112 protein-coding genes, 4 pseudogenes and 1 riboswitch (1 of these 117 running past the window's edge) are annotated in these 115,343 nt (G+C 42.6%); of the genes and pseudogenes, 64 read left to right on the top strand and 52 right to left on the bottom strand.

The window, feature by feature from the left end; genetic code table 11:
• On the bottom strand, positions 1–209 hold the 5' end (the start) of the coding sequence (locus V7K30_RS08260; RefSeq protein WP_334998619.1) for a homospermidine biosynthesis protein. Its footprint begins 967 nt before the window's first position; the window shows 209 of its 1,176 coding nt (coding positions 1–209); the start codon lies at positions 207–209; its stop codon lies beyond the left edge, outside the window.
• 259 nt (positions 210–468) lie between these two features.
• Between V7K30_RS08260 and V7K30_RS08255 the strand changes: the two genes are divergently transcribed.
• Together V7K30_RS08255 and V7K30_RS08250 are read left to right on the top strand one after the other, a co-directional pair.
• A complete protein-coding gene (locus tag V7K30_RS08255; protein ID WP_334998618.1) occupies positions 469–1,353 on the top strand; it encodes a ParA family protein in 885 nt (294 codons plus the stop codon).
• Positions 1,354–1,682: 329 nt separating this feature from the next.
• Complete coding sequence (locus V7K30_RS08250) at positions 1,683–1,919, top strand: hypothetical protein (protein ID WP_334998617.1); 237 nt, start codon at positions 1,683–1,685, stop codon at positions 1,917–1,919.
• Positions 1,920–2,486: 567 nt separating this feature from the next.
• Here the strand turns inward: V7K30_RS08250 and ileS are convergent.
• A complete protein-coding gene (gene ileS, locus V7K30_RS08245) occupies positions 2,487–5,444 on the bottom strand; it encodes an isoleucine--tRNA ligase (RefSeq protein WP_334998713.1) in 2,958 nt (985 codons plus the stop codon).
• 328 nt (positions 5,445–5,772) lie between these two features.
• Positions 5,773–6,210, bottom strand: a complete 438-nt coding sequence (locus tag V7K30_RS08240; protein WP_334998616.1) for a hypothetical protein — start codon at positions 6,208–6,210, stop codon at positions 5,773–5,775.
• Positions 6,211–6,387: 177 nt separating this feature from the next.
• Here V7K30_RS08240 and V7K30_RS08235 point away from each other — a divergent pair, with 177 nt between their 5' ends.
• Positions 6,388–6,603: a hypothetical protein gene (locus V7K30_RS08235; RefSeq protein WP_334998615.1), complete on the top strand. Its 216-nt coding sequence runs from the start codon at positions 6,388–6,390 to the stop codon at positions 6,601–6,603.
• Between the two features lie 152 nt (positions 6,604–6,755).
• On the opposite strand, the gene V7K30_RS08230 is transcribed toward V7K30_RS08235, so the two are convergent.
• Positions 6,756–7,136: an endonuclease domain-containing protein gene (locus V7K30_RS08230; RefSeq protein ID WP_334998614.1), complete on the bottom strand. Its 381-nt coding sequence runs from the start codon at positions 7,134–7,136 to the stop codon at positions 6,756–6,758.
• Positions 7,137–7,635: 499 nt separating this feature from the next.
• Here V7K30_RS08230 and V7K30_RS08225 point away from each other — a divergent pair, with 499 nt between their 5' ends.
• The 8 genes and pseudogenes from V7K30_RS08225 to V7K30_RS08190 all read left to right on the top strand — a co-directional run.
• Positions 7,636–8,004, top strand: a complete 369-nt coding sequence (locus V7K30_RS08225; RefSeq protein WP_334998613.1) for a Crp/Fnr family transcriptional regulator — start codon at positions 7,636–7,638, stop codon at positions 8,002–8,004.
• A gap of 226 nt (positions 8,005–8,230) precedes the next feature.
• Entirely contained in the window at positions 8,231–8,596 is a 366-nt protein-coding gene (locus V7K30_RS08220) for a Lin0512 family protein (RefSeq protein WP_334998712.1), read from the top strand.
• Between the two features lie 33 nt (positions 8,597–8,629).
• Positions 8,630–9,424, top strand: coding sequence for a DUF3598 family protein (locus V7K30_RS08215; RefSeq protein ID WP_334998612.1), 795 nt, complete (start codon positions 8,630–8,632; stop codon positions 9,422–9,424).
• A gap of 254 nt (positions 9,425–9,678) precedes the next feature.
• Positions 9,679–11,037 carry an aromatic ring-hydroxylating dioxygenase subunit alpha gene (locus V7K30_RS08210; protein ID WP_334998611.1) on the top strand — a complete coding sequence of 453 codons (1,359 nt, stop codon included), beginning with the start codon at positions 9,679–9,681 and terminating at the stop codon, positions 11,035–11,037.
• 180 nt (positions 11,038–11,217) lie between these two features.
• Positions 11,218–11,556, top strand: coding sequence for a hypothetical protein (locus tag V7K30_RS08205; RefSeq protein WP_334998610.1), 339 nt, complete (start codon positions 11,218–11,220; stop codon positions 11,554–11,556).
• A 153-nt stretch (positions 11,557–11,709) separates the two neighbouring features.
• Complete coding sequence (locus V7K30_RS08200; RefSeq protein ID WP_334998609.1) at positions 11,710–12,894, top strand: AbrB family transcriptional regulator; 1,185 nt, start codon at positions 11,710–11,712, stop codon at positions 12,892–12,894.
• Between the two features lie 396 nt (positions 12,895–13,290).
• The gene (locus V7K30_RS08195; RefSeq protein ID WP_334998608.1) at positions 13,291–14,106 is read left to right on the top strand and encodes a DUF1838 domain-containing protein; all 816 of its coding nucleotides are present in this window, start codon (positions 13,291–13,293) and stop codon (positions 14,104–14,106) included.
• A 98-nt stretch (positions 14,107–14,204) separates the two neighbouring features.
• A pseudogene (locus tag V7K30_RS08190) lies at positions 14,205–14,504 on the top strand (Uma2 family endonuclease); the annotation flags it as partial.
• Positions 14,505–14,868: 364 nt separating this feature from the next.
• Here the strand turns inward: V7K30_RS08190 and glsA are convergent.
• Positions 14,869–15,834, bottom strand: a complete 966-nt coding sequence (glsA, locus tag V7K30_RS08185) for a glutaminase A (RefSeq protein ID WP_334998607.1) — start codon at positions 15,832–15,834, stop codon at positions 14,869–14,871.
• Between the two features lie 898 nt (positions 15,835–16,732).
• Here glsA and V7K30_RS08180 point away from each other — a divergent pair.
• From V7K30_RS08180 to V7K30_RS08150, 7 genes are all read left to right on the top strand, one after another.
• Complete coding sequence (locus V7K30_RS08180; protein ID WP_334998606.1) at positions 16,733–17,848, top strand: septal ring lytic transglycosylase RlpA family protein; 1,116 nt, start codon at positions 16,733–16,735, stop codon at positions 17,846–17,848.
• A gap of 232 nt (positions 17,849–18,080) precedes the next feature.
• The gene (locus tag V7K30_RS08175; RefSeq protein ID WP_334998605.1) at positions 18,081–19,688 is read left to right on the top strand and encodes a bifunctional pantoate--beta-alanine ligase/(d)CMP kinase; all 1,608 of its coding nucleotides are present in this window, start codon (positions 18,081–18,083) and stop codon (positions 19,686–19,688) included.
• 507 nt (positions 19,689–20,195) lie between these two features.
• Positions 20,196–20,798: a superoxide dismutase gene (locus V7K30_RS08170; protein WP_334998604.1), complete on the top strand. Its 603-nt coding sequence runs from the start codon at positions 20,196–20,198 to the stop codon at positions 20,796–20,798.
• Positions 20,799–21,197: 399 nt separating this feature from the next.
• On the top strand, positions 21,198–21,533 hold the full coding sequence (locus V7K30_RS08165; protein ID WP_334830234.1) for a hypothetical protein: 336 nt from the start codon (positions 21,198–21,200) through the stop codon (positions 21,531–21,533).
• 71 nt (positions 21,534–21,604) lie between these two features.
• A complete protein-coding gene (locus V7K30_RS08160; RefSeq protein WP_334998603.1) occupies positions 21,605–21,832 on the top strand; it encodes a hypothetical protein in 228 nt (75 codons plus the stop codon).
• Between the two features lie 191 nt (positions 21,833–22,023).
• Positions 22,024–23,160, top strand: a complete 1,137-nt coding sequence (locus V7K30_RS08155; RefSeq protein WP_334998602.1) for an AIR synthase related protein — start codon at positions 22,024–22,026, stop codon at positions 23,158–23,160.
• Positions 23,161–23,643: 483 nt separating this feature from the next.
• The gene (locus V7K30_RS08150; RefSeq protein ID WP_334998601.1) at positions 23,644–24,330 is read left to right on the top strand and encodes a PHP domain-containing protein; all 687 of its coding nucleotides are present in this window, start codon (positions 23,644–23,646) and stop codon (positions 24,328–24,330) included.
• A gap of 86 nt (positions 24,331–24,416) precedes the next feature.
• On the opposite strand, the gene V7K30_RS08145 is transcribed toward V7K30_RS08150, so the two are convergent.
• The 8 genes from V7K30_RS08145 to V7K30_RS08110 form a co-directional block, all read right to left on the bottom strand.
• Positions 24,417–25,121 carry a precorrin-2 C(20)-methyltransferase gene (locus tag V7K30_RS08145; protein WP_334998600.1) on the bottom strand — a complete coding sequence of 235 codons (705 nt, stop codon included), beginning with the start codon at positions 25,119–25,121 and terminating at the stop codon, positions 24,417–24,419.
• Between the two features lie 2 nt (positions 25,122–25,123).
• Entirely contained in the window at positions 25,124–25,750 is a 627-nt protein-coding gene (locus tag V7K30_RS08140) for a precorrin-8X methylmutase (protein ID WP_334998599.1), read from the bottom strand.
• Positions 25,751–25,805: 55 nt separating this feature from the next.
• Positions 25,806–27,416 carry a precorrin-3B synthase gene (gene cobG / locus V7K30_RS08135; protein ID WP_442941051.1) on the bottom strand — a complete coding sequence of 537 codons (1,611 nt, stop codon included), beginning with the start codon at positions 27,414–27,416 and terminating at the stop codon, positions 25,806–25,808.
• A gap of 1 nt (position 27,417) precedes the next feature.
• A riboswitch (adenosylcobalamin-variant (AdoCbl-variant) riboswitch) is annotated at positions 27,418–27,510 on the bottom strand.
• A gap of 95 nt (positions 27,511–27,605) precedes the next feature.
• Positions 27,606–27,923, bottom strand: a complete 318-nt coding sequence (locus tag V7K30_RS08130; protein WP_334998597.1) for a type II toxin-antitoxin system RelE/ParE family toxin — start codon at positions 27,921–27,923, stop codon at positions 27,606–27,608.
• On the bottom strand, positions 27,914–28,063 hold the full coding sequence (locus V7K30_RS08125; protein WP_334998596.1) for a hypothetical protein: 150 nt from the start codon (positions 28,061–28,063) through the stop codon (positions 27,914–27,916). Before V7K30_RS08125 ends, V7K30_RS08130 begins: the two co-directional genes overlap by 10 nt.
• A gap of 40 nt (positions 28,064–28,103) precedes the next feature.
• On the bottom strand, positions 28,104–28,520 hold the full coding sequence (locus tag V7K30_RS08120) for a hypothetical protein (protein ID WP_334998595.1): 417 nt from the start codon (positions 28,518–28,520) through the stop codon (positions 28,104–28,106).
• A gap of 351 nt (positions 28,521–28,871) precedes the next feature.
• Positions 28,872–29,009 carry a hypothetical protein gene (locus V7K30_RS08115; RefSeq protein WP_334998594.1) on the bottom strand — a complete coding sequence of 46 codons (138 nt, stop codon included), beginning with the start codon at positions 29,007–29,009 and terminating at the stop codon, positions 28,872–28,874.
• A gap of 34 nt (positions 29,010–29,043) precedes the next feature.
• On the bottom strand, positions 29,044–29,895 hold the full coding sequence (locus V7K30_RS08110; protein ID WP_334998593.1) for an FAD-binding domain-containing protein: 852 nt from the start codon (positions 29,893–29,895) through the stop codon (positions 29,044–29,046).
• Between the two features lie 189 nt (positions 29,896–30,084).
• Between V7K30_RS08110 and V7K30_RS08105 the strand changes: the two genes are divergently transcribed.
• From V7K30_RS08105 to V7K30_RS08065, 9 genes are all read left to right on the top strand, one after another.
• Complete coding sequence (locus V7K30_RS08105) at positions 30,085–31,839, top strand: serine/threonine-protein kinase (protein ID WP_334998592.1); 1,755 nt, start codon at positions 30,085–30,087, stop codon at positions 31,837–31,839.
• Positions 31,840–31,934: 95 nt separating this feature from the next.
• Positions 31,935–32,414, top strand: a complete 480-nt coding sequence (bcp, locus tag V7K30_RS08100; RefSeq protein ID WP_334998711.1) for a thioredoxin-dependent thiol peroxidase — start codon at positions 31,935–31,937, stop codon at positions 32,412–32,414.
• A gap of 61 nt (positions 32,415–32,475) precedes the next feature.
• Complete coding sequence (locus V7K30_RS08095; protein WP_334998591.1) at positions 32,476–33,132, top strand: restriction endonuclease subunit R; 657 nt, start codon at positions 32,476–32,478, stop codon at positions 33,130–33,132.
• A gap of 208 nt (positions 33,133–33,340) precedes the next feature.
• Positions 33,341–33,967 carry a restriction endonuclease subunit R gene (locus V7K30_RS08090; RefSeq protein WP_334998590.1) on the top strand — a complete coding sequence of 209 codons (627 nt, stop codon included), beginning with the start codon at positions 33,341–33,343 and terminating at the stop codon, positions 33,965–33,967.
• Between the two features lie 5 nt (positions 33,968–33,972).
• Positions 33,973–35,175 carry a cysteine desulfurase family protein gene (locus V7K30_RS08085; protein ID WP_334998589.1) on the top strand — a complete coding sequence of 401 codons (1,203 nt, stop codon included), beginning with the start codon at positions 33,973–33,975 and terminating at the stop codon, positions 35,173–35,175.
• 442 nt (positions 35,176–35,617) lie between these two features.
• A complete protein-coding gene (locus tag V7K30_RS08080; RefSeq protein WP_334998710.1) occupies positions 35,618–38,419 on the top strand; it encodes a PAS domain-containing protein in 2,802 nt (933 codons plus the stop codon).
• Positions 38,420–38,727: 308 nt separating this feature from the next.
• Complete coding sequence (locus V7K30_RS08075; RefSeq protein ID WP_334998588.1) at positions 38,728–39,450, top strand: cyclase family protein; 723 nt, start codon at positions 38,728–38,730, stop codon at positions 39,448–39,450.
• Positions 39,451–39,726: 276 nt separating this feature from the next.
• Positions 39,727–41,223 carry an aldehyde dehydrogenase family protein gene (locus V7K30_RS08070; RefSeq protein ID WP_334998587.1) on the top strand — a complete coding sequence of 499 codons (1,497 nt, stop codon included), beginning with the start codon at positions 39,727–39,729 and terminating at the stop codon, positions 41,221–41,223.
• A gap of 120 nt (positions 41,224–41,343) precedes the next feature.
• Positions 41,344–42,660, top strand: coding sequence for a WD40 repeat domain-containing protein (locus tag V7K30_RS08065; protein WP_334998586.1), 1,317 nt, complete (start codon positions 41,344–41,346; stop codon positions 42,658–42,660).
• A gap of 66 nt (positions 42,661–42,726) precedes the next feature.
• Here the strand turns inward: V7K30_RS08065 and V7K30_RS08060 are convergent, their stop codons facing one another.
• Positions 42,727–43,341 (bottom strand): tetratricopeptide repeat protein, encoded by a 615-nt coding sequence (locus tag V7K30_RS08060; RefSeq protein WP_334998585.1) that lies wholly within the window; start codon positions 43,339–43,341, stop codon positions 42,727–42,729.
• A gap of 153 nt (positions 43,342–43,494) precedes the next feature.
• Between V7K30_RS08060 and V7K30_RS08055 the strand changes: the two genes are divergently transcribed.
• The 3 genes from V7K30_RS08055 to V7K30_RS08045 all read left to right on the top strand — a co-directional run bounded on the left by V7K30_RS08055 (position 43,495) and on the right by V7K30_RS08045 (position 45,873).
• Positions 43,495–44,262 (top strand): SDR family oxidoreductase, encoded by a 768-nt coding sequence (locus V7K30_RS08055; protein ID WP_334998584.1) that lies wholly within the window; start codon positions 43,495–43,497, stop codon positions 44,260–44,262.
• A 93-nt stretch (positions 44,263–44,355) separates the two neighbouring features.
• Positions 44,356–45,075, top strand: coding sequence for a rhomboid family intramembrane serine protease (locus V7K30_RS08050; RefSeq protein WP_334998583.1), 720 nt, complete (start codon positions 44,356–44,358; stop codon positions 45,073–45,075).
• Positions 45,076–45,201: 126 nt separating this feature from the next.
• Positions 45,202–45,873, top strand: coding sequence for a rhomboid family intramembrane serine protease (locus V7K30_RS08045; protein WP_334998582.1), 672 nt, complete (start codon positions 45,202–45,204; stop codon positions 45,871–45,873).
• Positions 45,874–45,958: 85 nt separating this feature from the next.
• Here the strand turns inward: V7K30_RS08045 and V7K30_RS08040 are convergent, their stop codons facing one another.
• From V7K30_RS08040 to V7K30_RS08020, 5 genes are all read right to left on the bottom strand, one after another.
• Positions 45,959–48,133, bottom strand: a complete 2,175-nt coding sequence (locus V7K30_RS08040; protein WP_334998581.1) for a GumC family protein — start codon at positions 48,131–48,133, stop codon at positions 45,959–45,961.
• Positions 48,134–48,353: 220 nt separating this feature from the next.
• Positions 48,354–49,715, bottom strand: a complete 1,362-nt coding sequence (locus V7K30_RS08035) for a polysaccharide biosynthesis/export family protein (RefSeq protein WP_334998580.1) — start codon at positions 49,713–49,715, stop codon at positions 48,354–48,356.
• Positions 49,716–49,948: 233 nt separating this feature from the next.
• On the bottom strand, positions 49,949–50,671 hold the full coding sequence (locus V7K30_RS08030; protein WP_334998579.1) for a cyanoexosortase B system-associated protein: 723 nt from the start codon (positions 50,669–50,671) through the stop codon (positions 49,949–49,951).
• A 142-nt stretch (positions 50,672–50,813) separates the two neighbouring features.
• Positions 50,814–51,707: a cyanoexosortase B gene (gene crtB / locus V7K30_RS08025; RefSeq protein WP_334998578.1), complete on the bottom strand. Its 894-nt coding sequence runs from the start codon at positions 51,705–51,707 to the stop codon at positions 50,814–50,816.
• Between the two features lie 56 nt (positions 51,708–51,763).
• Entirely contained in the window at positions 51,764–52,957 is a 1,194-nt protein-coding gene (locus tag V7K30_RS08020) for a DegT/DnrJ/EryC1/StrS family aminotransferase (RefSeq protein ID WP_334998577.1), read from the bottom strand.
• 551 nt (positions 52,958–53,508) lie between these two features.
• Here V7K30_RS08020 and V7K30_RS08015 point away from each other — a divergent pair.
• Together V7K30_RS08015 and V7K30_RS08010 are read left to right on the top strand one after the other, a co-directional pair.
• Complete coding sequence (locus V7K30_RS08015; RefSeq protein ID WP_334998576.1) at positions 53,509–55,062, top strand: GAF domain-containing sensor histidine kinase; 1,554 nt, start codon at positions 53,509–53,511, stop codon at positions 55,060–55,062.
• A gap of 476 nt (positions 55,063–55,538) precedes the next feature.
• Entirely contained in the window at positions 55,539–56,957 is a 1,419-nt protein-coding gene (locus V7K30_RS08010; protein ID WP_334998575.1) for an IctB family putative bicarbonate transporter, read from the top strand.
• 210 nt (positions 56,958–57,167) lie between these two features.
• On the opposite strand, the gene V7K30_RS08005 is transcribed toward V7K30_RS08010, so the two are convergent.
• Both V7K30_RS08005 and smpB read right to left on the bottom strand, forming a co-directional pair.
• Positions 57,168–57,446: a WGxxGxxG family protein gene (locus tag V7K30_RS08005; protein WP_334998574.1), complete on the bottom strand. Its 279-nt coding sequence runs from the start codon at positions 57,444–57,446 to the stop codon at positions 57,168–57,170.
• Between the two features lie 180 nt (positions 57,447–57,626).
• Complete coding sequence (gene smpB / locus V7K30_RS08000; RefSeq protein ID WP_334998573.1) at positions 57,627–58,094, bottom strand: SsrA-binding protein SmpB; 468 nt, start codon at positions 58,092–58,094, stop codon at positions 57,627–57,629.
• Between the two features lie 1,067 nt (positions 58,095–59,161).
• Between smpB and V7K30_RS07995 the strand changes: the two genes are divergently transcribed.
• Complete coding sequence (locus V7K30_RS07995; RefSeq protein ID WP_334998572.1) at positions 59,162–59,845, top strand: response regulator transcription factor; 684 nt, start codon at positions 59,162–59,164, stop codon at positions 59,843–59,845.
• Between the two features lie 122 nt (positions 59,846–59,967).
• On the opposite strand, the gene V7K30_RS07990 is transcribed toward V7K30_RS07995, so the two are convergent.
• The 4 genes from V7K30_RS07990 to murC all read right to left on the bottom strand — a co-directional run bounded on the left by V7K30_RS07990 (position 59,968) and on the right by murC (position 64,066).
• Positions 59,968–60,477: a low molecular weight protein-tyrosine-phosphatase gene (locus V7K30_RS07990; RefSeq protein WP_334998571.1), complete on the bottom strand. Its 510-nt coding sequence runs from the start codon at positions 60,475–60,477 to the stop codon at positions 59,968–59,970.
• A 411-nt stretch (positions 60,478–60,888) separates the two neighbouring features.
• Positions 60,889–61,236 carry a YbaB/EbfC family nucleoid-associated protein gene (locus tag V7K30_RS07985; protein WP_334998570.1) on the bottom strand — a complete coding sequence of 116 codons (348 nt, stop codon included), beginning with the start codon at positions 61,234–61,236 and terminating at the stop codon, positions 60,889–60,891.
• Positions 61,237–61,431: 195 nt separating this feature from the next.
• A complete protein-coding gene (murB, locus tag V7K30_RS07980; RefSeq protein ID WP_334998569.1) occupies positions 61,432–62,478 on the bottom strand; it encodes a UDP-N-acetylmuramate dehydrogenase in 1,047 nt (348 codons plus the stop codon).
• Positions 62,479–62,602: 124 nt separating this feature from the next.
• Entirely contained in the window at positions 62,603–64,066 is a 1,464-nt protein-coding gene (murC, locus tag V7K30_RS07975) for a UDP-N-acetylmuramate--L-alanine ligase (RefSeq protein WP_334998568.1), read from the bottom strand.
• A 403-nt stretch (positions 64,067–64,469) separates the two neighbouring features.
• On the opposite strand from murC, the gene nadD reads away from it, so the two are divergent.
• Positions 64,470–65,096: a nicotinate (nicotinamide) nucleotide adenylyltransferase gene (gene nadD / locus V7K30_RS07970; RefSeq protein ID WP_334998567.1), complete on the top strand. Its 627-nt coding sequence runs from the start codon at positions 64,470–64,472 to the stop codon at positions 65,094–65,096.
• A gap of 116 nt (positions 65,097–65,212) precedes the next feature.
• Positions 65,213–66,226, top strand: coding sequence for a type I glyceraldehyde-3-phosphate dehydrogenase (locus V7K30_RS07965; protein WP_334998566.1), 1,014 nt, complete (start codon positions 65,213–65,215; stop codon positions 66,224–66,226).
• A 96-nt stretch (positions 66,227–66,322) separates the two neighbouring features.
• On the opposite strand, the gene thiL is transcribed toward V7K30_RS07965, so the two are convergent.
• Positions 66,323–67,366, bottom strand: coding sequence for a thiamine-phosphate kinase (thiL, locus tag V7K30_RS07960; RefSeq protein ID WP_334998565.1), 1,044 nt, complete (start codon positions 67,364–67,366; stop codon positions 66,323–66,325).
• Positions 67,367–67,560: 194 nt separating this feature from the next.
• On the opposite strand from thiL, the gene V7K30_RS07955 reads away from it, so the two are divergent.
• On the top strand, positions 67,561–68,154 hold the full coding sequence (locus V7K30_RS07955) for a Uma2 family endonuclease (RefSeq protein ID WP_334998564.1): 594 nt from the start codon (positions 67,561–67,563) through the stop codon (positions 68,152–68,154).
• Positions 68,155–68,302: 148 nt separating this feature from the next.
• Here the strand turns inward: V7K30_RS07955 and V7K30_RS07950 are convergent, their stop codons facing one another.
• Positions 68,303–69,409: a peptidylprolyl isomerase gene (locus V7K30_RS07950; protein ID WP_334998563.1), complete on the bottom strand. Its 1,107-nt coding sequence runs from the start codon at positions 69,407–69,409 to the stop codon at positions 68,303–68,305.
• Positions 69,410–69,682: 273 nt separating this feature from the next.
• Here V7K30_RS07950 and efp point away from each other — a divergent pair, with 273 nt between their 5' ends.
• From efp to V7K30_RS07935, 3 genes are all read left to right on the top strand, one after another.
• Positions 69,683–70,240: an elongation factor P gene (efp, locus tag V7K30_RS07945; protein WP_334998562.1), complete on the top strand. Its 558-nt coding sequence runs from the start codon at positions 69,683–69,685 to the stop codon at positions 70,238–70,240.
• Between the two features lie 111 nt (positions 70,241–70,351).
• Positions 70,352–70,909, top strand: coding sequence for an acetyl-CoA carboxylase biotin carboxyl carrier protein (gene accB / locus V7K30_RS07940; RefSeq protein WP_334998561.1), 558 nt, complete (start codon positions 70,352–70,354; stop codon positions 70,907–70,909).
• Positions 70,910–70,971: 62 nt separating this feature from the next.
• Positions 70,972–71,319, top strand: a complete 348-nt coding sequence (locus tag V7K30_RS07935) for an ArsR/SmtB family transcription factor (RefSeq protein ID WP_334811386.1) — start codon at positions 70,972–70,974, stop codon at positions 71,317–71,319.
• A gap of 94 nt (positions 71,320–71,413) precedes the next feature.
• Here V7K30_RS07935 and V7K30_RS07930 read toward each other — a convergent pair whose 3' ends face one another.
• Both V7K30_RS07930 and V7K30_RS07925 read right to left on the bottom strand, forming a co-directional pair.
• Entirely contained in the window at positions 71,414–72,028 is a 615-nt protein-coding gene (locus V7K30_RS07930; protein ID WP_334998560.1) for a GerMN domain-containing protein, read from the bottom strand.
• A gap of 334 nt (positions 72,029–72,362) precedes the next feature.
• Positions 72,363–74,177: a proline--tRNA ligase gene (locus V7K30_RS07925; RefSeq protein ID WP_334998559.1), complete on the bottom strand. Its 1,815-nt coding sequence runs from the start codon at positions 74,175–74,177 to the stop codon at positions 72,363–72,365.
• Positions 74,178–74,425: 248 nt separating this feature from the next.
• Here V7K30_RS07925 and V7K30_RS07920 point away from each other — a divergent pair, with 248 nt between their 5' ends.
• From V7K30_RS07920 to V7K30_RS07885, 8 genes are all read left to right on the top strand, one after another.
• A complete protein-coding gene (locus V7K30_RS07920; protein ID WP_334998558.1) occupies positions 74,426–75,817 on the top strand; it encodes a 1-acyl-sn-glycerol-3-phosphate acyltransferase in 1,392 nt (463 codons plus the stop codon).
• A gap of 523 nt (positions 75,818–76,340) precedes the next feature.
• The gene (locus V7K30_RS07915) at positions 76,341–77,285 is read left to right on the top strand and encodes a PEP-CTERM sorting domain-containing protein (protein ID WP_334998557.1); all 945 of its coding nucleotides are present in this window, start codon (positions 76,341–76,343) and stop codon (positions 77,283–77,285) included.
• Positions 77,286–77,821: 536 nt separating this feature from the next.
• Positions 77,822–77,971 (top strand): hypothetical protein, encoded by a 150-nt coding sequence (locus V7K30_RS07910; protein ID WP_442941050.1) that lies wholly within the window; start codon positions 77,822–77,824, stop codon positions 77,969–77,971.
• 114 nt (positions 77,972–78,085) lie between these two features.
• Positions 78,086–78,928 carry a ParA family protein gene (locus V7K30_RS07905; RefSeq protein ID WP_334998556.1) on the top strand — a complete coding sequence of 281 codons (843 nt, stop codon included), beginning with the start codon at positions 78,086–78,088 and terminating at the stop codon, positions 78,926–78,928.
• A complete protein-coding gene (locus V7K30_RS07900; protein ID WP_334998555.1) occupies positions 78,925–79,557 on the top strand; it encodes a hypothetical protein in 633 nt (210 codons plus the stop codon). Before V7K30_RS07905 ends, V7K30_RS07900 begins: the two co-directional genes overlap by 4 nt.
• 286 nt (positions 79,558–79,843) lie before the next feature.
• Entirely contained in the window at positions 79,844–80,092 is a 249-nt protein-coding gene (locus V7K30_RS07895) for a FitA-like ribbon-helix-helix domain-containing protein (protein WP_334998554.1), read from the top strand.
• Between the two features lie 57 nt (positions 80,093–80,149).
• The gene (locus V7K30_RS07890; RefSeq protein WP_334998709.1) at positions 80,150–80,353 is read left to right on the top strand and encodes a hypothetical protein; all 204 of its coding nucleotides are present in this window, start codon (positions 80,150–80,152) and stop codon (positions 80,351–80,353) included.
• Positions 80,350–80,613 (top strand): type II toxin-antitoxin system RelE family toxin, encoded by a 264-nt coding sequence (locus tag V7K30_RS07885; RefSeq protein WP_334998553.1) that lies wholly within the window; start codon positions 80,350–80,352, stop codon positions 80,611–80,613. The genes V7K30_RS07890 and V7K30_RS07885 overlap by 4 nt, the downstream gene beginning before the upstream one ends.
• Positions 80,614–80,823: 210 nt before the next feature.
• Here V7K30_RS07885 and V7K30_RS07880 read toward each other — a convergent pair whose 3' ends face one another.
• The 7 genes from V7K30_RS07880 to cysE form a co-directional block, all read right to left on the bottom strand.
• Positions 80,824–81,369, bottom strand: coding sequence for a (2Fe-2S) ferredoxin domain-containing protein (locus V7K30_RS07880; RefSeq protein ID WP_334998552.1), 546 nt, complete (start codon positions 81,367–81,369; stop codon positions 80,824–80,826).
• Between the two features lie 142 nt (positions 81,370–81,511).
• Positions 81,512–81,715 carry a putative nitrogen fixation protein NifT gene (nifT, locus tag V7K30_RS07875; RefSeq protein WP_196516559.1) on the bottom strand — a complete coding sequence of 68 codons (204 nt, stop codon included), beginning with the start codon at positions 81,713–81,715 and terminating at the stop codon, positions 81,512–81,514.
• Positions 81,690–81,977: a nitrogen fixation protein NifZ gene (locus tag V7K30_RS07870; RefSeq protein ID WP_334998551.1), complete on the bottom strand. Its 288-nt coding sequence runs from the start codon at positions 81,975–81,977 to the stop codon at positions 81,690–81,692. The genes nifT and V7K30_RS07870 overlap by 26 nt, the downstream gene beginning before the upstream one ends.
• Positions 81,967–83,097: a homocitrate synthase gene (nifV, locus tag V7K30_RS07865; RefSeq protein WP_334998550.1), complete on the bottom strand. Its 1,131-nt coding sequence runs from the start codon at positions 83,095–83,097 to the stop codon at positions 81,967–81,969. The genes V7K30_RS07870 and nifV overlap by 11 nt, the downstream gene beginning before the upstream one ends.
• A 355-nt stretch (positions 83,098–83,452) precedes the next feature.
• Complete coding sequence (locus tag V7K30_RS07860; RefSeq protein ID WP_334998549.1) at positions 83,453–83,650, bottom strand: DUF2949 domain-containing protein; 198 nt, start codon at positions 83,648–83,650, stop codon at positions 83,453–83,455.
• A 292-nt stretch (positions 83,651–83,942) separates the two neighbouring features.
• The gene (locus tag V7K30_RS07855) at positions 83,943–84,221 is read right to left on the bottom strand and encodes an Asr1405/Asl0597 family protein (RefSeq protein WP_334998548.1); all 279 of its coding nucleotides are present in this window, start codon (positions 84,219–84,221) and stop codon (positions 83,943–83,945) included.
• A 58-nt stretch (positions 84,222–84,279) separates the two neighbouring features.
• Positions 84,280–85,029 (bottom strand): serine O-acetyltransferase, encoded by a 750-nt coding sequence (gene cysE / locus V7K30_RS07850; protein ID WP_334998547.1) that lies wholly within the window; start codon positions 85,027–85,029, stop codon positions 84,280–84,282.
• A 708-nt stretch (positions 85,030–85,737) separates the two neighbouring features.
• Here cysE and V7K30_RS07845 point away from each other — a divergent pair.
• A complete protein-coding gene (locus V7K30_RS07845; protein ID WP_334998546.1) occupies positions 85,738–87,084 on the top strand; it encodes an NAD(P)/FAD-dependent oxidoreductase in 1,347 nt (448 codons plus the stop codon).
• A gap of 1,194 nt (positions 87,085–88,278) precedes the next feature.
• Here V7K30_RS07845 and V7K30_RS07840 read toward each other — a convergent pair.
• The 7 genes and pseudogenes from V7K30_RS07840 to V7K30_RS07810 all read right to left on the bottom strand — a co-directional run bounded on the left by V7K30_RS07840 (position 88,279) and on the right by V7K30_RS07810 (position 93,634).
• A complete protein-coding gene (locus V7K30_RS07840) occupies positions 88,279–88,755 on the bottom strand; it encodes a hypothetical protein (RefSeq protein WP_334998545.1) in 477 nt (158 codons plus the stop codon).
• 237 nt (positions 88,756–88,992) lie between these two features.
• A complete protein-coding gene (locus V7K30_RS07835) occupies positions 88,993–89,142 on the bottom strand; it encodes a hypothetical protein (protein ID WP_334998544.1) in 150 nt (49 codons plus the stop codon).
• Between the two features lie 9 nt (positions 89,143–89,151).
• Positions 89,152–89,393, bottom strand: a pseudogene (locus V7K30_RS07830) (hypothetical protein).
• A 185-nt stretch (positions 89,394–89,578) separates the two neighbouring features.
• Positions 89,579–89,803, bottom strand: a complete 225-nt coding sequence (locus tag V7K30_RS07825; RefSeq protein ID WP_334998543.1) for a type II toxin-antitoxin system HicB family antitoxin — start codon at positions 89,801–89,803, stop codon at positions 89,579–89,581.
• A 2-nt stretch (positions 89,804–89,805) separates the two neighbouring features.
• Positions 89,806–90,066 carry a type II toxin-antitoxin system RelE family toxin gene (locus V7K30_RS07820; RefSeq protein WP_334998542.1) on the bottom strand — a complete coding sequence of 87 codons (261 nt, stop codon included), beginning with the start codon at positions 90,064–90,066 and terminating at the stop codon, positions 89,806–89,808.
• Complete coding sequence (locus V7K30_RS07815) at positions 90,059–90,289, bottom strand: hypothetical protein (RefSeq protein ID WP_334828007.1); 231 nt, start codon at positions 90,287–90,289, stop codon at positions 90,059–90,061. Before V7K30_RS07815 ends, V7K30_RS07820 begins: the two co-directional genes overlap by 8 nt.
• Before the next feature lie 15 nt (positions 90,290–90,304).
• Positions 90,305–93,634: an NACHT domain-containing protein gene (locus V7K30_RS07810; protein ID WP_334998708.1), complete on the bottom strand. Its 3,330-nt coding sequence runs from the start codon at positions 93,632–93,634 to the stop codon at positions 90,305–90,307.
• 291 nt (positions 93,635–93,925) lie between these two features.
• Between V7K30_RS07810 and V7K30_RS07805 the strand changes: the two genes are divergently transcribed.
• On the top strand, positions 93,926–94,774 hold the full coding sequence (locus V7K30_RS07805) for an Rpn family recombination-promoting nuclease/putative transposase (RefSeq protein ID WP_334998541.1): 849 nt from the start codon (positions 93,926–93,928) through the stop codon (positions 94,772–94,774).
• Between the two features lie 310 nt (positions 94,775–95,084).
• Here the strand turns inward: V7K30_RS07805 and V7K30_RS07800 are convergent, their stop codons facing one another.
• Positions 95,085–96,050, bottom strand: a complete 966-nt coding sequence (locus tag V7K30_RS07800) for an NAD(P)-dependent alcohol dehydrogenase (protein ID WP_334998540.1) — start codon at positions 96,048–96,050, stop codon at positions 95,085–95,087.
• A gap of 85 nt (positions 96,051–96,135) precedes the next feature.
• Positions 96,136–96,714, bottom strand: a complete 579-nt coding sequence (locus tag V7K30_RS07795) for a Uma2 family endonuclease (RefSeq protein ID WP_334998539.1) — start codon at positions 96,712–96,714, stop codon at positions 96,136–96,138.
• A gap of 1,643 nt (positions 96,715–98,357) precedes the next feature.
• Between V7K30_RS07795 and nifB the strand changes: the two genes are divergently transcribed.
• The 8 genes and pseudogenes from nifB to V7K30_RS07755 all read left to right on the top strand — a co-directional run bounded on the left by nifB (position 98,358) and on the right by V7K30_RS07755 (position 107,019).
• Positions 98,358–99,809 carry a nitrogenase cofactor biosynthesis protein NifB gene (nifB, locus tag V7K30_RS07790; RefSeq protein ID WP_334998707.1) on the top strand — a complete coding sequence of 484 codons (1,452 nt, stop codon included), beginning with the start codon at positions 98,358–98,360 and terminating at the stop codon, positions 99,807–99,809.
• Between the two features lie 127 nt (positions 99,810–99,936).
• Positions 99,937–100,308 (top strand): DUF362 domain-containing protein, encoded by a 372-nt coding sequence (locus tag V7K30_RS07785; protein WP_334998538.1) that lies wholly within the window; start codon positions 99,937–99,939, stop codon positions 100,306–100,308.
• Positions 100,309–100,320: 12 nt separating this feature from the next.
• Positions 100,321–101,529 carry a cysteine desulfurase NifS gene (gene nifS, locus V7K30_RS07780; protein WP_334998537.1) on the top strand — a complete coding sequence of 403 codons (1,209 nt, stop codon included), beginning with the start codon at positions 100,321–100,323 and terminating at the stop codon, positions 101,527–101,529.
• A 135-nt stretch (positions 101,530–101,664) separates the two neighbouring features.
• Positions 101,665–102,564, top strand: a complete 900-nt coding sequence (gene nifU, locus V7K30_RS07775) for a Fe-S cluster assembly protein NifU (protein WP_334998536.1) — start codon at positions 101,665–101,667, stop codon at positions 102,562–102,564.
• A gap of 319 nt (positions 102,565–102,883) precedes the next feature.
• The gene (locus V7K30_RS07770) at positions 102,884–103,240 is read left to right on the top strand and encodes a globin domain-containing protein (protein WP_334998535.1); all 357 of its coding nucleotides are present in this window, start codon (positions 102,884–102,886) and stop codon (positions 103,238–103,240) included.
• Between the two features lie 308 nt (positions 103,241–103,548).
• Positions 103,549–104,442 (top strand): nitrogenase iron protein, encoded by an 894-nt coding sequence (gene nifH / locus V7K30_RS07765; protein ID WP_334998534.1) that lies wholly within the window; start codon positions 103,549–103,551, stop codon positions 104,440–104,442.
• A 157-nt stretch (positions 104,443–104,599) separates the two neighbouring features.
• Positions 104,600–105,514: pseudogene (locus tag V7K30_RS07760) on the top strand (nitrogenase component 1); the annotation flags it as partial.
• Positions 105,515–105,612: 98 nt separating this feature from the next.
• Positions 105,613–107,019 carry a site-specific integrase gene (locus V7K30_RS07755; RefSeq protein ID WP_334998533.1) on the top strand — a complete coding sequence of 469 codons (1,407 nt, stop codon included), beginning with the start codon at positions 105,613–105,615 and terminating at the stop codon, positions 107,017–107,019.
• Positions 107,020–107,412: 393 nt separating this feature from the next.
• On the opposite strand, the gene V7K30_RS07750 is transcribed toward V7K30_RS07755, so the two are convergent.
• Together V7K30_RS07750 and V7K30_RS07745 are read right to left on the bottom strand one after the other, a co-directional pair.
• The gene (locus V7K30_RS07750; RefSeq protein ID WP_334998532.1) at positions 107,413–107,898 is read right to left on the bottom strand and encodes a hypothetical protein; all 486 of its coding nucleotides are present in this window, start codon (positions 107,896–107,898) and stop codon (positions 107,413–107,415) included.
• The gene (locus V7K30_RS07745) at positions 107,835–108,266 is read right to left on the bottom strand and encodes a hypothetical protein (RefSeq protein WP_334998531.1); all 432 of its coding nucleotides are present in this window, start codon (positions 108,264–108,266) and stop codon (positions 107,835–107,837) included. Before V7K30_RS07745 ends, V7K30_RS07750 begins: the two co-directional genes overlap by 64 nt.
• A 297-nt stretch (positions 108,267–108,563) precedes the next feature.
• Between V7K30_RS07745 and V7K30_RS07740 the strand changes: the two genes are divergently transcribed.
• From V7K30_RS07740 to V7K30_RS07730, 3 genes are all read left to right on the top strand, one after another.
• Positions 108,564–108,854 carry a hypothetical protein gene (locus V7K30_RS07740; protein WP_334998530.1) on the top strand — a complete coding sequence of 97 codons (291 nt, stop codon included), beginning with the start codon at positions 108,564–108,566 and terminating at the stop codon, positions 108,852–108,854.
• Between the two features lie 104 nt (positions 108,855–108,958).
• Positions 108,959–109,345 (top strand): KilA-N domain-containing protein, encoded by a 387-nt coding sequence (locus V7K30_RS07735; RefSeq protein WP_334998529.1) that lies wholly within the window; start codon positions 108,959–108,961, stop codon positions 109,343–109,345.
• A gap of 74 nt (positions 109,346–109,419) precedes the next feature.
• On the top strand, positions 109,420–110,160 hold the full coding sequence (locus V7K30_RS07730) for a KilA-N domain-containing protein (RefSeq protein ID WP_334998528.1): 741 nt from the start codon (positions 109,420–109,422) through the stop codon (positions 110,158–110,160).
• A gap of 628 nt (positions 110,161–110,788) precedes the next feature.
• Here the strand turns inward: V7K30_RS07730 and V7K30_RS07725 are convergent.
• The 3 genes from V7K30_RS07725 to V7K30_RS07715 form a co-directional block, all read right to left on the bottom strand.
• Positions 110,789–111,001, bottom strand: a complete 213-nt coding sequence (locus tag V7K30_RS07725) for a hypothetical protein (RefSeq protein WP_334998527.1) — start codon at positions 110,999–111,001, stop codon at positions 110,789–110,791.
• Complete coding sequence (locus tag V7K30_RS07720) at positions 110,998–111,159, bottom strand: hypothetical protein (protein ID WP_334998526.1); 162 nt, start codon at positions 111,157–111,159, stop codon at positions 110,998–111,000. Before V7K30_RS07720 ends, V7K30_RS07725 begins: the two co-directional genes overlap by 4 nt.
• Before the next feature lie 683 nt (positions 111,160–111,842).
• Complete coding sequence (locus V7K30_RS07715; RefSeq protein ID WP_334998525.1) at positions 111,843–112,016, bottom strand: hypothetical protein; 174 nt, start codon at positions 112,014–112,016, stop codon at positions 111,843–111,845.
• Positions 112,017–112,487: 471 nt separating this feature from the next.
• On the opposite strand from V7K30_RS07715, the pseudogene V7K30_RS07710 reads away from it, so the two are divergent.
• Positions 112,488–113,065 (top strand): annotated as a pseudogene (locus V7K30_RS07710) (nitrogenase component 1); the annotation flags it as partial.
• 308 nt (positions 113,066–113,373) lie between these two features.
• Here the strand turns inward: V7K30_RS07710 and V7K30_RS07705 are convergent.
• Entirely contained in the window at positions 113,374–113,922 is a 549-nt protein-coding gene (locus V7K30_RS07705; protein ID WP_334998524.1) for a hypothetical protein, read from the bottom strand.
• Between the two features lie 201 nt (positions 113,923–114,123).
• Positions 114,124–114,282, bottom strand: a complete 159-nt coding sequence (locus tag V7K30_RS07700; protein WP_334998523.1) for a hypothetical protein — start codon at positions 114,280–114,282, stop codon at positions 114,124–114,126.
• 8 nt (positions 114,283–114,290) lie between these two features.
• Between V7K30_RS07700 and V7K30_RS07695 the strand changes: the two genes are divergently transcribed.
• The 3 genes from V7K30_RS07695 to V7K30_RS07685 are packed head-to-tail and all read left to right on the top strand — an operon-like array spanning position 114,291 to position 115,116.
• On the top strand, positions 114,291–114,542 hold the full coding sequence (locus V7K30_RS07695; protein WP_334998522.1) for a DUF433 domain-containing protein: 252 nt from the start codon (positions 114,291–114,293) through the stop codon (positions 114,540–114,542).
• On the top strand, positions 114,539–114,871 hold the full coding sequence (locus V7K30_RS07690) for a DUF5615 family PIN-like protein (protein WP_334998521.1): 333 nt from the start codon (positions 114,539–114,541) through the stop codon (positions 114,869–114,871). Before V7K30_RS07695 ends, V7K30_RS07690 begins: the two co-directional genes overlap by 4 nt.
• A gap of 56 nt (positions 114,872–114,927) precedes the next feature.
• Positions 114,928–115,116, top strand: coding sequence for a hypothetical protein (locus V7K30_RS07685; RefSeq protein WP_334998520.1), 189 nt, complete (start codon positions 114,928–114,930; stop codon positions 115,114–115,116).
• Positions 115,117–115,343 lie beyond the last annotated feature (227 nt).

Genomic DNA, 115,343 nt, shown 5'->3' with positions numbered 1-115,343 from the left:
GAAACCCCGAATCCTGCTGGCGTCATCGCACCGGAAAGGCTAACTCCCACCGTGACACCTTCCGTTAGCACATCGCGACTCAGAAGTTGGCAGATTTCCCGCAAACGTGCCGAGTTGTAAGCGGTGAAGTATTGATCAATCAAATCCACCACACTGATATCATTTGATATAGGTGTCGGGGCAATTTTTTGACCCAGCTGTTTAGACATTTTGGCACTCCCGAACAGTAAACACGCCGAATCTAATGTTATCTAGCTTTCAACCAAAGTGACAGCAATTTAACTAGCCCATTTCATCAAAAAACAGTATAACGGCTGAGATTAAATCGTGTCACCTAGCTCAACGTCTACAATTGAGGCAATCTCACTGAAATGAGTTCCCGAAAATATTAAATTTAATTGAAGATTTAATAGATCGAGATAGGTATACGCTACCTAGATGGGAATGTGTCAACAGAGGACTCAACCAATGGGATATGTAATTGCTACTGCAAATATGAAAGGTGGCGTTGGTAAAACCACCCTCACGGTCAACTTAGCTACCTGTTTAGCTAAAAATCATGGGAAGCGGGTGCTTGTCCTTGATTTAGACAGCCAAATTAGCGCCACACTCAGTTTGATGTCGCCTTTAGATTTTGCCAAGCGTCGTAAACAAAGTAAGACATTTAGGTATCTGATAGACGAAGTTATCAATCCAAACCCACAAGCAAAACTGACAATTCAAGATATCATTCAATCCCCGGTTTGTAATCTTCCCGGACTGGATTTATTACCAGGAGATATCGACTTGTATGATGAATTTGTTGTGTCAGAAATGCTGCATCAACAAGCAACTGCTTTGGGTGAGCAAGACTTTGAAATGATTTGGAATCGCTTTGAAAGAGTCTTGATTAATAACATCTTAAAACCAGTCCGTCAAGAATATGATTTTATCCTTCTCGATTGTGCCCCTGGCTATAATCTATTGACTCGTAGCGCTTTAGCCGCCAGCGATTTCTACATCCTTCCTGCTAAACCAGAACCCTTATCTGTAGTAGGTATTCAACTGCTGGAAAGACGCATTGCCCAATTAAAAGACAGTCACGGACATGAAAGCAAAATAGATATAAAAATGCTGGGAATTGTATTCAGCATGTCCAGCGCTAACCTTCTCACTGGCAGATACTATAAACAAGTGATGCATCGTGTTGTTGAAGATTTTGGTATAGAAAAAATTTGTAAGGTACAAATCCCAGTTGATGTCAATGTTGCTAAGGCTGTTGATAGTTTTATGCCAGCTGTTTTAATTGCTCCCCAATCAGCTGGCTCAAAAGCTTTCTTGCAGTTAACTCAGGAGTTGTTACAAAAGCTATAGCAAAGCTAAACCATTCGTAGATAATACGATTTCCGGCTTCTTAAATAAGTCGGAAATCTGAACTTTTCGATTTTACCAAATCAATTAGGGTTGCTATTTATTGTGTGCAAAAATCAAAGGTAGTAATAAGTAAGTTACCTTTCCATAAATTCAGCAGTTATATTGAAGCTATAGGAATCCGGTTTGAATTTTGAAAACATACTGAGACTGAAATCTATATCCAAGAAAGATTTTGCCCTAAAACCTGTTCAGAAATCAAATAGGAGTCCTATATGTGCAGCGAGATTCAGCTATTGAGTGAAAAGCTCAGTAAATTTAACTAAGAAACAATGGTTACTAACAATTCTGTACAGGAAGAGAAAAATCAGCACTTGGTAATACGCTTACCACGGACTCTGAGTTATCTCGAAACCTGGGGCTTTGGCTTAACGGGTCATGTGGGATGGATTGGTACTGCCCCCATTATTCATGCAGCGTTAGGGCCTAAAGCGATGTTAGTTTGGTTTTTTGGCACGATCATTATCAACATAATGTGTGTTGGGCAAAATATCTATTTCAGGCGCTGACTGCAACCTGATTTAATGGCATATTTAACGCGAATTCGACGGCTCATATAGTGCAATACGCTTGGGTTAAAGCCAAAAACTTTAACTTGCGTAGGTTGGGTTGAGGGACGAAACCCAACCTACAATTATCCTTAAGTGAACCGTATTGTCATATATAGCGGTTCTCACTTGAGTGAGGTACAAGAACCCCACCCCCAACCCCCCCCCCGCTCTTCGATAGGGGGCTATGATGTACTTCATGTCATTAGGAAACGCTATATAGGACTCATATTTGATTTTTGAAAAAACTCAGTACAACTCAAAGAGGCTTCTTCCCTACTCCCCACTCCCTACTCCCTACTCCCAGCCTACGCAAATAATTTCAGAAATCAAATCGGATTGCTATAGTGTCCGTCTAATTAGCTAAATCAAAAAACTTCTAAGAGTTTTTACTACGTAAAACCGGACAGACTTAAACTTTAATTCAAGGCAGGGAGAGGTTTGTCGAACTCACCAGATGTCTAAAGTGCATTTAGCCATTTGTGAGTTAGTGACTTCTAATCTGAAAGCGCTGTGGGATTTTTGCTTTTAAAACTCTCCGGCTAAGGCTGCAACGCATCGATCGCAAATTAGGGGATGTTCTGCTGATTCTCCCACATGGGTGGAGTAGTTCCAACAGCGATCGCATTTTTGCCCATCTGCTTTGTAAACCTGAACATATATTTCAGCATCGTCTCCTTCCACAGAAATGGGTTCAGATGGAACTTCTACTTGAGAAGCTAAAAATAGATAACGTAACTCATCTACACCATTACTTTTTTCAACTGAGCCGTGAGTATTATTAAGATTGAGAGCTTGTAAACGTTGACGCAATCTCTCATCAAAAACATGCACCACAACTTTCGCTTCTAAAGAAGATCCAATTGTCTTTTGCAATCGATATTTTTCTAGAGTTTTGTTGACCTGATCGCGAATTTTTCGTAACTCTGTCCAAGATTCCGCTAATTCTGGATTACGCCATTTTTGGTCTACCTGCACCCAACCAGCTTCAAACACCGATTTGTAAGGTGTTTTATAAGGGAGATATTGCCAGATATCTTCGGCAGTATGGCATAATACTGGAGCGATCGCTCGTGCTAGATTATCTAAAGCTATTTTCAGCACCGTTTGACAACTGCGACGGCGGAAAGCATTGGTTGCACTGATGTACAGCCTATCTTTGGCAACATCTAAATAAAAGTTGGATAAATCCACCACGCAGAAATTCTGCACTGTTTGGAAAAAGCGGAAGAATTGGAAACTCTCAAAGGCTTCAGTGACTTCCTCAAACACTTCGCTGATGCGGTGCAGCATATAACGGTCAAGTTCTGGCAATTCCTCGAAAGCTACTGCATCTTTTTCCGGGTCAAAATCATCCAAGCTACCCAACAAAAACCGCGCCGTATTGCGAATTTTGCCTCTAACATCATTCATCTGCTTGATGATGTTTTTACCAATGCGGACATCGCCGGAGTAATCAACCGATGATACCCACAATCTCAATACATCTGCACCGTAGGCTGGTTCTAATTTTTGATTTTTCCCGCCTTCAATAATTGTATTTGGGTCAACCACATTTCCTTCTGACTTGCTCATCTTCCGCCCTTGTTCGTCCAAAGCAAAGCCGTGAGTTAGCACAGTTTTGTAAGGCGCAATATCATTCACTGCTACACTGGTGAGCAAGCTTGACTGAAACCAGCCCCGATGTTGGTCGGAACCTTCCAAATATATATCAGCAGGGTAGCGTAACTCTGGACGCTGTTGGACGACAGCCGCCCAAGATGAGCCAGAATCAAACCATACATCCATTGTGTCTGTACCTCTGCGGTAAGACTTGCCATTTTGGCGATAGGATTCTGGTAATAACTCCTCAACTGAGAGTTCCCACCAAGCATCAGAACCTTTTTCTGCGATAATTCCTTGGACGTGATTGATAATTTCTTCATTCAGCAGTGGTTCTCCCGTAGCTTCATCGTAGAAAACGGGAATGGGTACACCCCAAGCACGTTGACGAGAGATACACCAATCGGAACGTTCCGCCACCATTGGCGTAATCCGATTTTCACCTTGGGCTGGAATCCATTTTACCGTGGCGATCGCCTTTAATGCTTCTTCTCTAAATCCTTCCACGGAAGCAAACCATTGTTCGGTAGCGCGGAAAATTGTCGGCTTCTTCGTCCGCCAATCATAGGGATATTTGTGGGGGTATGCTTCTTCCTTCAACAAAGAACCAGCCGCACTTAAGGCATCAATCACCGCCTGATTCCCATCACCCAGCACATTTAACCCCGCAAATTGTCCCGCTTCTTCGGTAAAATTGCCATTGTCATCCACTGGCGCAAGGATGGGCAAACCGTAGCGCTGACCAACGATGTAATCTTCTTGACCATGACCGGGTGCAGTATGTACCAACCCAGTACCCGATTCAGTAGTAATGTAATCACCACCCACAACAATCGGACTTTCCCGGTCAAATAAAGGATGACGGTAAGTAGTATGTTCTAAATCATTCCCCTTAAACGTGGCTTTTACAGTTAACTCAACTCCCAACGTTGAAGATAAACGTTCCACTAAATCAGCAGCAACGATGAGATAGCGAAACCTCACCCCCTCAGTCCCCCTCTCCGTTAACGGAGAGGGGGAAGCCACTTCCTCACTCCCCCTCCCTGCTTGCGGGGAGGGGGTTGGGGGGTGGGGTTCCACTTCCACCACTGCATAATTTAAATCTGCATTTACCGCCACCGCCAAATTCGCCGGAATTGTCCAAGGTGTAGTCGTCCAGATAGCCACACCCAAATCTGACAAATATTCCGCCAACAGTGGTTTTACAGCTGACGCCAAACCTGTGATTGGAAAAGCTGCATAGATACTGCGGGAAACGTGACCTTCTGGATATTCCAACTCAGCTTCAGCCAAAGCGGTTTTAGAACTCGGACTCCAGTGAACAGGCTTCAAACCGCGATAGATGTAGCCTTTTAAGAACATCTGACCAAACACGCCAATTTGCGCCGCTTCATATTCCGGCTTCAAAGTTAGATAAGGGTTGTCCCAATCACCCCAAATACCGTAGCGTTTAAAACTTTGACACTGGTTATCTACCGTAGTTAGGGCAAATTCTTTCGCTTTTTGGCGCAGTTGTAAAGGCGTTAAGTTTTGCCGTTCTCCTGACTTCATGTTCTGCAAAACTTTTAACTCAATTGGCAACCCGTGACAATCCCAACCAGGGACGTAGCGAACTTTACGCCCTTGTAGTAGTTGGTAGCGATTAATAATATCTTTGAGAATTTTATTTAAAGCGTGACCAATATGGAGTGAGCCATTAGCGTAGGGAGGCCCATCGTGCAGTATAAATAATTCGCCGGGGTTATTTTCAAAGAGGCGATCGTAAATTTTATTTTCTTCCCAAAATTTTTGGATTTCAGGCTCACGCTTGATGGCGTTTGCCCGCATCTCAAAGTTAGTCTTGGGTAGGTTTACAGTATCTTTGTACTTTCCTGATTCGGTCACAGTCTCATGCCTAGAATTAGGTGTGCAGGTTTTATCAATTATAGAAGATGGCATGAAAACCAAAATTCGCTATTTTAACGTGAGTTCGAGAAACCTCTCCCTGTATTGAATTTTCGTTAATAAAGTTGTAAATAAAAGATAGGATTCCACAAGGGCGACACCGATAGCGTAGTGTTAGCGACGCAGGAGCGTCATAGCCCGTCGTAGACATCGCCACTATAAAATTCAGATGGATTAAACGTAGGTTGGGTTGACGTAAGGAAACCCAACATACGTTTAATGCACAAATTTAGCCTTGACACGGCACTAGATTTATGCAGTCTGTGGATTATTGCAGCAAAGGAGTTGTACCGTTACCGTTAATTGACGCATTCGCAATTGCAGCTTGAGCAGGTTGACTGGCAAGAACCGCTACAATTGGAGCAGCTTTTGAACTAGATTGTTTATTTCTTTTTCCATTAGAGCCGCCAGCCTTGGAATACTGTATACTGTTTCTGCCGTAGACACTTGCAACTCCACTCAGCATTCGTTCAGACATTTCCGAGAGGGCTTTATCCATCTGGATTATTGTTTTACGCGATTCTTCAAGATTAGACACAAGCGTGTTATGAGCTTCTAACGTCGCACGGGTAGTGTTGACGAAGTGGTTGTAGGCTTCAATGGTTAATCCATGTCCTAAATCCAGATTTTCATCAACGGATTTAAGCAAGGCGAGACGAAGTTGGGCTTTGTCAACAGCAGCAGAACCACGAGTTCTTAAAGACATGAGATATCCTTTTTTTTAAGAATTCCTTTTTCAACATAGTGGAGTATCCTTTTGCCTGAGATGGGTAGTTTTGTGGATTTATTTCATTAAAAGTTAAACTAAATAATTACGAGTTTATCTGTATTTTTACTCATTTTTCATATCGATTTGTTGTTTGAGAATAAGTGCAATCAGCAAATGCGAACGCCAAATCAACAAATGCGAACGCCGAATCAACAAATGCGAACGCCGAATCAACAAATGCGAACGCTAAATCAACAAATGCGAACGCCGAATCAACAAATGCGAACGCTAAATCAACAAATGCGAACGCCGAATCAACAAATGCGAACGCCGAATCAACAAATGCGAACGCTAAATCAACAAATGCGAACCCCGAATCAACAAATGTGAACGCCGAATCAACATTAGAAAGAAAAAATTAGAACATCTAATTCCTCCTTTTTATAAGCTCCGGTGTACACAAGTCGAATTACCCCCCTTAATCCCCCCTTAGAAAGGGGGGAAAAAAGAAATCTAGTTCCCTCCCCTTTATAAGGGGAGGGTTAGGGTGGGGTAACTTCCTTCAACCTACAAATAACTTCGCTAATCTTATCCACCACACTATCAATATCTTGATAAACTTCTTGATTCGTAAATCTCAAAATCCTCGTACCTTTTGATGACAAAAATGCTTGGCGATCGCGGTCATATTCTGGAATTCCATCTTGATAGTGACTATCACCATCAATTTCTATGGCAAGTCTCAATTCCGAAGAATAAAAATCCACTACAAATCTGTCAATACTGTATTGTCTGCGAAATTTACAGCTTTCAATTTGTTGATTTCTAAGTTTTGCCCACACTATTTTTTCAGATGGGGGCATATTGTTTCTGAGAGTTTGCCGTTTTTGCTTTTCTGAGGTTTGGTTATACAGTTTTGTCATCAGCGTTTTCATATTCCTGGAATGTGCTTATTATTCCCTGGATTACCCCCCTTAATCCCCCCTTGTAAAGGGGGGAAATAAGAAATCTTGTTCCCTCCCCTTTACAAGGGGAGGGTTAGAGAGGGGTAATTCATGTGAAGGGGGTTGGGGGGATCAAAAGCCTCCCTTAATCCCCCCTTTACAAGGGGGGAAATAAGAAATCTTGTTCCCTCCCCTTTACAAGGGAGGGTTAGAGAGGGGTAATTCATGTGAAGGGGGTTGGGGGGATCAAAAGCCTGTAGCGCAACTCTAGAAGATTTGTGCGTACACCGTAGCTCCGACTCGGAGAGGGACGGTTTTGCCTAGTAAAACCAGGGAAAGGTTTTTAGACGATTAGGGGACTAATCAGGAATTTTGTGGAGATTGAGAGTTAACCAACATAAAGTAGTATACTTTTTTGGGTTCGCCTAAAGCTATCTAAAGGTTTCGTTTAAAAACAAATAATTTTGGGGTTGCTCTAATGCTAAGTCCTGTAATAACAGTCAGTATCTTTCAAAAACAACCCGATCCTAAAGCATTTTCAGCAGGCGAAGTCATCTTTGAAGAAGGACAGTCTGGTGATAAAATGTACGGCATTCTGGAAGGACAGGTAGATATAGTAGTCAATGGCAAGGTTGTAGAAACCATTGAAACGGGCGAAGTTTTTGGGGCTGGAATACTTGTAGGAGTAAAAAATAGAAATTACACAGCTATTGCCAAGGTGGATACCAAACTAGGTTTCCTTTATCAAGAAGGGTTTCTCTTTGCCGTTCAGGAAACACCTATGTTTGCCGTACAGGTGATGAAAAGTTACTCAGAGCGTCTGAGTCGTTTGCAGCGTATGCTCTAAATCACCTCAGGAGGCAGAACCAAAACTAAAAATCTGCTGCTACTCTTAGCTTCTCTCCTGAAGACCATAATTTATGTATGCTCTGGCAAGGTGAGGTCAGAAGTCAGGATAACTGTAGATTGGACTTCTGACTTCTTTAATGATGTATTTCATTCATCGGAGAATTCCTGTATTGCTATCCAATAGAAAGATAAAGTGAAAGGTGCAAAATTTACCGGAGGTAGCAATGGCGCGTAAACGGTTGATTATCGAGATGGGGATGGGAATCGATCAGCATGGACAAGATCCAACAGTAGCAGCATCTAGGGCGGTACGGAATGCGATCGCTCACAATGCTTTACCTGGTGTTTGGGAAGTTGCCGGTTTAAGTCACCCCAATGAAATGATTATAGAGGTTCAGGTAGCAGTGCCATACCCAGAACAAGTTAGAGAAGAAGAGGTACTAGCTGTACTACCATTTGGTCGGAAAACTCTCACCGTAGAATCTGGGGGGATGATAGTTCAAGGGCGGGCGATTCCCGAACTCAATGATAAAAATGACGAAATGTTGATTGCGATCGCAGCTGTTACAGTTCTGATCGAAAATGAGTAGCTGAGGTCAAAGCTGCAACATTTACTTAATAAAATGACACATCTCCAAGAGCAACACTGGGAAAAATTATTTGGATACCTGACCAGAGAAGGCCAGTCTATGTATGGTATATGGACTGTTTACTCCCCAGAAAAAGAAGTCATCAAGTCTTCTCAAGGTATTAGAAATTTGCGTTCCAATGCCGATAAAACGGTCATTACTCACACAAATCAGTTCCCTTCACCAGACGGGAGGATGCTAGAAAAACAATGGCAAATTGAGAAGGAAACTTGTAATCAGCCTGATGGATTATTGCATCCAGCAGACCCATCTAAAAGGGCATTAGCTCTTGTTGATTATGGTTCCAGTACTTGGGTTAAGAGAAAACTGGAATCGGGACGTAGTTTCTCAGTTGAGTTATTTTTAAAGCATAAAGATTGGAATACTAGCATAGGTAGTATCTATACAGAAAATGGTGATTTAGAGAAAATTCTCCATCTGCGCGAACATTTAAATAGTTTTCCCAACAGCAAAACAAGCGCGGAAATAACCAGTTTGTCAGGAAGTTGGATGGGCACAAAAAAATCTATCACTTCTGATTTAAAAATTTCCGATGCAGAAGAAATTAGCGAGATGATTTTAGACCCTACCAATGGGAAAAATGATACTTTCTACTTACCCGATGGTGTCGTTGTAAATATTCCTAAAAATTTGCGTGTGGGAGAGGAGTTTGAGATAGTAGCCGGTAAGCTAGTCGCAGAAAATGAGTATAAACGCCTCACAGCTAAATACGATCATTCCGGTACATTTATATTGTTGATTTCTGAGTTATTTCGGTTGCAAGATTAGTAGCTAAAACAGTTGGCTGATAATTACCAGGGTTGACATTTTTATGAGATATTTACATCAGTTTTACTGAGAAAGTTGCTAGGGAAAAATTTTTATATGCAGGAGATTAGCGTGTACATCCTATTTTGTTACAACGCGGCATTCGCAAATATGATGTATCTCGTTTTACAAGCTCCACTCTAGAAATACTCTATCTTTGGGACTAAGGATTTGCTGATCTAAAGGGATAAAATTATAGAAACCTGGAAAAAAGTATGTCATTAGAAACAGAGACACTACAGGCGACACCACCAACTTCTACCTTTGAAACACTTGAGGAGAAGCAAGAATTTAACTGGAGGCAATGCTGGTATCCTGTCACCTTTGTCCAAGACTTACCTGCCAATCGCCCTCATAGCTTTTCCTTGTACGATGAACCTTTGGTTTTATTCAAAGACCAAAATGGACAGTTTATCTGTTTAACAGATCGTTGTCCTCACCGTGCAGCTAGACTTTCTGATGGACAAATTATTGACGGTAAAATTGAGTGCTTATATCACGGTTGGCAGTTTGGCAGTGATGGTCAATGTCTGCACGTTCCCCAATTACCAGCAGATGCTAAAATTCCAGTCAATGCTTGCGTGCCATCCTTTAAAGTTGTAGAACGCCAAGGCATGATTTGGGTGTGGGCTGGCGAAAAAGAAACTGCTGTTGATGAAATTATCCCAATTCTGCCAGATTTAGATAAGCCAGGATTCGTGCGTTCAGACTTTATATTGGATCTGCCTTATGACCAAGCATACCTAGTAGAGAACGTCATAGATCCTGCTCATGTTGCTATTAGCCATCATGGTACTAGGGGTGGTAGTAATCGGAAAAATGCCCAGCCGCTAGAAATGGAAGTACTAGAGAGTTCGGCTCAAGGGATTCGAGGCAGGTGGCGGGGAACTAACAAATCAAATGAAGCCTGGAAGTATATTGATTTTGTGGCTCCAAGTCTTGTACTGAACACTGCTTATATTGAAGATAAAGGCTGGACATTTGGACTAGCTTTGTATTCAATTCCTTTAGGTAAAGGGCGATGCCGTCTTTTAGCTAGAGGTTATCGTAATTTCATGACTTGGGGAGTCAAGCTGAGGCCACGCTGGCTCGATCACTTAAATACTAACAAAATATTGGAGCAAGATTTGCCCCTGATTGCCGGACAGCAGTCAGAAATTGAGCGTTTGGGAACAAGTCTCAAAGAACTATATTTGCCGCTGAAAACATCTGACACATTAGTGATTGAGTACCGCAAGTGGCTAGATAAATTCGGGTCATCTTTGCCTTTTTATCACGGTTATTCCACATTGAAAAATGTTGAGAATGGCGAGTTGAATTCAAAACCAATTTTGTTAGATAGATTCTCACGACACACACTTATTTGTAGTTCATGCAATCGAGCTTATCAAGTGACAAATACGGTCAAACAAAGTTGTATAGGGGTAGCGATCGCTCTAGCTGCTGTAGCAATCCTTGCAGATGATTCGAGAATCCGAATAGCAGCAATATCGGTTTCTATAGTAGCAGTTGTAATGTCCGTTATGGCTGAGACACTCAAAACTCACTTTGAGCGTTCCTACACTCGTCACTAAAATTAGGGATTAGGGATTGGGGATTGGGGGCTGGAATCAAAATTCTTTCCAACACTTAATCTTTAATCTATAATTTTAGTCATGATCGAGTTAGCGGCTCTGCGCTAAAGTAAAAATATTGGGATAAAAATCTCTGGCAGTAAGTTCAATACACCACTAATCTTTACCACTGCGGCGATAATGTCTCAAGAGTATAACGAATCACTCCAACTTCAGGAGATCACCAAACTCAAACCGAAACACTTTGCTGATTTAGTCAGATCAGCACAATTGATTTTTGACCCCACAGCCGGAGTTTCGGGAAGAAATATCACAGTTGACTGGGAACAATTCGGAATTCCCCATGATGTGGCAGACAATCTCAGATCACTTGGTCAGCAGTACCAATATGCATCTCCTCACATCCCTGTTGAAGTCATTTGGAGTAAATTAACTCCCGAAACTCGTATTTGGTTCGTTCAAAACAAAGATAGGTTGTGGGAGCTTGAGGAAGCTTTCCCAGCCCTTGACGAAGATTAAACGGCTGAATCATTGAAAGGAATATAAATTATTTGTAGGGGCATAATAATCATTGTGTCCCTATCCTGTCTCTATAGCGATTCTTGTGTAAGTTGACTTATGCGATCGCATTAGCTTGAGTCCATAGTTAAATTAATAAAAAAACTTGTATCGATGAATCACAGCCTAAGTGTTGCTCCCAGCCTGGAAGAACACAATCATGAAAATCCTGTTGTTACCAAACAACAGCTATTTACGAAGCAACTAATTGTCCTTGTCTTGGAAATGCTTCTGGCATTACCTCTGGGTTTACTCCTCACCAAGTTCCAAATTGGCAGGATTGCCTGGATATTTGGCGGCATTGCCGCTGGTACAGTAGTTCTTCAAGGGTGTCGAATTTTTTATCAATATTCCCCCCAACCTAACCGCACTGCTAGAAAAGTGGGAATGGCACTTGTAGGCTTAACTGTCGGCGCTTCCAATGCCCACGGTAATCTAGCTAGTGTTGCTTCTAGTATTCCCATATTTATTTTTCTGACCTTGTTTCTGCTACTGAGTGGAAGTTGTATTGGTTACATTTACTCCCGCCTCAGCAAAACCAACCTATTAACAGCAATGCTGGCTACAGTTCCGGGTGGTGTCGGAATTATGGCAGCGATCGCCGCCGATTACAATAAAAATGTTAGCTTGGTTGCCCTAGTTCAAGCGATTCGCGTCACCTCAGTTGTTGTTCTAATTCCCTTCATCGCTAAGACATCAACAGATAATTACTATCCCCAAACACTCCCAATCAACGCTGCTTGGCTCAATCCCGATCCATCTCAACTAGAATTACTTTTGGTAGTACTCCTAATCACTGGATTAGTAGTTTATCCAGCTATATTATTTAAAATTCCTGCTGGCGATTTCTTTGGTGCATTATTGATTGGTATCGGCTTTAATCCTTTGTTACATTGGTTGCCTTTTGTGGGTGATATTAGCTTTAGTCCGCCGCCTTTAATTAACTTATTGGGTCAAATGCTCCTGGGAATTACTATTGGTGAGTATTGGGGAGACAAACCCAACTTTAGGACGCGGACTGTCGGCTATGCCTTGATGTCTGTAGGGATGACTCTCATAGCCGGAGCGATCGCTGCTATACTTGCGATGCAATTAACCTCTTGGGACTGGTTAACCTGTCTGTTAGTCACAGCGCCAGGAGGATCAGCAGAAATGATCCTGGTTTCCCTGGCATTGAATCATAATGTTGAAATTGTCACAACTGGTCATTTAGTGCGACTAATTGCGATTAACAGTTCCCTACCACTTTGGGTGTTTTTGTTTCGCCGTCTGGATGAGAAACTTTCAGAACCAGTTTAATTATGGTTTATCGAATCGCCCCTGAGATACCTCACCCTGGTTTTGCTTCCGCCAAACCTGTCCCTCTCCTTACTAAGGCTACGGTGTACACACAAGTCCTAAAAACCTAGCTTGATTAGGCTTGACTCGTTCCCATGCTCTGCATGAGGAATGCATTCATTGAGTCTCTGACTCAATATCTGACTGGAGGCAGCAGCCTCTAATCAACCATTTCTAGCTCTGCATGGGAACGAGAGAACAAGGAGAAATGAGAAATCGAGCTTTTTTCGACTTGTGTGTACACCGTAGCCTTACTAAGGAGAGGGATGTCGATCAGGATAGAGTGAGGTTTTAAGGACTTTTAGATAAGCTGAGATAAAACTCCTAACTCCCTTTCAAATACTAAGGATGCTTTAGATGGTTGCTCAAATCCAAGAACTTGAAGCGCAGCACTGGATTAAAACTCGTTCTTCCCTCGACCCTAGCGAATCCACTTTCCTGATTTGGAAAGGTAAAATTTACGCCTTTATCCCCGGTGAAAAAAGACAACTCCTGTTTAAGATGCTGGGATTGAGTGTTAGCCGATGTATTCCTACAGGAGAAGGTAGCTGGGATTTTACTTCTAGGGAACTAACTTACTACCTCAACCCAAAAACAGATGAGGTTTTGCCCAAATGGGAGAATCCTTGGACAGGGGAGACAGTTCCGGTGATTCACGTTGCCAATAATCCAGTGCAGGGTAAGTTTGAGGGAAATTTTCCCGCACAAGTAGATGGTGACAGCACAACCTTCGTTTTTGATATATTTCCCTATTACCCCAATCCCCTAGCAGACGATCCAAAATTTGCCGAATACAGCCCAAATCCAATTTATCAGGCAGCAGAATTATTTAAATTAACAGTGCCAACCGCAGATTTATTCAACACAGCCCTTTCCTCAGTTTCTGAACTCAAACTGAGTTGGGAGCGGATTGGTCAATGGCTTCCCTGGATGAAAATGGGCGATCGCCCCGGTCAACTGATCTACAGTGCTGTTGGCAGCAAAGTCAATGGTTTAACAGAACTGCCGCCACTGCTGCAAGACGAAATTAATAACCGTATTCCTTTATATAAACAAGCCCCAAAAGCATTAATAGATGGGGAAGATATGACTTCCTGGTTGTACTTCCAAAAGCATTTTCAAGCTTACTTGGCTGGTGAAATCTTCCCACTTCCCCAAGCAGAAGAATTATGAGAAGGAGTCATTTGTCATTAGTTATTCTCTGCCCTATATGGAGTTAAGATTATGACCCAAACGTTGCCCAAATTACTCACATTCAATCAATTTATCGAATAGTTATTGAAGTTGTTTCAATCAACTGGCGAGATGGTTGCTACAATAAACTTAGGGATTATGCTCGCGTAGCGTCTCGTAGAGAAGAAATGGGCATTCCCGAATATTGGATTGCTGATTATGCTGCATTGGGTGCAAGAAAGTTCATCGGCAATCCTAAACAACCCACTATTTTTGTATGCGAATTAGTTGATGGGGAATATCAAATGACACCATTTCAAGATAACACCACAATTTCATCACCTACCTTTCCCCAATTAAATTTAACTGCACAGCAGATTTTTAATGTGGCTAACTAATTTATATTGCATCATTTATAACCCACATCCTGCCATAATTCATTATTAATCTGCACTAAGATATACAGCGTTTTTCAGGTAAATGAGGTATACAGGTAGGGGCACAACAATGTTCATTGGTGTCAACTTAAGGTAAAAACCTACCTAGAACCAGCTTTTAGATTGTCTCGTTGTCTCGTTCCCAGTCTCCGACTGGGAATGCCATTCTAGAGGCTCCGCCTCAACACTAGCGGCAGAGCCGCAATTGAAGTGCATTTCCAGCCAGAGGCTAGAAACGAGGTTTTAAAGGAATTTTTGCTTAAGTAATAAATTTTAGATTGTTCAATCGAAAATCTAAATGTCTCCTTCAATCAAATCTCGCCTCTTAACCTGAACAATCAAATAGATGTAAACCTAACCGTTGGGAAAGTTCTTCACACACCTTCACCCCCCGTACACTATTACCACGCACATCCAACAACGGTGAAAACACGCCAATGCCCATCTTATTGGGTACAACGGCGATAATCCCACCACAAATTCCGCTTTTCGCCGGAATCCCAATTTTATAAGCCCACTCACCTGCAAAGTTGTACATCCCACAGGTATACATCACACTCAGAATATCTTTGATGTAATGCTTATCTATCGCCCGTTCTTTGCTAATCGGGTTAATACCTCTGTTAGCAAGGGTAGCCGCCATCACCGCTAAGTCTTGGCAATTCACCATCACAGCACACTGTTGAAAATAAAGATCCAGCGACTCTTCAATATTCCGGTCAATCATACCAAAGTTGAGCATCAGATGCGCCATTGCGCGGTTGCGATGCCCTGTACTCCGTTCTGAGGTAAAAACTGAAATGTCAACGAACACGTCGCGGCCAATATATCGCTGGAACATATCTAGCATTCGGTTGAGGCGTTCGGTTGGGCCGGAACCTCTGATTAAGCTGGTGGTAGCGATCGCTCCAGCATTTACCATTGGATTATAAGGTCGCTTCGATTGCTCATCCAAAATAATCGCGTTGAATGCATCCCCTGTCGGTTCCACGCCAACTCTAGTCAAAACATAATCCAGCCCATGATCTTCTAAGGCAAGTCCATAAGCAAACACTTTGGAAATTGACTGAATGGTAAAAAGTTGGTCGTAGTCCCCAACTTTGTAAACCTCACCATCTACTGTCACAATACAAATGCTGAACAAGTCCGGGTTTACCTTTGCCAGTTCAGGAATGTATTTCGCTACTGCACCCTCCCGCAGTGACTTGTACTGGGAATGCAACTCGTTGAGAACAGCTAATAATGGCGATGATTCTATTTCTAAATCTCCTTGATTTGCTTGGTTTGTCATCAGGCTGATCGCATTTCCCAAAATTCCTACTACATATAGTAGGAATCTACATCTTTACATCCCTACAGTTGCAAAGATTTTTGAACAGACAGCTTGCTCTAAAAAATCATTCTTGAGTAATTACTTAGGGTAAAAGATAGCTATTGTATTTTTTAATACATTTAAATTTTATCTCCAAGCGATCGCAAAGATTTGCTAATTTTTTCATCATTAATTAGAAAAAATATTCAGTTGAGTATTACCCTTTTTTTTATACTCAGTAACACGGTAATCATAGGTTACATTTATTACTACCTGTAGTCTAGTCATAGAGAATAAAAGTCATGATTAATCTAGGTACAAAAAACCTTGAAAAAAGATATTAAACTCAAACTGATTTGCATAATTATCTCAGATGTAACTCCTATGACGACTTATTCATAGGTAAATCTAAATATTTAATTAAATAAGTTATTTTAAGTATTTATGCCGATGCCATTTAATTAAATTTATATTATCTTCTTAGAGGAAATAGCCAAAAGAGATGTTATCTAGAATACACGAGTAGTTGCGAACCTTTAGAACCTAAGTGAATAGGGTATCGTCACTTTGGCGTGCAATAAGCGTAAAGTTTTTTTAAGAAATTTTTGACTTGCCGAAAAAAGCGTTACATAGCCAAAGTCCTCATTTGGGAAAGGTTTGACCCTTGAAATTGGAATTGGAATTTGAAAAAGTTGCCGATAATTACGCTAAAACCCTGATCCCCAAGTTAAAAGGTTCATGCTAGTCTGTTGCAGTTATAAATAACAAAGTGAAAACGGAACGAATTCGAGTTTTTCAGGAGGGAAATCACTCTCATTAGTGAAAAATCCCGCGAGTTATAAAACTTAAGTTCTACAGTCGCTTTAAAAACGGACGCATGAATCAAAGACATTTGTGGATTATTGTTGCCCTGTCTATGGCTGTTTTGGGCATACCCTCTATCGGTTGCACTCAAACCACCAAGGGAAATGCGCTAGCTTCCCAAAAATCACCTGCCCCTGATGTGGTGAAGGTGGGCGAGTATCAATCCAGAGCAGGGAAACAAACCTTGGATGCTGTGATTACAGAAATTCATCCTCACAACATTGGAGGACGTAAGGCGGCAACCCTTTTTATCCGAAATATACCTGTTCTCACCTTTTTGAGTTCTGTATCGAATACGAATCTTGAAACTAAAAAAATTGGTGCAATTGGAGATACTGGGGGCGTACAATCGTACGCCCTTATTGCTAGCAATTCACTAAAGACGGTGAGTACCGGGAACGTAACGGCTGTGAGTAATCAGATTAGCTCTGTTGACAATGACCCGGTTCAGATAGCTGGTGTAATAGCAGCTAAGATCAACCAGTTGAATCGGGAAAATGTGGACGGGAGTAAGATTACCGTCAGTTGGAAAGCAGGGCGCGAATCTACAGTTGCTAATCAAGCGCAAAACAAAAGCGCCCCCCTCCAGCAAAATGGCGATCGCTATGCAATCAAAATTAATGGCGAAGAATTGGTCGAAATCAACGAAGGTACGCGATTAGCAGGTACCACCAACAATCTGGCGCAAGATGCATTGCAAGCAACTAATCGCCTGCGGAGGCTATTAGGCAATGCATCTCCCTTAAAAGAAATTGCGAATTTACCAGTGCATATACCACTATCAATGCCAAAGTTGCCAAAGTTGCCACAAGAGCTTTCCATCGGCGGAGTGCGAATCTCTTTCAGAGGCATGGCTTCCTATTACGGCTATGATGGTTCTGGTAATTGTACTGCTAGTGGTCAGAGGTTCAATCCAGAAGGAATGACTGCCGCCCATCGTAGCTTACCCTTTGGTACGCAAGTCCGTGTAACTAACACCCGCAATGGTCGTTCTGTAGTAGTGCGGATTAATGACCGAGGTCCATACGTTCGGGGTCGAGTCATAGACCTGTCTGCTGGCGCGGCTCGGATTTTGGGAATGATGGGCAGCGGTGTAGCACCAGTGCATATTGAAGTCTTGGGGAAATAATTATTAGGGAGTAGGGAGTAGGGAGTAGGGAGTAGGGAGTAGGGAGTAGGGAGTGGGGAGTAGGGAGTATAACCATACCCAATGCCCAATGCCCAATGCCCAATGCTCAATGCTCAATCCCCGCTCCCCACTCCCCAATCCCCATAACAATTCCCCTAGTTTAATCATCTCTTCCCTCTATTTCAGATATAAACTAACGGGGGAGGGATCGATAAGAACTAGGGGTATTTTTGTGCGCCTGCTGACAACAGTCGCAGCTTTACGCTGCTATTTAACTAAACGCTGCTCAGAAAACAAGCTGATTGCAGTTACTGAGGATCTGAGAGTAGATGAGATGACTGGCTGGTATCAGACGGCAGTCGGTCTGGTGCCAACGATGGGGAATTTGCATCAAGGTCATTTAAGCATGATTCGACGGGCGCGGCAAGAAAATTCTATGGTGATTGTGAGTATTTTCGTCAATCCCCTGCAATTCGCTCCCAATGAGGATTATCAACGCTACCCCCGCACTTTAGAGCAAGACCAACAACTTTGCGAACAAGCTGGGGTAGATGCAATTTTTGCGCCGACTCCGGAAGAAATGGCAGTTCCTCAGAAGAGTATACAAGAATCAAAGGTTACACAAGTTATCCCCCCATCTGCTATGATAACTGGCTTGTGTGGTCGTTCTCGGCTAGGTCACTTTCAGGGTGTCGCTACGATTGTGACCAAACTTTTCAACTTGGTACAGCCTGACCGTGCCTACTTTGGTCAAAAGGATGGTCAGCAACTGGCAATTATTAAACGCTTAGTAGCTGACTTAAATTTGCCAGTGGAGATTGTTGGTTGTCCAATAGTCCGGGAAGCTTCGGGTCTTGCCTTCAGTTCTCGTAATCAATATTTGACTGCAACGGCAAAAGAGCAGGCAGCGGTGTTATATCGTGGCTTGCGACGAGCTGAAGCTGCATTCATTGCAGGCGATCGCAATAGCAACAAGTTGATAGCAATAGTACAGCAAGAAGTGGCAATGGTCAGCACGGTTTTAGTGGAATATATTGAATTGGTTGAACCGACTACGTTGATGTCTTTAGAAAAAGTTGAGGAGGAAGGAATGTTGGCGATCGCAGCTCGTCTTGGTGCTACACGTTTGATTGACAATACGATATTGCGCGATCGTCAACCCATTATTGCCATTGATGGCCCAGCTGGTGCTGGAAAATCTACAGTGGCGCGGCAAGTGGCAGCAAACCTGGGTTTAGTGTATTTAGATACAGGAGCAATGTACCGTGCTGTCACTTGGTTAGTAGTGCAAAAAGGGATTGCTATTGACGATGAGTGTGCGATCGCGGAATTAACTAACCAGTGTAAAATTGAACTTACTCCTAACCCCGATTTACAATCATCCGTGCGGGTTTGGATTAACGGTACTGATATTACCCAGGTAATTCGCAGGATTGAGGTAACATCTCTTGTATCGGCGATCGCGGCACAAAGCGCTGTCCGTCAAGCACTGGTTAAACAACAGCAAAACTGGGGCAAAAGAGGTGGTTTAGTAGCTGAAGGACGGGATATCGGCACTCATGTGTTCCCCGATGCCGAAGTTAAAATCTTCTTAACCGCTTCTGTGAGTGAACGCGCCCGTCGCCGCCAGGAAGACTTTAACAAACAAGGTCAACCCGAAGTGAGTTTAGAGCAGCTGGAACGCGACATTGCCGAACGTGACTGGAAAGATAGTACACGCAAAGTTTCGCCTTTACAAAAAGCAGCAGATGCGATCGAAGTTCAAACCGATGGTTTGGACGTGTCTGAAGTCACGGCACAAATCGTTAACTATTATCAGCAACGCTTATCTCAGTGGTAATCACCGCTATTTGCTGTTAGTTTTTTCGTTTCCAAGGGTGGTGGGTGAGTCATTATTCACTTACCATCCTCAAAACTGCATTTAAAAACAAAATAGATAATTTTAATATTGACTATATTCATTGAAAATCAAGCCTTGTACTAGAAATGTTAGATTATTTAAGTATTAAATCATCTCGCTTTCGGCTGATTTTTCACATCGCAATTAATCCTACTAAAGATAGAAGTATGAAAACTCTAATTCCTAAATGCTAGTTACTTATTGGCCTTTCGCTATGAGATATTAGTCATTTTTATTTAGATTCATTAATTACTAGCGATTTGACTTATCAGAGCAGTACTTTGTTTTCATCTTCACTTGATCTTCATTTTGGTAGTAAAATGACGAAGTTAAGTTTTATGTTTCATCATTAAAGACATAAAACCCCCAATCAAAGAAAAGCTGTTAATTTCCCAAGCTTCTGCAATAGTTTAAGACTGGAAACCGATAAAGAGAGGATTTCACACAATGGTATTTGTACAAGAACCACTACCCTTTGACAAGAATGCTCTAGAGCCATATGGCATGAAAGCTGAGACTTTCGAGTATCACTATGGCAAACATCACAAAGCTTATGTAGACAACCTCAATAAGCTCACCGAAGGTACAGAACTTGCTGATAAGTCTCTGGAAGAGGTGATCAAAATTTCCTTCCAAGACTCCTCTAAGGTGGGAATTTTCAACAATGCTGCCCAAGTTTGGAACCACACCTTCTTCTGGAATTCCTTGAAACCAAAAGGTGGCGGCGCACCCACCGGTGATCTCGCAGCCAAAATTGATAAAGATTTTGGTAGCTTCGACAAATTCAAGGAAGAGTTCTCTAACGCCGCCGCAACTCAATTCGGCAGCGGATGGTCTTGGTTGATTGATGATGGTGGTACGCTGAAGGTGATCAAAACACCAAATGCAGAAAACCCACTAGCTCATGGTAAGAAGGCACTCCTAACCTTGGATGTTTGGGAACACGCCTACTACATCGACCATAAAAACGCCCGTCCAGCGTTCATCAAGAATTTCCTAGACAAGTTGGCCAACTGGGACTTTGCTGCTGAAAACTTGGCTAAAGCTTAATAGGACTTACGCACTGAAAACCTGAAACTTCGTTCGCGTAGCGTGCGCTTCGCGCATTCCCCCCTAACCCCCTTAAAAAGGGGGGGATCTGAAAAGCCCCCTTTTTAAGGGGGTTGGGGGATCTCTTTTACGTAAGTCCTAACAATCAGTTAATTGACCAATCTTGTTAGCAGTCACGAACTAGTCTCGTGGCTGTTTTTGGTTGACTGTTGAGGGGATGGGGGAGATGAGGGAGCAAAATCTAGCTTTTCTGAGAATTGCGATTCATGATGACCGGGATAATGCTGTTGGTTTTGGGTCACGAATCGTAAAATAGCATTTAGCTTTAACCTGGGACATACTCTATTTGCCCCAGGTTAGAGCTAAAAATTTTGAAACCTGGACTTAGGAGTAAAAACAATGGTGCAAGCTGTACAACAAGAACTGACACTAGAAAAGGTAAATAAAGCTATTGAGGCAATCCTCAATGTTTTGGATGTTCCCGAACCCGGAAATGATTTACACGCCAAGGCTTTATCTGCCTTTGTAAATGGCGATTATCAAACTGTAAAGCGGTTAGCCTCGACCAATTTATCTGATTGTTATGTTAAGGCACTGGGTTATTTAGGTGGGGCTTTGAAGTTAACGCCAAACACTGACACAATTCTGGCAGAGTCGGCACGGGCAGCAGCTGACTTTGCACGAGAGAGAACATTACGTAAACTTGGGGCTGCGATCGCATCTGCACTCAACTAATAATTTTTCTGAGAGGAAACGCAGAGGCACAGAGAGAAAAAACGAGTATACATTTTATTAAATTTGAGCAAATGTCAAAAAATGAGCTAACGGGCAGTAGTAAAGAACTAGCGCAATACATCGAAGCAACGAGTAGTATCACTAAACCTTGGCTATTGGTACAACTGCGCCTCAAAAAATTGCAAGAGCGTCGAGCCACCCTTACAAACGATGTCTACACTAAAGAATTAGAAGATATTTACCAAGACTTAATGAATTTGGGTGAATGGTGGCGCGGTATTGAAGATGAGGTATTTTAAAGTGAGTAGTTATGAGTTTTCCTAACTTTTAACAGACGCGATTAATCGCGTCTCTACTTCTCACTCCTGTACAGACGCGATTAATCGCGTCTCTACTCCTCACTCCTGTACAGACGCGATTAATCGCGTCTCTACTCCTCACTCCTGTACAGACGCGATTAATCGCGTCTCCTAACTTAAAACGCAACCTGATGGCTCAAGCTCTCGATCAAGTCGATTACGATACTCTCGATGCCGCAAAACGACGCTTCATCGATGCTGCAAAACGCACACTTGGCTTTGCAAGCGCTTATGGCACCGTGCCCGCGCCTGGTCTAGGAGCAAGCGCTAACGCTTTCAGCTTCAACCTTGCTCCATTTATTGAGGCGGGGGCTAGAGAACTTTCTATGACACTTGTCCCCGAAGGATTGGGCACCGCAGATGATACCCGCCCTGACGACCTTTCCGAAGAAGAACTTCGACGATTCTGGTGGAACATTGGGATCAAGATTATCTCATGTCTGACGAACGACGCTGCAACATCTGGTATGCAGACTATACTTCTCGGTCTTTATCTGCCGTCGAGTACTCCTGAAACAATCTTTACCCCCGCTTTCCTTGATGGGTTTCTAGATGGAGTAGTTGAAGGGTGCAAACGAGTGGGGTGTGTGTACCTCTCAGGGGAAACTCCTCAACTAAAAACTAAGATGATTCCAGGTAGGCTCGACATCGCCGGCTCGGTTTTTGGGGTTATGCCGGCTGGTGTTGCTCCCATTGATAGCTCGCGTCTGGATGCCGGAAATAGGATTGTTCTTATCGAAAGTTCGGGGCCCCATGAGAACGGCTTTACCCCACTGCGAAAGCTTGCTGAGTCGCTCCCTGATGGCTACAGAACAAAACTTCCAAGTGGGCAGGAGTTCTGGGAAGCGATAAATGCTGCGTCGTATCTTTACACGCCCCTTGTACAGGCGGTGCTTGGCGAAGGAATTCGTCCCACGGCGATGGAAAATATTACTGGTCATGGCTGGCAAAAGCTGATGCGATCAGTGAAGCCACTCCGGTATGTCATCGAAACAATGCTGCCAGTACCGGAGATATTTACGTTTGTTGAGGGTCATCTTGAAGGCGGAGCCGAGACGATGCTTTCGGTGTTCAACTACGGTGCAGGATTTGCATTCTATACAGAGTCGGAGCAGGATGCAGAGAAAATTGTCATGCTTGCAAGAGAACAGGAGCTAACGGCTGTGATTGCCGGAAGGGTTGAAGCGTCCCTTAGCCGCGAGGTAGTGGTAGAACCGCTTAGAGTCACCTTGAAGGGAGATTCTTTTGGAATTGCGCGAGGGGTATAATCAGCCGCAAGCGTAGGCATAGCCCGTCGTAGACATCGCTAGTTTTCTTAGAGCTATTGTAGACTCACTTATGCGATGCCTGCGGCGGGCTACGTCGACGCTGAACTCATTACTGGTTAGATAAAATCAGTGCAATTATTGAGATTAATAATAGTTTTTACACACAACATCGAGTTGCATTTCTGGCTTATTAGAGATAATTGCTCTACTAAGCCTTTAGTATCTAAGTCATTTCACACAGATGCTAGATGCGTATTTATGAAAAGTTGGTGTCATATTTATAACTACTTAATAATAAAGTAGTCCAAAATACTCGTGACTACTTAGATTAAGATTTGCTAACGTAGTCTTAACATATTGAAAAATTTGCTGAGAAAGCTGAGAAAGTAGCAGGCAACACTAATTTTTAGTGCTGGATCTTTCTCATCTCTAGATGTGGCGTTTTAGTGTGTTAAGAATTTATATTTTTGTTCAGAGGGGGTTATGGTTGTAAATTTGGCCCGGGCTACTGCTTCGGCAGAACTTTTGAAGCAAGTATTTCATAACATTGATGCACAAAGTTGTCCAAGGTTATTCAACTTTCATATGCACACCATCTACTCGGATGGGAGGTTGCAGCCGAGTGGATTGATGGAGCAGGCGATCGCTATTGGGCTAAAAGGGTTAGCCATCACCGATCATCATGGCATTATCGGCTATCAAGCATCACTTGCTTGGTTAGAAGACTGGAAGTGGAGTAATCCTGATGCAACCACTCCTCACCTGTGGAGTGGCGTGGAAATCAATGCCAACCTTTTGGATATAGAAGTTCACATTTTGGCTTACGCTTTTGGAACAGAACACCCTAGTATGAAACCCTATCTGCAAAGAAGGGCGACTACAGGCCAAGAATATCAGGCAAGTAACGTGATTGCCGCTATTCATCAAGCTGGGGGATTGGCAGTTTTGGCTCATCCAGCTCGTTACAAGCGATCGCATTTCGACTTAATTCCAGCTGCGGCCCAAAAGGGTATCGATGGCGTGGAAACTTTTTATGCCTACAATAACCCTAACCCCTGGAAACCCAGCATCGTGGAATCAGAACAAGTGCAAAAGTTAGCTAATGAATACTTTCTTTTCAATACCTGTGGTACTGATACCCACGGCTTGAGCCTGCTACAACGCTTGTAAAGATGAACCCATTTTTTTTCAACTCTCCTGGTTCAATCTGCCAGGAGGTTATTCTATTTGGGATTTTCGATTAATTCAACAAAGGACTATAGTCGATTCTTGGTGGGAATCACAATCATTGAGAAATAGGGTACTTGGGCAGGATCAACTTCATCCAAGGGGATGATGCGTTGCTGTGACGTTGATGCCCGCTCAATATATTTTGCCCGTGATGCTAGCCCTAATTTATGCAGGATATCTCGTACTTTAGTAAAGTGACGACCTAGCTTCATAATTGCCGCTGCATCGGTCATCAGCAGATGTGTAGTTAGTTCTTCTGCTGGCAATGGGGCGGGTAGGACGGTAAGAATATCGGTGTAGTAGGTGAAAGGTACACCCAAGGCTACCGGACAAGCCATCAGCGAGGAAACTCCGGGGACAACTTCTGTTTCGTACTGGTCACATAACCGCGTAAATAGATACATAAACGAACCATAGAAAAATGGATCACCCTCGCACAACACCACGACATCTCGACCTGCTGCTAAATGGTCAGCGATTGGTTCAATTTCCTTGTCATAAATAGACTTGGCCTTTTCTGGCTCCAAAGCGCGGGGGAGGTGAAATAGCACCTCAATTTGATTGCCAGGAAGATACTGCGCCACGATCGCTCTAGCGATACTTTGTTTGTCTGTAGCTGATTGATAAGCCACCACGGGAGCCGCACGTAATAGCCGCAGCGCCTTCAGAGTCAATAGTTCTGGATCGCCTGGCCCGACACCAATTCCATAAAGACGACCTTTGGTTTTCATATTCATTCTTCCTCCGTTGCCAGGGCGTTAACTGCTGCTGCCGCGATCGCACTTCCACCGCGCCGACCGTGTAAGGTCAAAAATGGTACATTCCTGCTGTCTGCCGCTAGTGCTGCTTTCGATTCTGCTGCACCGACAAACCCCACTGGAAAGCCTAAGATAATAGCAGGTTTGTGAGCTACCTCATCGAGCATTTCTAACAGCCGGAATAGTGCCGTGGGCGCATTACCAATTGCGATCACTGCTCCTTGGAGGTGCGATCGCCATAATTCTAAAGCTGCCGCCGACCTTGTAGTACCCAGACGCTGGGCAATTTCTGGGACTTCCGGCTCATTTAGCGTACAGATAACTTGATTATTTGCAGACAGCCGCCGCCTAGTAACGCCATCGGCAACCATCCGGCAATCACACAGAATTGGCGCTCCTGTTGCTAGTGCTGCCCTTGCGGATTGCACTGCTGTTGGTGAATATCCCAAGTCAGTAACAATATCCGTCATCCCACAGGCATGGATGAGACGTACAGCAACTTTTGCTACATCTGATGGCAGAATATCTAGGTTCGCTTCTGACCGGATGATTGCAAAAGAATTACGATAAATTTCGTTGGCATCTCGGATGTAGTCGGGCATTCAATTTTGGATTTTAAATTTTGGATTTTGGATTGACCAATGAAAATAGAAAGGCTCAGATTGCCGACTTATCTAAAAAGTTGGGAATCTTATTGTTTACGAATGATTTAGGAATAATATTAAATAACTGCTGTAATTGGGCGATCGCATATCGATTAGCAAATTTCCCAAAGGACTCATCAGAATTTAGGCGTTGAATTTTATATACATATAGCATCCGCTCTATTAATACAGGTAGTTCGGCAAAAGTCACATATTGATATATTTCACGTCCGAATTTCTGCTTGCTGTCACCAACATAAACGTGATAGCCTTCCACAGTTCCATTGTCAGCCTCAATGCTGACACCAAGCAGAGTAATATCACTTTTGCTATGCTGGGCGCAGGATTTTTCGCAGCCGCTAAAGTGGATATTAACAGGGCTATCCAGAGTAACGCGAGTTTCAAGATACTCTGCTAATGCCAACGCATGATCCTTTGTATCCGTAGCAGAAGCGACACAACCCTTTTTACCAGAACAGGCAATTAATGCACCCTTGATGTTGGTTGCTGAGGAATCTAATCCTAAAAAAGCAATTTCTTTCTGGACATCAGCAACCGATTGCTGAGGAATATCTGTTAGGAGCAAATTTTGCCAGGGGGTTAACCTAAGAGTGCCGCTTCCGTATTTTGCTGCTAAATCTGCCAAACCTCCTATCTGCCGACTCTGCAATCGCCCAAGAGGTAACACAACACCAATGTAAAATAAGCCTTGCTGACGTTGGGGATGAACACCAATATGCTGATATTTTCCCTCTCCTAGCAAAAGAGTAGAGAATTCCTGCTCCTTCCCTAGTAGGGTTGGGGGTTGGGGGGTTAGGTCTTTTCTGGTTTCACTGCCCAAAAGAGAAAAAGGTAGACGCTGCTCAACTTCCTGAAGATAATTTTCACAACCCAAAGTATTTAATAACTCTAAGAGACGTAGCTTACGTTTACTTGTAGTATTAGTATGAGCTAGATAGACATCGGCCAAAGCTGCCAAGACGGGCAAACATTCCTTTGGTGGTAACAAAATTCCTGTTTCGCTAGGTGGTTGACCCTTCTCACCGACACTGAGATAGAGGCGGAAATAAACATTACCGTCAACTAAGACAGCAGCAAATAGGATATCATTCAAGCGATCGCCCACCCGAATTATCCCACCACCATCAAAGCAAACGCTAAATTTTGCCGACAGTCCCGAAAGCGCCGGATGTGCAGCAATATAATGATCCCAACCTTGGACAAATGGGCGAGTGTCGATTAATTCTTGGGGGTCGATACCAGCAGTTGGACTGGTCATAATATTACGGATGTGGTCTACAACAGGATTGTGAGAACCCAATCCCATATCCTGTAGATACTTCAAAACCTCAGCATTTATCCCCGTGCTGATTTCACGGACTTGGAGGTTAGCTCGATTAGTCACATCCACATAGCCGCCACCGTGCTGTTCTGCTATATCTGCGATCGCACGGCACTGCTGACTACTAATAATCCCACCTGGTATTCTAATCCGAGATAATATACCATCGGCGGCGGGTGTAGCGTAAAATAAGCCAGGACAAGTGGCAAATCCAGAAAGCAAACTTGGAACTCCTTCCCCGTGCGACGCAGGGAGTAGACGGTGAGTGTGTCTTGAGGACATCTTGAGAGTTGGCATTCTGACTTGGGTGATCCCATCACAGCTGCGGCACAGTCCCGGAATTTCACCGGAGTTTCCCAACTCCAAGCTTTAGTAATTTAGCACGAGAAGACAGTCAGAAAATTTAATGCTTCAAATTTTGAATCAACCTATCCACGCTGACATAGTTAGCCGTAGTTTATCTATGCCATCTCACTCCTCGTCTATGCCCGATTCGTCAAGAATACGATCAATGTCCCGCATTCCAGGCAGAATCCCCAGAATCTCCAGGCGCGTATCCTGAACTCTGTACACTACCACATAGATCGTCTTACCAATTAGCGTTGTCACTAATTCTCTAGTACCAAACACCCCTCCTGGTTTACCAAGGTTTGGCATCACCAGCAACTTTTTGATAATTTGCTGTAGACGTGTGGCCACCTCACCAGCAGCTGACGGGTTAGCATCAGCAATGTAGTCACGGATGCTTGCTAGGTCGGAAACAGCAAGATTAAGAAAAACTAAACGCATGGAGATGGCTTTTCATTCTCCATTCCCCAAGTGTCGAGCCAAGCTGACACGTCCGAACCTTCAATCCATTCAGTTTGTGGGCTATCAGCAATTTTCACCGCCTCTTCAATCATCTGGATTTGCCAGCTTGACTGTTCCACGTACAAAGCGATCGCCAGATATTACAATTTTACAATTGGGCTATTCAAAAACATAATTTTGAGCCACTTTCCAATAGCGCGAGAACCGCTTCAGGTCAATATAGCCGTCATAGTCAAAAAATGGCTCTACCTCCAGCACTTCCACTACTAGCGATCGCTCCATTTGATTGCAGATATCATCAAACCGGGGACTAGGACTGTTGGCTGTGACGACTAAATTAGCATCATGTTCTTGAGCAAAAGCTAAAATTTCTTGTGCCACATCGCCACGACGGATAACAACGGGTAACTCTAGCAAGCATTCGTAGATGAAAGCGAGACGTTTGAGACTCAGTTGCCATTCCTCAATCAAAGCCTCGTCCCAAACCCAGATAGCTGGGGCATCGGGGTATTTTTGCAGTCCGGGGTTGTATGGACTGAGGCAATCTCCATGCACCCAAACAATTGGTTTACTCATTAGATTTTGGTTTTGTTTCCTGTTAAAAAGCAAAAAATCTTAGTACAGCATTTCATTAATTCGTAGGAAACTATAGCAGAATTCAAGTATTTGAACTACATCTGTCGTAAGGGCATAGCATTGCTCATTGGTGTCAACTTAACTAACGTAAAAGCCATTCTAAAACCAGCTTTTAGAGATTGTCTCGTTCCCAGTCGGAGACTGGGAATGCCTAGTGCGAGGCTCCGCCTCAAGACTAGCGGCAGAGCCGCAATTGATTTGCATTTCCAGCCAGAGGCTAGAAACGAGGTTTTAAAGGGGTTTGGGCTTAAGTTGACACCTATGAGCATTGCAGTGCCCCTACCGCGTGGTCTATTTACCTGAAAATAGGTGTAAATCTGGCAATACTAATGTATCCCTCTGCAATGCCAATGCGTCCCGATGCAATACCAATGTATCCTTCTGCAACGCCAATGCGTCCCTCTGCAATGCTAATGCGTCTCTCTGCATTTAAAAACGCTACGATTATTATGCAAAACTGTACTTAGCGCCGCTTCTTCCCACGCTGCCAACTTTGGCTATTGGCTTGTTTGCTAAATTCTCCTTTGGGAAAAAGTCGCTGTTCTAATTCTTCATAGCTGCCTTCAAAATCACAATGACCGGAAAGGGGACATTTCTGGCAATAAACGCCTTTGGTGTAGCGTTCTAAGTTCTCACGGTTGAAAAAATACGGTTTATGACTAAAGGTGCTGGCAACCCACTGCCATGACATATTATTGCTAGCAGGATCTCCATCTAAAAGGTGTTCGAGAAACCACTTGGCTCCTGCTTGCCAACGGATATGCCGCCAATGGACAATGTAAGCTGCTAGCCACATCCGTGCATGGTTATGTAGATAGCCAGTTTCTTTCAAGTCACGACTGAAACTGTCAATGCAAACTCTATCTGTAGTTCCTTCTCTAATATCTTGCGGCAATTCGGGTGCATATTCGCCCACAGTATAACCAGTTTTGTACTCTTCCTGGTCTTTCCAGATTTCATCCCCTAACTTCACATACAACCGCTGCCAGTAGTCGCGCCAGCCTAACTCGTTAATTAGTTTCGTAGCATTGTCTTGCTGCTGTACCTGGTCAAGGACATAATCTCGAATTTCTCGCAAACTCAAAACGCCATAGCGGATGTAAGGCGAAAGTCGCGTGACTGCACCTGTGAAAAAGTTACGTGTTTGCGCGTAGCCTACTGGGTCGATTTTTTGCAGCGCTTTCTGTGCTGCTTGGCGTCCCCCCACAGTTTCGCTGATGTGGTTATCGCGTTCTGCCGCATCTGGGAATTGTTCGCGGAGGTAAGCTACCAACTCATCGCGGTTGGTAAATTCGCGTTGCATATCTTTAGTCATGTGAACTTTGAAGGGTGAGAATAAATAAGCAAAAATATCTGTAGGTTAAGTCATTATTATGGCGGATAAATACAAGCTTACATCGCAGGAGTTGCCGCAGGCGATCGCTGATTGTCCTAATTTTTACTGGTGACGTGAATATCTCCGTAAGGCTAGACTATCAGGGCAAACTGTGTTGCAAAAAACACCATGACCCTCTGCATTAATCCTCACTGCTCAAGACCCCAAAATTCCGAAAATATACTGTTTTGTCAAGCCTGTGGCTCAGAATTGCTCTTGGAAGGACGGTATCGAGTAACTCACCAATTGGGTGCTGGTGGTTTTGCCAAGACATTTGAAGTCAACCACAGCAACACCATGAAAGTCTTAAAAGTTCTGATGCTAGATGATGCCAAGGCAGTATCGCTGTTTCAGCAAGAGGCACAAGTCTTAAGCCATCTGAATCATCCAGGGATTCCAAAGGGAGATGGGTACTTTACTTTCTCTCCCAAAAATAGCCAAGCGCCACTGCATTGCTTGGTAATGGAGAAAATCGAGGGGTTGGATTTGTACCAATACATGGAACAACGAGGTAATCGCCCCATTGATGAAAAATTAGCACTTTTATGGCTAACCCAGTTGGCAAATATTTTACGTGAAGTGCATCAGCAGAACTTTTTTCATAGAGATATCAAGCCACCAAATATTATGCTCAAAGCAGATGGAAATCTGGCTTTGATAGACTTTGGTACAGCAAGAGAAGTTACACAAACCTATCATCAAAAAGCAGCAGGGCAGAATATAACAGGGATTTTTTCACCAGGCTATACACCACTAGAACAAGCCAATGGTAAAGCCGTACCACAATCAGACTTCTTCGCCCTTGGTCGCACATTTGTTTATTTACTTACTGGCAAATCTCCAGATCAATTTTCTGAAGATCCACGAACTGGTAAGTTAATGTGGCGAGACAGTGCCTTACAAATATCTAAGCAGGTAGCTGGTTTAATTGATTACCTGATGGAAGCATTTCCTGGCAAGCGTCCTCAAAATGCCCAAATGATTTTGAGGTGTCTATCAGAAATTAATTCAACTGTACAGTCATATTCACCTTCTTATTCAGCATCACAATTACCACCTACAGAAATAGAAAAGCCTAAACACAGTAGACAACTTAAAACGTCAGCGACTACTCAAATTCAATCGCCAAAAAATGAAACAAATATATTCTCTAGTAAGACTGCCAAATCCACAGGTACAGCAATTGCTTTCGCTATACTTTTTTTAATTAAATTCGGTAGTTGGGGAATTTATAAGTTATTTGATTCTCATCCAAGTCAGCCAGTTATGACTTCAACACCAACTGAGCTACAAGCAAATAATTCTGAGCAAGCAAAGACTGATTCCACTAGTCAACAACCTTCTATCTCCGAGGAAAATATACCCCCAGGCATTCCATCTGGTTGGAAGAAGTTTGAGGGTGGTGGTGCAGAATTGTGGTTGCCTCCAAGTTGGGAAGGTGGAGATTTAAGTGAGCATTTATATAAATCAATCAAGAAGTCAGGCACTCACAATCTACAAATTGAGCAAACTGCTCAACAAGTAGAACAAAATCCCTCAGCTTTTCCAATTTTTGCTTTCGACTCTAATACTTCATACTCAAGGTACTTAACTAATGTAATTGTAACTAAAGAGGAAGTATCGTATAATACTAATCTAGAAATATACTCGAAAGAACTAGTTAACACAAAGTTTTCTTTATTGAATATGAAAACATACTGGGCAAAAGGATATCAAGTGGTAAAAATGATAGTACTAGGTGTAAATAGTAAACAAGTTTATTATGTAATTAAAGATAATAACACTATTTGGACAGTATTATTTTCTACTAGAGAAGATGAATTTGAGCAAAATTTACCTATCTTTCAGACAAGTATTAATACATTTGTATTCAATCTCAACTAGTAGTTAAGTGCGATCGCTCAATAGCTCAATATATGTACAATTCTAAAACGATGTTTACAACAGGCTACGCTTACCCAATCTCTCACACCACCATCATGAGTAATATTCCCCAAGTCGGACAACCAGCGCCAGATTTCTCCACACCTGACCAAAATGGCAATTCAGTCACTCTCGACGACCTCAGCAGTCAGTGGATTGTCCTCTACTTCTACCCCAAAGATGACACTCCCGGCTGTACCACCGAAGCGAAAGATTTCACCGAGTTGTATCAAGACTTCAGCGCACTGGGAGCGAAAATATTAGGTGTAAGTCCAGATTCGGGTAAGTCCCATTGTAAATTTATCAGCAAACATAACTTGTCAATCACTTTATTGAGTGACCCAGAACATCTTCTGATAGAAGCTTACGGTGCTTGGCGGTTAAAAAAATTTATGGGTAAAGAATATATGGGTGTTGCTCGCTCAACCTTTCTCATTTCACCTAATAAAATGATTGTCTATGCTTGGTCTAATGTAAAAACCAAAGGTCATGCTCAGGCAGTTTTAACTAAATTACGGGAATTAGCAGCTACGTAACGCAACTGGATGCAGGTATAGTTACAGCAATAAATTAGACTTCTCCCAAGTTGAAATAAACATGATTCAAGTTATCCAAGCCCAAAATATCACTCTCGCTTATTTAAAGCAAAAATTTGCTCTACACAAATCTGAAGATGAGCAATTTTTTAGAGAGTGGTTTGACTACATCCCGGAAATTTCTGAGTTAGAAAAACAATACTTGGACAGAGTTAAAAATAACTATCTCAACGTGCTTGAAAATGCTCCTCTTTTAGAAGAAGCAGTAAAAATGGTGGTATTATCTCCCCTGCTAGATTTGGCTGGTTTTTATGGTCATCCTTTTTACATCGCTACAGAAGAAAGTGTAGAAATTAGTGAAGAAATTATCATTGATGATGAAGACAACTCTGAAGAAACTCAAGAAATTATCAAAGGTAAAATTGATGTTCTGGTTCTCCAAGATAAGTTATGGTTACTAATAATTGAATCGAAGAGGTCTAGTTTTTCCTTAGCAAAGGCAATTCCTCAAGCACTGACTTATATGCTGGCAAATCCTCAGCCGGATCATCCTATCTATTCCTTGGTAATGAATGGAGAAGATTTTCAATTTATGAAGTTGATAAAACAAGATAAGCCAATGTATGCTTTATCTGATAGATTCACTTTATATAGACGCGAAAATGAGTTATACAAAGTTGTAAATATATTAAAGAAATTAGGTAAAGTTTTAATTTAATTATTTCTGACTTCGGAATTCTTCTTCAACTTTGCTATTCCTATCTAGATTAACATTGGAACAGTGATATAGCGGTTATCGGTTGAGTGAGATACAAGAACCCCACCCCCAACCCCCTCCCCGCTCTTCGAGAGGAGGCTATGATGTACCTCATGTGATCAGGAAACGCTATATAATACTTATAGTATGTGTATCTTTAAAATGAATTATGGTTCAATTTATCCAAGCACAAAATATCGGGCTTGCCTATTTGGAAGAAAGATTTAGTATACAGCAAGCTGAAGATGAGGCATTCTTCACAGAATGGTTTGACAATTTACCGGAAATTACAGATTTAGAAAAGCCAGATTTAGATAAAATAAAACTTCATTTTCTCCGTTTAGTTAAACATCCCCCTTTGTCAGAAGAAACGGTGAAATTAGTAGTTTTATCTCCTTTACTCAATTTAGCTGGATTTTATGATGAGCCTTTTTATATGAGAGGCGAACAATCAATACAAATTTCTGCGGAAGATGAAGGAGAAATTATTAGAGGTAGAATTGATGTTTTAGTTATTCAAGAAAAATTCTGGTTGTTAGTAATTGAATCTAAAAGGTCTAGCTTTTCTCTTTTAGAAGCCATACCTCAAGCACTTGTTTATATGCTGGCTAATCCTAATCAAGACAAACCTACTTTTGGATTAGTAACAAATGGTAGTCATTTCATTTTTATAAAACTGACTAAACAAAATATACCAAAGTATGCATTGTCTGATGAATTTACGCTGTTGAGGAGAAAAAATGAATTGTATCAGGTTCTAAGTGTATTAAAAAAACTAAGTCAAAGTTTGAGTTAATAATTATGTCTATTCGTCCTATATACCTTGATTGTCACGCGACTACACCCGTAGATGAACGGGTACTAGCAGCAATGCTCCCTTACTTCACAGAACACTTTGGCAACCCATCAAGTATTAGTCATGTTTACGGTTGGGAAGCAGAAGCTGCTGTCAAACAAACGCGAGAGATTTTAGCAGCAGCAATCAACGCCACACCAGAAGAAATTGTTTTTACGAGTGGTGCAACAGAAGCGAATAATTTAGCTATTAAAGGTGTTGCTGAAGCTTATTTTAAAAAAGGTCAGCATATTATTACTGTTGCCACTGAACATAGTGCAGTTATTGATCCTTGTAATTATTTAAAAAGTCTCGGTTTTGAAATTACTATTCTCCCAGTTAAAAAAGATGGATTAATTGATTTAACTGAGTTAAAAAAAGCTTTCCGTCCTGAGACGATTTTGGTATCGGTGATGGCTGCAAATAACGAAATTGGTGTGTTACAGCCATTGGCAGAAATTGGGGAAATGTGCCGCGATCGCCTACACCCCGACGGAAGCGATCGCAATATCATTTTCCACACCGACGCCGCCCAAGCTATTGGTAAAATGCCCCTAGATGTGCAAGCGATGAAAATTGACTTGATGTCGCTAACCGCACACAAAGTATATGGGCCAAAGGGCATTGGGGCGCTGTACGTCCGCAGACGCAACCCCAGAGTGCAACTGGCTCCTCAGCAGCACGGCGGCGGACATGAGCGGGGGATGCGTTCTGGTACATTGTATACACCGCAAATTGTCGGCTTTGGGAAAGCTGTAGAAATCGCTTTGGCAGAACAAGCAACAGAAACCCAACGCCTCACTCAGTTAAGGCAAAGCTTGTGGGAACAGCTTTCCCAAGTTGAAGGAATTCATCTCAATGGACATCCTCAAGAGCGATTGGCGGGAAACTTGAATATCAGTGTTGAGGGAGTGGATGGAGCCGCACTTTTGCTAGGATTGCAGCCAGTAATGGCGGTTTCTTCTGGTTCTGCTTGCTCCTCGGCAACTACTGCACCCTCCCATGTTCTCACAGCATTAGGACATTCAGAACAGCTAGCTTATGCCTCAGTGCGGTTTGGTATTGGACGGTTTAATACCCAAGAGGAAATTGAGCGAGTGGCGAAACATGCGATCGCTACCATTCAAAGTTTACGTAATACCAACAGGACTTACGCATTGAAAAGCTAAAACCTCGATCCCCTTAAAAAGAGGGGGATCTTATCCGAACTGTATTGATACGTAAACACCTCACAGAGAATCATTCATCTAGTTTCTGTGAAGCTAAATCACATTTTTGAGCAATCAATTACATAGCTAGGATAAATTTATAGATGATTTCAATAAAAAAAAAGTAAAACAAGTTTTCTGATAGATGCATAGTTTAAATTTCATTAAAAATGCTGAAGTTAATCTTAATGATAACTTCAACGATTTTTAATTTTTTTTACAGTAAAAGAGAAAATTTTGCCGATATAAAAATAAATAAAGTATTAAGATCAATAGAGGTTGGTATGAAGATTATATCCATGTATTAACAAATCCTATTTTCAGACAATTATCTTAATAATTTAGGCAGAGCAGGTAGGCAAAAGTGTTTTCTAAAAAGGTGCAGAGCTACATTAACCAAATCATGGTCGCCCCGTCAGAAATACAACAGGATGAAAAAGTATTTTGCCAACAGGCGGATACTGCTCCTGTGATGATTTGGACATCTGGATGCAATGCACTTTACTATTACTTCAATTCAAATTGGCTGGAATTTACTGGAACATATCTAACAACAGGCGCGTCTGTATCTGCGCGACCAGAAGAGATAGGCAATATCTGGACTTGTAGCGTCCATCCAGAAGATAGACAGCGATGTGAAGATATATATTTGGGAGCATTTGCAGCGCATGATTCCTTTCAGAGGCAATATCGCCTGCGTCGGGCTGATGGCGAATATCGCTGGATTTTAGATACAGCCGCGCCACAATTTGCAGCAGATGGGAGCTTTGTTGGTTACATCGGTTATTGTGTAGACATAACAGAAGTGACGATAGTGGGAAGCCGACCTATCCTGGCAGAAAGCTGCTCGGCGTCTACAAATTTTTCTCGTTGTCTACGTAAATTCACAGAAGAAAAACAGGAAACAGAATTAACAAAATTACTGGCGCAACTACAAGCTGAAACTGCAAAACGCCAAGCAGTTGAAGTACAGTTACGCCAAAAAACATCAGAATTTGCAGCGATTTTGCAAGTGCTTCCTGATTTGTACTTTCGTCTTGATGGTGATGGAACTATTCTGGATTACAAGCCAGGAAAGATGCAGAATCTGTATATTCCACCAGGAGATTGTCAGGGCAAGAGGTTGCGAGAATGCTTACCGACTGCTGTAGGCGATCGCTTCCACCAAGCAATAACTCAAGTACTTGAAACTCAATCTTCAGTCAGTTTTGAATATACCTTACCGCTCCCACAAGGGAACAATAATTTTGAAGCTAGGTTATTACCATTACCAGACCAGCAAATCATAGTTCTTATCCGCGACACCAGCGAAAAAGTACAAGCAGCATTCATAGAGAGCGATGCCAAGTTTCGTACCATTATTGAAAACGCTAATAACATTATTTTTGCGCTGACCCTTGAGGGGATATTTTCCTACGTTTCTCCTAACTGGACTGAAATTTTTGGGCATGAGGTTGCAGATGTTGAAGGTAAATCCTTTGTTCTCTTCCTACATCCCGACGATGTGCATATCTGTGCAGATTATCTCCAAAGAATTGTGACAACAACCGAAAAACAAGACGCAATTGAATATCGAGTAAAACACAAAAATGGCACTTGGCGATGGCATACAAGCAACTCATCTGCTATTAGAGATACCAATGGTAATGTTTTAAACTTCGTTGGTATTTGCTATGATACCACTGACCGCAAACAAGCAGAAATCGCACTCAGAGAAAGCGCCCAGCGGGAAGCACTACTCAATCGTCTTTCTAACCAAATTCGAGCTTCTTTGGATCTCAATTACATTGTGGAAACCGCAGTGCAGGAGATTCTTAACTTATTCCAGATCGATCGCTGCGCCTTCTTTTGGTATCGGCAAGACGCTGATGTACCCTACTGGGAGAAAGTATATGAGGCGAAAAGTTCCTTTTTACCCTGTCTGCTTAACCACCAAGAAGCAACTAATGCAGAAATCGAACTAATCGCAGCCAAAACCTTAAATAGAGAAATCATCCGCATTAATGATGTTAAGACAGTAAGCGATGCCGAAGGCGGGCTACACCTACGCACTGCACAGCTGTTTTTGCAGGATTTCGGTTTTACTGCCTTTATGTCGCTGCCCATACACACTCAATCTGGCGAAATTGGCACATTTAGCTGTGGTTCTTGTAGTGGCTTCCGCCCTTGGCTGGACAACGAAGTAGAATTATTACAAGCAGTTACAGTTCAACTCGCGATCGCCATTGACCAAGCTAAACTTTACACCCAAAGTCGCATTGCTGCCCAAATTGCCCAAGACAAAGCCCAGCAGCTAGAAGCAGCCCTGCTAGAACTTCAACAAACCCAAGCGCAACTGATTCAAACTGAAAAAATGTCCAGTTTAGGACAATTGGTTGCAGGTATTGCCCACGAAATCAATAATCCCGTCAATTTTATCTACGGCAATATTAGCCACGCCCGTGAATATACCAAGGATTTATTGCACTTGGTACACCTTTATCAACAGAGTTACTGTCCACCAACACCAGAAATTCACCAACAAATCTACACCATTGATTTAGATTTTCTCAAGCAAGATTTGCCCAAAATCCTGGATTCTATGAACATGGGAGCCGAGCGCATTCGGCAGATTGTCCTATCTTTACGCAATTTTTCTCGCCTTGATGAAGACGGCACGAAAGCAGTAGATATTCATCAAGGTATTGATAACACCTTGCTGCTGTTGCAAAATCGCCTGAAAGGCAAACCAGGACATCCCGAAATCCAAGTAATCCGAGACTACGGCAACCTACCACCGGTAGTGTGTCACGCTGGACAGATGAATCAGGTGTTTATGAATCTGTTGACAAATGCGATCGATGTTTTAGAAGAGGGAGTGGGGAATGGGGGCAGAGGAGCAGGGGAGGCAGGGGAGCAGGGGAGGCAGGGGGAGAATGCCCAATGCCCAATACCCACAATTCGCATTCGCACCCTGATTCAAGAAGACCGTGTAATCATTGGCATTGCCGACAATGGACTAGGCATGACTGAGGAAGTACGCAAACGCTTATTTGACCCCTTCTTCACTACAAAACCTGTGGGTAAAGGCACAGGTATGGGGTTATCAATTAGCTACCAAATTGCTGTCAAAAAACACGGTGGGCAAATCCAGTGTATTTCAGCACCAGGAGAAGGGGCGGAGTTTGTCATCATGATTCCACTAGAGGAGCAACCATCAACGTAGATATCACACAATATTAATCTAAAATTAACCTTAGATTAACCTCTTGGTTGTTAACTGAAGTTAATTCACTTTTTGCTGCAACATTTGAATCCCCCCAAAAACCTAAAATTTACAGGAATTGGGGGGATTATTTGTACTAGTATAGGGAATAGGAGTAGAAATATTACAGTTCAATTGACTAAAAAACGTTGTAATGGTAATACTATCTTTGCGTAAGCGTAGCCCAACACAGGCGATGTCTACGACGGGCTGTGCCTAGCACCTTTGAAAAAAATCCCTGAGTACAAATAATAAAATAGAAGGCTGGGATGATACAACCCCAAAGTCAAAATAGTATCACCTACACACGCGTCATCCACCTAAGTCACGTAATTGACATAGATATTCCCCAATGGTCTGGAGATCCCACAGTAGAATTTGAAACTGTGGCTGAACTGAATAATGATGGCTATTACCTGCGACGTTTCGCCTTGGGGGAACATAGCGCTACCCATATCAACGCCCCTAATAGCTTTCATAGCTATAGTATGGGAATTGACCAATACCCCGCCCAATCTCTAGTTGTACCTGCGGTGGTCATAGATATTCGCCAAGCCACAGCCGGGAATTCTGATTATGCCCTGACTATTGCTGATATTGCCGCTTGGGAAGAAAAATACGGTGAGATTCCTAAAGGGTGCGTAGTTATACTGAATACTGGTTGGCAAAAAAAGTGGTTTGATAAAAGTGCATTCCTAAATCATGATGCTCAAGGGATTGCCCATTTTCCAGGTTTTGGTAGCGATGCGACTCAATTCTTACTGAAGGAACGGCAAATTGCTGGGGTAGGAATTGATACTCATGGTGTAGACCCCGGACAGGATAACAGTTTTGCTACTAATCGTTTGGTATTGGAAAAACCGCGGATTGTTTTGGAAAATCTCACCAATTTGGATCAGTTGCCACCTAAAGGTACTACTCTAGCGATCGGGATTCTTCGGTTGCGTGGTGGTTCTGGTTCTCCTGTGGGTGTATTGGCGTTAGTGCCTTAATTTTTATATCGATATTTAGTTCTCACACCAATTTCCTAAACTTGAAGATAACCTAGAAAGCAAGCAAACTTAGTACATAATTTCGTAAGTTCATAGCGAATCCTCTTGAAAAAACTCTGCGTACCTCTGCGCTTTCCTCAGCGTCCCTACCCTGCGGGAAGGCGTTCGCGTAGCGTCTCGTAGAGAAGCGCCTATGCGTTTAAAACCGCTAAGAATTAATTAAATGCTGTACTTAGTACACAAGTTTTACTTGATCATCAGCCGGGGATTTTTAAGATGACAACTCCGCTATCTTGCCGCAATTACATCGACGGTCAATGGTTGAGTGCTGTAGGGGAAGCAACTTTAGAAAGTCGCAACCCTGCGGACAAAACCGAAGTCGTTGCCACATTTCCCCGTTCCCAAGCTAAGGATGTAGATACAGCAGTAGCCGCCGCCCGTCAAGCCTACCGCAGTTGGCGCATAGTCCCGGCCCCAGCTAGGGCAGAATACATCTTTCGCGTCGGGGAAATATTACTCCAGCATAAAGAAGAACTTGCCCAATTAATCAGTCGGGAAATGGGTAAACCCCTGACAGAAGCCAGGGGAGATGTGCAAGAAGGTATTGACTGCGCCTTTTACACTGCTGGCGAAGGGCGGCGACTATTCGGGCAAACCACACCCTCGGAAATGTCCAATAAATTCGCCATGACTGTGCGAATGCCCATAGGAGTTTGTGCCTTAATTACTCCCTGGAATTTCCCTGTGGCAATTCCTTGCTGGAAAGCTATGCCAGCCTTGGTGTGTGGCAATACAGTCATCCTCAAACCTGCCGAGGATACCTCCGCCTGTGCAACTAAATTGATTGAAATTTTCCAACAAGCAGGTTTACCACCAGGAGTAATTAACTTGGTGCATGGTGTGGGAGAGGAGGCGGGGAAAGCTTTAGTTGAGCATCCCAATGTAGATTTGGTATCCTTTACTGGTTCTTCAGAAACGGGTGCTTTTGTTGGCGCTACTTGCGGACGTACTCACAAGCGCGTCTGTCTGGAAATGGGTGGTAAAAATGCCCAAGTGGTAATGGAAGATGCTGATTTGGAACTTGCCTTAGATGGTGCAGTGTGGGGAGCATTTGGGACAACCGGTCAACGATGTACGGCTACCAGTCGCCTAATTTTGCATCATGATATCAAAGAAAAATTTACCACCATGCTTTATGAGCGTACCAGTAAGTTACGCTTGGGTGCTGGCACTGACCCTAAAACAGATATTGGCCCGATTGTCAATGAAAAGCAACTCCAACAGGTGAGCAAGTATTTGGATATCGCCCGTGAGGAAGGAGCAAAGGTTTTAATTGGTGGAGAAATTGCGAGTGAAGGCGAATTGAAAAACGGTTATTTCTTTCAACCAACTATTTTGGATGATGTGACTCCTGATATGCGAGTTGCCCGTGAAGAGATATTTGGGCCAGTAGTGGCATTGATTGAGGTTAGCTCCTTTGAGGAAGCGATCGCAATTCTCAACGATAGCAATTACGGACTTTCTTCTTCAGTTTACACCCGCGATATCAACCGGGCTTTTACTGCTATGCGCGACATCGAAGCAGGTATCACCTATATTAACGGCCCTACTATTGGTGCAGAGGTACACTTACCCTTTGGTGGCGTGAAACAAACCGGTAACGGACACCGCGAAGCTGGAACTACTGCTTTGGATGTTTTCACAGAATGGAAAAGTGTTTATGTTGACTTTTCTGGAAGTTTGCAACGCGCTCAGATAGATAACCGCAGTTAATTTCGCAATAAGCGCGATTTTCAGCTGAGTAGACTATAAAAAAAGACCTAACCCCCAGCCCCTTCCCTTGTAGGGAAGGGGAGTAAACCTCAAAGCTTCTCTTTTTTTAGTGTTTTCAAGATGATTCCTGAAAATCCCAAAGAAAATAGTAACATTACCAGAGAAGATGAACTACTCTCTTCTTCCAGTCAACTAATAAATGGCTTAGATAGCATTAGATATCGTTTGCAAGGTGTTTCTATAAAACAAAATGTAGATGCTCTTTTAGAAGCATTTCAATATGGACAGAAAGGAATGGAGTTAGTTATCCAAGCATTGGATAATGACATCAGACAAGTCCGACAATCAGCTTTGCTTTTATTGTCTGATAGCACTGAAGTTACTGCCGGACAAGCCCTATGGAATTATCTACCCTTTGCAAAAATGCAATGCCTGCATACATTAACTGAATTTAATCTTGATTGCTACAATCCTGAACAACATCATCCATATTCTTTTGCGATCGCAGACTACAATAACACCCTGATTTGCTATTGGGATATCTATTATAAGGGATCTTTCGTTAATGTCTGGCATTTAGGAACAGGACAAAGCAAGAAAGATTTTAGGTTGGGTATGGCTCATGAATTTGCTTTAGGAAAAAGTGGCAGGGTGAGTATCATTAGCTTTCAGGACTTACTTTGGCCACTAGATATAGAAACACAAGAAAATATTGGAACTTTTCCCGATAACCTTATTCCTACTGTTCAAGCCCATCACCATTGCTTGGCTGTCTGCCCAACTAAACAGCCATTAGTTGCTACTGGCTATACTCAAGGCAGAACAGGAGAGTTAGAGATTTGGGATTATGAAACATCTACTCGTCGCCTCCATCATCAATTTCAAGATGTGGCTTTAATTCCTTATGATAATTCATGGAATCAATCAAAGTTAAACCTTTGGTTAACTACACCCTTTCTCTTCACCCCTGATGGAAAGTTCTTGGTTGCACGTTTCAAGCAAAGATTACAGAATAGGCTACAACTCTGGAATACCGAAACAGGAGAACTTATTCAAACATTAGATAATCTGCCTGCCCTGACAGTAAATTCACTTGCAACTCGCCTTGATGGGCAAATTTTGGCTTGCGGAATCCGGCACGACGAGGTATGTGTATGGGAATTGAAAAGCGATCGCATTCTCTATACATCTTCGGGTGTTGCTCCCTGCCTTATGAGTTCAGATGGTAGAGTTTTAATTTACTGTACAGACAATTACGAAATAGTTGTTTGGGATTTGGCAATGAACAGAAAATTATGCACCTTGCAGGGGCATACAGCGCCAATTGGTTATGTTGCCATGAGTAGCGATCGCGAGTTCATTGCTAGTTATAGCATTGATAGAACAATTAAAATTTGGGGAGTGCCAGAGCCAATTAATAGCTGTAGCAACCTGTAAACAACGTCCGAATTGAGAACACCTTATTTGCAAACAACTGGTAGTTTATCTAAGAAAAACCTTTGCTCATCCTCGTAACTTCTTGTGTACCTGCGCCAAATACCACATATAATCATCAATTTTGTACTGCTCAACAGCTTTAACTATATATTCGTGAGCTAAATCAACATTATTCTCAACTTCGTAATATAATGCCAAGTAAAGATGACTGTAAAAATTTCCCTTTATCCCTTCTGATTGACCAACAGTTAAAACGTCATCTGGTGTACAATCTCCCGAATACAAATCGTACACACTCTGCATGATGCGTCTAGGGTCATTTTTCACAGTTAGCAAAGAATTACGTGCCTCTTCAACACCTAACGAACGAGCTATGCAGAGATATCGCCATACTGTTTCTTCTGCATCTTGAGGATTCACAGTTAAATCTATTTCAAATTGTTGAGCGCCCTCAGCAAATCTTTCTGCATAATAATACGATAATCCCCGTTGCCAGAGGTAGGGTTTGATACGAGCATCGAGTTGCTCTGCTATGTCAAAATCTTGGATAGATTCATCAATCTTGGCCAGCTGAAAGTTTACCATGCCTCGACGAATGTAAGCATTGGGATTTTTCGGCTGATTGCGAATGGTTTCGTTCCAGCGCTGGAGTTGATTTTCCAGAGAATTTGAAAAAAACATGGGTTTGATCAGCTATTGAATTGGAGTTAGATGCAGTGAATGGTTTAGGGATTGCGATTATCTACATTACGACAAAAGGCGATCGCATTCAGCCGCTGCAAGATAAACTCTTAGGTTATTGCTAGCTTTAAAAAAAAATCCGCAGAATTACAAATGAGCGACCGCTGGACACTGACAGAAAAGAAAGCACTAGTTACAGGTGCTACCAAAGGCATTGGACTAGCTGTTGCCAATGAGTTCTTATCTCTGGGTGCAGAAGTCACAATTGTGGCACGGAATTCTCAGGATGTTGATCAACAATTAATTATCTGGCAACAAGCAGGATTACCTGCTTATGGAATTACGGCAGATGTTGCAACCCCTGATGGACGAAAAACCATTTTTGAGCAGGTTGGCAAAAGCTGGGATAAATTAGACATCCTGGTGAATAATGCGGGAACAAATATTAGTAAAAAAGTAGTAGAATACACAGCCGCTGAGTATGAGTTCATTATCCAGACAAACCAGATATCAATTTTTGAGATGTGCCGTCTGTTTTACCCTCTGCTTCAAAATGGGGAAAACAGCAGCATTGTGAATATAAGTTCTGTGGCGGGTTTAGTCTCGAACCGTACAGGCGCTCCTTATGGTATGACTAAAGCGGCTATAAATCAACTGACGCGATCGCTATCAGTTGAATGGGCCTCAGATCATATTAGGGTAAATACCGTAGCACCTTGGGCTATTCGCACGCCTCTAACTGAGTCTGTACTGGATAACCAAGATTTTCTCGAATTAGTTCTATCACAAACACCTATGGGAAGGGTTGGTCAACCAGAAGAAGTAGCGGGTTTAGTGGCATTTCTTTGTATGCCTGCGGCATCTTTCATCACTGGACAATGTATCACCGTCGATGGTGGATTTTTGGCTTTCGGTTTTTAAGTCTCAAACTGAGATCCATCCATGAGGTAGAAGAAACTACTTACAGAATTCAGTATTGTAGAATTTGTGTCTTAAAATCAGGAAAAAACGCTCGTGGTTCCCATTAGAGATAATAATCCGACAAAAATCACGCCTTATGTAACTTACGGATTGATTGCTGCCAACGTCCTCGCTTTTCTCTATGAAGCAAATCTTCCCCCACAAGCATTAAACGGATTTTTACACCTTGCGGCTGTCGTTCCACGAGAACTGACTTTAAGCTTTGCTGGTACTTCTCTACATCAACCAGTGCCAGAGTGGGCAACTTTGATTACCTCGCAATTCTTGCATGGTGGTTTCTTGCATTTAGCTGGCAATATGTTGTTTCTCTGGATTTTTGGTAACAACGTTGAAGATAAGTTAGGTCATGCCAAATACTTGCTGTTCTACTTATCTTGCGGTGTTTTGGCATCCTTAACCCAGTGGTTCTTCGCTCAAGATTCTAGCATTCCTTCTTTGGGTGCAAGTGGTGCGATTGCAGGTGTCATGGGTGCATACATTCTCCGCTTTCCTAACGCTGAAGTTCTCGGCGTAGTACCTTTAGGATTTTTCTTCCCGACTTTCCGCGTCCCCGCATATTTCTTTTTGGGATTCTGGTTTCTCGAACAAGCCTTCTACGGATTTGCTAGTCTCGAAACACGTACCAACATCGGTATGGAAAACGGCGGTATTGCCTACTGGGCCCATGCAGGTGGGTTTATCTTTGGGGCAATTCTCGGCCCACTGTTGGGTTTATTTAGCGATAAATCCCAGGAGGAATCTTGGTATAAGTAATTCTTCCTAGGATTATAGTGACCCTCAATTATACTGATTTATTTAATAGGTGAAATTGCTTAACCTTAGCAACTGCTAGCCTTACAAGCTATATTGCAGTTAATCAATAATTTAGGAAAAACACCTGTGTTTCCCCTCTACGACGAAAATCCCACGCGAATCACCCCGTATTTCACCTACGGGTTAATTGGCATGAATATTTTAGTTTTTATTCACGAGGCGAGCCTGTCACATGCACAATTGAATCAGTTTTTAAGTCAGTATGCAGTAATACCTCAAGAGTTAACCACCAATTTGAGTGGAGAGTGGATAACGTTATTTACGTCGCAATTCTTACACGGCGGTTGGTGGCATTTAATCTCTAATATGTTGTTTCTCTGGATTTTTGGCAACAATATTGAAGATCGATTGGGTCATGCCAAATATCTGATTTTTTATTTGGCGTGTGGTGCTTTAGCTGCCTTGTGCCAATGGTTCATTGGTATGAATTCTGAGATTCCTTCCTTGGGGGCAAGTGGTGCAATTTCTGGGGTTTTAGGTGCCTACATTATCCGCTTTCCCCACGCTAAAGTCATGACCTTAATATTTTTGGGGATTTTCATCACCACAATCAGAGTTCCAGCACTAGTAATAATCGGACTGTTTATTGTGCAAAATGTAATATCCGGTCTTGCTACCCTACAAACAGCCGCTAACATGACTGTGCAAACTGGTGGAGTTGCCTATTGGGCCCACATTGGTGGTTTTGTTTTTGGGATAATTCTTGCTCCCCTATTTGGGTTGTTTAGGCGCGACTAAGCAATTCAAAATTAAAATTTTCACTGTGCAACCTCGGAAAACAATTACCAGTTCGCCATCTACCTTTGCAATATTTGAGAAATTATTAGTTTTTGCTGGCACTGGCTGAAACTTCTTCAGATTTTTCTACCTCAGATGTAAATGTTGATGATTGTACAACTTGTTCAGGTACAGAAACGATGATATCAGCGCCATTGATAATTGCTCCCAATAACCCCAGTTCCGATTCAACCAATTGATCAATAGCCTCACCTAGCATGTTCTCTTCTGTATAGTGTGGTCGCGCCACTAGTACGATCCCATCGCTGTAAGGTTGGATTAACAAAGGGTCATTGGATATGCTGAGAGGACTAGTGTCCAAAATAACTAAATCAAAACGTTCGCGGACATCCTCGATCAGCCGCCGCATTTCGCTGGATTCAAGAATAGCAGCTGATTGCCGTACAGGGCCAGGGCTGGGAAGAATGTATAAATTTTCCACATCAGGAACTAAACGAATACATTCACTTAAGTTGGCGTAATAACGCAGGGGTTCAATAGTGGCGTCGGGGTCAGGAATTACTTTCAGGGATATACAACGGGAAGGCGATCGCAAATCTGTTTCGATAATCAAGGTTCTTTTACCAGCACGGGCTGAAGCTATACCCAAATTATATGCACTTGCCGTTTTACCTTCTTGGCTACTGGTGCTAGTAATCAACACCACCTTTAAGTTTTTACCACCAATCCGGCGCAAATTACTGCGGAATTTCTCATAAAATTCTAAATAAGGAGAATCCGCAGAAAGTAACACCGGCAATGCTTCTTTATCCAAATTATCAACCAGCATTAAAGGCAATTCTCCCAACAGTGCCACTTCCCGTTGCTTGAGGCTCTCGCGGATATCTTCCCTGGTTTTGAAAGTACCTTCCAGCGCTCCCAACAAAAATATGACGCCGCCACCAATCAATAGACCTAAGAAACCACCCACCGCAAGGGTAATAGGCACACTCTTGGGAGGTTTGGGATCGATCAAAACTGTGGGGCGTCTGGCAATGCTGAGGCTGCTGGTAGTTTCAGCCTCTGCGGTTTTAGCATCGGTTAACTTCACCTGCATTTGGTCATAGATGGCTTTTTTGAGTCCAACCTCCTGTTCTAAACGCGATCGCTCTAATTGCTTATTGGGTATCAGAGAATACTCGCGCCGTAGTTGCGCTTCTTGTTGGATTTCTTGGGCTAGTTGTTGTTGTAGTGTCTCCCGTTGAGTTTGCAACGCCACCATCTGGTTTGCCAATTGCTGGCGGGCTGGATCTAAGCTACTTTGGGTGCGAATACCTGCAATGCTACCCTGAAGCGGAGCCGCTGTGCCATCACCACCTAAGACCTCAGCGGCACGTTGTTGCAGCAATTCCTCAGCAGCTTGTTTTTGACGCTGCAACTGAATCATCGTTGGGTGTTCAGGTCGCAAATCTTTTCTGAGTACGGCAATTTGTGACTCACTTTGATAAATTTGCGCTCGCAAGTTACCAATAATTGGATCGGCACTCAAAGCAGAAGAAATATAAGCCTGTCCGACTGTTAAACCTAATTTATTTTGTAAACTGCGAACTTGACCATCAACCCCAGAAATAGTTAATTGCATTTGCCGTTGTAGATTTTGGCTGGCAGTAATGGCGCTTAACAAGCTGCCATTCTCCGCTGCTAATATTGCTGTTCGCTCTATGCGATCGTACTGTTCCAACTTCTTTTCAGCAACTTGCAGTTCTCGTTTAGCTTGTGGCGTGCGATCGTTAATCTTTTGAATAATTGCTTGTAATCGCCCAGTATTAATGTCACTGCTCAACTTAATCATTGCTTGCATCAATTCCGCCAAGACCTGTATACCTCGTTTGGCGTCACTATCTACATATTTCAGTTCCAAGATACTAGATTCCAATTCTCCAGTCCTAACGTTTTTTTTAGGAACAGAAAGGACTACATTGGCACCGAGCATTTTAGGTTTGACACCGACTTTCTCTGCCACTGTGGCAATTATCTGGTTTGATAATAAAACTTCTTCATTCAGTTCTTTTCCTTCCTGTTGGATTTGACTACCAGTTGCAGAGAAAGAAACTGGTGGACCGCTATAGGTAAGTGCGGCAGATGCTATATAGCTAGTAGGTGGCTCTGGTTGCATAGCCACTACAGTTGACCCTGCTACAACTAGAGCAAAACTAGCTAGTCCAATCCACTTGTATTTATCAAAAGCAATAAGATAGCGCTTAACAATTGGTGGGGTCATGGTCGCTTCGCTCCAATTCAAAATTCAGGCATTCAAAATTCAAAATTAGGAAGCACCAAACTAAAGATAGTGGCTTTGATATCAGGACGCTATCAACTTTCTACTATATATATCGGTTGATATCTTTAATATTTTTCCATTAACGAATTCAAAGACAAGTTGGAGATGTGGCTTCCTCCACTCCCAACTATTTACAGATTGTATCCTTCTTTTATAGTCACTAATTAGATCCACCGCCACCGAAATTGTCAAAAAACCGGAGAAAGGATTGAACATTGAAGAAAGGTTGGGTAACGGTAGTCAGGAAATTAGTAATTCTACCGATGAGATTCCGACCAACAATAAGAACATCATTATCTTGAAGCGCCACATTTTGAGACGCATCGCCTCCTAGAGCTTTTTTAGCATCAAGTTTCTGGGTAACAGCTTTACCTCGTTCAGGATCAAAACGAACCAGAGCGATATCTCGGAGGTTAGCAGTGTCGAGATTTACTCCTCCCAAAGCATCGACAAATGTACTACCGTTAGGCAGCGCTTGAATGGAAAGACCTCCGGCAGCATAGTTTAAAACTCGGACTCTAATCTGTGGTGTGGCCAAGGATGAACGTGCGACCAAATTGCGGTCATAACCGTCATCATTACCAACTTCACGACGGGGGACGAGTATGGCATCTCCGTCTTGTAAGCGTAAGTTAGGGATTGAACCGCCATTTTGCAGTGCTGCATATAAGTCAATAGTTTGTGAAATCACAGAACCATCGATTAACTTGCGGCGGACTTGTATTTGTCGCAGATCTGCATTCAACGTTGAACCACCAGATATTAGCAAGGCATCAGCAACGCGGGGTGTTGTTGAATTAATCGGATAAATTCCTGGTCGAAATATTTCCCCGCTAATGGTAACTTGAACTGGTCGCGTCCCTGCCAAGGATACTACTACGATTGGATCTGGCAAAATGCGACTTAAACCCAAGCGAATTTTTTCTTGAGCTTCTTCCAAAGTCAAACCTTGTAATGACACCGTTCCCACTTGTGGCACTATGATGTTTCCTTCTGGACTAATTACAGCTTGAAAACTTAAGTCTTGACGCTGCGTTGCTAGGGCTAAAACTATTACTGGATTAACTACATAACGATTTAAACCTAAGCGAATTTTTTCTTGAGCTTCTTGCAAAGTTAAACCTTGTAAGGAAACTGTTCCCAGTAACGGCACTACAATATTACCTTCTGGGTTGATTAAAGCTTGAAAGCTCAAATCTGGAAAGCGCTGAACCGAAACGCTAATTCCATCTCCTATTCCTAAGCGGTATGGGCCAGGAGGACGCTGAAGCACAACGCCAATTATATCTCCTGGGCCCAAGAGGTAGCGGCTGAGTTGGGGGGAAATTTGGTCATTTGCACCTGGAGGTACAACCTCAGTACCTGGCAGAGGCGAGGGAGGTTGCCCTCGTAATTGTCCTTGAGATGGAAAAGGTTGGGCAACAACAAGTTGGATAGGTGTTGTTAAGAAAACTCCTACTTGAAGACTGACAAAACACAGGGCGCTGAATCCACGCATATAAGAACTGGGATCTATAAACATCGGTGCAGAAAATACTGATATAGGAATTAGTCGCGCCGAGTGGTTATTTTACTCTAAAAAAGTCCTAGATGTCTCTTTTATCTGTAAGTATTTACCAAGAACAAAGAGAAGAATTTTGCTAAATTTAATTTCTAACTTCATATTGTTAACATCTTTTAGCTAAGTTTCAGCCTGAACGCAATTTATAGAGATACTGTTGATGAATCTCTGCACAACGGGATCTATAACAGACTCTACAAAGGGCCTGCCATCAAAACAGCTTGCACTGTTTCCCCGATAGACTGGGCTAAAGACCAAGATGTTTCTACCTGCCCCAAAGGTTCCATTGGAATTAGAATGCTCACGCCCACCCAAGGAGTGCGTTGCTTGTGCCACTGTGCCAATTGATCCGCCAAGAACCAGTGTAAAGGTGATGAATTTCCGCCGTCTGGCATAGCGTACCATTGCAAGACAGCGAAGGTTTGCTGTGGTGTGGCGGCGCGAAAAAACCTAGCTTCTACTTGGGTTTTGACATTAGAAGTCAACTTTGCAGGTGGTTTGACAGTAAATTCAGCAGAACGAGATTGAGCTACATCCCACTTTCCCCAGCGTGACCTTCCCCAGCCGTTAACGTCTGTCCACTCTACCTCTGGTTGATCCATAGGCCCATTTTGCGGCAGCAAAAGCAGGATTGCCTGGGATTGCGAACCTTCTTTTTTAATTACCTGCAAAGACCATTTATGTTCGCCAATTTGCTGTTCTGCTTGTTCAATGGTTTGCCAACCAGGAAGGGCTAACCCAGTCTTGCGGATCTGTTTTAACTCGTTGAGGGTAGTAACCGGTGGCGGCTGTTTCCATTGCCAGTGTCCTGTTAGGTATCCGGGAACCCCTCCCATTGCCAACAAGAGTAGCAATAATAAAAGTGCTGCTACCTGACTCAATTGGTTTTCTTTGAAAAACTTGGAGAAGGAAATCATCAGTAAAATTCATAATACTTAGGCAAAATTTTACTTTATAAAATCACACGATGAGTTCAGTAATATTTATGACTTAGGCATCAACAACGAAAAGTTCAGAGACTAAGAGTAGAGAAGAAGCAGGGGAGCAGGGGAAATGGTTCTAACTTTCTTCTTCTTGCTCAGTTTCTGGAGATGCAGAAAAATAGTTATAAATCCAATTCAGTAAGGGCACTAATGACACCAGCATACAAGCAGAGTAGAGGTCACCACCCCAACCCTCATGCAGCCATTTAAAAGCCGCTTCTTGACCTGTGCCGTGAAAGAAAGTCAGTAAAGTATTACGAATGATATTCGCACTAATACTAATGATCACAGCAATAGATAAAAACGATATAGTTGTGCGGCGTGAAGAGAAAGCGTCTGTCCAATAAAGCAGCATCAAGCCTACGTAGAGAGTCGTGAACAACATTTTCAGCCCTGCACAATAGGGGGCAACTTCCACAATCCGTCCTCCCACGTAGAGATTTATCTCATTTACGGTTACGTCCATACCAAATTGATTCAGTATGAAGCCTGCGGTGCCAGCAATGAAGCTTTGGAGAGGCAAGGTATAGGGAGCAATGAGATAGGGTGCTGCTGTTGGGGTTGCGAGAAATACTAGTAGCAGGGGGAATCCTTGCGCTCGCAAACCTGATATTCCCTTAAACCACAAGCATAATCCTACCAATATAACGGGCAAGGAAAGGTTGACCCACTCTGTAACACCACTAAGATAAAATACTGCCCCGAATAACAAGAAAACAGCGCCCAAAGGATGGATGGTATCTGGCAAACGTGTCCACTTTTTCCGGTTCATCCAGCCCAGATAAGCCGCAAATGGTAAACCAATAATCCCGTGACTGAAATATTCGTGTTCTGTACTGATATTTTTGTGCAGCCAACCATCCAACCAATGCAGCAATATAGGAGCATAAAGCAGCAGCAAAACGCCTAAAATAGCTAGATTTAACAAGCCTGAGGCGTTTCTGTTTTTAACCTGTTGCTGGAGTACCATGATTTTCAGTAATTCAAAAACTGTCAGTGTTGAAGGGGGAGTAGTCAGAATTAAGTTCAGGCTACCACGCTGCCAAGGTCAGCAGTGGAGGGTTTATCTGCCTGAGAATTTGTTGAAACTGCATGAGCGATCGCAGCTACAACTTCTTTGACTTTGCTACTGCTCAAACCAGGATACATCGGTAATGATAATATTTGCTGTGACAGTTTTTCTGCTTGAGGAAAATCTCCAGGCTGATAGCCTAAGTTGGTGAATGCTGGCTGGAGATGACAAGGAATTGGGTAGTGAATGCCAGTTTGAATTCCTACTGCTGTGAGTTTTTCCTGGAGTTGCTGGCGTTCTATGGGGCAAAAATCATCAATTTTAATGACATAAAGATGATAAACGTGTCCTGTACCACTTTGATTTTCCATAGGGATAATCCCAGCAGTTGCCAAAGGTGCTAGTTCGCTATCATACTGCTGGGCAATAGTCAAGCGATCGCGATTCCACTGTGGCAAATATGGTAGTTTCTGGTGCAAAACTGCTGCTTGTAAAGTATCCAAGCGGCTATTTGTACCTGCTTCAGTATGAAAATACTTTTGCGATGCACCATAATTTCGCAAGCGCACCATCTTTTGGGCTACATCTGAATCTCGTGTCAGTAACATTCCTCCATCCCCAAATGCTCCCAAATTTTTGCTGGGATAGAAACTAAAAGCTGCTGCTATTCCTACTGAACCAGCGTGATATCCGTCTCTTTGGGCGAGGTGTGCTTGGGCCGCATCTTCAAAAATTAGTAGTTTGTAGGTATCGGCAAAGTTCAATAGTTCATGTGGTGATACCATCTGACCATAGAGATGCACAGGGATAATTGCTTTGGTATGAGGCGTAATTGCCTTTGCTGCTTCTCTTAAGTCAATTAAAGCTGTTTGGCTCACGCAATCTACCAGAATTGGCTTGGCGCCAGCGCGTAGCACGCCAATCAAGGTTGCGACAAAAGTGTTTGCGGGTAAAATCACTTCATCGCCAGCACCAATATTACACGCTTGCAATCCGAGAGCGATCGCATCTGTTCCTGATGCAACACCAACTCCATATTCTGCCCCAGACACTGCCGCAAATGCTACTTCAAAATCTGAAAGTGCTTGCCCTAAAATAAAATCTCCCTGTTCCAATACAGATTGGATTGCATCTTGCAATTGCGTTTGAATTGGTTCGTGTTGTAACTTCAGGTCTACAAAAGGAACTCTAATAGTCATTTTATTCATTACCAGTTGTCCTCAAAAAGAGATTTACTCGGATGGAAAAATAGAAAAGCTTGCACATTTTCAGTGTGAAATTGTAATAGGTTCAATCTATCGGATGGAGAGTTATATAAACTATCTAAGATTGTCAGCCATCGATGCTAGCTGTTATCGGTAAAAATGGCTATAAAGATTACATGAATATATTTTTTATAAGTAAATTTACGCTAAATATTGCCAGAGGAATTTTCCCTTCGATATATAAAGAATGACAGACTTTCGGTATTGTATCCTTAGCATTAGCTTACCCTGACTGAATCCAAATCTAACGCAGTCTAATTGCAAAATCTCAAGCAATAGAGACTATACCAGTTCTAAACCGAGAACAATCAGCACCAGTAAATAGTAACTGGTAAAGACCGTATTGCCGACTTAATGGAAGGGGTAAAAAATTTTTGCCCCAAACTTGTTTGTCAGAGGCAAAATTAGGGAATGCTTAAAAATAGCAATTGATAACCTAGAAATAGGACTTGTATCAATTACAGGATCGAGAAATTATTAAGGTAGCAGTGGCAATGATAGAGCCTGAAAACAAATTATTTGCCCTAAAGGATGGTTGGGATTCTCATGAATCAAGAGAACAACAACGCCTCAAAGCTTTGTCAGATTTAGGTTTGCGGCAACCTGAAACGATTCCGGTTTTTGAAGAAGCCACACAGACTGCTGCCCACTTTTTGGAAGCACCAATTTCCATATTGGGATTTGTGGATCAAGAACGCCACTGGTTCAAGTCGGCGGTGGGCTTATCTAGGCTGGGACTTATGAATCATTTGGCACAAAGCCGTCAACTCTCACGCCGGGAATCTTTTTGCACTCAGGTAGTAGAGAGTTTTCAAGTATTTGTAATTAATGATACACATAAGCTGACAGATCCAGTCCTTACTAGCAGTAAGTTGGTGCAGGATTATGGTATTCGTGCTTACTTAGGAGCGCCACTGATTGATGCCGAGGGACATTGTTTGGGTGCATTGGCGGTAATGGATTTAGTACCGCGCAATTTTACAACCCGAGACATTGAATTTTTACAAATCATAGCTCGTTGGAGCATGAGTGAATTTGAACGTAATCGACTTCTGCAACGGAAACTCGAATCAAGCACTCCCAAGAGCGCTCCTATATTTTCACTCAATGACGAACGTAACACTGAGATCAAAATCACCGCACCCACTAAAGATAGTGATTCTGTTTCTACCAAGCAACTGAAACTGGAACTTTTGGGTCAGCTAACTCAGGAGTTACGCACGCCCTTAACATCTGTACTCGGTATGGCTAGTGTTTTAGGACGTGAGATTTATGGGCCTTTGACGACTAAGCAGAGAGAATATTTGGAAATTATCCAACACAGTGGTCGGTACTTACTTTCCCTAGTAAACGAAATTACCGAGCTAGGAGCTATGGATGAAAACTCTACTGTGCTAAATCTAGCTCCTGTGGATATCGAAATGCTATGTCAACAAGCTATCAATACCCTAGAAGAAGTCGCTAATCGCCGCGATCAAGATATTCGCCTCTCTATAGAACCGGGACGCAATCGGATTTTGCCTTTAGATAAAGACAAGGTGCGGCAAATCCTCTATCACCTGGTTTTCAGTGTGATTCAACTTTCGGCTACAGGTAGCATTGTTCGCATTCATGTCTCTTACAAGGAAGATACGCTCAACATTACTATTTGGGTTTCTCATCCTTGGTTGGGGGACGGGATAACTGAAGTTGATCCCTACTTCCGTCTCAATTCTTTGTCGCTGCTAGAACTTACAGGTGAAGTAGCAACCTACACTACTCATACAGAAAACCAGGAGCAGCCCGATACTTCATCAGTAGTAGTGGACAATTCAAAAAACTTGAGTGATTCCCACTCAAAATTCTTTGCTGCTAGTTCCGGTATAAATTTAGCTAAATCACATGGAAGTCTTTCTCGTGAAAGCTTGGGTCTATTGCTAAGTTGTCAGCTGGCAGAATTGCATAGTGGACAAATTTTGATTCAAGGTTCACCAGAATCAGGATATCGTTATGTGCTTTCTTTGCCACTGCAACTGGCGACTCCTTCACAAATAATTAGCGATGTCTGATCACAATCTCTAGGAAACAGGTGACAAGTGATAGTAGATGGAAACTCAAGAATAGGGATTGGCAAAAAGGTGTTTTCATGTATTTGTTGTGTACTAAGTACATGAAGGGCTATAGGAATACGATTTGATTTATGAAAAAATCTAAGTATGTGTAGGGTGTGTTATCGCCGAGAGTACGGCACCAAAGTCTTCAGATGGTGCGTTAGCCAGAGGCATAACGCAACGCCAGTCCGCTCAAGTCGGGAAACCCACCCACGCGGCTGGCTCCCCTACGTATATTTCAAAAATCAAATATGAATCCTATATCTTAACTTAGTATTGGCTGAAGTAGTTTCGGATTAAAGTAGTGGCTGATGGCTAAGAATAAGAGCGCCATCACGCGATGTGCAATCTCTGTTATTACCTTTTTATAGCCATAGGCATTATGATCAATTCCAAGTTCTGCGTCGGCAGACTAATTGATCGCAATGTATTTTATGAATTTAGTCTGGCAACGATTTACTTTATCATCTTTACCGCTCAAAGAATATCTTGCTACCAGTTACGTACATCGTTCTTTGGTCGGACTGTTAAGTCCTTGGCGGCAAAGCAGCGTCTTACTCCAGTGGGGAGATGCGATCGCAGCGGCTTTACTCAGCTTAATATATGCCCTTGCACCTTTTGCTTCGAGTACATTGGTGGGCTTGTTGCTGGTGGCTTGTGTGGGATTTTGGCTGTTGTTGACTTTATCTGATGAAGTAACACCCGCAAATGTCTCCTCAGTCACTCCCGTTCACCTGCTGGTATTGCTCTACTGGGGAATTGCCGCAGTCGCAACAGCATTATCACCGGTGAAAAAGGCGGCGCTTAACGACTTGGGAACGTTGACCTTGTATTTGCTACTATTTGCCCTTTGTGCCAGGGTATTAAGGTCGCCTCGCCTCCGGTCGTGGATTATCATTCTTTATCTGCACGTATCGTTAATTGTCAGTGTATATGGGTTGCGGCAATGGTTTTTTGGAGCCACAGCACTGGCAACTTGGGTTGATCCAGAATCTCCTCTGTCTAAGACTACAAGAGTCTACAGTTATTTAGGCAATCCCAACTTATTGGCTGGATACCTCTTACCAGCAGTAATTTTCAGTTTGGTGGCAATTTTTGCATGGCAAAGCTGGCTCAAAAAAGCTTTAGCATTAACGATGTTAATTGTCAATACTGCCTGTCTGATTCTGACTTTTAGTCGTGGCGGTTGGATTGGACTAGTGGTAGCAGTTTTGGCTGTGATGGCATTACTAGTTTATTGGAAAAGCTTAGAAATGCCTCGTTTTTGGCGTACTTGGTCACTACCGATTGTCTTGGGAGGTTTGATTGGCATATTGGTGCTAGCAGTGATATTTGTAGAGCCAGTCCGCCTGCGAGTGTTCAGTATTTTTGCTGACCGCAAAGATAGCAGTAATAATTTTCGCCGAAATGTGTGGGATGCTGTCTTTGAGATGATTCGCGATCGCCCGATTTTCGGCATTGGGCCCGGTCACAACTCTTTTAATAAAGTTTATCCCCTCTATCAACACCCTCGTTACACTGCTTTGAGTGCCTATTCGATTTTGTTTGAAGTGACTGTAGAAACTGGCTTTGTTGGTTTAGCCTGCTTTCTCTGGCTAATAATTGTCACATTTAATACGGCATTTTTGCAAGTGCGACGATTGCGACAATTCAGAAGTGGAGAGGGATTTTGGTTAATTGGGGCGATCGCTATTTTGTTGGGTATGCTAGCTCACGGCACCGTAGATACTGTCTGGTATCGTCCTGAAGTCAATACCCTCTGGTGGCTCATTGTTGCCTTAATTGCCAGTTACTGGACACCTTTAGCTCAAAACCAGACAAATTCATCTAACTCAGAACCAACAGTAAACTAACACCGATAAGTTGTCAGTTGTTTTTGTACTGAACAACTGACAACTGACATTTTTGACTTTTGTAGACGGATCGCAACTTGTCAAAGCATATTTTGAGTTGCTTGTACCGATTTGAAAAATTATTCCGACAGATGGATTCACAAAGCTCAGACGTAGAAGATGATTCTCAATCCAAAATCCAAAATCCAAAATCCAAAATCCAAAATAGTATTAGTCCCTGTAGGTAGTCGCCCCTGGTGCATTAGGGTCACTATAACGGGTAGGTTCGTCCTCACGCTTTTTGCCAGCCAAACCAGCCAAACCAGCTAGACCAATTAATCCTAGCCAACCCCAATTAAAATCGTTGCGATCGGAAGTGGTCGTTGTTGGAGCAGTATTCGCTCCGGTGTCAGTAGTCGTCTGAGCTTGTGCGGATAGAGTTAAGGGTAAAATTCCCATACTCAAGGTGAGAACGCCAGCGCCAGCAGCTCTAATGAAATTACTTTTCATAAGTTGTGACAATTCCTTATGCCATCCAAAGTTACTCACCACTGTATCAAGTCTCAACCTTAGCAAAATCAATCTGCGGCTATAAACTAGGCATTTTCATAACTCACGCTATGGATATACAACGTGCTTTTACAGCAATCCATTTCTCACTCTGGTGTGGTAGTTCGACGACACTGACCCTTAATAGCTTTTCATTGCCCGTTGAATATCACGCTGGTCTTGGCGTCGTTTCAGGTCTTCTCGCTTATCGTGGAGCTTTTTACCTTTGCCAAGGGCTATACTCACTTTTACCCAACCTCGTTTGAGATACATTTTCAAAGGGATTAAAGTTAAACCCTGCTGTTCTACTTTGCCAATTAGCTTGCGGAGTTCTTGGCGATGCAACAGCAGCTTGCGTGTGCGCCGTGGTTCATGATTGAAATATTGTCCACTAGCGTTATAAGGCGAGATATGCACATTGATCAACCATGCTTCGCCATTGCGAAGCAAAGCATAGCCATCTTGGAGATTGACTTTACCCGCACGAATCGACTTAACCTCGGTTCCTGTCAATTCAATTCCGGCTTCGTAAGTTTCCAGAATTTCATACAAATAACGGGCTTGACGGTTGTCGCTAATAACTTTGTAACCTTCGTTCTTGTCGCTCATTGATAATTTTGTGTGCTTTAAATGTACCTAAAAAATTATTTGGATTGCCTTATGAATTATAGGGTGTATCTTATAACCGCTATAAATGCTGAACTGTATATCACTAATTTAACTTTTCTAAGTTCGTAATTAAAACTTTTCTGGCAACTTTAAGTTACGTGGAGCCAATAATCATTAGTGATTGGCTAAGTACTAATGACAAACAGAGAAGTCTGAGCGGAGGCTTCTGACCATCATAACTTCGGGGGCAAAGAATAAAAGATATTGATACTTACTAGAGAAGACGCAAAGAGTTGGTACGCGGTGAGGAAGTCGGAGTCTTCTCCAAGTAGAGCAAGTGGCGTGAAACATTAAGAGCGATAGCGCAGCCTCAACTCTACCAGAGGCTGCGCCAACGAGTCCGCCTCCCTTGCGCCTCTTGTAGAAAGCGTCTGGCTGTTTCCGTCGAGTCTGTTAGCGCAGCGTAAAGCCTGCGGCATGGCTTATCTACGAGACGCTACGCGAACGCTTAGAGCGACTGTGCGTACCGTCACCCGTCCCTTGCTCGGCGACCAGAGAAAAGGACGACGCACAGAGTCGTCAGTTTTCACAACAAGGGTGAGCGAATGGTCTCTCGCTTGCGAATTCATTCGTGGAGGCAAAAAAATAAATTCTTTATTTGAATAAAGAAACTACCCTTTCGGTTGTGCTTTGCAGTACAGATATGGGATTACTTTGCGTTACTGCGTCTAAGAATCTCCGTGTCTTCTCAATTAACTTTTGGGAAATTATTAATGTATGTCAATATTAATTTACACTATGTTGAGCGTTTGCTCTGCCTTATTTATGAGTTGTTACAAATTACAAAGCTCTCTGTGCGTCCCAAGCACAGGGAGTCAAAGGTGAGTTAAACTTTGTTAACCTTCCTAAAGATTTAAGATTTTCTTTATAAATCAACCCTGAGGGCATCCATTAGCTGGTAATCCTGTCATAGTATGAAACATAAGAACACTATTCTTGCCTGTGTTCACTGTCGAAGTGCGTAGAAGCAAATTTCTGAGTAAAAAAATGCTAGGGGTGTATTGTCCATGCCCTTGACGATCCTTGTAGTGGATGATGATTTGGGCACTCGTCTGTCTGTTAGCGACTATCTTGAACTGTCTGGCTACTCGGTGATCACGGCTAATGATGGTCAAGAGGCTTTGGTTATGGTGGATGACTATCATCCTGATTTAATTGTCACAGATATAGTCATGCCACAGATGAATGGCTATGAACTAGTGCGCCGGGTGCGTCAACAACCAGTGTTTCGTTTATTGCCTGTAATTTTATTAACTGCCCGAACTAAGACCCAGGAAAGAATTATGGGCTACCAGTCAGGGTGCGATTTATACTTACCCAAGCCTTTTGAACTGGAAGAGTTAGCAGCAGCAATTCGCAATCTTTTGGAGCGATCGCAAATCATTCAATCGGAATACCGATTTTCTCATAAAGAGAGTTTGGGCATTTCCGCCTCAACAAAAGCGATGGACACCCATAATTCTTTGTCCACTCAAATTCAGAAATCCCACTTGCACTCATCTCTAACTCAAAGAGAACAGGAAGTCCTAGAGTTATTGACTCATGGTCTTTCTAATGCCGAAATGGGTCATCAGCTACACCTGAGTCCTCGAACAGTGGAAAAGTACGTTAGCAGTTTATTGAGAAAAACCTCAACCAGTAACCGAGCGGAATTAGTGCGTTTTGCGATTAAGCATGGTCTGGTGGAATAAAAAAGTGAGGAGTTAGGAGCAAAGTCAAAGACGCTGCGCCTCAGGTGAAGAGTGAGGAGTTAACAAGAGAAGAGGTAACTCCTAACTCCAAACTCCTAACTCCTAACTCCAAACTCCTAACTTTAGCTTATTGGTTTTTGGCTGGTAACGTATGTGAGCAGACCTTCACAAGCATCGATCAGTAAATCAATAACCTGATTAAATCCCTGTTGACCACCGTAATAGGGATCTGGAACTTCCTTTAGAGTGTGTCGAGAGCAAAACTCGCACATCAAACGCACTTTTTGCTGATACTGCTTAGTTTGATCAAGAGCGAGGATATTCTCATAATTTTCTTGATCCATCGCCAAAATCAAATCAAAGTCTTGAAAGTCTGACTTTTGAAACTGGCGGGCTCGACCACGCAGTTTAATTCCCAACTTTGTAGCAGCCGCAGCACTCATGCGTCTGTCAGGTGGGCTACCAATGTGATAACTAGATGTACCAGCAGAGTCACAGACGATGTGTACGCTTTTGGCGTCGGCATAGCCATCCCTCAAGCCAGCCTGCTCAATTAGATGATTCATAATGTTTTCTGCCGATGGCGATCGGCAGATGTTACCTAAGCAGACAAACAGCAACTTGTAAGGCATAAATATTCCGCTTCACGGAGTCCATCGCCCAAAGTCAAACAATTTTGGATAATGGAAAAGCCGATTTTGGATTGACCCCGACCACTTTGGGTAGGGGCTTGAAGATTTTAAATTTTGGATTTGTTGCGCCCATGCTTAGACGGGGCATGAACCGAAATAATTTTTAACACTTTGGCTGCGCTCAGTGTTAAAGCCGAGCGGAGTCGAGGCTTTAATTCTTCAATCCAAAATCTAAAATCTAAAATCTAAAATCTAAAATTGGCACAGTCAATAGTCTAGAGTAATTGATTTTTTGACTCTTGACTTTTGAATACCACGTGCTTCTCCTGTTCAAAAACGCTCTTGCTAGCAAGCTTTAAGAATAAGAGTACAAGTCGAGCATCACCCACCCACTGCACTAGTGACTCTTGACTAAAATCCAGGTAACTCCAACCCACTGGTTAATTCTTCCATACGTTCCCGCATTGTTGCAGTGGACTTGGTGTAGGCTTCTTTCATTGCCACTGTCACAAGATCGGAAAGTACTTCTGCACCTTCCCCTAAAGCATCTGGAGAAATTTCCACCCGCTTGGGTTCTTGGTTCCCACTGACAATCACCTTAACCAGACCACCGCCAGATTCTCCTTGAATCTCCATTTGCTCCAATTCTTCTTGGAGTCGCTTTGCGCCTTCTTGAACTTGCTGCGCTTTCTTAAAAGCCTCGGCCAGTTCCTTCATTTTCCCTAAGCCAAAGCCGAATCCCTGTCCTTTTCCTGTCATAATTATTTGTACGCGTGCGCGTTGAATAACAAATCAAATTCAATTATAGATGCGGTAAGTAATTTGCCTCTTTTTTTACCAATAATTAATGCGTCATAGAATTGGGCATGGGGCATTGGGCATTGGTTACATCGCATCTTTAATGATCTCCCTCATCTCCCCAGTTCCCAATCCCCATCCCTTGAATTGAAAGTTTCAACAAGCACCTTGAAACTCTCCGAGCATTTTGACTTCTGGCTCTAAGCAAATAGACCAACGTTCTTGTACCTGATGTTGGATGTGGCGAATGAGACAGAAGATATCACTAGCTTTTGCTCCACCACGGTTAACGATAAAATTAGCATGGAGTAATGCTACTTGTGCTCCACCAATTTGGTAGCCTTTCAGACCAGTTTGTTCAATTAACCAGCCAGCACTGTAAGGTTTGGGATTGCGGAACACACTGCCACAACTGGGAAAGTTATATGGTTGGGTACTCAACCGATGTTTTTTGTGTTGTTTGGTGATTGCCACAACTTTTGCTGGGTCGGCACCTGGCGCGAGTTGTAAGGTGGCTTGGGTGACTATGCCTTGGCGACGCCTCTCCGTTCGCGCAGCGTCTCCGCCAGGAGAAGGAGACTCGCCACCTTGCAATAATGAAGTCCGGTAGCTATAACCTAACTGTTCTAGCGTAAGAGTCTCCAATGTACCGTCGGGTGAAAGTACCTGGGCACTAACTAACATATCTGCGATACAGCTATTATGTGCCCCTGCATTCATCACCACGGCACCTCCTGCTGTTCCAGGGATACCAACAGCCCACTCCAATCCTTGCCACCCTAATTCTGCTGCCGCCCATGCCAAGCTAGGAATTGATTCTCCAGCAGCAACGGTTAATTGACCTGTTTGGGGGTCAAAGTTGCTGAAGCGGAGATGACGAGTAGCAATGACTAAGCCTGATATACCGCCATCGCTCACTAGCAAGTTAGAACCTGCTCCCAGTGTTGTCACCTTTAAATCACGTTCTTTTGCGTATTTAAGACTTGCTTGCAGTGCTTCTAAGTTTCGGGGGGCAACGTACAAATCAGCCGCTCCTCCAACTCTATAGGAAGTAAACGCTGACAAGGAAGCCTGGGACTTGATCGCACAATCAGTATTTGGTAAGTAAATTACTTCACTCTCCACCGAATTAGTTGTTTGGTGTTTCTTTGTATTCAAAGCAGAAACTGTGCAGACGTTTCCAGCTGCCTGGGAAATTGTCATCTTTACTTTGTATTGGTAAAATTTTTACATTTATTTACCGCAAAGATACGGTAATAGAGTTAACTTATGGAACCGTTGCTAGAGGGGTGCTTTGCTCAGAAATAAAACCTTGCAAAGTCTCCACTTAAGATGTGGCCTTAGCCGGCTCACAAAGGGTCGTAATTACTTCAGGAATCACCTGATTCAAGTTCCCGGCCCCCAAAAACAGCGCCAAGTCTCCTGGGCGTAGTGTTTGTAGCAAAAACTGAGACACTGAGGCTAAAGTTGGTTGATAAACTACCTGCGAATGCTGTTTAGCAATTTCCGCTGCTAGATGTTCACCAGTAATTTGCCCTAAATTGGGTTCGCCTGCACTGTAAATATCAGTCAGCACAACCAAATCAGCATGGGTAAAGGACTCGGCAAATTCTTCTAAAAAGGTCAGTGTCCGGCTATAGCGATGGGGTTGGAAGATGGCAACCACTCTTTGCCCTGGTCTTGCTTGTAAACGTGCTGCGGCGAGAGTAGCGCGAATCTCGCTGGGGTGATGAGCATAATCATCAATGAAGGTAATACCATCAACTTCACCCCGGAACTCAAAGCGGCGTCTTGCTCCTTCAAAGGTGGCGATACCTTTGGCAATTGCTCCAAATTCTAAGCCCAAGGCGCGACCAACAGCCACTGCTGCTAGAGCATTGCTGAGATTGTGCCGACTTAGCAACCGCAACTTCAACACGCCCAAAACTTTGCCTCGTTCCCAAACTAAAGCCGTGGTGCCATCAGCACGATAATCAATATTAGTAACGGTGTAGTCAGCGTCGGTATCTGAGTGTAAGCTGTAGCTGATTGTGGGTTGCAAGCGATCGCGCACTGTAGCACAGTCAATACTACCTATTAAAGTTTTACAACCCTTAGCAAATGTCTGGAAGATGTCAATTACTTCTTCTAATGTATCGTAATGGTCAGGGTGATCGAGTTCAATATTGGTGATGATGCCAATCTCTGGAGCGTGTTTTACCAAGGAACCATCAGATTCATCTGCTTCGGCTACCAAATATTGGCTTTGTCCTAATCGAGCATTACCTTCCCAAGCATTGACTTCGCCACCTACTATAATCGTTGGGTCTAGACCTGCTTCCAAAAGCATATACCCAATCATGCTACTAGTTGTAGTTTTGCCGTGTGTTCCTGCCACTGCAATACTGTAGTAATCGGAAATTAAGGCGGCTAGTACATCTGAACGATGTAAAATTGGGCAACCTAATTCCAGCGCTGCTTTGTATTCTAAATTGTTTGTGTTTATTGCTGTTGAACAAATGACTTGAGGCAGTTTTGAGTTAGTAGCAGTAGGTAATTGTTCTTGTGAATTTAATACTACTGCATTCGCCAATACCTGAGGGCGAAAGAATTCGAGATTGCTTGCCTCTTGTCTACCAAAAATATGAGCACCGATAGATTCTAACTTGTGCGTAATGTGGTTAGGACGAAGATCCGAACCTGATACTGGAAATTGACGCTTGGCAAGAACGTATGCCAGAGCAGACATACCTATACCACCGATGCCAATGAAATGAAATGGTCTACCACTAAAATCTACAGAATTAGTCATTTATTGCTCCTCTTACACCACACCACACCATAATCACAAATGACACGCGTATCATAACAGGAATTTGATTTTATACCGTAACTGCTCCTATATTATGTTTATGTTTAATGCCCAGATGTAGTTTCCGCTCTGGTTTTGCTTGTTCAGAATGATTTTACCTTGGTTGGAGGTTTTTGCTATTTTTGAACTGTTCTTAAGATTATTCTGAAAATTTTGGCCGCATCGGGAAAGAAATTCTTGTAATGTCAAATACATATTTTTGGCTACCTTACTGGAATTGGCTACATCATACATTGTTAGTGAAACTGATTTTAAATTGCATCAAGTTTAAGCGTGAATTGACTACAATAGTACATTGGTAATGAAACTATTTTTCAATTGCATAAAACCCAGGCATAACTGGATGCAACAATTAGCAATTTTTGGTGGCACATTTGATCCAATTCATTGGGGACACCTGCTCGTAGCCGAGACAGCTTTGCATCAAGTATCCCTTGAAAAGGTAATTTGGGTGCCATCCCTAAATCCTCCTCACAAAGAAGCAGCTTTATTTGAGTATCGTTTGGCAATGCTGCAATTAGCCATAAAAGATAACCCAGCATTTACTGTCTCACTAGTGGAGGCAAATCGCTTTGGGACTTCCTATGCCATTAATACGCTGATCGATTTATCTGCTTGTTACCCAAATACTCACTGGTACTGGATTATGGGCTTGGATACTTTCCAAACCTTACCCCATTGGTACCGTGGACACGAACTAGCACAAATGTGTGATTGGTTAATCGCACCCCGACTGCTAGGTGGTGAGACTATAACTCAAAGCAAATTAATCTGCAAGCAAGTGGAGCAACAACTTAGGGAGCAGTCACATACCATTCACTGGCAACTCTTAGATATACCTTTAGTAGGAGTTTCGTCAAGTCTAATTCGCAAATATTGCCGCGAACGCCAGTCAATTCGTTATTTAGTCCCGGAATCGGTCAGATCATATATCACTAACAACAATCTCTACTCCGACAAATCTGAATAAATTATGTGTTTTTTTATTGATCTAACACTTTATGGTTATAAGTGCTCCCCCCCTTTGCGATATGATTGGGGTCAACGATATCAACATATAAGCATAAATACAGAGGGCAAGACACTGTGATTAGAGTTGCAATCAACGGTTTCGGGCGGATTGGACGTAACTTTGCGCGTTGCTGGGTGGGTAGAGAGAATAGTAAAATCGACCTTGTGGCTATTAATGACACGTCAGACCCTAGAACCAATGCTCATCTGCTGAAGTATGACTCAATGCTAGGGAAAATCAAGGGTGCTGAGATTAGTGCCGATGATAACTCTATCATTGTTAACGGTAAGACCATTAAGTGCGTATCCGATCGCAACCCAGAAAAGTTGCCCTGGAGAGATTGGGGAATTGACCTAATTATCGAAGCAACGGGGGTGTTTACTAGCAAAGAAGGAGCGCTGAAGCATGTGAATGCTGGAGCCAAGAAAGTTCTGATTACCGCTCCTGGTAAAAACGAGGATGGTACTTTTGTGATTGGTGTGAATCATCACGACTATGACCACAACATACACAACATTATCAGTAATGCTAGCTGTACTACCAACTGCTTGGCACCGATCGCCAAGGTGTTGAATGATAAATTCGGCATCATCAAAGGTACGATGACCACCACCCATAGTTATACAGGTGACCAGCGCTTGCTAGACGCTTCTCACCGGGATTTGCGACGGGCGAGGGCAGCAGCGATCAATATTGTACCCACCTCCACTGGTGCGGCAAAAGCAGTGGCGCTGGTTATCCCAGAGCTTAAAGGCAAGCTAAATGGTGTTGCCTTGCGCGTACCGACCCCGAACGTCTCAATGGTAGATTTCGTAGTTCAGGTTGAGAAGCGTACTATTACGGAAGAAGTTAACCAAGCTCTTAAAGATGCTGCTGAAGGGCCACTCAAAGGCATTTTGGACTATAGCGAACTAGAATTAGTATCTTCCGATTATCAAGGTCATGATGCTTCTTCGATTGTCGATGGCAACTTGACTTTTGTCTTAGGTAATGACCTAGTGAAAGTTATGGCGTGGTATGACAATGAGTGGGGTTACAGCCAACGAGTTTTGGATTTGGCGGAATTGGTAGCTGAAAAGTGGCAATAATTAGTCATTAGTCATTAGTCATTAGTCGTTAGTCATTAGTCATTAGTCATTAGTCATTAATTTTTGGACAAAGAACAAATGGCAAAAGACAAAGGACTATTGACCAAAATGTTGAAATCCCTGGCTAAAATTCAGAACTCGGTCGGGGAATTTTTTTTGTTCGTCGTGCAATAGTACTGTTGATCCCGATGTAATGCTGCCCACGATCGCAGCACCTTCACCAAGATGTTGTACAAAGGCTGATGCTAACTCTTGTGGCAAGCACAGCACTAATTCAAAGTCTTCACCACCGTATAGAGCATATTCTAGCGCTTGCTCTTGTGGCAACCAATGGTCAAAAACTTTTGGTAAGGGAATTTGTCTGTGTTCTATGAGTGCGCCAACGCCACTGGCGCGGCAAATTTGGATAATAGCATCTGCCAAACCATCGCTGCTATCCATACCAGCTACAGGAATTTTGGATTTTGGATTTTGGATTTTGGATGGGGAATCTAAGATTTTCCAGAGGATTGGTAAGACATCTAATCGTGGTTGTGGGCGTTGGTGTGCGCGGATTAGAGCCGTGCGTTCAGCATCTTTGAGGTTTTGTCGTAATTCGGGATGCAAGAGTAGTTGTAAGCCAGCGTGGGAGGCTCCATGAACGCCTGTAACGACGATCGCATCTCCCACAACAGCAGCAGAACGGCGGATAATTTGACTAGGGTGAACTTGACCAAAAGCGGTAATTGCTAGAGTTGTCACAGGCGATCGCACAATATCACCCCCGACAATTGAGGTATTGTATTTTTGCAGGCATTCTGTCATTCCCTGGTACAGTCGCTCAACCCAACTCACCCTAACTTCACCGGGAAGTCCCAACCCGACGGTGATTCCCAATGGGGAAGCACCCATTGCTGCTAAATCGGATAAATTGGCAGCAGCAGCTCGCCAACCAGCATCTTCTGGAGAAGTGGTGACATTGCTAAAATGTACGCCATCAACTAGTACATCTGTAGTCACCACCAAAGATTGCTCTGATGCTGTCTCAAGCACTGCTGCATCATCGCCGATAATTTCTGGTGAACAGAAGTGCTGCAATCTTTCTAAAAGACCTTGTTCACCAATATCTTGTACTTGTTGGGAAGATAACTCACTGTTCATTGGGCATTGGGCATTGGGCATTGGGCATTGGGCACTTGTACTGAGCGAACGCGAGTGCGTCTCGTAGAGAAGCCGTTGACGCAGCCTCTCCAAGAGTTGTATTAGGCATTGGGCATTTCTCCCCCTGCTCCTTTATCTATCATTTCCCTCGCTTTACGAATTAAGATATGGGTATTGTTTAGGAGACAGTTGGGATGGTCAGTACACCAGTAACCAGCATCACCTTTGAGGAGTACTTAACCTATGATGATGGTAGCGATTTCCATTATGAACTGGTGGATGGCAAGCTAGAGCTAATGAACCCACCTACTATTCAACATTTCCTGATTGTCGATTTTTTGGATACTGCTTTGAAAGCAGAAATCAAACGTTGTAGCTCACCTTGGCTGTGTTTTCGAGAAAGTGGGGTGAGAACGGGTAGAAATAAATCTAGGTTGACTGATCTGTGTGTAGTGACAATAGAGCAAGCCAGAGAATTGTTGAATGCTTCAGCAGTATTTGAATCACCACCGTTACTAATTGTCGAGGTGGTTAGTCCTGAATCGGTGAAACGGGATTATCGTTATAAGCGTTCTGAATATGCGGCCTTAGAGGTTCCTGAATATTGGATTGTAGACCCCCTAGAAGCAAAAATCTCCGTGTTAATACTGGAAGATGGATTTTACGAAGAAACAGTTTTTACTGCAACTCAGGAAATTGTATCACGGATTTTTCCAGAATTAGCGATACCTGCGGCACACTTCGTGAACGCAGTTGATCAGGTGTTCATTGCCGGCAATCTGAGTTAGAACTTAGAGTCAGGGCGAATGGAATTCGCGGCTACACAGGCAAAGTCCGCCTCCGCAGACTAAGGAAAAATTGAGTGTTTGAAACCCACGGAGGTGGGTTTTGTCTCTATAGCCGCGGTTTCTAACCGCCGATTTAACTGCTCTCTTCTTATGCTGCTTGCGGCTCAACCAGATTTTCTATTCCCTGAATCACAGTTGCAGATTCAATTTTGTCACCCGCCTTCAGTTTATCCAAAACTTCTCTGCCTTCTGTGAGATAGCCAAAAACGGCATAACGACCATCCAATAGGTTGCGTCCGGCGGGAGTGAGTTCTGGTTCAAACAAAAAGAAGAAAAATTGTGATGAACCACCATTTACTTCACTTTCGGGACGAGCCATCACTACTGCACCAAAGGCAGAGAAAGGTAGAACTGGCATATCAACGTAACGACCCGCTTCTTCGAGAGTAATGCCATAGGTAGGTGCTTTATCGCCCTGAACTAAGACTTCTAAAGGTATAGCACGATATTTGCCCGTGTTTGGATCAATAAAACCCACGTCTTTGCCGACTGGATCTCCAGTTTGCAGAAAGTAAGATTCTTCAGAACGGGTAAATTCTAAGCCATTATAAAAACCCCTCTGCACCAAATCTACAAAATTACCGGCAGTGACAGGGGCGCTGTAACCGTCTACTACTATAGTCAAATCGCCTTTGTTAGTTTTGAATTCTACAGTGGCACGACCTTTAAGTTGTGGCAGGTTACTGTACTCAGTAGGCACTTCAAAGGGAAATTTCTTCACCATTGACTCTTCTAGCCCAGTAATGAGATTCAGCAGTTTAGCTCTATCTTGTAGAATTTGTTCTTTATCTTTGCTGTTCGCCAATTCTTGCAATTTACCCACCCCAGATTTCAACTCAGTAATCCAAGCTTCGGCTTGGGGTTGGCGTTCTTGGGGAACGCTTGTTAAGATTTGGGAGGGTTTATCGAGAATACGGGATGCTTTGCTGATGTCTTTGGAAATAGCACCCCAGCGCCGATTCGCCCGCAGTTGGGCAGAGATGTCCTCTAAACTGGCTTGTAGTTGCCGCACAGGTTTGTTATCTATCGGGAGTGCATACCGCAACAAAGCTTTGCCGTCGGTAATTGCATTGCCGGATGGCAGTGCGGCGCTACTGGAGGGAGTCCACCCAGCTGTAGTTATGCCTAAAAATATTGTTACCAGCAGTATTGCCATTAGGCTGTTCTTCAGCCAGGATTTTAATAAGTTAAGCATGGGATAACTCAAATGCAGCATTGAATTGTTGACTGGACGTAACCCATCAATAATCTTCCCACAGTATGAGTGCTGAGTGGGGAGTGGGGAGTGGGGGAGGAAGAATTTTAGATTTTAGATTTTGGATTTTAGATTGAAATTTAATCCAAAATTTAAAATCCAAAATCCAAAATTGAATTGCCCTGTTTGGCCAATGCCCAATGACTAAATAGCTAATTACTCCGCTTGAAGGGTACAATAAATGCCGATTGTCTTCCAAAATTTGAAAGTTTCATGATCTCCAGTAACGACTTTCGACCCGGTGTTTCAATTGTATTAGATGGGTCTGTATGGCGAGTGCTAGAATTCCTGCACGTCAAGCCAGGCAAAGGTTCCGCCTTTGTACGAACTAAGTTAAAAAATGTCCAGAGTGGGAGCGTGATCGAAAAAACGTTCCGAGCCGGGGAAACAGTGCCGCAAGCCACCCTAGAAAAAAGCACGATGCAGCATACCTATAAAGAGGGCGATGAGTTCGTCTTTATGGATATGGAAACCTATGAAGAAGGCAGATTGACCCGCGCACAAATTGGCGATCGCGTCAAATACCTCAAAGAAGGTATGGAAGCCGAAGTTATCCGGTGGGGCGAACAGGTGCTGGGAGTAGAATTGCCTAAGTCTGTGGTTCTGGAAATTGTCCAAACAGATCCAGGTTTAAAAGGTGACACTGCCACAGGTGGCTCAAAACCAGCAACTCTGGAAACTGGTGCAATTGTGATGGTTCCTTTGTTTATTTCCCAAGGAGAACGCATCAAAGTTGATACTCAGGAAGATAAATATATCAGCAGGGAATAACTTTCATCTCTATGGAGATGCTTGCTCGTGATTGAAATCCCTACATAGGGATTATAAATCCCTGCCACACTTAAGATGCTAATTTACGGATAGGTCGAGGTAATAAAAACTGTGCCATTGGACTTTAATGAAATCCGCCAACTATTGGCAACTATCGCACAAACAGATATTGCAGAAGTCACGCTCAAAAGCAATGACTTTGAGCTAACAGTCCGTAAGGCTGTGAGCCTCAGCAATCAGGTTTTGTCGGGAGGTCAAGCGACCTTCGGCGGTGTGGTAGGTTCGGGCTTGACATCGGGTTCATCTCTGGGAAACCAGGTGAACGCAAGTCAGGTAACGGATGTGTCCACAGCTCGCGTATTTGAGAATACTGGGACTGGCACACAATTGCAGTTGTCAGTAAATGCCCCCTCAACTATTGACCAGAGATTAGTAGAAGTGCCTTCCCCAATGGTAGGAACGTTTTATCGCGCTCCTGCGCCGGGGGAAGCGACATTTGTGGAAGTGGGCGATCGCGTCCGCAAGGGTCAAACAGTCTGTATCATTGAAGCCATGAAGCTGATGAATGAAATCGAAGCCGAAGTCTCTGGACAGGTGATGGAAATTCTTCTCCAAAATGGTGACGCCGTAGAATATGGTCAACCTTTGATGCGAATTAACCCTGATTAAGTATTAATGTATATATGAAGTGAGTCATTGTTAAAACTTTCAGTCCTTGCGGGTCAACCCTGATGAAACAAACGTTGCCTTTACCACCAGAAGTGGTGCAACAAGTAGCTGAATACTTCAGCCTTTTAAGTGAGCCGATGCGCCTGCGGTTACTACACTTACTACGGGATGAAGAAAAATGCGTGCAAGAGTTGGTAGAGGCAACACAGACTTCTCAGGCAAATGTGTCAAAACACCTGAAGGTAATGTGGCAAGCAGGTATCCTTAGCCGCCGCAGTGAAGGAACTTGCGCCTATTACCGGGTGGAAGATCAAATGATTTTTGATTTGTGTAATCGGGTTTGCGATCGCCTCGCCACAAGGTTAGAACAGCAAGCCCGTAACTTTCGTGTGTTAAATAGCAATCGGTAAGCTTCATAAGAGTTATGAGTTATGAGTTATGAGTTAAAACTCCTCACTCCTGTACAGACGCGATTAATCGCGTCTCTTCTAACTCCTAACTTTTTTAAAGTGGATAATTTTTCTGAAAGCTTTCACGAGTTAGCGGTTGTTCTAACTCTAGACCCTCACCGCCTAAAACATCCAACGGTTTGCCGTTCACGTCAATGTACACCTTGGCTTTTGGATTTAAAGTTGTCGCAGTATAAACAACTTGTCCTACGCGGCCCATCATTGAGGTGCTACCACCACCGCTGGTAAAATCTTCGGATAAATTAACGTGAACCTCGTCATTTTCTGACTTCAGCCCCAACAGCTTAGTTCCTTTGGGGATAGTTGTGGAACCTGTTCCTGGTGTTGGTGGGCCTGCTAACAAACTTTGAAAAGCTGCTTCTAAAGCCTGGTTGGGTAGTACAGAAGCCACTTTTACAGGCTGGGGAACCAAAGCAACATTTTTGTCTTTTGGTGTGAGCCAATAAACGTTAGCAGTTTTCTCATTACCTGGCTGCTTAGTTGATGGCTGTGCTGGCTGAACGATTCGCTCAGAGGGGCTTGAGGCTGTGGGAGTATTGCTGGAGTGTGAAGTAAACCAAGCTACACCGCCACCCACCGCTATAACCGCTGCTGAGACGGCTGCAATTACGCCTGAAGAAATACGATTAGATCCTTGTTGGTCTTTCATGTTCAAAACCTTCCTGACTGAGGGCTGATATGGTAGTTATGTGAGGAGCAGCCTGGTTAAGGACGATACTTACAAGTGGAGAGTTTCCCACAACCTGGAGGAAACTTTATGTGTCAAAATGCGATTATTTTTAATTCTGCAAGTCCCTGACTCAATTTTAGAATTTTTATTTCTAATCCGTCACCTGCCAAATTATGTAAATCTCATTCTTTCTGGAGATGATTAAATTTACAACGCAAAGGAACGCTGTAGACGCTTTTGCGGCTTGCCGCAGGCTGGAAAACGCAGAGGAACGCAAAGTAAAGTATTTATTCCTCTGCGTAAATCTTGCTGTTTAATTTTTTACCTGAATTGCGGCGGTAATCCACTGTTTGAGTGTAGAGACAACTTCATCAATGACAATTTCTTGCGATTTACGGGTGGCTCTTTCTACAACTTCGACTTTGCCATTAGCGATCGCCCGCCCGGTTACAATTCTGTAAGGGATGCCAATTAAGTCAGCATCTTTAAATTTCACTCCCGCACGTTCATCGCGGTCATCGAGTAGGGTTTCAATCCCCGCTTGATTAAGTTCTGTGTAAAGTTTTTGGGCGATTTCGACTTGTTGAGCATCCTTAATGTTGGGAATTGTGATGATCGCGTGGTAGGGTGCGATCGCAACTGGCCAAATAATCCCATCTTTATCGTAAGATTGCTCTACGGCGGCTTGTGCCAATCGTGACACACCTACACCAAAACAACCCATCAATAGCGGCTTTTCTTCACCCTGTTCATTGGTATAAGTTGCACCCATCGCTTGGGAATATTTAGTGCCTAATTGGAAGATATGACCTGCTTCTATTCCACGGGCGCTTTGTAAGGTTTGTTCTGGGTTGTGGATGGCGCGATCGCCTGGTCTTGCCTTCCGCACATCTACTACTCGCTCTGGTACTTTAAATTGCCCACCCCAATTAGCACCAACTACGTGATAGCCAGCTTCATTCGCGCCTGTAACAAAGTTTTTTAAATCAACGGCTGTTTGATCCACCAAGCGCAAAAACTTGGGATGAATCTGTTTATTAGCAGTAATATACTCATCTGCGATGTCTGGCGCAATGTAGCCTAAAGGTAGAGATTTCGCTGTCCATGCTTGCTGTGCTTCTAGATTTGGTACATTCAAGCTAATAATAGTTTTAGCGCCATATTCAGAAGCTAATTTAGTCAATTCATTTTGCAACTTGACTTCATTAACTTCCTGATCGCCTCGGATGCTCACCAAAACCAACACTGTTATACCGTTATCATAAACTGTCTGATAAAGGACATTTTTCACCAATTGAGTGGGAGAACAGTTGAGGAGTTGACAGACCTTTTCAATCGTCTCTGTTCCAGGTGTATCGCGTTTCTCATAGGTTGTAAACCGTGAGGTTTCAGCATCAATTGGTAAAGAAACAGCCTTTTCTACGTTAGCGGCGTATTTGCCATCCTCAGTGTAGAGAACTTCATCTTCACCAGCTTCCGCCAAAATCATAAATTCTGTGGAACCAGAACCACCAATTGCCCCAGAATCAGCTTCCACTGCCCGAAAAGCTAAACCAGAACGCCGCAGAATATTGCTGTACGCTTTATACATATCCTGGTAAGTTTCTTTGAGGCTGGCTTCATCGGCATGGAAAGAGTAGCCGTCCTTCATGATAAATTCCCGTCCGCGCATCAAACCAAAGCGGGGACGAATTTCATCGCGGAATTTGGTTTGAATTTGGTAGAGATGTAGTGGTAGCTGGCGATAAGAGCGAATCATATCACGAGCGATCGCTGTGATTACTTCTTCATGAGTTGGGCCTAATCCTAATTGTTGCTCACGGCGATCGATTAGGGAAAACATAATCCCTTCAGCTTTGGTGTAAGTGTCCCAGCGTCCCGATTCCTTCCATAAATCAGCGGGTTGTAATTGTGGTAAAAGACATTCTTGTGCGCCTGTAGCGTTCATTTCTTCCCGCACAATCTGGGAAACTTTTTGTAGTACCCGCCACATTAGCGGGAGATAAGCATAGATACCACTACCGATGCGACGAATGTAACCTGCACGGAGTAATAATTTATGGCTAGGAATCTCAGCATCAGCTGGATCATCCCGGAGTGTAACGAATAACATTTGTGACAGTCGCATCGTTTATAGCCTTTCTTTGATCACTAATTTCTATGTCAACTAAAGTATGAAGTATTAAGGATGAAGTACAAAGTACACAGCGTTATTTCTTTTTCATTTTTACTTACAGGTTAGGAGCTAAGGGCTAGACAAGAGAGATTTTCATCCTTCTTTATGTACCAAGTACATAGGGATCTACTTGAAAAAGTGCTGAGTAAAAATATACTAGTTCCCAATCCCCAATCCCCAGTCACTTAGGAGAAACTACTTTGGCAGATGTAATTTATCAAGCACAAGCACCCTTAGAATTTATTCCTCCGGCGTTTAACCCCTTATTACTACGAGTTGTCCATCTGTTGCTACCCAGTTGGATAAACTGGCAAACAGCTATTACCCAAATTGAAGCAGACAACGTAGAGGTTCTGGTAGATGTCTATCGCCAGTTTCAGGAGGGTAAGATCCGTTTTATGCTGGCATTTCGCCATCCTAAAACAGACGATCCGCTTTGTTTAGGCTACTTGTTGTCTCAACTGGTGCCAAAGGTAGCACGATCGCAAGGCACAGCGCTAGAATTTCCGATTCACGCTCATTTTATCTACGATCGCGGCATTCCTCTATGGGCAGGTTCCTACGTTGGCTGGATCATGTCTCATTTAGGTGGGACTCCGATTCAGCGGGGTAAAGCTGACTGGACAGGGTTACGTTCGGCGCGTGATTTGTTTGCCAATGGAAAATTCCCGATGGCTGCTGCGCCAGAAGGTGCTACCAATGGTTTATCAGAGAATATTAGCCCCTTAGAACCAGGTATCGCCCAATTAGGCTTTTGGTGTGCTGAAGATTTGCACAAAGCTGGACGCGACCAACAGGTTTTAATTGTACCAGTTGGGATTAAATATAGTTACGTTGATGCTCCTTGGGATGCGATCGCAAATCTTTTAAGTGAATTAGAAGCGGCTAGTGGTTTACCTGTGAATGCACCAGAACAAGGTAATCTTGCTTCAGTGGAGTCGCTTTATCCCCGGTTGTTGACTTTGGCAGAGCATTTACTTTCGCTGATGGAACAATTTTACACCCGCTTTTATCATCAAAAGCTGCCGGATGCCAAAATAGTAGTAGGAGAAATTGAAGATAGAAATGAAGCGTTAGCAGTTCGTTTACAAGCTTTATTAAATGCAGCACTACAAATATCAGAACAGTATTTTGATTTGCAGCCAAAAGGTAGTTTAAGGGATCGATGTCAGCGAGTAGAACAAGCCGGTTGGAATTATATATTTAGAGAAGATTTTAAGGATGTAAAAGGAATATCTGCTGTCGAAAGAGCTTTAGGCGATCGCGTTGCGGAAGAAGCGAATGCGCGGATGTGGCATATGCGTTTAGTAGAAAGTTTTGTGGCAGTTTCGGGTAATTATATTCGTGAAAATCCAACGGTAGAAAGGTTTGCTGAGACAACTCTAATTTTATGGCAGATGATCGCTAAAATCAAAGGCAATAAAGCTGTACAGCGTCCCCAATTGGGTAAGCAAAAAGTCAAAATTACTGTGGGTGAACCGATATCTGTTTCTGAGCGCTACCCGGCGTATCAAGGGAATCGCTTGGCTGCTAGGCAAGCTGTTGCTGATGTAACGAATGATTTACAACACGCGATGGAAGGTTTGATTTGATTAGGAGGGTTGCATCTTTAGGTAGGAACCAGAATAAAGGTGTCAGTCGGCAGGAGGCTTATTGATTTCGATCTCTGGCTCCTGACTCCCTTAACTAGCAAGAGTGGAAGGTAAATGCCCAAGTGTTCATCCGAATCGGATATTACTTTCTCAAGTAGATCAATGCAGACAACAAACTTCTAGCGATCGCGGGTTTAGATGCCCTGTACGGACATGCTGGCGGAATATGGTTTATTAAGCTTAGACAAACCCAAAAATTTTTCAACCCTATCTAAGTAAAAGGGTGCAAAAAATCTTAGGCTACTAGGCCTACTTGGCTTTACTCCTATTTCACATTGAATACAATTAGGTAAACTAAAAGCAATTTTCACTAAATATGTAATTGGTTCTTTGATTTTTATAAAATTACCGTTAACTTATCCAGATTCTATTTTCAGAATAATCACGCTTTTCTGTTTTTGTAATTTCAATTACAAATAGAGAAGTCCAGGAAATTATGATTCTCTAAATCAAGTTATAAATAATGAAAACTCAAAGCTTATTCAATTTACTGAAGATTGGCGTTGCTACTTTTGGAATCTTCTTTGTGGCTGGTCAAGGAGCATATGCTTCCGACTTAAAGGGAACAGCATTTAGTATATCTTTGGAGTGTATGAACGACACTACCGGTCTTTTTATGGGTCAAACCCCCACTGATGCTAGTGGCTGGCAGTATGCACTTGATTCAAACAAAGATGGGATGAACGGGAACTACTGGGTTGGGGCCGCACCAGGGACAGTAAATCCCTACGATATCTCTGGTATGGCTATCAAAGAAACTGCTACCAGCGTCATTGTGGCAATCAATGGCAATATGAAGTTAACAGGAGAGGCTGAAGGGGGTGCTCTAGGTGGTCAGATTGGATATGGTGATTTATTCTTCAACATGGCAGGTAAGACCTTTGAAAATGCTATGAGCAGCGGGGATTTGTTTGGTATTCACTTCTCCTCAGTGAATGCTTCAGGAGTCCAACAACTAGGTGTTTATAGTGGTGTTCAGGCAAAGACAGTTACTGATAGCAAAGAAGGCTACAGTGTTGGATATGGTGGTTTGGCAGGAGATGGATGGATTTCTTACGAAACTCAGGTAAAACAAGGTGGTGGTGTTGTCGGTTATGGTGATTTGACCAGTAGTTACTTTACCAATAACGGCAAGGACAATACATTTAATCTCAATGTCATCGACTCTGGAAAATATCTTAATGGAATCTCGTTTCTAGCACAGGGGGATGTAACGCAGCAGTTGCTAACCACTGGCTATGATGCCAACAAATTCAACGGCACACAAACCATTGCATTTGAATTCAAGAAATCTGGTATTGTCCAATCGACTCCTGAGCCTGCTAGTCTCGCTGGTTTAGGAATCGTCGGTCTGGCTTTAGCTGGCAGCAAGCGCCGCAAGAAATCAATTAGCGTAGCAATTGGGTAGAGACTATTCGCAGCAATAGGGCTTGATTTATCTTCAGTGATTATGGACAAGAGAAAAGACTACATTTTTCTCAAAAAAAATGATCGCTGGAGGAATGGAATTTTGGATAAAGCTTAAGCTAAAAGTATCTCAATCTCTATAGATTTCCCCACTCAACATTAAATAATTAAATTTCAATGCTCTTACTAGAAAGTAAGGGCATTTTTTATCTCAGAGAGTTATCAAATACAAAAACTACTCAGGCAATTCTCCAAACAATCTCGGTAACGCTCATAAGATTTGTCAAACGCAAGCAGACAAGCCGCTAGTTATTCTGCAAGCTCTAGATATAGCTGTGTCATACTGATGACATATCCGAAAAATAATGTAGAGACGTAGCAGTGTACGTCTCTACAAGGGTTCTGGATAATACATATTTAATTTCCTTTAACTTTTTATCCGACAAAGCATCAATCGGGTAATTCACCAAAAGGTTCCCAGTAACGCTGCAAAAGTTGTTTATCCAATTGTCGTTGCTATCGTTACAGCATCTACAATTGGATAAACAAAAAGTCAAAATTCCTGTGGGTGAACCCATATCTATTTTCGAGCGTTACCCGGCGTATAAGGAAAATCGTTTGGGTGCTAGGCAAGCTGTTGCTGATGTGACGAATAATTTGCAGCACGTGTTGGAAGGATTGATCTGAAAAGGATGGTGAGGACAATTGCTTCAGATACCTCAAATCTTATGTTTCTATATATACAATTAGATTTGATACATCAGAAAACGATACATCTTCTAAACCTTAAAAGGATTATACATGGCTAAAAAAGTTTCCATTATCAATATGAAGGGTGGCGTTGGCAAGTCAACCCTCACTGTTAATCTTGCTTGGCACTTTGCTGCATACAGACATTGGTCACAGAAAGTTTTGGTTGTTGATCTTGACCCACAGTTCAATGCAAGCCAATACCTACTTGGCGTGAGTAAGTATAAGGCAATACTTGATAGTGGAAAGCCAACTACATGGGATATTTTGGAACAGAACACACGCACACCTATAGGACTTAGTAAAATTATTGAGCCACACAAACCTATTCATAATGTTGTTACTTTTGTCACTAACAGCAGGATAGACCTTATCCCCTCAAGACTTGAACTCGCTTTCTCCCTGAAGAATCCTGCACAAAAGGAGAGACAACTTTCCAAAATACTTGCCAAGATAGACAATGAATATGATTTGATACTAATTGACTGTGCTCCAACTGAGTCAGTCTTGACTACAGCTGCGTATCTTGCCAGTGACTATCTGCTAGTTCCAGTAAAGCCAGAGTATCTTTCTGCTATTGGACTCCCTCTTTTGGTAAATTCCATGAATGATTTCAAGAACGAAAATGAGGAGCATAATTTGAGCCTTGCGGGAGTGGTTTTTAATGCCGCAGAGAATTATTATCCAGAAGAACAACTATCAAAAAACATGGTGCGAGATTTAGCTTCTAAACAGGGTTGGTATGTATTTCAAGCAGAGGTTCCTTACTCTAAATCATTTCCTAAAGGTGCAAGAGAGGGTAAGCCTATTATTAACACTTCATATGCTCGTACAGTTCAAAAAGCACGTTTTATGAACTTTGCAGAAGAATTTGCTAAGAGGATTAGTCTGTGACAGATAAACCAGAATTTGAACTACTAATAGAAATTGCTAAACTGCTCAAAAAGCACAGTCCAGAGTTTTCTAAGAGTCTTGCTGAACTTCTGTCCTCGCCAAAAGTTATAGAACACTTAGTTTCGGTTCTCTCAAGTACGAACACAATAAGTTCAATAGGTATAACTCAGCAAATAAAGCCAACAGCAAGTAATCAAAACTTGAAAACACCTCGCTCATCATTAACCAAAAAAGCTAAAACATCTCAACAAAAAGAAAGTCAGTCAGCAAAAGGCAGTTTACCTGCAAGTGGCTCTTATCCGCCATTCTTAAAGGAGCTAGAGAAAACAGATCCTGAGAAATCAGCATTGCTTGTCAAACTTTATCATAGCCTGATGAACAAAACTCTCTTACCTAATCTGCAAGATATTCGGAATTTTGCATCCGATACAGGCTTATCAACAATAAAGGCAACCTCTCGCAACAAGGCAATCATTCCTCTTATCAAGGATTTATTATCTTTGAATATTAAGCAATTAAAGACAAAACTTGATGGACTGATGCCAGTTTTGCCCCAAGACGATCGTAGTCTTGAAGCTTGGGCAAATATAATTTTAGATAAAGAACGGCAAACAAAACAAGAAGACTGAATTGAGTGAGTTATCTATTCAGGCAATTCATCAAAACGTTCTCGGTTTTGTAGTTCATTATCCACACGGGTATCGTCGGAGCAAGGTAGCTCTCTCTTCTGAGGAAGGAAGATACTCAGGTGTGTTGTAGTCTAGCATGACAATTTATAGTCAAAATCTATGAATAAACGTCCGCTGATTTCACATTGAGAGGATACTAGGATCAGCGGAAAAGAGCAATTATAACCGATTATAGCCTGTATACAAGCTATAATGTAAATTGACATAAAGATGCTATCAATTAATTTTGAACAATATTACTATATCTAATCTTGATGATGACATAAAATCTCGTTTACAAAAACGAGCCGAAAAACATGGTCGTTTTCTCGAAGAAGAAGCTAGAGAAATTCTTCGTCTGGCTCTAGCAGAAAATCAGGAACATCTCTTCAACTTAGCTACTATGCTTGAGCAGCGTTTTGCGAATGTGGGAGACTTTGAATTACCGGAAATCAATAGAGAACCTATTCGCACCGGATCAACCTTTGAAGAATGATTATTATTGATATCTAATATCCGAAAATTACAAATTTTGCAGTTGCAGAGGTTAATGATGGAAACCACAACGAAAAGACAAGAGTTGTTAAAAGCAATTAATAAAAGACTAGAACAAGCTTATGAAGACACTTTAGAAGATGTGTTAGAACTGTTAGATATTAGGAAAGCAGAGGATGAAGAGGATATTAAAGCCTTTGAAGAAGCGGAAAATGAACCTACTATTACTTGGGAACAATACAAACAAGAATTAGAATCGTGACCTATCAAATAGAAATTTCAAACAGGGCTGTAAAACAATTAAAAAAATTATCTACTGATATTCGAGATAGAATTAACGAGAAAATTTTAGACTTGGCTGATAATCCCCGTCCTAGCGGCGTTGTCAAGCTAGAAAATACTGAGAATCAATATCGTATTCGTGTTGGTAATTATCGTGTTTTATATGAGATTAAAGATGATGTATTGATAGTTAAAGTTGTCAGAGTCGGACATCGAAGAGATGTTTATCGAGATGAGTAGCAGCAGTTATAACTTAGCCTTTGACAAGGGTGCTATGTAACCTTTCACACTCCCTTCTACCTCTCAACGATAAATCAGGGGTTTCGACCATTTTGCAGGGGGGGGAGTGAATAATTACGGTGCTACACAGACGATACCAACAACTTTGTAGGGGTAAAATTTTACCCCTACAAAGTTGTGTATTATTTGAAGAATAGCTAGAGAAGCTTATTACTCTTGAGTCAAATGATTTTCTAGCAAAGATGCGATCGCATCTGGATGAATATTCTTGTATTTCTTTTTACCAATCTGTAAAACACAGTTGGGGGCGCTGCTACAGCATTTTTGGCAACTAGTATGTTCAATGGTAACTTTGTCTGACAAACCGCGATCGCACAAAGTTTTTTCTAATTCTGATAATAAACCTTTACCACCACGCTTGAGGCAACCGCCCTTTTGACACACCATAATCCTCGCTTTGGGTTGGAGTGGTAAATCTTGATTTGGACACGCATCAATTGGTGTCACCCGATAGGCTTTAATTTTAATTTTACTTGTGCGCGAGTCTAACTTACTATGACCACAAACGCGAATTTGCTGACCAGGAACTAAGGATGAACTTAAAGAACGGCGTAACTCTTTAGGCAGTTTAATTTCCACATTTCCAGATGGAACTGCCAATTGCATGTATTTATATTTTCCTGGTTCACCACCAACAAAACCTAGTAACTGTCCCTCAAGGTTCAATTCTGATAACGTTAAATACTTGTTACCCATGATTGATAAAAAGTTAGGAGTGGGGAGTAGGGAGTAGGGAGTAGGGAGTAGGGAGTGGGGAATTAAAAATTAGAAGTTAGGAGTTAAAAGTTAAGAATCATAACTCCCTACTCCCCATTCCCCACTCCCCACTCCCCATTTTTTAAGCGAGGCGTTTAGCTTCTACAGTTTTGGGTAAATTGGCTGCATCTGGCAATTCACTAAATTCCAATTCCCAACCATTTGCTAGGGTGAGAATCTTACCATCATTTCCATCGGTTTGTTTGACGACTTCTTCTTCCAGGTCTTTTTTAGCAACGTAAACTACTAAAGTGCCGGCGTCATTCATGCGTAGCATTACTTTCATGAGATTCCTCAACAGATTCTAGTTCTTTTTTCATACAGCCGACGACGAACCCTGTTTCTAAGAAATGCACAGCATAGATATAGGAAGTCTGCAAATATGTGCCTATACTCGATATGTAGCCCATATCTCCCTTGTTTACTAAAACTTGGCCGACTTCCTTACCAGGAAAAGTACCATCGTTTTTGAGCAGTTTACGAACTCTGACTTTTTCACCAATTTCAAAAGCAGGTGGCAAGTTTAGTTCTAATTCATCACGTTGCATGAGAATACCTCTGTTCTCTGACCAAATTTAATAGTTCTTCTGTCGTCAAACTGCGTTTTTTCTGTACCGATTTATGGCGCACTGCATCTAAAACAGACTGGGTTTCTTGGGAGTTCAAGAAAATTCCATGCTGCTCTAGCAAGTTTGAAACCAAATGCCGTCCAGAATGTTTACCTAATACTAAACGCCGTTCCCAACCCACCTCTTCAGGAGCAAATGGTTCGTAGGTAATGGGGTTTTGCAGTACTCCGTGAGCATGGATGCCAGATTCGTGAGCAAAAGTATTTTCGCCGACGATCGCCTTCCAAGGTGGTACAGTTGCACCGGATGCGGCTGCAACTAGTTGAGACAGTTCCAGCAAACTGGGAGTATCAATGCCCAAATCAACGCCGTAGATGCGTTTGATAGCCATCACAACTTCTTCTAAAGCTGCATTTCCCGCCCTTTCACCTAATCCGTTGACTGTGGTATTCACTGATGATGCTCCGGCTTTGATACCCGCAAGGGCGTTGGCAGTTGCCAGACCAAAATCATTGTGGGTATGGATTTCTAGGGGAATCATCAAAGCTGAAACTAGCCGTTTGACCTTGGTGTAGGTGGTGAAAGGGTCGAGAACTCCTACGGTGTCGCAGAAGCGGAACCGGGATGCACCCCATTCTTGGGCATAAAGCGCTACATCTAAGAGGAAGTTTTCATCAGCCCTAGAAGAATCTTCTCCGCCGACTGCTACCCAAAGACCTTGATCGAGGGCGAAGCTGATGGAGTCTTTGAGTTTTTGTAAACTGACTCGCCATTGACCGTGGAATTTGGCGGCGATTTGGATACCAGAGACGGGAATGGCAATATGCACCCGATTCAGACCGCAAGCGATAGAAGCCTTAATATCTGAGATGACAGCGCGGTTCCAGCCCAGGAGTTTTGCTTGCAAACCCAAGTCAGAAATTGCGGCTATAGCACGTGTTTCTTCGTCACCCATTGCCGGTATACCGACTTCTAATTCAGGAATACCAATGGCATCGAGAAACTTAGCGATCGCTACTTTTTCTTCTAGGGTAAAGGCAACACCTGCTGCTTGTTCGCCATCACGTAATGTAGTGTCATTAATTATGATTTGATTCATTGCAAATATCCCTCTTTTGGAAGTATTCTTAATATCCTTTCTCTCTACAATCCCCAGCGATGGCAAATGCTAAAAATATCACAATTCATAATGTAGGATACATGATCCTTAATTATTGCCGCATTATTAGCATCACATCTGTATGACAAAGAACTAAAACCATGTATAATTTACTAATTGTTTTTACCGATGTCAGTTGAATTTTGTTCGAGTAGCAATGAGCTAATATAACTATTAGCAAATCCGGAACAAAGTAAAATACAAAATCCAGCAATTAAGGATGTAATCATCTTAGTAACCTCAGATTTTCTAGAGCATTGGGGTGTAATTTAGGCAGGTAATGGGTACAAATTAGCTAACTTTGTTCTGCTAGCCAGTCAAAAATCTTTCCTAGCTGCTCCAAGTCAACTAAACCATACTGCCAGAGGAGCATCGGTAGTGGGCCATTTTCTAATTCACGGTGTCGCAGAGCTACAGCAATATCGGCATTTGAAAGTTCAAGTTCATTGTGCAGAAAATTGAGGAGTTTTATATCTCTGTTACGAGTCGGCATAGTCGAACTTTCAATTTATTAATTTGGGAAATCATTAAAAATCAGAAATTCCAATTTTATTTGGTAATTTCGCCTTTTTAATTGTCGCTATATGTCAGGGAAATTTCAGATTTAGGAAACTAAACAAAATCTAAAACTCGGCTAATCCCTCTCAGTCTGCAACAAAATCTGCTAGGCGACAGTAGCTTCAACTTCTAAACCTATTCGAGTTTTGTGCATCTATGAACAAAAAGTATGAAATGCAGTGCTTGCGTCATGAATTGAAGATTAATGCTGTCTTGAACAGACGCGATTAATCGCGTCTCTGCTCATCACTGTAATGCCAGCAACGCTCTAGCCACTCTAATAATTCGTGACGAGAGGCAAGAAATTGCATAACTGTACTGCGAATTAGAATTACTTCTAGCAAATTGTTCACTTGCACTCGTAAAGAACCATCGGGGGGACAGGAACTCTTAATTTTTAACTCTTGCAAACGGTGATAGATTCGCCAGCGATCGCTCAAAGGAATCTGCAAAACTTGATCGCCTAAAGGGTCGGAATTAAGTTGTGAGGCGTTTAATTTTCTCATTTTGGCAAAGGGGAGTGGGGTAGATGAGGGGGATAAGGGAGATGAGAAAGAATAATTACTAACTCCTAACTCCTAACTCCTGTCTTAAAGTTTGCAGTTGTTTTTCGAGTTGTTCAATGCGCGAGAGCAAAGAACGAATCACGGTTGCTTCCATATCGGTTAGCTTTCCATGTTCTAAAGGAGAATGGCTGGCGCTTTGATTTCGGGAAATAATTCGACCGGGAACTCCCACCACAGTGCAATCACTGGGGATATTCCGCAAGACAATGGAACCTGCGCCAATGCGGACGCGATCGCCAATTTGCAGATTACCTAAAACTTTCGCACCCGCCCCGATCACTGCATTTTTACCCACTGTGGGATGACGCTTACCAGTTTCTTTACCAGTTCCGCCAAGAGTAACGCCCTGGTAAATCAGTGTATAGTCGCCCACGATCGCAGTTTCGCCAATCACAACACCCATTCCGTGGTCGATAAACACGCCTTGACCAATCTCTGCACCTGGGTGAATTTCAATTCCGGTCAAAAATCGCCCCAAGTGAGAAATAAAACGGGGGATAAAACCTACTCCTCGACCATCTAACCAGTGAGCAAGACGATGCAAACAGAGTGCGTGCAATCCTGGATAGCAAAACACCACCTCTAGCCAATTACGTGCTGCTGGATCGCGCTCAAAAATAATGCGAAAATCACTCAATAATGGCTCAAAAAAAACGCCAGTGAGTAAATTTTTAAGCATGGATGTATGGGCAGAATCCTGCGTTTTGGTAGTTTGGGAATCACTAATACTGTCTAAAGACTGTTGCATCGGTAATGTCTATCTGGTAGAAAGAGTCATCTGCTATTTTTATGCTTATATCAGGTGACATCCAACTCGATAGGAAACCCAATGCTGATTGGATTTATTGGATTGATTAAGGTTGTACTCAAACGCCGAAACCCCGACTTAACATAAAGTTAAAATTTGTCTGGGGTTAGGGGCGCTAGTATTTAATCATGGGGGTACTAGTATTTTTGGGGCAGGGGTTAAGAATTTCTGTACTCGCTACAAGAAACTTTACCTGTAAGCCTTTGCTAAGATTTAGTCAAGATATTTTTCAATATATTAAGCTGTACTCAGATGCACTCAAAGACGAGTTAGATGAGGCTAAAAATTGATTTTTTGTATCTGCTACTACTATTAGTATCCTATTATTTGGTTAGGCGAAAGACAGGTTTCTTTATTTTCTCTTAGGATTTGCTGTCTGTATGTACATATACCTTTCAAAATATAGTTATCGCTCATTGTGAATATCTTATTATATAGATGTAGATGTGTTGAAGGAAAGCATTTCAATGAGTGCAAATATAACTGCTTGCCGAGTTGCAGAATATATATTTTGACATGGCTGGAAACTAACTTTGAATACTTTCATCATTTTTTCAATTGTTCTAAATAAACAGCAACCTCTATCATAATGCTGTTACATATCTGTTAAGAATAGTTACAAATTCTTAACACAAGGAAATTTTTTTTATGGCAGTTTCACTTGAAAATAATGCACCCCATCAGGTTGTTATTGTTGGTGGTGGTTTTGGTGGACTGTATGCAGCAAAAGGTCTGAATGCAGCGAATGTAAATGTTACTCTCATTGATAAACGTAACTTTCATCTATTTCAGCCGCTTTTATATCAAGTTGCCACAGGTACGCTATCACCTTCTGATATTTCCGCACCATTGCGATCTGTATTTAGCAAAAGCAAGAATACAAAAGTGTTGTTGGGAGAAGTAAATGAGATCGATCCAAAAGCGCAACAAGTTATTCTGGGCGATGAAATAGTACCTTATGATACATTAATTGTCGCCACAGGTGCTAACCATTCTTATTTTGGTAAAGATCACTGGGAAAAGGTTGCTCCTGGTTTGAAAACTGTGGAAGATGCCATAGAAATGCGTCGTCGGATATTTGGCGCATTTGAAGCAGCAGAAAAAGAAACCGATCCTGAAAAACGGCGTGCTTTCTTGAATTTTGTGATTGTGGGGGGTGGCCCGACTGGTGTAGAATTAGCAGGTGCGATCGCAGAATTGGCATACAAAACTCTCAAAGAAGATTTCCGCAGCATCGACACCTCAGAAACGAGAATTTTACTATTACAAGGCGGCCCTCGCATCCTCCCACACATGGCGCCAGAGTTATCGGCATCAGCAGCAGTATCTTTGCAAAAGTTGGGTATAGAACTCCACACTCACACCAGAGTGACAAATATTGAAGGTGATATTGTTACTTTCAAGCAAGGCAATGAATTTACAGAAATTACCTCAAAAACTATATTGTGGGCAGCAGGTGTCCAAGGTTCCCCAATGGGGAAAGTCTTAGCAGAAACTACAGGTGTAGAGTGCGATTACTCTGGGCGGGTAATTGTAGAACCTGACTTGTCTATCGAGGGTTATGACAACATTTTCGTAATTGGAGATTTAGCCAACTTCTCCCACCAAGATAGTAAAGTCTTACCTGGTGTTGCACCTGTAGCTAAACAACAAGGAGAATATGTAGGTAAATTAATTCAACGACGGCTTCAAGGTAAGACTTTGCCACAATTTCGTTACAGCGATGTAGGTAGTTTGGCGATGATTGGGCAAAATTTAGCTGTTGTAGATTTAGGCTTAATGAAACTCACAGGTTTCATTGCTTGGGCATTTTGGCTACTAGTCCACATCTACTTCTTAATCGAGTTTGACACTAAATTACTAGTAGTATTTCAGTGGGCATGGAATTATATCACTCGTAATCGTCGCTCTAGATTGATTACAGGTCGAGAAGCTATTGTAGAACCAAAAACTGTTAAGGATAGGGTGCAAGAGCCTTCTGTGACACCTCTGTAACTTCAGGTATCACAGCATTAGTCAATGATGGTACAAGGTTATTGAAGTGATGAGTATCGCGTGGTGGTAAATGTTGGGCGAAGATTGCTGTTCCAGGAAAAGAATATGGGGATGAAATACCGCCCTAAGCAATTTTGGCAATTTGGCATTTCATAACTTCGAGCTACTGTTTCAATGGAGATATCAACACAACGGGACAGTGAAGAAGTTGTACGATGGATAAGGTAAAGCTTTCCGCTTCTGGTGTCCCAGCTATGCCAGTTGTCAAATGAGTGCTGTAGAAAAGCTCTACATAATTGATACAGCACTCAACAGGGTTCAGTTCCCGCTCTGCAACTGGCTAGAAATCAACAAAACCAAATATATAGCGCTTCTCGTTTGGACACAATACGCTCTGACCTCACTTCCATTCCTCTCTCCTAAAAAGCTACGGTGTACACACATCTCTGTACAGACCCAAAATCGTTGGATATCCCCCCTAAATCCCCCGATAAATTGGGGGACTTTAAGAGGCTTTTGCCCCCCTTTTTAAGGGAGGTTGGGGGGATCAAAAGGCTCTGGGGCAACTCTATAAGACTTGTGTGTACACCGTAGCTCCTAAAAGGAGAGAGGCTTTGAATCTTACTCCCCAACGCTAGTAGGGAAGGGGCTGGGGGTTAGGTCTCTGTATTCCATACAATTGCCCACTTATATCATGTCCGCTTGATTGCTTATTAAACCCGAAGAACCCCACCCCTTAATCCCCTCCCCGCTCTTCGGGAGGGGAGACAAAGCATAGCTTTGGCGGAGTGGGGTGCAATGACTGTGGGAATCGTAACTAATTATGCGGACATGATATTATACCCCTCCAGGGAAACAAGCTACGCGCAGCATCTCCCTCTGGAAGAAGCAACTAGCGCACAAATCAGCTTTACCTGGGCTGAATATTTTAATTTTCGACACTCATTAATGGAGTTCAAAGACTCATTAATGAGTATCAAAGGCTCTTTAATGGAGTTCAAAGGCTCATTAATGAGTATCAAAGACTCATTAATGAGTATCAAAGACTCTTTAATGAGTATCAAAGACTCTTTAATGGAGTTCAAAGACTCTTTAATGAGTATCAAAGACTCTTTAATGAGTATCAAAGACTCTTTAATGGAGTTCAAAGGCTCATTAATGAGTATCAAAGGCTCATTAATGAGTTTTAATTTATTAAGAACCAGACGCAGCTTTTGTTGGTCTACCTTTGATAGCTTTAAAGCGTTCGCCCAACTGTTCAGCGACAGTTTTTAAGCCTGGAGTCTTTTTCGATGCTGTCTTTACGTAATCATAAACTGTCAAACTGCTAGTCATAGCTTCACTACCGACTGCCATTAGGGTATCATCGACTTGTTCGGCGAGTTGTTGCACTGAGATTAAAAGTTCGGTAAGCGCAGTGGCTAATTGATAATCCCGGACAAGTTCTTCAACATCAAAAGTGGCTGGAAGAATTTCGCGGTTAGACTGAGCAGCAGTGACGCTATTGTTTACAAAGGCTAGGCTTTTATCGCCCATTTTTAGCAACTTCCGCCGTTCTTCAGTGCTGAGAGTAATCAGAAATGGCATCTTTTTTTGGACTGTCTGTAACGCGGCTTTAATTTCTTGGATATCTTGTGGCGAAAGGGTGGCTGCAATATTTTGATAGGACATTGTATATTTACCTTGGGAGTTCTAATGGTGAAGTAGCAATAGTTGCTAAGTATAGAATTCCCATTGGTGGGTGCGATCGCACATTTTGTTATGATTCTTAGTTTAGTAGGGTGTGAAAGCGTTGCGTAACACACACAATACAACTGGCTAATTGATTATCCCGAACAATTTCTTCAAGCGATGTCTACAACGGGCTTCTCTACGAGACGCGACGCCAACGCCTACGCACATCATAAACTATTTATTTATCTGTTTTAGCGCTGATACTGACCAGATGTAATTAAAGCTTAAGCCGCCTCCTTCTCGATATAAACAATACTCGCATAGATGGGCGGCGCGATCGCAAACTAAACGCCGCAGTTCTGCATTAATATATGGACGAGGCATTTTGAATACTTACTTAGGGTTAACGTACTGATTAGCTCTTGCTTTTGCTAAAGTCATAATATGCTCTAGCGTGAGGAAATGATCTAACTCTTGCTGTCGCTTCCTGTAAGACCTTCAGTTTTTGCCCGATAAACTAAATCCTCTAAACGGTCTTTGGCTGCATCTGATAGTTTGAAATCGATAACACTTTGGGGAGTGGTTCCAGCAGCAATAAAATCTATAATTTCGTCGTAGACTTTGGTGGTATTTATATCAAGTCCGGATAATTAGTTATGATTCCCACAGTCATTGCACCCCACCCCCAACCCCTCCCCGCTCTTCGGGAGGGGAGACAAAGCACAGCTTTGGCGGGGTGGGGTTCTTCGGGTTTAATAAGCAATCAAGCGGACATGATATTACAGATGTGTTCATCTGCTACCCTTTTGATTTCTAAATTTTATGCAACTTCCAAATACTTTCCTAGCGTTTTAGGCTCTGGTAGAGGTTCACCATCAGCTAAAGATGATTCAATCAGCATTTCTAAAACTTCCTGAGCATTTTTCAGAGCATCTTCATAAGTCTCTCCGTGAGTGCAAGGCTGCATTATATCCGTAAACTCAGGTAAGAAAACTACATAACATTGGTCTTCTTGTGACCATTGAATCATGATTGTATATTTCATATTTATTCATAAGCTTCTCGTCGATGAGCAATAGTAGTTACCATGACTTGATTTATTCCATCATCAACTTGATAAATTACTCGATAGTCACCAATGCGATAGCGATAATAACCTGCAAAGTCACCTTTAAGAGGTTTAACATTAGGATGAAACCGAGGGTTTTGTTCTAGTTGCTCAAAGCACCTAGCAACCTTTTTGGCTAAGGCTTGGTCTGCCATAGCATAAATCTCCTCGGCTTTGGCAGATAACACAACGTTATACATCAGACCGAATTGTTCTCCAGTTTTTTACCCGACCTTCAGCAATATCTTTTTTACCCCTTTCAAAGGATTCAATAAATCCAGGGATATCAAGCAACTCTTGGGTAGCATCTTCACTTTCTTTATCTGCGAGATACGCTAAAAATTCAGCAACCAGTTCTAGGCGTTCAGAAGATAATCCATCTAGATATTGGTTAATTTGCTGACGAACTTCTGTATTGTTCATATTTTCACCGCTTTTTTACTTCTCTAATTGTGCCAACTTTTTCTGAGCATACTCCCGCACTTTTTCATCTGGGTCATTGTTGGCGCGATCGCGCAACAGTGGTAAAGTCTGTTCATGCTGAGGAAATTGCTTGATAATTAATTGAAGTACTACTGATCGATTATCAAAGAGGTTATCACCCTTAGAAGGTTGAGGGACGGCGATAACACGCAAAAATTCAAACATCCCTGGTTCCTGATTGAAAGTACGCGCTAACTCTTGCACTGCGGAAAGTTGTACGCTGATACTATATTTATCAGAAGTTGCAAGTTCTTTAAGGAAAGATAGCGTGTCAGGGTCATCTTTCCAACCTCTGGCTAATTCTTTTACAGCTTCATCTGGTGAATTACAAGAATCTTGATCGGAGGTAGCGTGTTTTTTTAAGAAAGGTTTTGTGTTCGTGTCATCCTTAAAGGAGCGTGCTAACTCTCTTAATGCTTCACACGCCACACTAGAATGATGATCGAACCTAGTGTATTCTACAAGCCAGCGTAAAGCTTCAGGATTATCTTTCCACCCTTTAGCTATTTCTTTCACGACTGTTTGTCGTACATTACCTTGTTTATCATTGCTAGCGAGTTCTTTAAGAAAGGGTAAAATACCAGGATCATCTTTCCATCCCTGTGCTAATTCGTGAGTGACTGTTTCTCGCACAAATATCAAATCTGATATCGCATGATGTTTTAGGATAGCTAGAGTATTGGGATCATCTTTCCAAGAACGCACTAAGGCTAGCAAGCTAAATTCTCGTACTTCATCACAACGATCGTTAGTACTTGCTTGGAGCAAGGATTTGATGTCGAGATCATCTTTCCAACCCAAAGCTAACTCTTGCACTGCTCCATATCGCACATAATCATCTTTGTCGGAGGTAGCAAGTTTTTTGAGTAAAGCTTTAATGTCAGGATCATCTCTCCATCTCAAAGCTAACTCTTGCACTGCTTCATATCGCACATCCCTATCTTCATGAGATGTCGCACATTTTTTGAGCCAGGGTAAGATGTCAGGGTAATCTTGCCAAGTGCTTACAACTGCTGTAATTGCTTTGGTGCGAATATCCTGAACTGAGTTATTATGTTCTATATCTTTTTGAAAATCTTCTATTTCATTTATTGGCTGCGAAATGTTAATTACATTGCCATATTTAGTTAATCCTTTTATATTTTCACGTAATTTATTGTCAACTAACTCAATTGCGTGACGATTTCTCACCTCTACAAGACACTTAGCCGCTAAAAAGAGATTGACAAACTTTTCCTCTTCGCCATCTTGCACCATTAAATACTCAAGAATCTCCCCCACAAATCTTGGCTCAATCATTCCCGCAATTAACAGCAAGACCTCATGCCAACTTTCATCTTGCCAGTGTTTGCCAAAAACTTCATTCTTCAATTCCTCAATACTCAGCGTTTGCGTTTCTTTAAACTGCCAGACAAACTCCCAAGCACAGAAATATTCTAAAAATGTCCGATGCACAAAGGCATAATAATCCGCACCCAGGAAACATAACATAAAGTTGCGAGTCCGCAGTTGATTAATCATCACCCGCGCAACATCTCTTGGTTTATCAAATTCTATGGTTTTGAGATAATCAGTCAGAACTTTGACTAAATCATTTTCATTAATCAAATTCCCAGCCAAACCTTTCTCACCAGTTTGCATCAGATAAGCAACCTGACGCAGCATCGCTTGCTTATCTTTATAATCAATAGTCTTGGGATCGACCCTCTGATCTTCCATCAAAGCGCGTTCCACATCCCATTGATGTAGCAGCACCCGCGATGCTTGATTATAAAGCTCGGCTCTATCTCTTGGTAGCTCTTGATTCCGATTCAGAATTGCCATCATCGTCAACAGCAGAGGATTTCCCGCCAATTCTGCAATAGATTTGGAAGCTGCAATTCCTCTTTGTAGCCGTTCTCGTTTTCTGACTTTATCTACTGCATCGGTAAAAGTTAACTCATGCCAACGGTTAATAAAATCCTGAATTTGTTCAGAGTTTAAATCTTGTAATATAAAGTGGCGAAACTCAGCATTAAGCAATCGTTGCGGTTTATAGCCAATAATCCGAGAAGTGACAATTACCTGCACATCAGGATAGTCATTAGTAAAGCGATGAATATCAGTAATTACATCCTCTCGCTTACCAGGGTCAAATACCTCATCCAAACCATCAAACATCACTAAGGCATTACCAGCTTTTAATTTTTTATCTAGTTCAAGCTGATTGAGATGATGAATCGCACCACTACATTGATGAAAGAATTCGAGAAAATTATTGCACTCTTTATCTTCCCGTCGCCGCATATAAGTGCGTAATTCAATTAGCAACGGAATTGGTAAAGATATAACATTATCCAGTGGTAACTCAGCCCAATTCAAAGCCAGAAATTGCAACAATGTAGACTTACCTGAACCAGGATCTCCCAAAATCACAGTATATTTATAATCTTGCTTTTTATTGATAACATCTAAAACTGAACGGATCGGCTGTTCAAAATAAACCCGTTTGTGGCGTTCTAATTCTTCTAATTCAACAGCTTCTACTTGGTCACTTTCTCGCAGCCGTCTTAGATGTTCTTTAGGCAGTTCGTGAACTTGTGCTAAAACTTGATGAGTTTCCCGGACATTTTGAGCAGTAAAAATCCGCCATAATTTAAGTTCGTTATAGGCATAGCCGCTAGTATCTAAGCTATCTAACTTGAGATTGCCATAGCGTTCGCGGATTCCTTCTTGATATTTAACTAAATTAAAATCTACAATAACACCAGCAATTTTTTTGGTATTTATTTCAATATCAGATAATTTTTGTAATTCTAAGACATGGTGTAATTCTTTTGAATCTAAAAGAAGTTCTTGGACTTGTGTTAAATATTGTTCTGTAATTGATTGCCAGTTAAACTTAGATGGCAGAGATTTTAATTGCAGCCTGTTCCAACTATCTTCTAGGGTTTTAGCGTCTAGAAATTCACAATTAATATCAAAAGCCTTACCAAGAGTTTCTGCAACCGACTTATCACTGATAAATTTCTTGATGTCTTTGGTGTACTCTTTAATCTCAGTTTCAGCAAGTTTGCAACGAACCTTTAACTGCTGCTGCATGAGTTGCAAAAATTCCTTTAACGCTTTCCCAGCAGCAATTTCTATGTCTTCCTTCTTAAGTTTATGGACAATCTTACCAGGGATGCCTTTTAATAAATCTTTAGCCCAATCTTTAGCAGCATCCTTGGCTAAGTCTTCCAAAATGGGTTTAAAAATAAACCCGGCGGCCTGAGTTACACCCCAAATAGCTAACAAGTCCGGCATAATACTCGCTTCTGTTGAGACTTTGATTACGAGTATATCCACTAGCTTGAGTAATGTTTCCGAATTTCAGGGTTATTGCAGAAACAATACTGTTCATAAGAGGGTAGGATGATTTGTAGCACTATTAACTCTGATTATTCTTCTCTTGCTGAACTCTCTGCGCGATCGCATGACTAAAGTAGTATGACAAGGGGCTGTGTATTTGGGCACAATCAAACTAATTGCGATCGCCCACTAGACCACTCTCCACGAGATAATAAAAATACCTTGTGAGATTCGTGTCTATCATAAATGTCCTTTGATAACCTGTGCAAACTACTTTCAGAAAAACATCCCGTTACCTTTGCTAGTTGGGTTTTGGGAAAAGCGCAAACAAACGTCGAAGTCCTGAAAACCGAATTAAGCATTGAACCGATTCGGGCTGATTATGTTACCTTTTTACAACTACAAGGGCGCATTCTCCATCTAGAATTTCAAACCAAACTAGAATCTACGCCACCCCTGCCCCTGCGGATGCTAGATTATTGGGTACGCTTGTATCGGTTGTATCGTCTACCAATAACGCAAGTTGTCGTATTATTGCTTCCTCCGGCACCAGAAACGGTAATTGAAACTGTCTTCAGTGTCGAAAACACCCGTCACGAATATCGTGTGATTCCTATATGGAACGAAAATCCCGAATTGTTCCTTAATGACCCAGCTTTGTTACCCTTAGCACCACTGGCAGCAACTACGCAACCGCAAACCTTGTTAAAACAAGTTGTGGAACGAGTTAATCAACTTCAGCCAGGACAACGAGCAGAAATTTCAGCTTACACCCAAATCTTGGCAGGGTTAAAATACAAAAAAGACTTCATTAGACAGCTATTTCGGGAGGGTATGATGCGCGAGTCAGTAATTTATCAAGAAATTCTTGCAGAGGGAGAGCAAATAGGGGAGCAAATAGGGGAACAAAGAGGAGAACAACGAGAACGATCGCTCATTCTCCGTCAACTCACTCGCCGTATAGGAGAATTACCCCAAGAGGTGCTAAAGCGCATTGAAACTCTTTCTCTCGAACAATTAGAAAATCTCGGTGAAGCTTTGTTAGATTTTCAGGCGATTGCAGATTTAGAAGTCTGGTTCAGTACATTAGACTAGCACTAGACAATCTAGCGATCGCTATATCCCATTTGCTGAAGAATAGTATGAGCTTTCTCTGGGATACTAACATCGCGGTAATCAGTAAAATGTACCAACCACACAACTAATCCTGATGATTATTCTGTTGCTTGACTCTTTTGGCGAATATTGCACGATCGCATCTAGCCGCACATCCCGCAAGAGAATAAATTCTCTGGCTAATAGCTCAACTCCACTGAAGTGGACTAAAACTTTTGTTCAGTCTTTTTTAGAAGACTTTAGCGATGAGACTGAGAATTCATTCCCAGGTGGTTGTTGGGACTCGCAATTAATTGGAAACTGCGATGTCTACGACGGGCTGCGCGATCGCAATTTTCCCCACTGCCCGCCCAGTTTCGCTATAATCATGAGCCGCCGCTAGTTCTTGTAAGGGATATGTGCGATCAATCACCACACGAATTTTACCCGCTTCAATCAACTCTTTCAGATAAACCAAGTCCTGAGCGTTGGGTTTCTCAAACACCAATTTGGCTTTTTGACCGGGAAGGAACGCTGTTAAGACGATCTCTAACATGACTTCCGGGCTGGGTGAGGTGGTGATATAAATTCCGTTGGGTTTGAGGACTCTTTTGCTTTGTGAGAGCGATCGCTTACCCACTGCATCAAAGATAATGTCATACTGCGCTGTATCCTCGGTGAAATCTTGCTGCGTATAATCAATCACGCGGTCTGCTAAGAGAGATTTCACCAAATCCAAGTTTTTAGTACTGCTAACTCCCGTCACTATTGCCCCTAAAGCCTTAGCAATTTGCACTGCAAAACTGCCTACACCACCCGCAGCACCATTAATCAAAACAGTTTGCCCTGTTTGAATCTTTCCCTGATCTCGCAGTGCTTGCAGAGCCGTGAGCGCTGCTAAAGGCACAGCCGCAGCTTCTTCATAAGATAGGTTTGTTGGTTTAAAAGCCGCCAAGTTTTCTGGGATAGCTGCAAATTCGGCGTAACCTCCTCCAGGGAAGCTAGTACTGCCATAAATAGCATCTCCGGGTTTAAAACGGGTGACACCAGAACCAACGGCTACCACATCTCCCGCCACATCAAACCCCAGAATCTTCGGGAACTTATAGCCAGTAATCAAGCTCATCATGCCTTGGCGGATTTTCCAATCAATGGGATTAACGCTACTGGCACGAACTTTCACAAGTAACTGCGTTGGCTTAATTTTCGGCTGTTCCACATCTTCATACTGCAACACTTCAGCCGCGCCATACCGACGGATAACCACTGCTTTCATCGCATTCCTCCTGCTACCCTGTTTGACTGAATGAACTCAGACAGCATGACTACAGTGTAGCGATGTCACGCCTACGTATCGCTTTTCATTCTTCAGTCGTAAATACAACACCCTCATACAGCAGTTCAATCGGACACTCAAATTCAATGCTCGATAGAGTGATGATATCTCCAGTCGTGTAGGGATAGTAAAGCCACATCCTACCCTCACCCCGACAGTAACGCTCAACGGAGATTTTTTCCGAGTCAATCAAGATATACTCTTGCAAACTGGGGATTGTCAAATAATAAGTAAATTTTTCATCCCGATCTTTAGCGCTTGTACCTGGCGAAAGAACTTCAGCAATCAGCTTGGGATGTTGAATAAATTTGCGGGCATTGAGGTCTTGAGAGTCGCAACTGACAATAATATCAGGATAATAGTAGCGACTCTGGGGAGTGAGTTGCACTTTCACGTCTGACACATTCACTCGACAACCTCTAGAACGCAAATGAGGGCGTAAGGCAGTGTACAAGTTAAGTGCAATGTCGTTATGGGGAATTGTACCGCCTGTCATGGCAAATACTTCGCCATTGGCATATTCGTAGCGAACGTCTTGCTGAGGTTCCCATTCCAGATATTCCTCAACGGTCATTTTTGGCGCTTCTTGGGGGATAGCTATCATAACTCAGATTTTTTCACGCTTGGTTTGATTGTAGCTTTTAAACCCCGCTTCCATTCCTCTCCCCGAAAAGTCGAGAGACTTTGATTCTTGCTAGTCAGCAGTCTACATGAATGTATTCCCATACTCCGTATGAGAACGAGCAAAGCCTCATCAGGCTAATTGCTTTATAAAAATTCCTGATTACTTTCTCAAAATACTTAAATGCTTACTCAAAATGACCTTATGACTTTTGACTTTTTCATTTTGGTGTTTTCCGCAAGTCAAATAAACTTTGACTTATTCAAACCCCAGTTTGCTTTCTAATTTCGGTGTTTTCCGCAAGTCAAATAAACTTTGACTTATGCAAACCCCAGTTTGCTTACTCATTTCAGTGTTTTATGCAAGTCAAATGACCTTTGAGTTATTCAAACCCCAGTTTGCTTTCTAATTTCAGTGTTTTCCGCAAGCAAAAGGCAAAATTATTTTTAAAATCCTTGATTTTCCGTTACTTGTTTATCAATAAGCTGACATCACTGATAAACAATTTAATAAACTCAAAACCTTGCCAATATACGGCTTGTACTTTACCAGGCAAGGATTTTATGATTTGTGTGTACACTGTAGCTTCCCGCGTTGGGAAGGGGGTTAGGGGGTTAGGTTTTTCGTAAAGGTTTGTAATGAGCAATTAAGAAAATTCATTGCGATCGCTCAATCATGTTAGATTATAGTTTGTTGTTTCTCTCAAACACAAAATCCGAGAGTTTCCAACTCATCTCCATAATTGTGGGAATAAAAAAAAGGAGTTGAAAGTTAAGCTTTTTGAAAATTATGTGCAGCAACATATCTATTTTCCCTAGCTCAAATGGCTTACTAGATAAGACTTAGAAGCACAATTGAATATCATTGTCAAAGCAAAAATTAAAAAAAGATGAAGCGCATTTTTACCCTCAAAAAAATGATATGTTAGATACAGAATTGAATTTCGCTTTTTTTCTGGAGTAGAACGATATAGATTATTCCAGTTTTTCACCCTCAAACCCTTGGCATTTATTGCTTTTGACGGAATTTGAGGGCAATCTGAGTACACATTTAAATAACCCAAACCCAGTTTTAAGTTAGTTAAAGTCCTTGCTGGGATTGGGTTATGACTGAGTACAAATAAATCCTGAACCCCTATCTATAAACACTAGAACCCCAACCAAACAATACTAGAACCCCTACCCGAAAAATAAATTTTTAATCCTTGTAATGCTTGAAGAATTAGGGTTTTTATTATTTGAGTACAAGTGTAATAAATCCAATAAATTCTATCCTAGAGAGACGCAACATCTGGCTGGGAGACGGCTGCTATAAATCTTATATCGCCAATCACTTAACGCTCCAATACAAAACGAAGCGAAAAGTGAGTGGAGGGATGACATAGCACCATGCCTGAAGTGAAGAGAAGTCGCGGCTGTAAGCACAAATTCTACCCAAGAACCGAACGTTGACACACACCAGCCGAACATCAGATATCTATTGCCTGCCTTACTTGATAACAAGTCACCCGAACCCAAGGGTTTGCAGGCACTGTGGAAGACGCGACTTCAATTCCTCGGCATATAAGAGTAGCAACACCATCTCCCACAGTGGCAGCCAAGTCCACCGACCTTTTGCGAAACTCAATGACATCACCGTCTACACGACTCCTCAACTCCGACGCTACGGAATCGCCAACCCAAGCAAAATCAGGTGGTTGCGGCTGCGACAGCCCCAGCAGCGCCACCGTGGAAAGGGACGAAACGCTCGAAGAACGCATTGCGAAACATCCCTGCTACAGCGAAGACGCCCATCACCATTACGCCCGGATGCACGTTGCAGTTGCTCCAGCTTGCAACATTCAATGCAACTATTGCAACCGCAAATATGACTGCGCTAACGAAAGCCGTCCTGGAGTAGTTAGCGAATTGCTAACCCCAGAAGAAGCAGCACACAAAGCTTTGGTCATTGGTGGCAAGATTCCCCAAATGACAGTTGTGGGAATTGCTGGCCCTGGCGACCCTCTGGCGAACCCAGAAAAGACTTTCCGCACATTTGAGTTGATTGCAGCCCAAGCACCAGACATCAAGCTGTGCTTATCAACCAATGGTTTAATGCTGCCCGACTACGTTGATCGCATTAAACAATTAAATATAGATCACGTTACGATCACCATTAACATGGTAGATCCAGAGATCGGTGCTAAGATTTATCCTTGGGTTCACTACAACCGCAAGCGTTACAGAGGTCTTGAAGGCGCGAAGATTCTCCACGAAAGACAGATGGAAGGATTACAAGCCCTGAAAGATGCTGACATCTTGTGTAAAGTCAACTCGGTGATGATTCCCGGAATTAATGACCATCACTTAGTCGAAGTGAATCGAGTCATTCGTGAGAAAGGTGCATTCTTGCACAACATCATGCCATTGATTTCTGCACCAGAACATGGCACACACTTCGGTTTAACTGGTCAACGCGGCCCCACACCCAAAGAACTCAAAGAAGTTCAAGACAACTGCTCTGGTAACATGAAAATGATGCGTCACTGTCGCCAGTGTCGTGCCGATGCCGTAGGATTGTTGGGAGAAGACCGCAGTCAGGAATTTTCCAAAGAGAAATTCTTGGAAATGGCTCCAGACTATGATATGGATAAACGCCAAGAAGTTCACGACGGTATTGAGAAGTTTAAAGAAGAACTGAAAGTAGCCAAAGACAAGGCGCTAGCCGGTAAGAAAATTGCCAATAGTCCTAAAATCCTAGTTGCAGTAGCAACCAAAGGCGGCGGATTAGTTAACCAACACTTCGGTCATGCCAAAGAATTCCAAATTTACGAAGTGGGTGGAAACGAAGTTCGCTTTGTAGGTCATCGCAAAATTGACCAATACTGCCAAGGTGGATACGGCGAGGAAGCTACATTTGAGCATATTATGAAAGCGATCGCAGATTGCAAAGCAGTTTTAGCCTCCAAGATTGGTAACAGTCCTCAAGAAAAATTGCAAAAAGCTGGAATACAGAGTGTTGAAGCTTACGACGTGATTGAGAAGGTTGCTTTAGAGTTCTACGAGCAATACGTTAAAGAATTAGGGAATAGGGAATAGGGAGTAGGGAGTAGGGAATTTCAATATTCACCACTCCCCACTTACCACGGACTAAATGCCCCGCTACCGCTAACACCACTCACCACTCCCCATTCCCCACTCCCCACTCCCAAAAAGGACAATAATCATGGCTTACAAAATTACTAGCCAGTGTATTTCCTGCAATCTCTGTCTATCGGGATGTCCCACAAATGCAGTTAAAATGGTTGACGGACAGCACTGGATTGACCCTGAACTTTGTACAAACTGTATTGGTAGCATTCATACCGTGCCTCAGTGTAAAGCTGGTTGTCCCACCTGTGACGGTTGTGTTAAGCAGCCTAGCGACTATTGGGAAGGCTGGTTTGCCGATTACAAGCGCGTAGTTGCTAAATTAACAAATAAACAAGATTACTGGGAACGTTGGTTTAACAGCTATTCCCAGAAATACTCCGAACAGTTGCAAAAGCGTCAGCCCCAAACAATGGGAGCAGAAGCTTTAATAAATCGTAATTCGTAATTGAAGACAACAATGCAAAATAACTGCATCTATCTCGATAATAATGCCACCACTAAGGTAGACTCAGAAGTTATAGAGGTAATGCTGCCTTACCTCACAGATTATTACGGCAATCCCTCCAGTATGCATACCTTTGGTGGGCAAGTCGGTAAAGCAGTGAGAACCGCAAGAGAACAACTTGCAGCCATCCTGGGAGCCGATGAGTCAGAAATTATCTACACAAGTTGTGGAACTGAAGGAGATAACGCGGCAATTCGAGCCGCACTATTAGCGCAACCAGAAAAGCGACACATCGTCACCACCCAAGTTGAACATCCGGCAGTACTCAATGTCTGCAAACAATTAGAAACCCAAGGTTACAGTGTTACCTATCTTTCAGTAAATCATCAAGGGCAGCTGGATCTAGATGAACTAGAAGCTTCCTTGACGGGTAACACCGCCTTGGTGACAATTATGTATGCTAATAACGAAACTGGCACGATTTTCCCGATTGAGCAGATTGGGTTGCGCGTTAAAGAATATGGCGCTATCTTCCATGTAGATGCGGTGCAAGTAGTGGGAAAAATCCCCTTGAATATGAAGACTAGCACCGTGGATATGTTAACCCTGTCTGGTCACAAGCTGCACGGTCCGAAAGGAATTGGTGCTTTATATATCCGACGCGGGGTTCGGTTCCGTCCCTTCATTCTTGGGGGACACCAAGAACGCGGACGTAGGGCGGGAACAGAGAATGTTCCGGCAATTGTTGCCTTGGGCAAAGCTGCCCAACTAGAACTGTTACACTTAGAAGAAGGGACCACAAAACAAAGAAGGCTGCGCGATCGCCTGGAACAAACTTTACTCGCTAAAATTCCCGATTGTGTAGTTAACGGTGACGTTACGCAGAGATTGCCCAACACCACAAATATCGGCTTCAAGTATATTGAAGGTGAAGCTATCTTACTATCCTTGAATAAATACGGTATCTGTGCATCATCGGGTTCTGCTTGCACCTCCGGCTCACTGGAACCTTCCCACGTCCTTCGGGCTATGGGCTTACCCTACACAACTTTGCACGGTTCCATTCGCTTCAGCCTTTGTCGCTACACCACAGAAGCCGAAATCGATCAAGTGATCGAGGTAATGCCCAGTATTGTGGAACGTTTACGCGCCCTCTCACCCTTCAAAAATGATAATGCGGGTTGGTTACAAGAACAAGAGGAAGCACTGGCGCATCGCTAATTAGGGAATAGGGAGTAGGGAATAGGGAATAGGGAATAGGGAATAAAGAATTTAGTACTCCCCACTCCCCACTCCCCACTCCCCACTCCCCACTCCCCCAATCTAAAATCCAAAATCTAAAATCTAAAATTCATTATGTGGGACTACACCGATAAAGTATTAGAACTGTTTTACAATCCCCTGAATCAGGGAGCCATTGAAGAATCTGGCGAACCTGGGGTTAAGCTTGCAATGGGAGAAATCGGTAGCATTGCTTGCGGTGATGCTCTGAGATTGCACCTGAAAGTGGAAGTAGAATCTGATAAGATTCTAGATGCTCGTTTTCAAACCTTTGGCTGTACTAGTGCGATCGCATCTTCTAGTGCATTAACCGAAATGATCAAAGGTTTAACCTTAGATGAAGCCCTGAAAGTGTCCAACAGAGACATTGCAGATTACCTGGGTGGTTTACCAGAAGCAAAGATGCACTGCTCTGTCATGGGACAAGAAGCGCTAGAAGCCGCTATCTATAATTATCGTGGCATACCTCTAGCTACCCATGATGATGATGATGAAGGCGCGTTAATTTGCAGTTGCTTTGGGATCAGCGAGGCCAAAATTCGCCGCGTCGTTCTAGAAAATAATCTCACTGGTGCCGAAGAGGTAACAAATTATGTGAAAGCTGGTGGTGGATGCGGTTCCTGTTTGGCGAACATTGATGATATAATTAAATCAGTTCAACAGGAATACGCCTCACCTGCTCTCAACGATTACGGCGTAAAAGTTGCCACAGAAATTGTTACGTCTAAAGAGCGATCGCTAACTAACGTCCAAAAGATTGCTCTAATTCAAAAAGTTCTCGATGAAGAAGTCAGACCCGTACTCATTGCAGATGGGGGAGATGTAGAACTCTATGATGTCGAAGGCGATCGCGTTAAAGTTGTGCTGCAAGGTGCTTGCGGTTCCTGTTCTAGTAGTACAGCAACTCTGAAAATTGCGATCGAAGCCAGATTACAAGATCGTGTCAGCAAGAGCCTTGTAGTCGAAGCAGTTTAGGAATTGCTTTCTTGACTTAACGTACTCTACAAATACGCCCTAATATGCATTCAGCCAGGAACAGAAAGTAGGATTTGAACCGAATCATTGTCTCCACTCAATGCTTCATACCAATTCGCCAAAAGAAAGTCACAGATTCAAATCCAACTCTCTTAATTACGAATTACGTAGACACCCGAAGGATTGCTCCCCCCAAGGTATTACGAATTACGAATTGGTATCAGTCCTACCACTATTACTGCTAACAGCATATAGGCTTCATAGATTAAGCGCCTAAAAAGCAAATTTCATCATCTAACTCGCTTCAAAGGAACAGAATATGGCCACATTGTACGACAAACTGGGCGGACAACCAGCTATTGAACAAATAGTAGATGAACTCCACAAACGCATTGCCACAGACAGCCTCCTCAATCCCATTTTTGCTGGTACAGATATGCCCAAGCAACGTAATCATCTAGTTGCTTTCCTATCTCAAATTTTTGAGGGACCAAAGCAATACGCCGGTCGTCCAATGGACAAAACCCACGCGGGAATGAATCTACAGCAACCACACTTCGATGCGATCGCCAAGCATCTCGGTGAAGCAATGGCTGTGCGTGGAGAGTCAGCAGAAGACACCAAAGCTGCACTAGATCGCGTCACAAATATGAAGGGCGCTATTTTGAACAAGTAATCGGACTTATGCATTGATTGTTGACAAATAACAACATCAAGTCCTATTGAATCTTGCAAGCTGAAACACATTATGACGTATTTGTAAATTGCGTAATCTCCTAGTCATTAGTCAGGATAAATGATTAATGACTAGGGACAAAAGAAAAAAAATTTAGCCAGGAAATATATGTACTTACTTTCGATCATTTTAGCTGTGGAGCGATCGCCCCCGGCGCCGTTCTACATACCCTCACTGCTGTAGCTCAACAGGTGTGAGAGCCAACAAACCCAAAAAACCCACCAACCAATTGCAGGGAAACACGAATCATGACTGAAGAAAAGATTAGACAGATAGCTTTCTACGGTAAGGGCGGTATTGGTAAATCTACCACTTCCCAAAACACCTTAGCAGCTATGGCAGAAATGGGTAAACGCATCCTCATCGTCGGTTGCGACCCTAAAGCTGACTCCACCCGTTTGATGCTGCACAGCAAAGCTCAAACAACCGTTCTTCACCTCGCCGCAGAACGTGGTGCAGTAGAAGATATCGAACTCCATGAAGTGATGCTAACCGGTTTCCGTGACGTTCGTTGCGTAGAATCTGGTGGTCCAGAACCCGGAGTAGGTTGTGCAGGTCGTGGTATTATCACCGCCATCAACTTCTTAGAAGAAAATGGTGCTTACCAAGACCTAGACTTCGTATCTTACGACGTATTAGGTGACGTTGTGTGCGGTGGTTTCGCAATGCCTATCCGTGAAGGCAAGGCACAAGAAATCTACATCGTAACATCTGGTGAAATGATGGCGATGTACGCTGCTAACAACATCGCTCGTGGTGTTCTCAAGTATGCTCACACAGGTGGCGTGCGTTTGGGTGGTTTGATTTGTAACAGCCGTAACACAGACCGAGAAATCGACTTGATCGAAACCTTGGCAAAACGGTTGAACACCCAAATGATTCACTACGTACCCCGTGACAACATCGTTCAACACGCAGAATTGCGCCGGATGACTGTTAACGAGTACGCACCAGAAAGCAACCAAGCTAACGAATATCGCGCATTGGCTACAAAGATTATCGACAACAAAAATCTATCTATTCCTACACCCATCGAAATGGAAGAACTAGAAGAATTGTTGATTGAATTCGGTATTCTCGAAAGCGACGAAAACACTGCAATGCTAGTTGGTAAGAGTGCTACTGAAGTTCCTGTAGTATAAATCGCTGCTAAGAAATAACGCTTTAGCACAAGGAAAAAGGAAAGATATCAATCTTCCCTTTGACCTTTCATCTTCTCGCTTACATCTCCCCCCTAATCTTAGAGGGGACTCCTAGTCCCCCTATGCCCCCCATCCTTACGAGTCACAGAGGCTAAGTATGACACCTCCAGAAAATCAAAACATCATCGAAGAAAGAAAAGAACTAATTAAAGAAGTTCTCAGTGCTTATCCTGAAAAAGCCGCTAAAAAGCGGGAAAAACACTTAAACGTATACGAAGAAGGTAAGTCCGATTGCGGCGTTAAGTCTAACGTTAAATCCCTTCCTGGGGTAATGACCGCTCGTGGTTGTGCTTACGCCGGTTCTAAAGGTGTGGTCTGGGGTCCTATTAAGGACATGATCCACATCAGCCACGGACCTGTAGGTTGCGGTTATTATTCTTGGTCAGGTCGTCGTAACTACTACATCGGTACCACAGGTATTGACTCCTTTGGTACCATGAACTTCACCTCCGACTTCCAAGAACGAGATATCGTCTTTGGTGGAGACAAGAAACTTACCAAGCTCATCCAAGAACTTGATGTACTTTTCCCCCTTAACCGTGGTGTTTCCATTCAATCTGAATGTCCCATCGGTCTAATTGGGGATGACATCGAAGCTGTTGCTCGCAAGACATCGAAAGAAATTGGCAAGCCAGTTGTACCTGTGCGTTGCGAAGGCTTCCGGGGTGTTTCCCAATCTTTGGGACACCACATTGCTAACGACATGGTTCGTGACTGGGTGTTCACCAGATCAGACCAAGCTAAGAAAGACGGTACACTCAAGTTTGAAGGTACTCCTTATGATGTAGCCATCATTGGTGACTACAACATCGGTGGTGATGCTTGGGCTAGCCGCATCCTGTTAGAAGAACTCGGCTTGCGCGTAGTCGCTCAGTGGTCTGGTGATGGCACAATCAACGAAATGTTGATGAGCCCCAATGTGAAGATGAACCTCATCCACTGTTATCGGTCGATGAACTACATCAGCCGTCACATGGAAGAAGCTTATGGTATACCCTGTACGAAGTATGATTTAATAGTTTTTAATACCAGGATTTAGTCCACGTCTAACTTTGCTTGATTTAAACATTGTTCTAAATGGACTAAATTTTAAGACACATTTAAGACACAATGAAAAGCAGGGCACAGGACGTTTTTGAGGATTTCACTCCGCCAGCATCTACCGATGGCAGCTATCTAGGAACGCAGAAACAAATGAAGGCTACTCGGCAGCATCTGGAACGCAAGTTTGATGAAGGTTTGACAAACACTAGGGCCCGTCTAAAAGCCGCTAAGGTGAAAGTGGGTTTGGTCGTGGCACGGGAGACTATTCAATTGCAAGCATCCCTACCCATCAAGCCGGGCGATCGCGACATTAAAGGAACTGGTTTTAAGCAGTACAAGATTTCGCTAAATATCCCTGCAAGTTTGGACGGGTTGAGAACAGCTGAGGAAGAGGCAAACGAGCTAGGCAAGCTACTCGCCCGTAAACAGTTTGAATGGACTGACAAATATCTGGGTAAAATCGCTAAGGTCGCCAACAGATCCCAAACCCTTGGTGATGTTTTAGAAGAGTTTGAAACTGAGTATTTCAAAACACGCAAGTTAACAGAAAAAAGTAAACACACCTTTTTCTATTACAAGGAGTATTTGCGGCGATTGATTGGACTAGATACTTTGCTGAATCAATCGGAGATTGATAAAAGATTTGCAGAGTTGACGGGAGACTCTGCCAAATACAGCGCCGTTAAATCGTTGAAGGTTTTAAAATCAACTCTTAATTTAACTAGTTTCACTCTCGAACATTTTAAAGCTACACAACCCAAAAGTCAGGCTAGGGACATTCCCAGTGATGAGGATATCATCAAATATCAGGAATCTTTTCATCATTATTCTTTGACTAGAAGCCTAACAATCAAAAAGAGTTGTTTAGACAGTTGGAAGATGTGGGAATGGGTGTATGGAATGCTTGCTACTTATGGATTGCGCCCAAGAGAACTGTTTGTAAATCCTGAAATTGATTGGTGGTTGAGTCCTGAAAATAAAGATAATACATGGAAGGTTCACCCAGATACTAAGACTGGTTATAGAGAAGCTTTACCGCTACATCCTGAATGGGTTTACTTGTTTGATTTAAAAAACGTAGAGTATTTGGAATTGTTAAAAGCTCAAACTGATGACAGAATTAGTTTTGCAGATATCAATACTATTCGGGTTAATTGTTCATCATGGTTTAGGCGCGTAAATATTCCCTTTACGCCCTATGACTTACGCCACGCTTGGGCAATTCGAGCGCACATGATGGGCATTCCAATTAAAGCTGCTGCTGACAATTTGGGGCATTCCGTAGAAATTCACACTGAGATTTATCAGAAGTGGTTCAGTTTGGAGAACCGGAAGAAGGTAATTAAGCAGGCAGTAGATAAAAAAGATGGCATTGATGCGTTGAAGGAGGAGAATGCACGGCTAAGGGCTGAGGTGGAATATCTCAGGCAAGCTCTGGCACGGCATCAAATCATTGAGGTGCTGTCTACTTAACTCACTGCAAAGTGTGGCTTATTAGCAGAGGTGCATCTCTATCTGTTTAGCTTTTGAAACTGTTAAACTAGCACTGATACATTTTTGGGCAATATATTAGATAAAAAAGGCTATTTTTTGGGAATTTTTGTTAAAAAATAGCCAGTCAAAAAAATGTCTACAGTTGCTAAAAACGGCATCCAGAGCGAGTTTTAACCGCCTACAGTTGCGTCTACACCTGTAGAGACTGTAGACGCACTTAACCCGCACTGCAACCGCACTTGTCACCGTTGATCGTGGCAGTGTAACCGCCTTTATCACCGTCGATCGTGGCACACAAAGCGCACTTGTCACCGTCTGTTGTTGGGGTGTAGGCGAACTGTAGACGAGTTGAAACCGTGCATAAGTTGACTATCAACCGTGCTTTAGTTCCTTGATGAAAGCGTCAATCGCCTTTCCTGCCGTTGATTGCTTGCCAACTTTTAGCTTATTCAAAGTGCGATCGCGGGTCGCCTCATAGTCTGGCTGCACGGATGCAGATGTTGTCTTTTCCTGTTGCCTGAGTTGCTGGTTTTCGTTCTCCAGTTCCAAAATGCGTTCTAATCTCCTTTTGAGAACTGTACCATCACTCAAGATATCGTTCTCTCGCTCAACGTCAGCCAATTCCTCCGCTAGTTCTTCAAATAGCTGCTCTAACACCTTCTTTTCCTCGCGGGAATGCTTGAGACGAGTTTCTAGGCTTTCAACCTCGGCTTGCAACTGGTCGATAGTTTCGCTGTTCGCTACAGTTGAGTCTTCATTGCTTTCTTGCCCGGTAGTGCTAGTTTCCTTCTCTACTACCGGGCTTTCAATTTTCCCAAGGCTGACATCTCCTGACGCAGTTGAGAGACCGCTTGCCACAGTTGGGCAATATCGTCACTGATACTTGCTGTAGCTTTCGGTGTGGTTACAGATAATTTTTCTGTAACTTGAGTTTTGGGAGACTCTTCAAGCTGTACAGCTATCTCTTCTAAGCGTTCAATGGTGAGTTCAGCTATCTTGCCTATGTAACGCTTATGTAACTTGCCTTGAATTTTGCGGTAGCCATACCAATAACCAGTTTTCTCAACCCTGGCGGTGAAACCTGTAAGTGAAGATTTTGGCTCGTAACGAAAGGAGTTATGACTTGTTAACCATTCAAGCCATTGAGGCGAGTTTGACTCGACATCGATAATGGAGCCGCTATCAGTTGCCAGCATCCCTTGGATGACTGTTGCAATTTTACTCATGGTTACTCAAAGACTTATGTAACTATTCCATGCAATAGTATATATGCAACTTGAGTAACTTAGCAATATCTATGTAACCTATTGACAGTTGCCTAAAAGTTGCAGATAATAGTTAAATAGAGGTTGCAGCGAGTAAATCGTAGCGTCGTTTCGCTCCCCTAGTACCCACATGGGATGGATAAATGATCATCCCGGCTAAAAGAAGCTTGAATGCGCCCCAGTGAGAGAGTTTACACCTCTCCCCCTGGCACGACTTCCCCCTTACCAGTAGTTGAAGCCTATAAGGAGGCAATAAGAATGATAGCGTCAGACGCGCCCACTTTGGGCATTTTTCGTCAAGCGTCAAAGTTTTGGCGTTTGCGAGTGAGTAAAGAATTCGACAAGCCCGAATATTACATTGGTCAAACCGTGCTGCACAAGACAAAAGTGAGGCAGGGTGAAATCTTGTACCCGGTAACAGTGTTTGGCCTTTCCTGGACTGGCATGGACTGGCAGTATAACGTCTCCCTCCCAGAAGATCATCCTTGGTTTAAGCCAAACGACAATGAGTGGGAATGGGTTGATGACCGGGAGCTAGAGCCTATGTAATTAAAATGCCTGGTAGGGGTGATCGTCATCGAGGCGATCGCCCCCACGATCACAAAATCTGAAACCTTGCCAAACAAACATTTTTAGAGCAACGAGGAATTTATATGTCACAAATAGAGCAGTTTGGCAAATTAGTACAAGACGCACGGCGAGATGACGGCTATATCAATGCTACCGAATTGTGCAAGCATTTTGGGTATCGACTTGATAGATGGAAGCAGTTGCCAGCAGTAAAAGCTAGATTAAAGCATTTGAAAATTACAGAGCCAACTACAGAGCCTTGGATTGTTCAGCGCGTAGGTAAAACTTGGGTAACTTGGCTTCACCCAATCATGGCAGTTCACTTAGCAAGCTACCTTGATCCAGGCTTTGCCAACTATGTAGCCGAGATTTTTGTCAGGTATGCTGTGGCTGATCCAAGGCTTGCTGCTGATATTGCCTCAAGGCAGGAAACGACCGAGGGGCTAGACATCATTAGCAAGGCAGTCTAGAAGCGCTACGAAGAATAAAAGGCAATCCCTGTCTAAGCAGGGGTTGCTTGACATTTTAAAAACATAAGAATTGTATGTCACAAATAGAGTATTTTGACAAATTAGTACAAAACGCACACAGAGATGACGATTATATCAATGCTACCAAATTGTGCAAGCATTTTGGGTATCGACTTGATAATTGGAAGCAATTGCCAGGAACTAAAGCTAGATTAACAGAGCTTTCTGAAAGATTAAAAATTGAACAGTCAAGCCTTAAACCCTGGATTGTTGAGCGCGTAGGCAACACTTGGGCAACTTGGGTTCACCCAATCATGGCAGTTCACTTAGCAAGCTACCTTGATCCAGGCTTTGCCAACTACATAGCCAAGATTCTTATCAAGTACGTCACTGCCGATCCAACGCTTGCTGCTGACATTGCCTCAAGGCAGGAAACGACGGAGGGGCGGGACATCATTAAAAAGGCAGTTCAGGAGCGTTACGAGTTTCTTAAGTGTGAGTTAGCCAGTAACTATTACATAATCAAAGACGCTTGGGGGGATAAATTATACTACAACACTCGTACTGGAAGAATTCAATTAGATGGGAGTCCTTTAAGTTTACAGTCTCTGAAAACCACGCTTAGGCGAGAACTTAATGTTGAGGTCAACTGTCAAGACGCAGAACAAATCGTTAAAATCCTAGCTATCATCAATACCTATCCTTTAATGGATGCTGCGGATCAGCAGATATTCAAGGAGAAATATTCGTTTGATCTCAGGACAAGAAACTTTGTGCCAACACCAGAATGTCCGACACCGCCAAAATTAATTTGAGGCTTGGTTTTTAGGATACCCTCCATTGTTCGTGACTGGGGGGGTATTTTTTGGCGATCTACTCCCCTTGAGACGTGGGTGATTAATATTACATAGTTGACACACTAATTTTTTAAAATTTAAAAAGTTGGTTTTTTCACTGGATCTCCGGGATCAGGTCAAAAAATTGTAGCCCCATACACTCATTATTCTTTTTTAATACTTAAAAAGACTAAATTATCCAAATGATCAGAATTCGACTCACTGTTTTTGGCACGGGTCAAATTTTGACTATTTTAGCTATTTAGTATTATTTATTATCTAAAGTAATGAATTTACCCCTTAATATCACGTATATCTTGATTTTCAGTCAAAAAACACACTTACCTGTTGTTAATACAGATAATTTGATAATAATTAAGTATAAAAAATTATAATGCAGTTCTACGGGATTAAAATGATCAGAATTTGACCCGTGCCAAAAACAGTGAGTCGAATTCTGATCATTTGGATAATTTAGTCTTTTTAAGTATTAAAAAAGAATAATGAGTGTATGGGGCTACAATTTTTTGACCTGATCCCGGAGATCCAGTGAAAAAACCAACTTTTTAAATTTTAAAAAATTAGTGTGTCAACTATGTAATATTAATCACCCACGTCTCAAGGGGAGTAGATCGCCAAAAAATACCCCGCCCAGTTGTAACTTCACCGATAACTTTCCCGCAACGTGCAGCACCAAGACCAGCCGCCGCCGATTGTGTACAAAAACGTCGGGCGATCGCTGAAGACTACCGTAAATTGTCTGCAACGCGATCGCTAACTCTCCCGATTGGGCCTTAACCCTTAATTGAGTTTCACTCAACGACAACTCGATGACAATTGAGCGATCGCTAACTCTCCCGGTCGAGCCTTAACCCTTGATAGAGTTTCACTCAACGACAACGCGATGGCGTACCCGGTTGCTGTAGGCGATCGCAATTGAGCAGATGTAACTTCCAACTCCTGACTTCCGCCTTCCATCAACTAGCTGGGGAAGTTGTAAGAAGAAGAAAGGAAGTTAACGCAACGTGCAGCGCTACCTTGAGGTCAGCCCCGAACAGCGACGCAAAGCACTTTCTGTAATCGGGTTTTGATTTGACTTGGCAACCACTAAACTTTAGGCACTTTTTACTACCCTGCGAACAACGCACGAACAACATGGAACCCTATAGGGTTCCATGTACGTGTGATGTACGAATGCAGTGTGTTGCAGCTTCGTAGATACGTCGTCGGCCTTGTCGAGGATTAAGGCACGATATGTCATATCGTCGTTGAACAGTCGTTAAACAGCCGTAGAAATTATTGGTTTTTTCTATGCTCTCCAAAGTCACTCCTTAAGTCTCTAAAAACGCTATTCTCTGCTATAACACTTCAACCGCTACTAGGCATATAACCACCCTATGGGTGGAAAATTTTAGCAACTCATTACAAGCCTTTCTACACCCCATGTTGCGCTATGCGAAATATTAACTCTCGCTAAACGCTATAACGCTCTATAACAGCACCCGTGCAAGCAGCAGTTTTAGCGTGGTTTAGTTTTCGGAGATATATTATATCTCCCAGAACTATTAGCGTGGTTTAGCGTGGTTTATTTTCGCGGAAACCTTAAGGCTTCAGATGTTTTTCAACGTAGTTTGAATGCAGATATCAATTAGCCGAAGAAGTCATGCTGCTAAAAATCGAGAGTGCAGTAACTCATTACCACGTTGCATCCTGACGCAGACTGTACAGCAGTTCTCGCCAGCATCAAATTTTTGCAACGGCAGAGCGTGAGTGGCGCGAATTTTGCGACCGCACAGAGTGAACCAAGTTGCTTCACCAGGCTTCTCGCTATCCATTAGGTGCAGCACTCCGTTTTCGCTTATCCGCCTTCCTAGTACATCCATGTCTATTACACTCGCGTCTTAACCCAGTGTATAAAGCTTGACGTTTACCCTGCAAGCATTTGCAAAAATTTGCTGGACTACTTTAAGTTATCCGCCAGCGAAAATTGACGAAAATTTACCGGACAACATCAGGTTATCCGTCAGCAAGTTTAACAAATGAAGTTGTGTTCTTCGACCTTAAGCCCAAAGAACACAACTTCATTTGTTGCATCTCCTGTCGAGTGTTAAGGCACGACCCATAATTCTGCTGGGCATACAGCTAAAACTTCATGCCCCTTTACCCCAGTAAGCCACAATTCGCAAATCAAATTACCATTTCACTGGGGTTTTGGATGTTTAAATCATAAGCTTTAAGACAAAAACAAGCCACGCAAAACGCAGACTTCCAGGACTGTTTATATATAAGGATTATAGGTTTTAATCTACCGTATACCCTGGTTGGAATACAATTTCTTCGGCCCCACCAAGATTGCTGAATCTTTACGGGAAATCGCTTCCAAGTTTGACGAAACAATCCAAGCAAACGCTGAGAAGATTATCGCCAAGTATCAGCCCACAATGGATGCGATTCTTGGCAAGTATCGCCCCCGCTTGGAAGGTAAGACTGTTGCCATCATGGTTGGTGGTCTACGTCCTCGCCACGTTGTCCCAGCGTTCCAAGACTTGGGCATGAAGATGATAGGTACTGGTTATGAGTTTGCTCATAACGATGACTACAAACGTACTGCTCCCTTCATCGAAGACGGCACCATCGTTTATGACGACGTTACCGCTTACGAATTCGAGGAATTTATCAAAGCCCTCAAGCCCGACCTTGTAGCCTCTGGTGTGAAAGAGAAGTACGTCTTCCAAAAGATGGGTCTACCTTTCCGTCAAATGCACTCTTGGGATTACTCCGAACCTAGCGATGCCTCCGGCGGGCTACGCGCCAACGCACTTCAACATCATATAATGCAAGATTTTTTAGTGGCAGGAGAATAAAGAGCTTATTTCTAGCCTAAATGCGACTTGTAGGGTTATCTAGGAACAATTTGTTTTTGTGCTTTAAACAATATAACTCTTATGGAGTCTCGTTTTTAGGATTTGCTTGCATTTTGCTCAAAGAAAAACTGTAAAATGAAAGACTATTTTAAATGACGATTTTTTAGATTAAATGGTGCCGCAGCTACGCCCGTCGTAGACATCGCATTAGCGTTTGTGGTCAGCAACGACCAATAAACTTTGCAACTCCACCAGCGATGTTCGACACTCAACTGCACTAGGATTTTTATACAACTATCTCACTAATACTTTGTAGTTCATAAACATCCTAAAACTTATCATGCACAGAACTTTTCTTTATACACCATTGGTAAAGGTAAGCAGCAGAAATGAACCAAAGCCACCAGGATCTTAGCAGAAAAATATCATAAGTTAATCTTGGTGTTCTTAAATCAGCAAAGGTTTGCTTAAAACTGCTAACAAACAAAATATAGATTGCGAAAACCGCAACAATTGGCAAAATTGATAACACAAGTATTCCAAAATCCCGAATAACCAAGGATCTAAATTTTGGCAGAATAAGCCATTGCGGTGGATTTGACCACAGAAGCTTGAGCAAAAATGCATATACTCTTGTCAAAATCAAAAACCAGATGAGAGCTAACAGCAATGCAATAGCAGAAACTCCAAAGAAAAAAATTAGACCACCGTTACTTGTAATAGATAGAAAACCAAGACCGCCTACAAGTAAGTAGCGCCAAAATTCAAATGCAAAAAGTACGGTTGCACCGATGTAGGCTGGTATTGCTAATCTAATAGCCATCATCCACGATTTTGGATAAGGTAGCCAAGCAGGAAACCAACTTTTATTGCTCATAAACTAAATGCCAGTTTCAAGTTCCGGGTAGAATATATGCTGATTAAAAGTCATTCCGATAGCTGATCGTGTTTAATTAATCACTCTTGATCATAACGAAACTACAGCAGAACTCATAACAGTATAAACACACAGTAAATATTTAAATTTACAGTCCGACAACGTTAAAGCCTCACACTAATTACAGGAATCTTGTGAGATTTATAAGAAGTAGACCCTTGGTGCGATCGCATGACAGAGATTATCTGTGAGATGCATAAAAATTAGACCCTTAGTGCGATCGCTATGACAGGCTGTTCTGTGATCGCTTCGTTGCACCGCCATGTCAACCTGTTTTAGACTTAGAAAAATGCTATGCAATAATCACCATGAGCTATCACGATATTATTACAATTGAGCCGGACAAGCGAGGCGGTAAGCCTTGTATTCGACGGATGCGAATTACCGTGTACGATGTTCTAGGCTGGTTAGCAGCTGGTATGTCTCATGGGGAGATATTAGACGACTTCCCTGAATTAACAGAAGAAGATATTAGAGCAAGTCTAGAGTTTGCTGCTGACCGTGAACATCGTTTAGTTGCCTCTCTACAAGATGCTACGCAAACGGTAGGTGGTCTTTGAAGCTGCTTTTTGATCAAAATTTGAGTCGCAAGCTAGTAACTCAATTAGCAGACGTTTTCCCTGATTCCAGTCATGTTCAGTTTCATGGGCTGGAAGTGAAGACTGATACTGAAATATGGGAATTTGCTAAAACCAATGACTTTTGCATCGTAACTCAAGATGTAGATTTTGCCGAAAGAAGCCGTTTGTACAGTTCTCCGCCTAAAGTTATATGGCTACGTTGTGGAAATGCACCAACAAAACAAGTTGAATCTCTACTTCATTCTGGCGTGGAGGTGATTCAGAGGCTGCTCAATAATCCAAATCTGCATTGTCTAGAATTATACTAAGGCTTTCCTTTCGAGGGATTGTGTGTGAGATGCATAAGAAGTAGACTGGTGGTGCGATGTCTACGACGGTCTACACTTATGCATTCACTCGACAACCAGCTTGCGATCGCGTGATGAGGGTATACGATCGCATTAAACTGTCCAATCCTCAATTAACAATCCGGGTACTTTGCCCAAATCCCGATGATTGCGTGTTAATAAAACTAATTTACGAGATAGTGCGATCACCGAATAGCCCGTCTTAGACATCACAGTAAAAGAAGTAGACTGTTGTTGCGATCGCCTTTACTCGACAACACGCCACTGTATATTCATACTGGGTGAAGTTAAGCGATCACCTCTAACTCAGGAATATACTCAGTTTCGTAGTTTTCAATTATAGCAGTAGCCATATAGGTTAGGACATATAATCTGATTAGCAGTGTTAAATATGTAGCTGAAATCTTTGATCGATATTATGGCTAAACCCTAC

This window comes from Nostoc sp., assembly GCF_036917655.1.
Taxonomy (GTDB): Bacteria; Cyanobacteriota; Cyanobacteriia; order Cyanobacteriales; family Nostocaceae; genus Nostoc.
Note: the sequence above shows the minus strand (reverse complement) of the source record. Positions and strands in the feature narration are given on the sequence as shown.

What these genes read in the sequence shown, in the direction of transcription:
- V7K30_RS08255 (WP_334998618.1), top strand. Translation starts at nt 469, where the DNA reads ATGGGATATGTAATTGCTACTGCAAATATGAAAGGTGGCGTTGGTAAA.
- V7K30_RS08250 (WP_334998617.1), top strand. Translation starts at nt 1,683, where the DNA reads ATGGTTACTAACAATTCTGTACAGGAAGAGAAAAATCAGCACTTGGTA.
- V7K30_RS08240 (WP_334998616.1), bottom strand. Translation starts at nt 6,210, where the DNA reads ATGTCTTTAAGAACTCGTGGTTCTGCTGCTGTTGACAAAGCCCAACTT.
- V7K30_RS08235 (WP_334998615.1), top strand. Translation starts at nt 6,388, where the DNA reads ATGCGAACGCCAAATCAACAAATGCGAACGCCGAATCAACAAATGCGA.
- V7K30_RS08230 (WP_334998614.1), bottom strand. Translation starts at nt 7,136, where the DNA reads ATGACAAAACTGTATAACCAAACCTCAGAAAAGCAAAAACGGCAAACT.
- V7K30_RS08225 (WP_334998613.1), top strand. Translation starts at nt 7,636, where the DNA reads ATGCTAAGTCCTGTAATAACAGTCAGTATCTTTCAAAAACAACCCGAT.
- V7K30_RS08220 (WP_334998712.1), top strand. Translation starts at nt 8,231, where the DNA reads ATGGCGCGTAAACGGTTGATTATCGAGATGGGGATGGGAATCGATCAG.
- V7K30_RS08215 (WP_334998612.1), top strand. Translation starts at nt 8,630, where the DNA reads ATGACACATCTCCAAGAGCAACACTGGGAAAAATTATTTGGATACCTG.
- V7K30_RS08210 (WP_334998611.1), top strand. Translation starts at nt 9,679, where the DNA reads ATGTCATTAGAAACAGAGACACTACAGGCGACACCACCAACTTCTACC.
- V7K30_RS08205 (WP_334998610.1), top strand. Translation starts at nt 11,218, where the DNA reads ATGTCTCAAGAGTATAACGAATCACTCCAACTTCAGGAGATCACCAAA.
- V7K30_RS08200 (WP_334998609.1), top strand. Translation starts at nt 11,710, where the DNA reads ATGAATCACAGCCTAAGTGTTGCTCCCAGCCTGGAAGAACACAATCAT.
- V7K30_RS08195 (WP_334998608.1), top strand. Translation starts at nt 13,291, where the DNA reads ATGGTTGCTCAAATCCAAGAACTTGAAGCGCAGCACTGGATTAAAACT.
- glsA (WP_334998607.1), bottom strand. Translation starts at nt 15,834, where the DNA reads ATGACAAACCAAGCAAATCAAGGAGATTTAGAAATAGAATCATCGCCA.
- V7K30_RS08180 (WP_334998606.1), top strand. Translation starts at nt 16,733, where the DNA reads ATGAATCAAAGACATTTGTGGATTATTGTTGCCCTGTCTATGGCTGTT.
- V7K30_RS08170 (WP_334998604.1), top strand. Translation starts at nt 20,196, where the DNA reads ATGGTATTTGTACAAGAACCACTACCCTTTGACAAGAATGCTCTAGAG.
- V7K30_RS08165 (WP_334830234.1), top strand. Translation starts at nt 21,198, where the DNA reads ATGGTGCAAGCTGTACAACAAGAACTGACACTAGAAAAGGTAAATAAA.
- V7K30_RS08160 (WP_334998603.1), top strand. Translation starts at nt 21,605, where the DNA reads ATGTCAAAAAATGAGCTAACGGGCAGTAGTAAAGAACTAGCGCAATAC.
- V7K30_RS08155 (WP_334998602.1), top strand. Translation starts at nt 22,024, where the DNA reads ATGGCTCAAGCTCTCGATCAAGTCGATTACGATACTCTCGATGCCGCA.
- V7K30_RS08150 (WP_334998601.1), top strand. Translation starts at nt 23,644, where the DNA reads ATGGTTGTAAATTTGGCCCGGGCTACTGCTTCGGCAGAACTTTTGAAG.
- V7K30_RS08145 (WP_334998600.1), bottom strand. Translation starts at nt 25,121, where the DNA reads ATGAAAACCAAAGGTCGTCTTTATGGAATTGGTGTCGGGCCAGGCGAT.
- V7K30_RS08140 (WP_334998599.1), bottom strand. Translation starts at nt 25,750, where the DNA reads ATGCCCGACTACATCCGAGATGCCAACGAAATTTATCGTAATTCTTTT.
- cobG (WP_442941051.1), bottom strand. Translation starts at nt 27,416, where the DNA reads ATGTCCTCAAGACACACTCACCGTCTACTCCCTGCGTCGCACGGGGAA.
- V7K30_RS08130 (WP_334998597.1), bottom strand. Translation starts at nt 27,923, where the DNA reads ATGCGTTTAGTTTTTCTTAATCTTGCTGTTTCCGACCTAGCAAGCATC.
- V7K30_RS08120 (WP_334998595.1), bottom strand. Translation starts at nt 28,520, where the DNA reads ATGAGTAAACCAATTGTTTGGGTGCATGGAGATTGCCTCAGTCCATAC.
- V7K30_RS08115 (WP_334998594.1), bottom strand. Translation starts at nt 29,009, where the DNA reads ATGCAGAGAGACGCATTAGCATTGCAGAGGGACGCATTGGCGTTGCAG.
- V7K30_RS08110 (WP_334998593.1), bottom strand. Translation starts at nt 29,895, where the DNA reads ATGACTAAAGATATGCAACGCGAATTTACCAACCGCGATGAGTTGGTA.
- V7K30_RS08105 (WP_334998592.1), top strand. Translation starts at nt 30,085, where the DNA reads ATGACCCTCTGCATTAATCCTCACTGCTCAAGACCCCAAAATTCCGAA.
- bcp (WP_334998711.1), top strand. Translation starts at nt 31,935, where the DNA reads ATGAGTAATATTCCCCAAGTCGGACAACCAGCGCCAGATTTCTCCACA.
- V7K30_RS08095 (WP_334998591.1), top strand. Translation starts at nt 32,476, where the DNA reads ATGATTCAAGTTATCCAAGCCCAAAATATCACTCTCGCTTATTTAAAG.
- V7K30_RS08090 (WP_334998590.1), top strand. Translation starts at nt 33,341, where the DNA reads ATGGTTCAATTTATCCAAGCACAAAATATCGGGCTTGCCTATTTGGAA.
- V7K30_RS08085 (WP_334998589.1), top strand. Translation starts at nt 33,973, where the DNA reads ATGTCTATTCGTCCTATATACCTTGATTGTCACGCGACTACACCCGTA.
- V7K30_RS08080 (WP_334998710.1), top strand. Translation starts at nt 35,618, where the DNA reads ATGGTCGCCCCGTCAGAAATACAACAGGATGAAAAAGTATTTTGCCAA.
- V7K30_RS08075 (WP_334998588.1), top strand. Translation starts at nt 38,728, where the DNA reads ATGATACAACCCCAAAGTCAAAATAGTATCACCTACACACGCGTCATC.
- V7K30_RS08070 (WP_334998587.1), top strand. Translation starts at nt 39,727, where the DNA reads ATGACAACTCCGCTATCTTGCCGCAATTACATCGACGGTCAATGGTTG.
- V7K30_RS08065 (WP_334998586.1), top strand. Translation starts at nt 41,344, where the DNA reads ATGATTCCTGAAAATCCCAAAGAAAATAGTAACATTACCAGAGAAGAT.
- V7K30_RS08060 (WP_334998585.1), bottom strand. Translation starts at nt 43,341, where the DNA reads ATGTTTTTTTCAAATTCTCTGGAAAATCAACTCCAGCGCTGGAACGAA.
- V7K30_RS08055 (WP_334998584.1), top strand. Translation starts at nt 43,495, where the DNA reads ATGAGCGACCGCTGGACACTGACAGAAAAGAAAGCACTAGTTACAGGT.
- V7K30_RS08040 (WP_334998581.1), bottom strand. Translation starts at nt 48,133, where the DNA reads ATGACCCCACCAATTGTTAAGCGCTATCTTATTGCTTTTGATAAATAC.
- V7K30_RS08035 (WP_334998580.1), bottom strand. Translation starts at nt 49,715, where the DNA reads ATGTTTATAGATCCCAGTTCTTATATGCGTGGATTCAGCGCCCTGTGT.
- V7K30_RS08030 (WP_334998579.1), bottom strand. Translation starts at nt 50,671, where the DNA reads ATGATTTCCTTCTCCAAGTTTTTCAAAGAAAACCAATTGAGTCAGGTA.
- crtB (WP_334998578.1), bottom strand. Translation starts at nt 51,707, where the DNA reads ATGGTACTCCAGCAACAGGTTAAAAACAGAAACGCCTCAGGCTTGTTA.
- V7K30_RS08020 (WP_334998577.1), bottom strand. Translation starts at nt 52,957, where the DNA reads ATGAATAAAATGACTATTAGAGTTCCTTTTGTAGACCTGAAGTTACAA.
- V7K30_RS08015 (WP_334998576.1), top strand. Translation starts at nt 53,509, where the DNA reads ATGATAGAGCCTGAAAACAAATTATTTGCCCTAAAGGATGGTTGGGAT.
- V7K30_RS08010 (WP_334998575.1), top strand. Translation starts at nt 55,539, where the DNA reads ATGAATTTAGTCTGGCAACGATTTACTTTATCATCTTTACCGCTCAAA.
- V7K30_RS08005 (WP_334998574.1), bottom strand. Translation starts at nt 57,446, where the DNA reads ATGAAAAGTAATTTCATTAGAGCTGCTGGCGCTGGCGTTCTCACCTTG.
- smpB (WP_334998573.1), bottom strand. Translation starts at nt 58,094, where the DNA reads ATGAGCGACAAGAACGAAGGTTACAAAGTTATTAGCGACAACCGTCAA.
- V7K30_RS07995 (WP_334998572.1), top strand. Translation starts at nt 59,162, where the DNA reads ATGCCCTTGACGATCCTTGTAGTGGATGATGATTTGGGCACTCGTCTG.
- V7K30_RS07990 (WP_334998571.1), bottom strand. Translation starts at nt 60,477, where the DNA reads ATGCCTTACAAGTTGCTGTTTGTCTGCTTAGGTAACATCTGCCGATCG.
- V7K30_RS07985 (WP_334998570.1), bottom strand. Translation starts at nt 61,236, where the DNA reads ATGACAGGAAAAGGACAGGGATTCGGCTTTGGCTTAGGGAAAATGAAG.
- murB (WP_334998569.1), bottom strand. Translation starts at nt 62,478, where the DNA reads ATGACAATTTCCCAGGCAGCTGGAAACGTCTGCACAGTTTCTGCTTTG.
- murC (WP_334998568.1), bottom strand. Translation starts at nt 64,066, where the DNA reads ATGACTAATTCTGTAGATTTTAGTGGTAGACCATTTCATTTCATTGGC.
- nadD (WP_334998567.1), top strand. Translation starts at nt 64,470, where the DNA reads ATGCAACAATTAGCAATTTTTGGTGGCACATTTGATCCAATTCATTGG.
- thiL (WP_334998565.1), bottom strand. Translation starts at nt 67,366, where the DNA reads ATGAACAGTGAGTTATCTTCCCAACAAGTACAAGATATTGGTGAACAA.
- V7K30_RS07955 (WP_334998564.1), top strand. Translation starts at nt 67,561, where the DNA reads ATGGTCAGTACACCAGTAACCAGCATCACCTTTGAGGAGTACTTAACC.
- V7K30_RS07950 (WP_334998563.1), bottom strand. Translation starts at nt 69,409, where the DNA reads ATGCTTAACTTATTAAAATCCTGGCTGAAGAACAGCCTAATGGCAATA.
- efp (WP_334998562.1), top strand. Translation starts at nt 69,683, where the DNA reads ATGATCTCCAGTAACGACTTTCGACCCGGTGTTTCAATTGTATTAGAT.
- V7K30_RS07935 (WP_334811386.1), top strand. Translation starts at nt 70,972, where the DNA reads ATGAAACAAACGTTGCCTTTACCACCAGAAGTGGTGCAACAAGTAGCT.
- V7K30_RS07930 (WP_334998560.1), bottom strand. Translation starts at nt 72,028, where the DNA reads ATGAAAGACCAACAAGGATCTAATCGTATTTCTTCAGGCGTAATTGCA.
- V7K30_RS07925 (WP_334998559.1), bottom strand. Translation starts at nt 74,177, where the DNA reads ATGCGACTGTCACAAATGTTATTCGTTACACTCCGGGATGATCCAGCT.
- V7K30_RS07915 (WP_334998557.1), top strand. Translation starts at nt 76,341, where the DNA reads ATGAAAACTCAAAGCTTATTCAATTTACTGAAGATTGGCGTTGCTACT.
- V7K30_RS07905 (WP_334998556.1), top strand. Translation starts at nt 78,086, where the DNA reads ATGGCTAAAAAAGTTTCCATTATCAATATGAAGGGTGGCGTTGGCAAG.
- V7K30_RS07890 (WP_334998709.1), top strand. Translation starts at nt 80,150, where the DNA reads ATGGAAACCACAACGAAAAGACAAGAGTTGTTAAAAGCAATTAATAAA.
- V7K30_RS07880 (WP_334998552.1), bottom strand. Translation starts at nt 81,369, where the DNA reads ATGGGTAACAAGTATTTAACGTTATCAGAATTGAACCTTGAGGGACAG.
- nifT (WP_196516559.1), bottom strand. Translation starts at nt 81,715, where the DNA reads ATGAAAGTAATGCTACGCATGAATGACGCCGGCACTTTAGTAGTTTAC.
- V7K30_RS07870 (WP_334998551.1), bottom strand. Translation starts at nt 81,977, where the DNA reads ATGCAACGTGATGAATTAGAACTAAACTTGCCACCTGCTTTTGAAATT.
- nifV (WP_334998550.1), bottom strand. Translation starts at nt 83,097, where the DNA reads ATGAATCAAATCATAATTAATGACACTACATTACGTGATGGCGAACAA.
- V7K30_RS07860 (WP_334998549.1), bottom strand. Translation starts at nt 83,650, where the DNA reads ATGCCGACTCGTAACAGAGATATAAAACTCCTCAATTTTCTGCACAAT.
- V7K30_RS07855 (WP_334998548.1), bottom strand. Translation starts at nt 84,221, where the DNA reads ATGAGAAAATTAAACGCCTCACAACTTAATTCCGACCCTTTAGGCGAT.
- cysE (WP_334998547.1), bottom strand. Translation starts at nt 85,029, where the DNA reads ATGCAACAGTCTTTAGACAGTATTAGTGATTCCCAAACTACCAAAACG.
- V7K30_RS07845 (WP_334998546.1), top strand. Translation starts at nt 85,738, where the DNA reads ATGGCAGTTTCACTTGAAAATAATGCACCCCATCAGGTTGTTATTGTT.
- V7K30_RS07840 (WP_334998545.1), bottom strand. Translation starts at nt 88,755, where the DNA reads ATGTCCTATCAAAATATTGCAGCCACCCTTTCGCCACAAGATATCCAA.
- V7K30_RS07835 (WP_334998544.1), bottom strand. Translation starts at nt 89,142, where the DNA reads ATGCCTCGTCCATATATTAATGCAGAACTGCGGCGTTTAGTTTGCGAT.
- V7K30_RS07825 (WP_334998543.1), bottom strand. Translation starts at nt 89,803, where the DNA reads ATGAAATATACAATCATGATTCAATGGTCACAAGAAGACCAATGTTAT.
- V7K30_RS07820 (WP_334998542.1), bottom strand. Translation starts at nt 90,066, where the DNA reads ATGTATAACGTTGTGTTATCTGCCAAAGCCGAGGAGATTTATGCTATG.
- V7K30_RS07815 (WP_334828007.1), bottom strand. Translation starts at nt 90,289, where the DNA reads ATGAACAATACAGAAGTTCGTCAGCAAATTAACCAATATCTAGATGGA.
- V7K30_RS07810 (WP_334998708.1), bottom strand. Translation starts at nt 93,634, where the DNA reads ATGCCGGACTTGTTAGCTATTTGGGGTGTAACTCAGGCCGCCGGGTTT.
- V7K30_RS07805 (WP_334998541.1), top strand. Translation starts at nt 93,926, where the DNA reads ATGTCCTTTGATAACCTGTGCAAACTACTTTCAGAAAAACATCCCGTT.
- V7K30_RS07800 (WP_334998540.1), bottom strand. Translation starts at nt 96,050, where the DNA reads ATGAAAGCAGTGGTTATCCGTCGGTATGGCGCGGCTGAAGTGTTGCAG.
- V7K30_RS07795 (WP_334998539.1), bottom strand. Translation starts at nt 96,714, where the DNA reads ATGATAGCTATCCCCCAAGAAGCGCCAAAAATGACCGTTGAGGAATAT.
- nifB (WP_334998707.1), top strand. Translation starts at nt 98,358, where the DNA reads ATGACATCACCGTCTACACGACTCCTCAACTCCGACGCTACGGAATCG.
- V7K30_RS07785 (WP_334998538.1), top strand. Translation starts at nt 99,937, where the DNA reads ATGGCTTACAAAATTACTAGCCAGTGTATTTCCTGCAATCTCTGTCTA.
- nifS (WP_334998537.1), top strand. Translation starts at nt 100,321, where the DNA reads ATGCAAAATAACTGCATCTATCTCGATAATAATGCCACCACTAAGGTA.
- nifU (WP_334998536.1), top strand. Translation starts at nt 101,665, where the DNA reads ATGTGGGACTACACCGATAAAGTATTAGAACTGTTTTACAATCCCCTG.
- V7K30_RS07770 (WP_334998535.1), top strand. Translation starts at nt 102,884, where the DNA reads ATGGCCACATTGTACGACAAACTGGGCGGACAACCAGCTATTGAACAA.
- nifH (WP_334998534.1), top strand. Translation starts at nt 103,549, where the DNA reads ATGACTGAAGAAAAGATTAGACAGATAGCTTTCTACGGTAAGGGCGGT.
- V7K30_RS07755 (WP_334998533.1), top strand. Translation starts at nt 105,613, where the DNA reads ATGAAAAGCAGGGCACAGGACGTTTTTGAGGATTTCACTCCGCCAGCA.
- V7K30_RS07745 (WP_334998531.1), bottom strand. Translation starts at nt 108,266, where the DNA reads ATGAGTAAAATTGCAACAGTCATCCAAGGGATGCTGGCAACTGATAGC.
- V7K30_RS07740 (WP_334998530.1), top strand. Translation starts at nt 108,564, where the DNA reads ATGATAGCGTCAGACGCGCCCACTTTGGGCATTTTTCGTCAAGCGTCA.
- V7K30_RS07735 (WP_334998529.1), top strand. Translation starts at nt 108,959, where the DNA reads ATGTCACAAATAGAGCAGTTTGGCAAATTAGTACAAGACGCACGGCGA.
- V7K30_RS07730 (WP_334998528.1), top strand. Translation starts at nt 109,420, where the DNA reads ATGTCACAAATAGAGTATTTTGACAAATTAGTACAAAACGCACACAGA.
- V7K30_RS07720 (WP_334998526.1), bottom strand. Translation starts at nt 111,159, where the DNA reads ATGGAAGGCGGAAGTCAGGAGTTGGAAGTTACATCTGCTCAATTGCGA.
- V7K30_RS07715 (WP_334998525.1), bottom strand. Translation starts at nt 112,016, where the DNA reads ATGGATAGCGAGAAGCCTGGTGAAGCAACTTGGTTCACTCTGTGCGGT.
- V7K30_RS07705 (WP_334998524.1), bottom strand. Translation starts at nt 113,922, where the DNA reads ATGAGCAATAAAAGTTGGTTTCCTGCTTGGCTACCTTATCCAAAATCG.
- V7K30_RS07695 (WP_334998522.1), top strand. Translation starts at nt 114,291, where the DNA reads ATGAGCTATCACGATATTATTACAATTGAGCCGGACAAGCGAGGCGGT.
- V7K30_RS07685 (WP_334998520.1), top strand. Translation starts at nt 114,928, where the DNA reads ATGTCTACGACGGTCTACACTTATGCATTCACTCGACAACCAGCTTGC.